Raw genomic sequence first — 96,018 nt, 5'->3', positions numbered from 1 at the left:
CCGAACATGACCGTGATGGCGGCCTCCGACGAGGCCGAGCTGGTGCACATGGTGGCGACCGCCCACGCGCACGACACGGGCCCGATCGCGCTGCGCTACCCGCGCGGCGAGGGTGTGGGCGTCGAGCTTCCGGAGCGGGGCGAGGCGCTGGCGATCGGCAAGGGCCGGGTGGTGCGGCGCGACGCGGAGGCGCGTGTGGCGCTGCTGTCGCTCGGCACGCGCCTGTCGGAGGCGTTGAAGGCGGCCGACACGCTGGCCGAGCAGGGCGTGGCGGTGACGGTGGCGGACGCGCGGTTCGCCAAGCCGCTGGACGAGGCGCTGATCCTGGATCTGGCGCGCGACCACGAGGTTCTGATCACGATCGAGGAGGGCTCGCGGGGCGGGTTCGGCGCGATGGTGCTGCACCTGCTGGCGGAGCGGGGCGCGCTGGACGCGGGCGGGGTGCGGGTGCGGACGATGACGCTGCCGGACGCCTACCAGGACCACGACAGCCCGGAGAAGATGTACGCCGAGGCGGGCCTCGACGCCAAGACCATCGTCAAGACCGCCCTCGACACCCTGCCGGCGGAGACCGGCAAGGCCGAGCCGGCGAGCAACGTGGTGAGCGTGCGCCGCCGCCCGCGCTGACGCCGCGGAGAACGGGGCCTCCCGCGCTCGTTCCGTTGGCTGTCGATGTGTTCGGACCTCCGCTCGTGATGACGGAGAGGGCATCTCAACGACAGCCTTGAGACGGAAACGGAATCCCACCTCATCCTGATGGGCGGAGCGCAGCGTAGCCCTCGAAGGAGCCCTCCAGCGGTCTCACGATCCCTGGAGGGCTCCTTCGAGGCCCGCTGACGCGGGCACCTCAGGATGAGGGCCTGGAAGGGAGGCTCGGGGTGATTGCCCTACCCCAGCGCCTGCTCCACCGCCTTGCCGCAGGTCTGCGTGTCGGCGTTGCCGCCGAGGTCGCGGGTGCGCAGCGTCCGCTCGGACAGCACCCGCTCGATCCCGCCGACGATCTCGGCCGCCGCCGCGTGCTCGCCGAGATGCTCCAGCATCATCGCCCCCGACCAGATCTGGCCGATCGGGTTGGCGATCCCCTGGCCGGCGATGTCCGGCGCCGAGCCGTGAACCGGCTCGAACACCGACGGGTGCACCCGTTCCGGGTTGATGTTGCCGGAGGGCGCGATGCCGATCGTGCCCGTGCAGGCGGGCCCGAGATCCGACAGGATGTCGCCGAACAGGTTGGAGGCCACCACCACGTCGAACCGGTCCGGGTTCAGGACGAAATGCGCGGTCAGGATGTCGATGTGGTACTGGTCCCACCGGACGTCCGGGTAGGCCTCGGCCACCGCCTTCACCCGCTCGTCCCAGTACGGCATGGTGATCGAGATGCCGTTCGACTTCGTGGCCGAGGTCAGGTGCTTCTTCGGGCGCTTCTGGGCCAGCTCGAAGGCGAACCGGAGAATCCGGTCCGTCCCGTGCCGGGTCATGATCGTCTCCTGCAGGGCGAACTCCCGGTCGGTGCCGACGAACATCCGGCCGCCCGCGTTCGAGTACTCGCCCTCGGTGTTCTCCCGGACCACCCAGAAGTCGATGTCGCCGGGCTTGCGGTCGGCGAGCGGGCACTTCACCCCCGGCATCAGCCGCACCGGGCGCAGGTTCGCGTACTGGTCGAATTCCCGTCGGAACAGGATCAGCGAGCCCCAGAGCGAGATGTGGTCGGGCACGCGCTCGGGCATGCCGACGGCACCGAAATAGATCGCGTCGTGGGTCTCGATCCGCGCCTTCCAGTCCTCCGGCATCATCCGGCCGTGCTGCTCGTAATAGTCGCAGCTGGCGAAATCGAACCAGTCGAGCTGGAGGCCGAAGCCGTGCCGCTTGGCCGCCTGCTCCAGCACGCGCACGCCCTCCGGCACCACCTCCTTGCCGATGCCGTCGCCGGGGATCACCGCGATGCGGTAGCGACGCTGCTGGCTGTTTTCTGGGGCGGCCATGAATCCTCCACGCGTTCCGAAGTGCGGGCCTCCGCGGGGCCCGGGTCGTCGGCGTCAGGTGATTGGTCCGCGCCGGTGTCGGGTCAACACCCCGGCCTGACAATCAGTCGGTTTCGCCCGCCATCGCCCGGCGCTGGCGGTCGAGCTCCTCGCTGTAGCGCTTGAGGGTGTGGCTCTCGGTGAGCAGGCCCAGCACCTTCCGGCTCTCGGCGCTCTCGACGACCGCGAGCGCCTCGCTCTCGGTCCGGTCGAAGGCGGCCGCGGCGTCCTTGGCGTTCATGCCTGGCGTCAGGAAATCGTCCGCGTGCAGGAGCAGGTCGGCGAGGACCGGCTGCGCGTCGGCGCCGGAATCCCGGGCGGCCGCGTGCGTCTCGGGCACGTTTAGGATGCCGGCGTAGCGCCCCGCCCCGTCCACGGCGATCACCCGGGAGGGCGAGCCGAGGGGATGGGCGCGCAGGAAGGTGGGCAGCGGCGTGTCCAGGGCCACGGTGCCGGGATTGCGGCGCATCAGCCGGCCGACGGTGAGCGAGCGGATCCAGCCGACGTCGTGGGGGCTGCGGATGCTCTCGCCGCGCAGGTGGAAGCGCCACGTGGCGAAGGAGTAGCCGAAGGTCTTGCGCACGGTGAGGGAGGACGCAATCACCGCCGCCAGCACGACGCCGGTGATCGGCAGGCTGCCGGTGACCTCCAGGGCCAGGAACGTCATGGTGAGCGGGCCGCCGATGACCGCCACCGCCAGCGCGCTCATGCCGATCACCGCGTAGGCGAGCGGCGTCAGGCCGAAATCCGCCAGCGGCGGCACCAGCACGGGGGCGAGGGCGGCGAACAGCTTGCCGGCGATGGCCCCGAGGAACAGCGACGCGAAGAACAGGCCGCCGCGGAAGCCCGAGCCGATCGAGATCGCCGAGGCCGTGGCCTTGGCGGCGAACAGCCCGGCCAGGACCGCGATCCCGTGCCCCTGCCCCTCGGCGGCAAAGTGCATGTGCAGGGCGCCGTGGCCGCCCGAGAGCACCTGCGGCGTCGCGAGCAGCGCCAGCGCGCCGACGCACAGCCCCCCGAAGGCGGGCGCCGCCACCCGCGGCACGCCCGACGCCTGGACGAGGCGCTCGACCAGCGTGACCCCGCGCATGATCAGGATCCCGAGGCCCGCGCAGAACAGCCCGAGGGCGAGGCTGGGCAGGATCTCGAGGCTGGTGACGTGCGAGGTCGTGACCGCCTGCATGTCGCCGAGATCGACGAGCGGCTGCGCCTCGATCAGGGCGCGCGAGATCAGGTTGCCGCACAGCGCCGCGACGACCACGGGCGTCAGCGTGGCGATCGAGTAGGTGCCGATGATCAACTCGAAGGCGTAGAACGCGCCGGCGAGCGGCGCCCCGAAGCCGGCCGCGATCGCCCCGGCCGCGCCGCAGCCGACCAGGGTGCGCAGGTCGCTGCGCCGCACTTCGAAGGCGATGCCCAGGCGCGAGGCGAGGCCTGAGGCGATCTGTGTGTAGCCGGCTTCCAGCCCCACCGAGGCGCCGGACCCGTTCGAGATGACGTTCTGGAGCGCGAGGTAGAGGCTGTCGCGCAGGGACATGCGGCCGCCGTGCAGGGCGTTGGCCTCGATCGGGTCGATGGCAGGGCGCTTGCGCGGGCCACGGACGTAGTTGGCGGCGACGATCAGCAGGCCGAGGACGGCGCCGCCGAGGCACGGGCCCACGAGCAGGAGCGTCGGCGGCACGGCGTCGACGGCGCTGAGGCGCGCGCCCGCGGGCAGCTGGTAGAGATGCTCGCGCAGGGTCTGGGTGATCCAGGTCATGGCGGACACCGCCACGCCGGCGACGCAGCCCACCAGGGTCGCGAGGGCGACGAGGCCGCCCTCGCTCCGTCGGACGAGGCTGCGGAGCCGCCCGGGGGCCTGGACGAGTCCGATCCCGGTCCAGCGCCGACGGGGCCTCCGCGCCGGCCTGACGGGCCGCCGGGCCGGGACGTCGGCCGATCCGTCGCCGGGCGCCCTGCCCCCGCCGGCGGCGCCCGATGGCTGTCGCGCGCTCACGGTCCGCCCCTTCGCCTCCGGTCCGCCCGATCGGCGGGGCCGACGCGTCGGCCCCGCCGCCGCAGTTACAGCCGGGGCCGAGCCCGTTGCAAACGGGCAGTGCTGCGGGAGCGCGGCCGGCGCCGGCGCGGTGGGCTCGGACGGCGCTGTCCACGAAGTCCAAATCCCGTGCACGCATCGCCTTGAAAACTGCCGCGGCCCACGATACACCCCGCGCCAGTGCCGCCGTAGCTCAGTTGGTTAGAGCACCAGATTGTGGATCTGGGGGTCCCCCGTTCGAGCCGGGGCGGTGGTACCATTGATTGCAATGCCTTAGCCGGCACTGCCTGAGTCGCCGCTTCCCAGAATTCCCGTTTGGGAAGCACCTGGGAAGCGGCGTGCTCGTTTTTGCATATAGCCGAGGGGACACCCCGCCGCTTATCGGCGGGTTCTGCTGAGGCTACGGCGCCGCCGCTAGCACCGCCTCTGATGCGGCGTGCATGCCCAGGCCGCCCCCTAGGAACATTTCAGTTTCATGCTGACCGAGCGCATTCGTTCGAATCGCTTCGCCCATCGCGCCAGCGAGTGCAGCAGCCGCAATTCCGATTGCCGCCTGCGCACCGGCTGTTAAACCTGAAGGAGCCGTTTCGTCCCTCTGTGTGGCACGCTCCAGACAGCGAACAAGGTGAAGCCAACCTAAATCATGTGGCCGATTGAGCCCCTTGATGCCTTTCAGCGTTCCATTCAGTAGATTTAGGACGCGTTGCGGCTCCGCGTCCCAGAATTCTCGCACAGTGCGCTGCTTAGCGGGAAAATCGGCAGCAGCTTGGATTTTCTCCAACAATGATGCCGCATCGTTACGCCGCTGGTATTCCTCACTTCGGCGCATAAGATCGGCATGCCGCTGCTGTGCCCGGCCGTCGCGGACCGCCGAAGCCAAGCTCGCCGTCAGGTTTTCCGGCCGGATGACCGAAGCGATCGCGGAACTTTCGCGGATCTGCCTCAGATCATCCGGCATATCGGATGCCAATGGATCTATATCGTTGATCACCGAGGCAGACGCGATCGCATCCGGCGCATCGTAAAAAATCATTGCGAAATCGAGCGCAGAAAAGAGGGACACACGGCCATAAACAACTCCTCTATCCGCATCGATGCCCACAATGATGCGGTGCCCGAACTCAAATGCGTTCGGCGGAAGGTCGGTAGGCGCCTCAAAATCCCACCAAACTAAGGGCTCGCAGTTGCCGTGCAGGGTATAATCAATGAATTGCGCCATAGACGCAGCATGAGCAGCATCTGAAAAACAATGCGCCAGAAAAGTCTGCGCCACATAGCCAATTGCGCGAAGTCCTTCTGGGCCACCAAATGATTGTTGCGTCCTCAAAGTTCCAGGGTAGTACGTTTGGACCTGTCCCGACTTGATATCGACCTTGAAACCCTGCGCTTCTTGTTCCTCAATAAAACGCCTGATAGCGTCAGGCTCATTAGGCACCGCAGCCGTGATTTGCTCGCCATCCTTCGCAATAATACGGACACCGACAGGACTAAGATTTTCCCCGTCGAAATTGTATTTGGCGCCCGTCTCGGGATCCGTCAATTCAACGATTTTTATTTTCTTTTTACGTGTGTTTTTTATTCCAAGTCGCGCGTTGTATAACGCGAGCTGAAATGCCAAATTTCCAGCCAGATCACCGTAAGCATGATTGTGGTTGCCACAGTAAATATGCTTATTGACCCGAAGCCCGCCTAAGCAGGCGGGAAAAATATGCTCCGCCGATCCAGCGCGACCACCACCTACAATGCACGATTTAGCCATTACATCACCTAGCTAATCACTTAGGGCAGAGTTGTTCCACTAGGATCAGGAGTCATTCGCGCGCATACGCCTTATCGCGAAAATTTAAGCAACGGCATCTCGTCATGTTCTATCGTCCCGGTCGAAGGCTTATACCGCGCCTGGTAAAAACGGAATGCCTCCCGCCCTTCTTTGCGGCACTTCGCCTCTATGATTTTGATGATCTCGATCTTCTTTTGCAGAGGGGTGTTAATCCCGAATATAATCCCCTCCAGATCGCAAAATCGGTATTTTGTCACGCGGTTGGCGGACTCAGAAAAATCGATCAGATCGCCGCTCAAAATAAGCCGATGCTCACATTCCTGACTCCAGTGATCGAGCTTTCTGACTAATCCACTCTCAAACAATTTCCAATAACGATCTCTCCACGCATCTTGATCATTGAAAATTTCATCCGCACAGGGACTGACATTCCCATCTTTATCGGAGTACCAATTATCTCTCAGTATCGACTCGGGAAATCTGGCAATAGATCTAAAGAAATCAACTGGCTCGTGTTTGTTTTCATAGACCACTTCATGGAATGAATGAGGAACGTAGCCTACAATCGGTCCAGTCATTCCAAGACCGTATTGCCGCTCTAGATCGAGCGTTCCAATATTTTCACGCTCAGTAACCTTGAATTTCATGCAGATAGCAGTGTGGCTGTCGCCATAAGTGCCCCAGATTGCAGAATTGCGGCACTCTGACATGAAACAGGCGACATACCAATCTGGATAAATTAGGCATTCGATCTGAATTGGATATTCGCTCGGAAAGGTGAAAAACAGGAAATTCTTATTAGGAGTAGTTATCGTTGCATCCTGGTTATAAATATTTATCAATTGCAGTGCAGTGTTAAGTCGGTTATGACTCGCAAAGAGCTCGTCAGCCTGTGCTTCAGTTGCGGAATGCCTAGCCTCAAATGCCTCAAGCTGCCGTAAAGCCTTGACAGACGTGGCTATTGCGCCTTTCGCATGTTCAAGCTGCTCATCACCTTCTGAAGGCCATTGCTCCAGGCCACGCTCCGCATTCACTTTTCGGATCGTAAGGAGCGCGAATATGTGAATGCTGCGCAAATGCGCTGCTAACTCGTTTCGTCGGACAGGTAAATTTCGGCGCGACAGAGTATCAATTAGTTCGGCGACCGAAGGCTCGGCAAAAAATCGATCAATTATGGCTTGTTCTGCCTCCTTCCACGGCGTGCCATCATTCATTGTCCCATCATTAAGTATCGGTATGTGGTCCCAACTGAGCGGCTCTTGCTCACCGACCAATACGAACTGCGTGTATGCGTTGTCCAAGCAAATTAAATAATGTCGAAAGAAATTGCGCCATACGATCGAATCACCTTTCCAGAAGATATCTCGAAAACCTTCCATTGGATCATTAAGCTGCTTAGGAGCAGCGAAGTAAATTTCCTGATTTTCGAGTTCATTATGATCTAACAGCCGAAATAGCGGGCGGAAGCGATACAAAAATTCAGGCATGCCAATCTGCTTTTTCTCGGGTTGTAAATCCGCACGGGGACCGCGGATGAGATCAAGGATACGGGTCCAAGCGTGGCGAAAATGCCACCTTAGGGTGATCCTACAAGACGCCCCGCAATTTGGCATTGATTCACCGTCAAGCTAGCCCTCAGAAGGCCGCAACGAGGGAATTTGCCTGATGATGCGTGCGGTGTTCGCGGTTTTGGTTGCCGGTGGGTTGGCGGCCTGTAATCCGGTCCAGAAAAATGCCCAGCTCATCACCACTGCGGCACCGGGGCAACCGATGTCGGCGGGGCCGGGCGATACCGTGATGGACGTGAAGGTCACGAAATCTCTGCCGAACGCTTTTGGCAATGCCGACCTGTTTGGACGCACCACCGACGCCGGCCGCGTCACCGTGCAGTATGTCGGCAGCCAGGGAAAAACCGCGAACCTGATCCGCCAAAACATCCTGATCGAGACCAACGAGACGACGATGACGCGCACGCCGCTCATCATCCCGAACACGCAAACCACCACGGTCAGCGGCATGGTCGGCACCACCCCGGTTTCTGGCAGTGCGACCACACAGAGCTATTCCGTGGTCGGTCCGCGCACCCCGCAGGGCTACGCCCAGGCATCCCCCACAATTCCAATCGCCGTGCAGGAGGGCCGGTCGGTGACGCTAGAGGGACGCACGCTCACCATTCTGCGCGTGCAGCCGAACGGGATCGAGTACACCGTCAATTAGGCGACAGGGGTTGTCGCTTGATCGGCGGCTCAGCGGTCGTTAATGGGCGCCCCTCTCACGCACAGAGGGGATCATGACCGTCAATCCGAACACACTCGCAGTCGGCGTCTGCTACATCACGCCCGCCGGGCAAGTGCGGAAGATCACCGATATCACGACCACTGGCGGCGTGAATTACGACGCACGTGGTGGTCATAACGTGGACGGCTGGCATCCCGGACCGCAGCTGTCCAATTTGCCCAGCAAGGCGAAATTCGCGAGCGACGTGGATCGCGAAGTGAAGTGCACCTATCACCCAGATTATCCCGAATGAGACACTGACGCGTCACAGTCCGACGCCCAATCTGTCCATTCGAGGATCCGGGCGGCAGCCTCGACCCGCACCCGTGCGGGTTTGGTGCTGTCGTCCGCGATCCGGCGCATTTGGCGCACTGCCAGCGGGGTCGGGGCATCCTTGCACGCCGCGATACGCACCTCCGCCGTCCGCACCAGCCCGTCAATCCGCGCGGCCTTTCGGTCGGCTCGCGCTCGCGCCTTCGCCTGATCCTTCCGCCACTGGGCATCGCGGGCACGATCCTGGCGCAGCAGTTCATGAAAGCGCCGGGCCGCATGGACTTCCAGCATGTAGTTTTTGTCGAGCGGGCGCTTTTTCACAGCGAACCTCCCGGAGGTAGGGGCTCAATGGAAATTGGGGGCCGGTACCTCACTGCCACGAAGGCCGGGGGTGAGGGGGTGCATTTCGGACCGGCTGGAAAATAGCGCACGGTACCTCGCTGGGAAAAGACCCCGGTGGCGGAGGTCGAGCGATGGGCTCTGGAAAATCGGACCCGGTACCTCACTGCCAGCGAAGGCCCGGGTGGGGGGGGGGGGGGGGGGGGGGGGGGGGGGGGGGGGGGGGGGGGGGGGGGGGGTTGAACGGCAAGCCCTGGAAAAGCGGCATGGTACCTCGCTCCGAAAATGGGGGTGAGTGGGGGTTCGAAGATGAACTTCCTGGAAAAGGGGCCAGTCTCGCGCGTCTAGTGCCAAATTTAAGAACGGCCCTTGGTACCATCGACGGGGTGGGGGCTGTTTCTGAAATTTCTTAGAAAATGGCGCCCATTTGATCGTGGCAGAGACTGATAGCCTTCGTGTCAGGATTATGGGGCTGACTTGAAATGACACGATGGGCCACGTTCTGTGGTGGGTACCGCCCCAGTATTACTTGGGCCGATTGCTCCACTCGGGCTTGTGTAACAATGCCATATGTGCGTATGGCTATGTAACACGACGCGAGACGAACCGATGTCCGACCCCGCCCGAACCCTGATTTCCTACCTGCGCGTCTCGACCGACCGGCAGGGTAAGAGCGGCCTCGGCCTTGAGGCGCAACGCACCGCTGTCCAGGCGTTCGCCCAGGCCAACGGCTACGGCATCGTGGCCGAATACGTGGAGGTGGAGACCGGCAAGGGCAGCGACGCACTCAGCCGGCGCCCGCAGCTTGCCGCGGCGCTGGCAGCCGCCCGGAAGGCCAAATGCGCGGTAGTAGTCGCCAAGCTCGACCGCCTGTCTCGCGACGTGGCCTTCATCGCCGGCCTCATGGCGCAGCGGGTGCCGTTCGTCGTGGCGGAGCTGGGCGAGGATGCCGACCCCTTCATGCTGCACCTGTACGCGGCGCTGGCCGAGAAAGAGCGGGCCATGATCGCCGCCCGCACGAAGGCTGCACTGGCTGCCAAGCGGGCTCAGGGCGTGCAGCTCGGCAACCGGACCAATCTGCCGGTAGCGAGCCGCGCGGGAGGCGAGAGCACGGCCCGTGCGGCCGATGCTTTCGCGGCCAACGTCCTACCCGTCATCGCCAGCATCCGGGCCGCCGGGGCAACCTCGCTCCGTGCCATCGCGGCCGAATTGAACGCCCGGCGGATCGAGACAGCGCGCGGGGGAACATGGTCGGCGGCGCAAGTGCAGCGCGTTTTGGAACGCACTGGCACTGGGGCTGGGTAGCACCGCCGACCACGCGGCACGGTAGCACCGTGCCCAGGATAGGCCAGGGGATCGGCAGGAGCCCCGCCAGCGGCCGGGGACGGATCGGAGGCATTGCTGCCGCCAAACCGCCCCGCAGCCGCTCAGGCCGCACTCGTGCCTGTCAGCCCAACAGGGGCCGGCCGCCGCTCTGTCCGTAGAGCATCTGCATGAGGGACATGTTCGGCCGGTTTTCCTGATCCTCGGCCGGAAGGTTCTGGATGCCCGGTGCCCGTACGGGGGCCGACTGCCCACCGCCGCCCAGAGCTGCCATCAGCCCCTTCACACCGGACGTGAACGCACTGGACCCGGTGAAATCGCCCATCTTCCCGGCAAAATCCTTGTTCGCACCGGCCCCCGTGTAATCGCCGCCCTGTAGCAGGCCGACAATTCCGCCGTTGAATTTCTGGTCTTGCACCTGCGGTGCGACCGCTACCGGCATCGCATTCGATCCGGGCTGATTTGTCGGTCCCTGTGCTCCCGGCAGCGGGGCATTTGCGGCGTTGGCCGCCTCGACCGTGGGCCCACGCTGCGCAGTCGGATCGCCGGGAATATCCGGCTTGGCGTTCATGTAGACGCTACGAAGTTTCGCTAGGAACTGGGAGGCTGACATTCCGGCTCCGCCGTTGAGCGACTGTGCAGCACCGCCCGGCGCGCGACCGTCCATCAAATTGCCGAAACCGGCCGCGCCTTGCTGGTGCATCCCGTACAGCTCGGCACCGGTAGGCGTGCGCCCGAAGCGGTTCTGAAAATACCGGGCATTGTCGGCGGCGAGATCGGCGGCACCGCGCGCACTGGAAAGGGGATCGTTCACGTCCACCCCGTATTTCCGGGCCGTCGAAGTGATAAATTGGAAATCGCCTCTCGCACTCGAATTCGGATTTGCGAGGTTTTTCCCGTTCGAACTTTCAACTGCCCGAGTTTGTGCCAAATACCCGGTCGGTAATCCGCGGTCCTTTTCGAGCTGCGACAGGAAATCCGGGTAGGCCGCACGCGGCGTAGCGCTGCCCTGTGACCCGTTGCCCGGAGAGCTGGCATTTTGTGGCGCGGGACCGACGCTTAATTCCGGCAGCGAGACATTTGCAGCACCGTTTAAATTGTCGTCCCGGTAGACGATGCGCTTCGTATTCGGATCAAGAACTGCACGTAACATATGCGTAACTCCCATACCCCATTGAAATCTGGCATGGTTTGCTTGGTGTTGCCAGATCTAATCCAGCTTTGGCGCCTCAGGCGGGTGCCCGGTCCAGGGTTACTTGCCGTGCCGTGTGTCCACTTCGCCAAGGGCGGCCCCTTTGATCCATTCCGGCGGCGAGGGCCCGACCGACCGCGACCGGGCCGCGCCGGGCAATGGGGCATGGGTGGCCGGGAACACCGCCCCGGCGATACGCCAGGCGGTTCGCGAAATTCGTGATCGGCCTCCCGCCGAATGGGGCACCGTAGCAGCCCCTACGGCCTCAGGTTGTATCAGTGAGGACGTGAGGACATGGAGCACCCCTGTTTTGGGTCTGTGTTCTACAAAACGGCCTCAGAAAGCCCCTTAGAAAATACCCAAACGAAATATTTTATTTAATTTCCTCTTAGAAAACTCCCCTTTCCCAGTACGACTTACTTTCTCCATGTCCTCCATGCCCTCCATGTCCTCAAAGGAAAACAGAAACAGCTAAAAATACAGTGCTATCAATGGGTTAGAATTTTTCTTTGGTTTCTGGGCGTAAAATGCGCCTTGTGTCCGCACCCATGTCCTGGCTCGGGGACCCATGTCTGCATCGATTGTGCGCAATCAAGTTTTTTTTTAAAAGATTTCAAATTTTGTTTGACGTGAGGACATGGACGAAGCTCCGAGGACATGGACCATCCGAGCCAAAAACAGCCGATGCGAGCACACCCCGGAAATTACCGATGCAACCTGGGATTTTAAAATGATTTTGGGCGAGACAGATCCGAAAACCCATCCCGCCCCTATCAATTCACCCGCCGGGCACGCCCGCCGGACAGTGCCCGATCAGGCCTGTCGCCGCCGATTTATCGAGACCACGTTGCCCCGATCGGCACTGTCAGCGTCTCGCCCATCGTCCCCCGCAATCCGGTCCACCACAGGCGGCATGTCATCGATCCGCACATCATAAGGCTTGGCCCGCACACCCTCGCGTACAGGATGCCGCTCACGGTCCTTTCCCAGCAGGGCGGACAGCTCGGCCCACTGCATATCCTCGATAGGCACCGCGCTCCCTTTAAGCGCGTAGACAGTGGGCGCGCGGGTGGATCCTCGGTCCAATTTGGTTTCGCGCTTCCGGGCCTTCTCTCCAAGCCAACTCAGGGCCTTCACGTGTACCGGAGTGGAGCTACCTGCCGAAACGCCGGCCACCGGCTTTCCCATCCTGTACAGGTCGCCCCCATTATCCCAATCGCCGCGTTCGCTGGCCTCGATCCCCCCAGCCCAGTTCATCAGGGGCACGATATCGGCCAGGGTCACGATCCCACGGCCGGCCTGTATCAGCGTATCGACCGCAACTGCCATGTGGCGCACGGGGTCTGTCATACCGCGATATTGCGCCGATGCCTTTTCGGCCGTGACCGGGGGCGGTTTGTCGGCTCGATAGCCGCGGATATCCCGCGAGGCGAGATAATCCCAAATCGCCGCCAATCGCTCCGGGTCCGCCAGGATCGCCCCAAGGCGCACGTAGAATTCCTGGTTGGGGCGGTTGGCTTGCGTGATCCGAAATCGTACCGGCATGATCCGGCGGTCACGTTCCTCAATGGGGATGACATTTTCATAATTTGTCGTGGCGATGATGTAGCCGTGATTTTCGATCGACCGGCTGTCTACGCCCTTTTTCTCGATATCGATGTAGTCACCGCCGGAACCGGCATCCACCATTTGCTTCACGGTCGAAATAAGTGCCGCGGTTGTCGCCCGCCCTGAACCTTCCGGCAATTCCTTGACCGAACAAATGCGGCACCCTTCGATTTGTCCGAAGATGAACCGCAGGGCGGCTTCGTTCATTAATTTAGCACCGTCGATCCGACTTCTGACATGCGGCCCAGTACCGTCGAAAAGTGCGATGAGCATTTCTGCAAAAAGCGATTTCCCGACTTCCGGCTCACCTTCGATTACCAGCATGTGCCCCGGACGCTTGCCGGTCTGGACCTTGTACGCGAGGGTATCGAGCAGATATTCCGTAACCTGCCCATCCCCGAAACCGCGACGCATGAAATCGAGAAAAAGCTCCCGATCTGCCCTTGCTAAAGCGAGATTGCGCCGGGGTTTGGCAGCGGCGTTCTGAGCCTGTGACCGCTGCCGCACATTCAATGCACCGTCCGGGTTACCGCGCGTGTCACGCCGCTCGACCACTTCCCCGTAATCGTATCCCGGGTGCCGGATTTCGCGGGTGAAAAATGCGAACGGATGAGCCTTTTCCAAATCTCGGAGAAAGTCATTCAAGCCCGTCTTTTTCGAATATGCGATGTGCAGTTCCTGAAATAGAGCCGTGTTCGGATCCGGAGTTTTGCCGTCCCACCATTCCGTGGCACTCCATACACGCTCAGGGTGCGCGCGCAGGCGCATCGGCTGGCGGATATTGCGCGAGGCGGCACCTGTAGCGGTACCCATGTGCTGGAATACGTAGGCGCCCATCGCCCGGGCGAGTAGCGGCCCATTCTCCGCAGCCTTCGCAGCCTTCTCGGCGGCCTTGTGTCCGCTGATTTCCCGCGACACGTCCGCGGCACTGCCGCCAGCGTCATCATCTTCGAAAGCGATGCCGTCGAGATCGCGCACACCGCGCTTGCGCAGAAGCCCTGGCAAATAATCGGGTGTGACACGGGGGAGACGAGTGCTCCGCCAAATCTTTTCGAATTCCGCACCCTCATAACCGAACCCGGGCTCTCCCCCCGCAGCCCAGTCCCGCATGTCATCTTCGAAATTGTCAGCTTCACAGCCCGTTGCCGCCTTAAATCCGGCGATGACAGCAACAAAGCTTTCACGATCTGGGAAGTGCGCGTGGGTATTTGGCATTTTCTGCATGGCAGCAATTAGCCGCTTTGGGGCTATCGTCGGCTTGTCCCAGCTATAATCCCGCGCAGTGCCTTTGCCGGCAGCGCCACCACCGGTCATGAGTTCGACCGTGCCGCCCGCATCCCGCACGGCCTTTTCGAAAGCGGCCCGAAGCTGGTCGATGTTCATACGCTCGATAAATTCGAGTTCGTCGTCCTGCACCATCGCGCATAGGTCGCGATCCGGATGCCATTCATAGGCGTCCCCGCTCGGGTGGACGCCCGCCGCAACGAATTGCTTGCCGTGCCCAAGGATATCGATGCTGTGCAATGTGTCGCCATCGTCGGGCAGCCGGAACGCCCATTTCTCATTGGGCACGTGGCGGCTGGGATCCAGTTCGGGATCACTGCGGAGGGCGTACAGTCGCCGGGGGCCTTTGCCCCGGAGGCGCTCCGCGTAGACGCGGCCGAACGTGGCGATGACCACCCGCTCTATCAGCTCCCGGGCGCCCTCTGAGCCCACGTCGCAATCGACGGCAGGAAATGACCCGCATACCAGCCCGACGTTGCCTGTGGGCCAATCCAGGGCTTCCGTGCGGGTGCGCTTGTCGAGACCATTCTTGAGATGGTCGCCCGAAAGGCCGACCCACTTCCGCGGGCCAGCGAGGTAACGCCCTGGTGCCTTGCCGAGGCTTCCGTTCACCTTGGCGTGCCGGAAACTGTCAGCCACGTCCGCGTCCGGCGGTGCGATGGGGAGTAATTCGGAAGCGGGAACGCCAGCTTTGCGGAACGGCGCGATTGCCTCGCCGAAAGTAAGCGAGCGCGTTGACTTATTGGTGATAGCCATTACAAATGATCCCGTGAATTGGATGACTGGCCCGGCACCTTTCCTGAGGTTCCGGGCCATTTTTATTCGAGCGTCAGTGCAGATCAGTGCGGCACCGGCTCAAGCCCATTCATCATCCGTCACGGCGACGACAGGAGCTCCATTGGCATCAAAATCATGCCAGGGCAGGTAGAGCTGAGCATCCATGCGATAGCGAGGTGTTCCAACCGGCAATTGCTTGCGCTTCTGGGTCCAGCGCGTTTTGCGGTTGGCCAGCATCCGTCGCGTAATTCGCGCGAGACCCGGTGAACCGTGCTCTATTTCCGCAGGTGATCCTGCGCGAAACGGCGACATTCGAAATTCGTCTCGGAGCGCATCACGGAACTCAGCATATGGGAGTAGATGAGCTCGATATTCGAGAATGTCTCGATTAAGCCAGATATGAAATGCTTTGAGTTCCTGAAACCCCCCGAACGAGGGCAGTGCTGGCTGAATGCTACGGAGGGCATCGGGGTTTTCGACAAACTCCCAATACGGGCTTAGGCCCCATTCCTTTTCGTCTTGAATGAGCCGCGCATGATCGACGTGCTTGATTTCGCGGTCTAGAAGAAATTCGTTCGCTTCCTCAAACGAAATAAAGGCAGGAGCGTGCGCGTGTGTCTCGCCGGGCTCCGGCCGGCGCGGACTAAAATTGCCGCACTCATCCTCAAACGCGACGATCGGATTTCCGATATCCAGATCGCGCTCGCCCTCAAGCCGAGCGAAATGAATGCGGATCTTAAACCCAAGGTGGGCACGGGTCGAATTTGAATTGGACATTTTCGCTCTTTCTCTTTCTGACATCGCGCAAAATGCGCCGATTGATTTCGACTTCAGTCATTATTTTCACCTGTAGCAGCAGGCGTTGCGGGATTTAGACGTAGCGGGTTGCTTACCGGACCAGTCCATCACCGAGGGCAATTGCAGCACCGGTCGGCGGGTATTTGATCTGACAGGCAATGGGGCTCTGGAACGGCCCCCGTGTAAACCCTGTACTTTTGTCAGGCGGCGCGGGCGTCGTTGAACGCGATGAGATCGGCCATCCGCCACCCGAACCGACGTTGATTGAGCTTGACCGGCGCCGGAGCCTTCCCCGCTCTCACGAGGTGCCGCCAGTATTGCTCCCCGAACCCGCAGTAGGCACTCGCTTCGGCGGTGCCCACGATGCGGCTCAGGGCCACGCGGTCGGAAGCGCTCAGAGGGTTGCCAGCACTGGGGCCGGCATTGGGGCCGGCATTGGGTTGAAGTGTCATTGACGTTCTCCAGCGGTTGTTAACGGCCCATAGTGTTGGGCGCCAACACCACTTTGTCAACACCTCGGAGATGCTTTCTATTTATTTTGACGCACTTGAATTTCGATATTTCAGACTTCGAATTACCGGAATTACCAGTCCCAATAAATTTCGTTCGCGATCTTTTTCACGTGCGCAGCCCAGGAAATTAGGGCCTCGCGCTTTTCAGTGGCGTATGCGGCACGGTTGTAAATTCCCGCGACACCCATTTTGGACGGCCCGGTGACATGATTTACAACCGCCTCGACCACGTGTGGTAAAATTCGAAGCTCGTTCATTTGCGTGACCATCGTGCGCCGAAGGTCGTGCAGCCGCCACGGCGGGATTTTCATCTTCGACTGCCGAAGAATGCGATCATCCATAGCGGATTTGGCCTTCGACCAGCCCTGAAAGGCCCCTTTGCCTTCGCCGAAAATTAGGTCGCGCCCATCGGCGCCGCCGGTGCCCGGCACGGCACGTCGAGGTGCAGAATGCAGAATTTCCAGGGCCAGATCCGACAGTGGAACATCGTGCGGGAGGTTGTTCTTTGTCCTGGCAGCCGGCAATCGCCAGACCGGCTTGGGGCCGGTCAATTCGAGTTCACTCCACCGCATGGCGCCTACTTCTTCGCGGCGCTGGCCTGTAAGCATCAGCAGCCGCACGATACGCCCGTAATCGTCGGCACCGCACGCGTGCCAGACTGCTGCAATTTCCGGCTCAGACAGCACCCGGTCCCGGCGGATTTCCTCCGTCGCTTTTCCGGTGGCGATGACTGGGTTTTGCTCAACCTCCCCTTGATGCATTGCCCAGGTAAAAAGTGCGGACAGCGTGGCACGTGCTCGGTTGGCCGCATACGGCCCACGCGACGTGGAAATTTCTGACAGCCGGGCCGCGATATCCCGGCGGGAGACAGAATGGATGGGCGTTTCCCGCAAAGGGGCCCAGTGCTGTTCGAGATGGCGTTCGACTTCCTCAAAACTGCGGGGGCGCAACTGGGCTTCGGCATGCTTGAGGTACCGCGTGGCAGCCGCGCCCAGAGTGAGTGCCGCATGTGCGCGCGTGGCGGCCTTCTCAGCCTGTGGGTTGGCTCCGAGCTGCACGGAGGCCAGCAGTTTCCTGGCGTGGGCACGTGCCTCGTCCAGGCCGACGGTGCCTACGGCCCCCAAGCTTTCTCGATGCGTTTTCCCGCCCGCCCGATATTGCGCAACCCAGGTGCGCTTACCCCCAGCGCGAAGGCGGACACCGAAACCCGGCAAGGTTTCGTCAAAAAAGATGGCGTCGGATTTTCCGGGTGGCAATTCGAGATGGGCGACCGTCTTTTGGGTAAGGCGCACTGCGGGAGCTCCGTGGAAAATTCCTGGGAAGCATATGGGCACCGGCTTACCAGAACCGTGCAAGCCCCGTGGAGCTCCTGTCCGCGCTCGAAACTGAGGGTGTCGCCGCCAAACTACTGAAATTAAATGCCAAAAATACGGGACAAAAATCTGGGAATTTTTCTCGGCGCTTAGATTTTCAGATTGTGGATCTGGGGGTCCCCCGTTCGAGCCGGGGCGGTGGTACCATCCATTCAGCTCGACAGCGCGAGGGGTTGGCGGATCGCCAGCCCCTTTTGCTTGTGCGCGGATGGCACCGCGCCGTATCAGGGCCAGCCCGAACCCTCACCCCGCCCCGATCGGAATTGACGGGACCGATCCTCGCGCCGGAGCCGGTCTGTACACAGGCGGCCGCTCCAATGCTCACGCACGTTATAGAATCGCCAAATTTGCTCGCATACCGTCCCGTTTGGGAGAAGACTATTTTCGTTAGCGTGAAGACTGCCATGAAGAGCACGACACAGCAGGATCAGCTCGAGATCGTGAGCGACCTCGCGGCCTCGCTCGCCGACCGGATGCTGATGGAGCGCCTGACACAGGGGAAGCTGCCCCTCGCGAACGCGAGTCGCCTCTGGACAGCCTCGCTGCTCCTGGAAGAGCACGCGCGGCCCATCCCGCGCATCGTGACGGACGTCCTCGAGCAGGTCCGGCACGTCGAACCGGACGACCCGGACGACGACGCGGTCGACGGGAACGACGCCGACGGGACCTATGCGGGGCCGGACCTGGCCGCGGCGCGGCGACCGGCCCGGCCGGCGCACCGGCGCGGGCTCACCCGCTTGCTCCGACCGTTCCGGCAGGCGGCCGAAGGCTGACCCGCGTCGACGGCGCCGGACCATCTGGCGGATCCGGAGTTCCCCGCGCGCGCCCGGGACGCTAAGACCGTTCCCGAGCGTGGCGGCGGGCGCCGCCGCGCCAACGGGCTTCGGGACACGAGAGATGAGCATCCCTGAACGGCGCGTCCGCACCCTGTTCGACGAGGCGGCCATCGCCAAGCGCAACGACGAGCTCGCCCGCGAGATCCTCGCCGCGCGGCCCGAGAACCTCCTCGTCGTGGCGGTGCTCAAGGGCAGCTTCATGTTCGCGGCCGACCTGCTCCGGTCGCTGCACCGGGTGGGTCTCGCCCCGCAGGTCGAGTTCGTGCACCTGTCGAGCTACCGCACCGGGACGGTCTCCAGCGGGCAGGTCGAGATCCTGCGCGACGTGCAGAGCGAGGTGCGCGGGCGGGATGTGCTGCTCGTGGACGACATCCTGGAATCCGGCCGGACCGTCGTCTTCGCCAAGGACCTGCTGATGGCCCGCGGCGCCCGGCGCGTCCTCACCGCGGTGCTGCTGGAGAAGCCCGGCAAGCGCGCCGTGACGATCGACGCGGATTTCGTCGGCTTCACCTGCCCCGACGTGTTCGTCGTCGGCTACGGGATGGACGCCGCCCACGCCTTCCGCCAGTTGCCCTTCGTGGGCGTGGTCGATTACGGGGACGGCGCCCCGGACCTGTTCGACGCCTGACCGTGCCCGCGGCGCGGCATTTTCGCCGCGCGCCGCGACCCGCGGGACAATTCAGCCTGCGACGACTTGACAGACGGAGAATTCGTCTGCGTCTGTCGACATTTGAGCGTGCGCGGCGTCGCGACGCGGCGCGCGCGGATTTCGGGGACGGTTACGGGACCACATGGCGCGCATCCTCCTGGTGGATGACGAAGAGACCGTCCGGGGCTTCCTGAAGCGGGGGCTCGAGATCGACGGGCACGCGGTCGTCACGGCCAACGACGGCAGCGACGGGCTCGACCGCCTCAACGAGGCCGACGGCGGCTTCGACCTGATGCTCACCGACATCCGCATGCCGCTCATGGACGGCATCGCGCTGGCCCTCGCCGCCAAGCGCGATTTCCCCGACCTGACCATCCTGCTGATGACCGGCTTCGCCGATCAGCGCGAGCGCGCGCGCGGGCTCGACGCTATCGTCACCGACGTGCTGACCAAGCCCTTCTCCCTGGCGGATCTGCGCGCCACGGTGAGGCGTGCGCTCGCCGCCTGAGCCGGGCGAGACCGGTTCAGAAGAACTTAAACATTGCTTTTAGGTTGAGCTTCACGAAAGCGTGGCATCTTCGGTCCGACTGATCAGACCGAGCACGGAACGCCATGTATCGCCGGGACCGGGACATCGACGCGGCGGCGTACCAGGCGGACCGCTACGGCTGGGAGCCGGACGACACGGACTGGGACGACGACCGCGACGCGCGGCGGCCGCGCAGAGGCGTCGTCGGCCGGCTCTTCTCGCCGACGAAGCTCGCCCTCCTCGCGGTGCCGGCCGGGCTGTTCCTGTACGGCAGCTTCGCGGATTGCAGCGCCCGCCCGGCGGCGGGCTGGCTCGGTCTTGTCGGGGCCGGGGCCTGCGCCCGTACCGAGATGCTCGGCAACGTCCTGTCGATCCAGGACAACCTCGCGCTCCTGAAGCGGCTCATCGACTGAGCGCCCGCTCAAGGCCCTTCCGCGCTCCGCCGATCCGCTCCGAACCGACCTCCGCGAGGCCGCCATGTCTACCCGCCCGCTCCTCCCGGCCTCGTCCGGCCGCGCCTCCGACGCCCTCGAGGAGGCCCATTTCCGCGCTCGCATGGCGCGGGTCGGCCCGGACGGCGCGCACCGCACCCCGCGCCGGAACCGGGCGCCCGAGCGGCGTCGCGGCTTCCGGCTCGGCTGGAAGGGCTGGCTCGTCGTCGACTGCCTGGTCGTGCTGCTGGTCGTGGCGGGCGTGGTGGCGTGGCCGCCGGTCCAGTCCTGCCGCAACCAGGACCAGACGGTCGGGTTCTACGCCGGCGATTCCGTCGGCAAATGCATCCGGCGCGGCATCGCCGACCGCCTCGACACCGCCGACCAGCGCCTCAAGGGTCTGATCCGCCGCTCGGGCCATTGAGGGCCGGCGGCGCAGATCCTGGCGCGGCTCGGATTGAGCGGCGCTTGTACGCTGTTTCTGCGAACCGAGTATCTGTCTCGCGCGCCCCGCCACCTTCCGTTCTCAGCGCCCCCCACGCGGTGGCGGCGGGTCTGAACCGGTACGCCTGTGCCGACTAACGAAACTATTGATAAGATATCACATCCAAGGCTCGACATGTTCCAGGGCGCCCATACGTTGGTGCCGCATGACACCAATGGACGAGTGCTCATGCCCGGATATCGAAATCCGGGCCTAGCTACTCTCTCGACAGCGACCACGTTGTCAAAACTGAGTTGAATCGAACGCCATATTCCTGGCTGCTCGAACGCATGGAGCGCAAGAGCCGGCATTTCAGAACGTTCGCCGACGACATGAAGCAATTCGCCGATTTCTCGGACGTCGTTGACCGCGACCTCGACGGCCGGACACCGTTCCTGCCGAACGGCTACTTCAGCTACGGCGACGCATTGGCCCTGACGACTGTCCTCGCCACACGCAAGCCGGCCCGGTATGTCGAGGTCGGAGGCGGCAACAGTACGAAATTCGCTCGCCGCGCAATCGGCAAGTACAAGCTCAACACCAAGATCGAGGGCATCGACTCCAATCCGCGCTCAAGCGTCCGCGACATCGCGGATAAGTGGATTTCTGACGGCCTTCTCGATGTCGACCCGTCCTACTTTCAATCGCTGAAGGATGGCGATGTGCTGATGCTGGATGGCAGCCATCTCCTGTTCTATGGCAGCGACACGACGCATTTCTTCCTGCGAATCTACCCGCTTCTCCGGCCGGGCGTGATCGTGCATGTGCACGACATCCATCTGCCATATGAGTATCCTGAGGTTTGCGACAGGCTGTTTTGGAACGAGCAATACATTGTCGCCATGATGTTTTACTATAAGCCTGCGTCCGACATTATCGCTCCGATCAAGTACATGCATCGTGAGGGCATGTGCGACGAGGGTGCCGGCTTCTGGTTCGAGGTCTAGCGGGATCCGCACCGGAGATCGCCATCGCTTCTGACACATTGGCAACCGCTCGGCATACGCATAGCGGTGAACGGAATGACGGGCAGGGAATATGTAAGCGATACGGCATTTCGCGCGCATCCAACGGCGAACGGGCTTCGCGTTGATGCGATCATCGGAGGCCTTCTACGCTTCTATACGAACGCGCGGAGTACCGGACGATGCCTGGGCTGACCTGGCGGCTTGCCGGTCCGAGCGAGCCCTCCCTCGGAGGCCAGGCCACCCCGACCGGATCGGCGGCGGCGGCCGCGCCGTGGCGCTGATCCACGGCAACAGCCCCTGCTGCTCGCGCGAGCGGCGCCCTCGACGAACTTCACCCTCGACGGGGATACGTTGGGTCGGACCAACCCTGCCCGCGCAGATGGGGATCGACCCGGTCGACGAGAGCTTCCCGACCTGTCGGACGCGGCACTGGGCTCGAAGGTCGAGTGCGCGCAACACCCGCACGCCACGGTGCGGGCCTGGACCGAGGTCCCGACCTCCATCGGCCTCGGCCCGACCAAGCCCTGCTTAAGGGGTGCCGGTGCGCGGGGCGGGTCAGTCGGCACGACTGGAACACCAAGTTGTCGATTCGTACGCAGCGGGACACGACGCAGGTGAGCAATCTGCCGGTGACTGACGCGTGAGCGGTCGTATCACCGACCACGTGCCGCCGACTCCAGCTCAGGCGCGCATTGCCGATTGTTAGCCATAGGCCTCCGACCGAGCCATCGCGTGCAGCGAGCGAGGCGCGCGCACGGCAGTGGATCCCGGTACGCTCTGCAATATCGATGGCCGTCGAGGAATCTGGGCATCACGCCTTCTCGAAGCCCACACATGTTAGCCATTCGGATATGGTGATACGTTCAATAGCGTAATCTTCTTTATAATATCCAAATTTCCCATTCGGAGGTACGATCCGGATTAAGATATCAATCCCGGCTTCCGGGAGGGACGGAAACGATGACTCTGAGTGAACGCCTCTTTCTGACGAAAGGGCGGCCATCCGGCTTCGATTATATGCGAATTGGTCTCGCCGCAATGATAGTGTTGTGGCACACTGTGATAGTTTCTTATGGCATAGAAGCTCAAAGATGGCTCATTTTGGGACCCTCGCGTCCAATATGGGCCATGATACTTCCCATGTTTTTCGCACTGAGCGGATTCCTCGTTTCCGGAAGTCTAGAACGCTCTCGAACGATCGTCGGGTTTTTGGGACTTCGACTAATTCGCATCTTCCCTGCGCTGGCAGTGGAATCGACAATAGCAATGATGATCGTTGGAGCGCTGTTCACGTATTACCCGCTCCCAAAGTATTTTACGGATCCAGGTTTCTGGTCCTATACTTTGAACATGATAGGCGTCGTTCGGTATTATCTCCCCGGCGTCTTTACTGATAATCCAACTACGCAGGTGAACGCGCAATTATGGACACTTCCTTACGAATTGTATTGCTACATATTGATATCTGTATTTTATGTAATCGGCTTCTACAGATCGGAAAAACTGATTTTTTTCGGCTGCCTGGTGATGCAAGTCTTAGTCATGATCACCATTTATACGCGAACGCAGGTTGACGAAGGGACTGTTCGCGGCCCTGTGCTTGTCTTATCCTTTCTGTACGGCGCGTACCTCTATCGGGTCAGAGATCGAGTTCCATATAGCGCCCCGATTTTCTTCGCATGCGCCATTGCCATGGTTGGGTTTCTTTATCTTCCTATCTTCAATGCCCTCTCCGCACTTCCTGCCGCCTATGTGACTATCTATTTGGGGATGCGGAATCCGACACGGTCCGCAATTGTGACAAGCGGAGATTATTCATATGGCATTTTCTTGTATGGATTTCCGATACAACAGGCAGTGTCTGCAGTTTTTCCGGATCTTCGGCAGTGGTGGATTAATTTTTTAATTTCGACCCCGATAATAATTTCGGTTGCCTATTTTTCATGGCATTGCATTGAGAAAAGAGCACTCCCCCTTCGGGGTCCGTTGATGAAATTCGAAAGCTGGTGCATGTCTTATTGCGGAAAACTACTTCATACATGTAAAAACAGTATCGCATTCGACCTGAAGAGCAGATAGGTATCTCGTCAATTTAGATGTATGCTGCACACGGGAAGCAACAGGAATATCAAAAACTGAATTCAGTATCAACCGCACATTCTAGATATCTGGATCCTGTCCTGTCAGGACGATCCCTCCCAGCGAAGCCGCTACAAGTCGCGAGCGGTTTCGTCGTCGACCCCGCTACCCGGGTGCGATCAGGATGCACGTGCACGCCTTGCCAACAGGTCTCCGCCTGCGGCGATCGGTTGGGGAGGCGATCACCCATTCGATGATCTGGCAGGCGACCCTACCACTGACACCGCTTCCCTGCGCGAAGCCGCTCAACTGCTCCAGTACGCGTTCGGTGGTCGCCGCTCGGGCAGCACCCGGATCTATCACGCTCATCCCTATATCGGGTGCCCCAGCAGGATCGCGGTCCGAACCATGTTGCGCTTTCGAGCCGGCTTGTGGGCGGCGCGCGCAACGGCCGCGCGAGTGTTCTGTCGAATGGTCGCGGTGATGTCACGGTGCCGACCCTTCGGAAGCGGGTAGGTCCTGCCGGCGCGGTCGGCCAGCACCGCGACGACCACGGCGCGGATCGCCCGATCGGTAACCTCGCGGTCTCGCGCAGCTCGGCGAGTCGAGGGTTCCTTGGCCATTCACTCCCAAACCGTGGACTTTGCCATGAACTGTGCCGCCTCCCGCATCGCTCGGGCGCCGGCCTTCTTCGGCCCACTCCAAGGGTTGCGCGCACGCACGATGAACGGAACGTGCCGAGATGTGTGCCTTGACGAAGCGCCCCCAAACGTAGTCAAAAGCGCCTCTGACGCACCGAAACCGCCAATTTTCTCAATGGTTTCAGAGCGCCTGCCGGTGTAGCACAGCGGTAGTGCAGCGGTTTTGTAAACCGAAGGTCGGGGGTTCGATCCCCTCCGCCGGCACCATGAAATTCACCATGAAATCAACAGGTTAGGTCGACGATAAGGGCGAGACAGCCGCTACTCTTACACAGCGGTGTCACACATTGCCTATCCGAATCGCCCGGCCGTGGAAGGACCCGACGTCCGGGGTCTATCACCTTCGGCAGCGGACACCTTCAGATTTGCTCCTACGGCTAAGGGGCCAATCCGTTACGCTTCCCATCGGGGAGGCGTCGGCTTCGTTAACTGTCGGCTCTATCGTCCAGGCATCTCTGCGGACCAAAGACCTACGCGAAGCCAAGGTCCGTCATGCGATTGCCGATGGTGTGCTGAAGCGGTTCTGGCACGCCCACCGAACTGGGATGATCACACACACCCCAAACGATGGGTCTAGCGCGCGCGAGACTGCCCTCCTACGTCCAGCCATCGGCAATATCGCAAAAGAACCCAAGTGCCGGCCTCGCCCCGCATCAGGGACAGCGGAGAGCACAGAACTCCTCTTGACCGTAGGCGACCTGTTTGAACGCTGGGCGACCTACAATGCCGACAAACGCTCACGGAACACGATCAAACGGTACCGTGGCAGCTTTCGGTCCCTATCGAGGTTCTTCGAGGGGCGTGACGTTCGGACGCTGACAACCGACGACATGTACTCGTGGGCGGAAACGCGACGCGACTTCGAAGGCATCTCCGTCCAGGCAATCAATCGCAATGATCTAGCCACCGTTAATTCGGTTTTTCGTTGGGCGTCAGGGCGATCTGGTGGCTCGATGATTTCGGGCAACCCCGCATCAGGCGTCTCGCTCGATAGGCCCAAGATAGCGCCTGGACGCGAACGAACATTCCGAGAGAACGAAGCCGTAGCGATCCTGGCAGCGGCATCTGCGACGGTTCCCGATTCGATGAACCTACCCCGCAGTGCGACCCGAAGGTGGTGTCCATGGCTTGCCGCTTACTCAGGAGCGAGGATCGGTGAACTGACGAGCCTGGAACGTAGAGACATACGTTTTGAGGCTGGCATACCCGTGATGGACCTGCGGATCACGAAGACGGGCCAACCTCGCTCCGTACCAATCCATCCCCACCTCATTGAACAGGGTTTTCTCGCGTTCGTGGAAGCGTGCGGCCCCGGCCCACTGTTCTATGACGAGAAACGTCACAGGAGCGCGTCGGCCACGTCACCCGGAGAGCTTCAGAGCCATAAGCTAGGTAGATGGGTCCGCGAGACCGTCAAGCTCGATCCGGGCGTCCATCCGAACCACGGTTGGAGGCATACGTGGAAGACGCGCGCTCTCGGAGCCGGGATCGAAGAACGGTTACGGGACGCAATCACCGGTCATAGCGTCGCATCGGTAGGCCGGCGATACGAAACACCGACCCTAACGATGCTAGCTGACGCAATGAAGCTGTTTCCAAAGTACAAATTGAAGTACACCGACACAGCTTGACCAACGTGTAACTCGGCAATCTACGTCGATTACCTTCGAGTTGCCAATCGCTTTATGGCAATGCATTGCTCCGATGGCCAGAAGCAGAGTTAACAAATGTTATCGATGCCATTTCGCCAGTCGCGACAACTAGTTACAAACTTTCGACGAGTTCGAACAAATATCTAACGATAGCCTTGCGCCAACGTGAAGTTGCGGCCATCATACCTCGTTATGTCACCGCGAGTTGATCCGAGCGATCATTCGCGACCAATCTCTAGGCGAGTGATTCCATGAAGTCGGTTAAGATACTTCATCTAAGCGACCTTCATTTGCGTAACCCGTGCGCCTGGGATCAAGAAAGAATAATTAGTGCCTTAATGACGGACATCGCGAAATTGCGGTTCACCTCCGACGCACCCGATTTGATTGTATTTTCAGGTGACTTAGTTCTTGGAGCGGCTCTTGAAGAAGCATACGCGCCTGTCTTTGATCTATTAGTCAAGATAATGGAAGCGCTCGATTTATCTGAAGACAGATTAATTATTTGCCCCGGCAATCACGATATCAATAGGGATGTTGTTGGAGCAAATATTCCAGCGCTGGAAGATTATAGGAGTTCAGCATGGACATATAGTGGCGCAAATAAATTGATAGAAGACAGAGCATTCCAGAGTTACGTCGCGAAAGCCTTCAATGAGTATAACAGCCTCGCGGGTGCGCTATCAAATCAAAACTGCACTTATTCAGATGCCTTCTCTTCGGTATATTACATTCGAGATCTGGGGCTGGCGATAGTTGTATTCAATACAGCGACATTGTGTGCCGGTGGTATCATAGATAAACTTGCCGATCAGGGAAAATTGTTTGTTTCAGAGAAAACAATCGTAACGTCATTAGATAAGGTCCCGAACGGAATAGTTCCTCTTGTTGTCGGCCATCATCCGCCAAGCTGGTTTAGCGACGACAATCAATCGATATTCGAGAGAATCTTGGCCGGAAAAACCTTGGGCTATCTAAGTGGACATTTGCATGATGTCTCCCCCAGGCAATCTCAGCTGTTAAGCGGGGGCTTTCTTCACGTCCAAAGCGGGGCGCTATATTGCGGTCGGAATTATTGGAACGGCTACGGATTAATCAATATAGCTCCGGAAGAGGGCCACGCAAGAATAGCATACAGAAGATGGTTCGAGCACCGTCTTGGGTTCTCTAAAGCGGAAGATCTCGGCGATGATGGAGTATTCTACTCTTCCGAGTCAGCGAAACATTTTTTTGACGCGCTAACACCTGGGTTTGACCTGCATATGCTTGAAAGATGGCGTGTCACCAAGTTGCTGCCACATCTTTCTGAAAAGTGCGCTAACTTGGTATCGAATAGCCCGTCGGACAATTTGTTCGTACCCCCAGATTTTGACCGCGAGATACCATTTAGAACTGAAGGCGAAGCACGCATCGGTTCTCGAGTAGAAACTTTTTCAATTGACGACATAATAAGCTCGAAACTTAATTACGTTATCTCAGCACGACTTGAGTCTGGCAAATCAACGCTATTAAACCAGATCGCTCATCGGATTGCGCAACAGTCTGCATTTGTGCCGAAATGGGCGGTCCCTGTCGTTATTCAGTTTAACTCTATTAAGACATTGTCAAAAAGCATTGATAAGCTTGTCAAAGATCAACTGCCGGATCTTGAGATCAGCGCTAACTCGCTACTCGAAGGCGGCCACATAACTATTCTTGTCGACGATATGGATTTCAATATAATCAAGAAAAAGAAGGCGCTTGTCGACTTTGTTATAAATTACCCTAAATGCCGATATATCTTCGCGACTAGCACTACTTTCGTTGAAACAGCGGCCCTGCAGCCCGAAATCGTTCCTGATATTCCATTTACGCGCGTTCGGATGCGGCCATTCCGTAAGGGTCACCTGCAAACCTTAGTGGAAAACCACGGCTTAACGGATCCCAAGCAGGTCGACCAAATGGTTGAACGAGTGATCCGCGACGCGAGTGCGCTAAACGTGCCGCTTACGGCTGTCACCGGCACATTTTTGATTCAAATCATTCGTGAAGAGCCTGATAGTACAGTTTTAAATCAGGCATCTCTGATCGAGCGCTATATAGAAATGTTGCTGCAAAAATACGCGCCCAGGGAACTCTTACCTGGGACGTTTGATTTCCGGAATAAAGTAGATTTGTTATGTAATGTGGCGGAGATAATGACCCGCCAAGATGAGTATGATCCAACGGAAAACGACTTGATTGGATGGTGCATCGCATACTTGAAAGAGTATGGTCTTAGATATACTGCTACCGACTTGGTAAATTATTTTGTCGAAGCACGCATCTTGGAACGGCATGGAGATCGTATCCGCTTCCGATTGCGTATGTTCTTCGAATTTTTTGCTGCAACACGGATGTCAGATTCGCCGGAATTCAAAGATTACATATTTGATGACTCACGTTATCTTGCATTTATAAACGAGATTGGTTTCTATTCGGCATTAAACAGAAGAGACAAAGCAAAGATAGATGACGTTCACATCAAATTTTTGAAATTGACTGAAGAACTTAATAAGGTCGACAAACTCGAAGACGTGCATGCCTTCTTCCGCGATTTGGCAGTTCCTATGAAAACCACCACCGAAGAGGAACTTACGTCCCTGCGCGGTCATCTCAAAACACCTGAGCAGATCGACAGTCTCAGAAAAGAACTTTCAGAAGGCACCGATCTACACGACCAAGAACAATCACAATCAGTCATACGGCAGAGGTTCAATACGCCACAAGAGAAATGGGTTGGCCATCTCTTATTACTGAGTGGGATGGTCAAACATATGGAGCTAATCAAAGATGCAGATAAAAGAAGATTACTGACCGGTGCCGTCGAAGGCTGGGCAAGATTTACAGCAATGTCGATGGATATTGTATCTGAGCTAGCTGTTAGAAAGCGAGTTGTGTTTAACGGAGTAACTTATAGATCTTCATTAGGTGATGATTTACCGGTTGGAGAGACGGCTCGACGCTTAACTCTTTATATGCCGATAGCGGTTGCACGGATGGCAAGCGTCTTTGTTGGCACCGAGAAGCTTCGTTTGCAGATCGAAGACGGGATCGGATCAGAGGAGGAGCCGGCTGCACGACAATTCTTGCGCATGTCGATCCTAGCCGATTTAGGAGTCCCCGGGTTGCCTGAAGTCGCTAAGAAGGCAAGCGAGAGAATGGGAGATAGTCAGTTTCTTCAGCATGTGCTCGCGAGAAAATTATATGAAGTAGCGGTGCGCTTTAGGTTGAATAAAGAAGAGTTGGCAGAGATTAGGGATATAGTTGGAAATTCGTTCATCCAGCTGAACAACACTCCTCGCGGAAAGCAGATCGCTTCAAAGAACAATATAATTGCTGGAATGGAGCAGCAAAGATTGCAGCTTAAGCTTGGCAAGCGCTGAACCACAAATACTCCGCGTTTGAACAACCTATTAAATGGGCGGCCTTCGACTAGTAGGTCGCCCATCAATCGTACTATTCCCGCTTTAGGAGCCATCCTATGGGAGCGTTTATATTCACAAAATGTGCGATGCAATAATTTAAAAGATTTTGTTGACCGTGCAATATCGGCCTTTTTTGATGTGCAATTTACCACATTCAGATCAGTATTAAAAGTTCCTTCAAATGCACATCTCTTAAACTACATGTTTTGTTTCTGTCAAAAATTGTAAATCGTCATTAAGGTCAGTGTCGGCTATTCCTTCAGGCCACTTGCTGCAATGATGAACGCGGTACCAAGAATTAAGATATGTGTCTTGGATATGGCGTTGCTATGATATATGTTGTTCGCAAGGGGGGGGGCAACATGGCAGCGTTCGATACATGGCACGTCGGTCAAGCTATTTTCGGTTCACATTCCCGCTGCAAGGTCCCTTATCAAGTTCGAACGTCCCTTACACATCCCCTACAGATCGCGACCCTCTCTATTGGCGAGAACAAAGCACGCGTGGGCATCACCATTTGTCCCGGCAAGGTGGATCACACGTCAGCCGGTGGACCGTGGGAGCGAGACCTACAGGCTGATGTGGCGGCTATCCAAGGTTGGGGAGCCTCGTCGGTCCTTACCCTTCTGGAAGCCCACGAGTTCGACCTACTAAATGTGCGAGGCTTGCCAGAGGCTGTAAGGGATGCGGGCATGATCTGGCACCATGCCCCGATTCCTGATGTCAGCGTTCCACGTCAGGCCTTCGATGCGGCATGGCGCACCATAGGGCCTCGCCTCGTGGAGCAGCTACGTCACGGACAGTCGGTGGTGGTCCACTGTAGGGGTGGCCTTGGTCGGGCGGGGATGATCGCGGCTAGGCTCGTTACGATAGTGGGCGAGGAACCTTCGAGGGCGATTGAACGGGTCCGCGCTGTCCGGCCAGGAGCGATAGAGACGCCGGCACAGGAAGCTTACGTTCTTGGGCAGAGGGTCTGAATGTCTGAAGCCGTACGTGACCGTGCCCTAGGAGCATTCATTGGCCTTGCGGTTGGCGATGCGCTCGGAACCACCCTTGAATTCGAGATACGAGATACGAAGCCGCCCGTGACGGATATGGTTGGTGGTGGTCCGTTCAACCTGAAGGTTGGCGAATGGACGGACGACACCGCGATGGCTTTGTGCCTCGCTGATTCCCTCTTGGCCTGTGACGGTCTGAACGAACAAGATCTCATGGAGCGGTTCTGCCGCTGGTACGAACTCGGCGAGAACTCGTGCACGGGCTCTTGTTTCGATATCGGGATCACCACGAGGAAGGCCCTGGAAGCGTATCGGCGCACAGACAATCCGGTAACGGGGCCTGTTGATCCCCGTACCGCTGGAAACGGTTCGATCATGCGCTTGGCGCCTCTGGTTTTGCGCTACTGGAACGATAACGACCGCCTGAAGGATGCCGCTCGTCGCCAGAGCTACGTGACCCACGGCGCAGAGGAGGCAGTGGACGCGAGCGAAGCCCTAGCGACGGTCCTTGTCTCGCTTATCGGAGGAAAGCCGTTGTCGGACGTTCTCTCCGAATCCTACGGCCCATTCTGTCCGAGGGTTCAGGCCATCATGGACGGGTCGTGGCGCGGGAAGGCTCGGGGTGACATCCGATCATCAGGCTATGTGATCGACTCGCTTGAAAGCGCCTTCTGGTGCCTGTCCGAGACCACCACCTTTCGGGATGCCGTCCTCCTGGCAGTGAACCTTGGGGACGATGCAGACACGGTAGGGGCAATCACCGGACAGCTGGCAGGGGCAACGTACGGGATGTCTTCCATCCCCGAGGAATGGTTCGCGCGGCTGGCCTGGAATGCACGATTAGCCAATGAAGCGGATCGACTGTTCGATGCCAGTTTCCGCCTAACTAATGTACCGTGATCATCGGTTTATGGCGTAGACTTAACTGCTTTTTACACTATGGCCCGGCTCGACACGCCTCGGATGAAATCGAAGTAGTAGTTCCCGAGGAATCCGACCGCATTAACTACCTGTTAATAGTTGCATAACTGCAACAGCATTCGAGACTTTATATGCTTATCTGGCGCAATATTGGAGCGTCGGCCATGGCACGAAAGCACATTTCATTAGTTTTGGCAGCCCTTGTAAGTAGCGGCTGTTCTATAAAGCCGATACCAGATACCGTAACTGGTTTCTCGACCTACCGCATAGCCGAGAGAGTAAAATGTGAAGCGCAAGGTGCAGTCGCTGCCGCGATTACAAAAAGACTTCGTGATGATAAGAATGAAAGAGGACTTGAAATCGCCAATTTGATAGATAGAGATCCGCGCAACGTTCGATTGCTAAAAGATTATAGTCGCCTACCCGAGATACAGCGCAAATCTTTTGGGCTATTCGACGACACAATTGCCGTGTTTGATTTCCAGCTTCGAATGACAGAGAGTAACAATTTAGGTGGCGGTACAAATCTAGGCAATCCAATTACCACAGGCCTAAATCTTGTTGGGCTGAAGCTGTCCGACAATAAAGAGAGGCAAAACTTTAGAACTTTCCGGATCACGACAAATATTGTAGACTTGATGTTCGAAAATTGCGACCCCGTGCAGCAATATGATCCAAAATTTAAATATCAGAATTTCGAATATCCAATTGCTGGTCGGATTGGATTAGATGAAACTTTTCAGACCTATTTCGAAATCGCATTTACCAATAAACTTGGGCCGTTGAAAGAATTGTCTGGGCAGAGTCCCTTTGTAGATACAATAAAATTTACGACTTTTGTTTCGGGAGAAATCAGCACAGGAATTGCTGCAACTCCTGCTGGTAGAGGTTACCAATTCCGAGATGCTAACCTCGCTTTTGGCGCTTCACGGCGAGACGAACACCAGCTAATCGTCGGTCTCAGTCTTCCCGAAAAGAGCAAAGAGTCCGGTGGACCAAAAAACACAGCCTTGCTAGTCAATCGAGCCGTAGATAGGTCTATCACAAAACTTCAATTGTTCGGGTTAAATCCTTTAAATCCATTCGGGCCTTTGAACGATGATTAGATGGGGCTGTTTTTGATCAAATCCGTAGATCAGTTAAGCTGCAACATAGCGGAACAGTTTTAGCGAGACCGGAATAGATCAAAAGAAAAATAACATAACCAGGCAACAGACTATGGAGCATCAAACGCTCAATGCCCCCTGTCCATTGCGTCAGGCCTATACCATCGCCCTCTGCCACACCGGGCATATGTCACGAGTCAGGTACGCCATCAGATTACGATAATCGGCAACCGTCTCGGCGTAGTCCAAGGCGAATAGGTCCTGGCAGATCTGAATCGCCCGAATTATCGTAATGCGGCACTCGACCTTCACCCTATCCTTGTCGTCCAACATACTATCAAAATCGTCGATAATATCCTCTAAATGATAGAACATCCGCTTGAAGTCGAAGGACCTTTCACCATCATTCAAACGATAACGATAATACGCCTCCTCGGAACCACGACGGAGCATCTTTCGCAGAACATAGCTATTATCGCTATTGGTGCTGGACGCCGAAAAAGAGAAATTTTTCATTGTATGTTCAATAATGCCTTCTATTTGATGATATGGTAATAACTTGATTGGAAATTCTGTGTTTACGTGGTCATTTATTTCAAATCTTGCGTGAAATTCTCATCGCGCTTGCCGAATTTGGGGCTTGGGCGGGATTAATTTCTACATTGCTGATCCAGCTTTTATTGTGTTTCTTATGCCTTCACCTCTTTCTTTCCGAGTGGAGGGTGGATGTTACTTACCTAAATTCCAATAAAAAATAATTATTGGATATAGGAAGTTAGGTAACAAGCCTCCATTCCTCCACTGCTATTAAGTCAGCCAATCGCGACCGAAGGGAAGCGACGGGAGCGAAGCCCCGGAATTATTATTTCAGTCGTATACCGGTTCGTGCATTGCCCTTGCTCAGCTTTCGAATACCGATGTCGTAATTATTCAATGCTTTAGAAAATGCAATTTGATTCAATGGTTCGACGCCACTGTTATTCGAATAAGCGACATAGTGGTTGTATAGTTCGCCAGCCATCACACGACTGGTGCCATCACGGATGCAAGCTTCTTCGATAAACTCCCTCACGTTATCATTCTCATTACGATAAGCGTTCAGCGCCTTGCGGACCGACTCAGGTGGAGCAAGAAAGTCGCCCTTCATCTCTCCAATCTGACGCAAGCCTTCAAGCGCCCAATTCAAAATGCCCGGCAATTCCCCCTTTAGCTTTTCCAGAAGTCTAGGGTCCTGCTCTGCTGGCGTGAACGCCCGCTTGAACTCAATCAAATGCAACCGTCGCCAAATGGCATCATCATTTCCGGCAATTCGTGGTAGTTCATTGCTTCCAAACCACATCTTGAACTCAGGTTTTAGATTGAAATAATCCTTGTACAGGCGCTTGACCGACATCATATCCCCACCGGTCATGCGTTTCACTTTCGCGGAGGCCAATCGATCTCCTGCTTCACCTTCCGTAGCAAAGACAAACCTTTTCCCGTCAAGCGAGGCAAGATCGTCCGTTTTATCGTTCCCGAATTTCGCTTGCATGATAGAGTGCGGAGGTAGAGACGTTCCGTAATCGCCCATCAATGCTTGCAAAAGGTTCAGAAACACCGATTTGCCATTTGCCCCCGTGCCAATAAGAATGAACATGGCTTGGGCTTCAACGCTGGCAGTAAGAGTGTATCCTACTGTTCGCTGAAGGTAAGGAATGACTTCAGGGTTGTCTTCAAAAATCTCTCCGATGAACTTCGAGAACAGAGGGCATTCTGCATTTGGCCTGAAGTCGGTCCCGATGCGTTTCGTTACAATATCGTTCGGGTCCACTAAATTCATCATGGTCAGATCAAGCACACCATTCCGCGTTCCCAACAGATAAGATTGACGGTCAAATCCCCTATCATCTCTACGCTTAAATGTCTTTGCAAGTTCAAGAACCGCGTTGATCCGAGCATTGGATTGTGCCGCTCGAAGCTTGATTGGATCATTCGCAACATTGCCGGTAGTTGGTGTCTTTAAGAAATCGATAATCTCGCCTTTCACTTCAAATACCGTGATCGGATCGTGCACACCAGAATTTCTCTTGTAGAACTTCTCGGAATACTCGCCGTAGATAATAGTTTCGCTGGTAGAGGCATGAAACGCTTCGGCCGTCGAGATGTCCGTGTTGGTGTCTACAACCACACTGATCGTTTGCACATTGCGGCCCCGGTCATCCTGTGATGGTACGGATCCATCGCCTTCCATCCATTCAATAAGACATACGATAGCTTTCTCCGATCCAAAAAGATCAATGAGGTCTGACTTCCATCCAACTTTTCGCTCAGTCTCGTATCGATTATATGTAGTCGCAATCGCCAACAGCCTATCTTCTCTTTCTTCATCTTCGGTAATGGAGCAAAGAGTGCCTATGATTTTCTCACATGCTTTGCGATCAACCCCACTGCAAGCACATAAACCGGCGAATTGCATTGCCAGTTTGTGCCGACCTTTTTTGATCCAGAATGCAGACAGAAAGCTTACTGTTGCAATCTGTCTTATAGCCGTGAGTAGGATGCCGCGATCACATGGGGTGGGCGAACCATCCTTCCCTTCTTCGAATCGCACCATTTCGCCATCGTCGGGGTGAATCGACGGGGGCATCATAGTTTGACAGCCGTTCCCTCTAAACTCGACCAGGGTTTTGCCGTCGTTGGGATTTTTCAGGCGAAGCGACGCGGTATCTCCTTCGACGCGATAGAAATAATGGGATGCCGGACGACTATTGCGACCCATCACCATATTGGTCTCCGGCAACAACAATGCTCCGGCAGCAATCGTATTGGGGCCATCCAGGTCAATGTCGACTAGACCATACGATGCGGTTCCCGTTAGGAGACCTACATTGATCGCCTCTGGAATGGCGCCGAATTGATCTATTTCATGCAGCGAGACACCGTTGTTCGGCCAATCCGACAGCAATGGACGCTTGGTTTTGCCGACAAGAGGGATGTAGCGATAGGTTTCTGATTTAATATTAAATGTCACGTAGATACTCTAATTTGGTCATGCGAAATCATTCGGACGATTTGGCCCGGATGTGATATTTGCAATAATGGTAGTAGTTGAATGACGCCGCAGGAATATCAGGGCGCCGGCTTGATGCAGTCGACTGTGATTTTAGTTATGCGATGATTCGCCAAAAATGTCAAGTAACTTTGCGAAGTATGATCGGATAATAGTGACATATAGGCCGTCTACACCGTCATTATACCATAGGTTCACGAACTTACAAGTCTAACCGAGAAAAACAATAATAGAGGCACGGCATTTTTTGTTTTTTCTCGTTTCAATCGAGAAATCTGGTCCGACCGTGCTAAATTATAATAACACACTCGCTTACCGCCCTTCATCCACCTTCAGGTTGCGGCACGCTCTTTTCGGTTGCGCGCCTTAGTCCCGTATTATCGGCCGTATTTTCTCGTTCTAGTTCAGTTAAATTCTTCCAATTTCGAATGCAACGCGCGCTATAACATGTTTATGTGTGCTTACATCTTCGATCGATTGTGGAGGTTAGCCGTTGAATATATGCGATGGCTTGACCAGATCGATTCAGATGCCCGGCTTAGGTTCCTCTTGACGATCACACTTAACTCTCACACAGTACGGTTGTCGGGTTGTCTTGCCCCAGTCGATTTGACCTTCGAGAACACGGTGCAAATACGGTGAAATAACCGTTCGTCGGGGGTTCGATCCCCTCCGCCGGCACCACGACATTCGATCGCCGAGGCCGGGCCTCGCGCCCGTGGGGCGTGACCGTCGTCCGGCACAGCGCGTCGGCTGAGGCCGCGCCACCGCGCCGATCCCGATGTCGCGACGGGCCGGTCTCGGGTGGGAGTTCCGGCCCGATTCCGTCGGCACCGCCGCCGCGACACATCCGGCGCCGGCCTGTCTCACCGCTCCCGGATCCGGTCGCGGACCGCTGCTTGACGCTGGGATGCCAGCGTGCCCTCCTGGCCGAAAGACAGAAACTGCCGCGGAGGACGGTCTGCCATGGCGTCGATCCGGAGTTGCGTGCTCTCGGTCGCGATCGGCTTCGCCGCGCTCGCCGGGCCGGCCGTTGCCGAGCCGATCCGCGTCAAGGTCGGCGTCCTCAACGACATGTCGGGCGTCTATGCCGATACCGGCGGCAAGGGCTCCGTCGTCGCCGCGCAGATGGCGGTCGAGGATTTCGCCAAGACCGAGCCGGGCGTGCAGGTCGAGATCGTCTCGGCCGACCACCAGAACAAACCCGATATCGGCGCCGCCGTCGCCCGCCAGTGGTACGACCGCGACGGCGTGGACGCGATCCTCGACGTGCCGACCTCCTCGGTGGCGCTGGCGGTGAGCCAGGTCACCCGCGAGAAGAACAAGGTCTTCATCGACTCGGGGGCCGGCACCACGGAGCTGACCGGCAAGCAGTGCTCGCCGAACACGATCCAGTGGACCTACGACACCTACGCCCTGGCGCACGGCACGGCCGGCGCCATGCTCAAGCGCGGCGGCGACACGTGGTATTTCCTCACCGCCGACTACGCCTTCGGGCTCTCCCTTCAGAACGAGGCGAAGGCCGTGATCGACACGGGCGGCGGGCGGGTACTGGGCGCCGCGCGGGTCCCGTTCCCCGCCACGGACTTCTCCTCGTTCCTGCTGCAGGCGCAGGCCTCGGGCGCGAAGGTGGTGGGTCTGGCCAACGCGGGCGGCGACACGGTCAACGCGGTCAAGCAGGCGCACGAGTTCGGGCTGACCGACGGCGGCCAGAAGCTCGCCGCCCTGCTGATCTACGCCGTCGACGTCCACGCAATCGGCCTGCAGACCGCGCAGGGCCTCGTGCTGACCGAGTCGTTCTACTGGGATCTCAACCCGGAGACCCGGGCCTTCTCGGAGCGCTTCTACCCGCGCAACGGCAACAGCATGCCGACGATGAACCACGCGGGCGTCTATGCCGGGCTCCTGCACTACCTGAAGGCCGTGGCGGCGACGAAGTCGACGGACCCGCAGAAGACCATGGCCTGGATGAAGGCCAACCCGACCGACGACCCGCTGTTCGGCAAGGGTGTGGTCCGGGCGGACGGGCGCAAGATCCACCCGATGTACCTGTTCGAGGTGAAGGCGCCGTCCGAGTCGAAGGGCCCGTGGGACCTCTACAAGGTGCTGGAGACGATCCCCGCCGAGCAGGCCTTCCGCCCCCTCGCCGAGGGCGGCTGCCCGCTCGTCGCCAAGCCGTAGGGAGGGAGCCGAACGCCATGATGCGCGCGCTCGAAGGGCAGGCCGCCTGGGTGACGGGGGCCGGATCCGGGATCGGGCAGGCGGCCGCCGTGGCGCTGGCGCGGGCCGGCATGCGGGTCGCGCTCACCGGACGGGGTCAGGAGGCCCTCGCGCGCACCGCGGAGATGGTCCGCGCGGCGGGCGGCGAGGCGCTGGTCGCCCCGGCCGACATGGGCGTGGCCGACGACGTGCAGCGCGCCTGGGAGGCGGTTCACGCCGCGTGGCGGCGCTGCGACCTGCTGGTGAACTCGGCGGGCCTCAACGTGCCGCGGCGCGGCTGGAGCGAGATCACGCCGGCCGGGATCGACGCCGTGGTCGGCGTCAATCTCAACGGCCCCTTCTACGCGGCGCGGGCGGTGCTGCCGACCATGCGGGCGCAGCGGAGCGGCCTGATCATCCACGTCTCCTCCTGGGCCGGCCGCTACGTCTCCAAGCTGACGGGACCGGCCTATTCCGCCGCCAAGCACGGGCTCGTGGCGCTCTCGGAGAGCCTGAACCAAGAGGAGTGCGGGCACGGCATCCGGTCCTGCTGCATCTGCCCCGGCGAGGTCGCGACGCCCCTCCTCGACAAGCGGCCAGTCCCGGTCACCGCGGAGGATCGCGGGCGCATGCTCCAGCCGGAGGATCTCGCCGAGACGATCCTGTTCGTCGCCCGCCTGCCGGCCTCCGTCTGCGTCAACGAGATCCTGATCAGCCCGACCTGGAACCGCGGCTATCTCGAGGGCGTGAAGCTCTGAGCGGGGCCGTCGCGGCGCGCTTGGCCGGGGGCGCGGTGCGCTCATCCCGCGTTCAGGCACGGAGGACGAGTGTCGCCACGGCCAAGCTGAACACAAGTATTTCTGAATTGTATCTGAGACTTTATGGACTAAATTCGGCGCAAGCTGGGCTATTTCAAGATTAAAATTGGATGAATGCGGGGTTCAGAACCGATTAAATCCGTCGCGCCTACCAGCGCTGCCGGAAGGCGATGAGACGCGTCTTCGCCGAACCGATGGGGACAACGGTCCGGCGGACCGCCGGGCCCCTCGGGGCCCCATCGCGCACGACCGGGGGGCGCGACCATGTCAGGGACCGAGGACGATCCAGGGATTCCGGGCTCCGCCGGCGCGGCGGACCCGGCCGGACCGGGCGCCGCGGCCGCATCACGCCCGGTGTCGGTCGGCGGACCCGGCCGGCCGATCGACGACGGCGCGCGGGACCGGATCGGGCGCGGCCTGCGCCTGCACTACGCGGGCGTCCTGGCCCTGCCGATCCCGGACCGGCTCCGGACGCTGCTCGACGAGCTCGCCGCACACTCCGACACGGAGGCCTCGCGATGACCCTGATGCTGCAAGCCGCCCCCGCGGGGAGCGGATCCGGTCCGGCCCCCCGGGGCGCCGACGCGGAGATGCGCGACCTCCTGCTGGGGGCGATCCCGGCGCTGCGGGCCTTCGCGTTCTCGCTGACCTACGACCTCGACCGCTCGGACGACCTCGTGCAGGACACGCTCGTGCGCGCCTGGATCAACGCCGCCAGCTTCCGCCGCGGGACCAACCTGACCGCGTGGCTGTTCACGATCCTGCGGAACCTGTTCTACTCGGAGCAGCGCAAGCGCAAGCGCGAGGTGGAGGACGCCGACGGCCTCCATGCCGGGCGCCTGACCGCCCTCCCCGAGCAGGAGATCCGGATGGAGATGGCGCAGTTCCAGAGCGCGCTGAACCGGCTGCCGCCGGCCCAGCGCGAGGCGCTGGTCCTGGTCGGCGCCCAGAGCTTCACCTACGAGGAGGCCGCGGCCATCTGCGGCGTCGCGGTGGGCACGATCAAGAGCCGGGTCAGCCGCGCCCGGACCCGCCTGATCGAGGTGCTGGGCATGACCGGCACCGACGACATCGGACCCGACCCGCAGACCCGCGCGGCCCTCGACGGCTCCTGAGGCGCGCGCCGCGGCGAGGACCGCCGCGGCGCCTACTTGATGAGCCTGACGACGTCGCGGAACCGCCTGTGCCGCGCCGTGCCGAGCCACTCGAACGCCACCATCTCGGTCGTGACGATCTCGGCGCCGTGGGCCGCCATCCGGGCGAGCGCGGCCTCCCGGTTCTCGATCCGCCGCGAGCCCACGGCGTCGGCCACCACGGCGACGCGGCGGCCGGACTCGCGCAGCCCGAGAACCGTCTGCAGCACGCAGACATGCGCCTCGCAGCCGCTGACCACGAGGTCGCGATCCGCGGGCAGGCGCTCGAGGAAGCCGGGCGTCCGGGTCGCGCCGAAGCTCATCTTCGCGAAGGCCGTCCCGGGCTCGGGCGCCAGGGCCGGCACGGTCGGCCCGAGGCCGCCGGCATTCTGCTCGGTGACCAGGACCGGGACGTCGAGCAGCTGCGCGGCGGCGAGGAGGCGGCCCGCATTGGCGACGACCCCGTCCCCTTCCGCGATCGTCGGCATCAGCCGGACCTGAACGTCGATGACGAGGAGGAGCGAGCGGGCGGGGTCGATCAGCGGCATCGATGTCTGGTCCCTGCGGACGGGTCGCGTCGGAGACGGAGGAGGCCATCCTGGCCCCATCCGAGCCGTATCCTCGCCCCATCCGGTCCGGTGGGGACCGCGCCCGCCGGCATGACACGTGCGCGCCCCGACCGCGACCCCGCCCAAGAGCCGCTCCCGATCGTTTTGCGACGGTTGGGAAGGGCGGCAACTCCGGTCCCGGCAGCCGCGCCAGGGCCCCTCTCCCTCGCGGAAGAGGGCACCGGTGCCTCGTTCGGCACGGGCCCGGCGATCACCTCCGTCCCGAACCGACAGGGAACGGCTCTAGCGGAGCGCGATGTCGCCGGGGACGTTCGCGGCCGCGGCGCCGCCGGCGGCCTTCTCGAACCACCGCCGGGCGGCCTCGAAATCCTGCTTCACCCCGCGACCGTTGACGTAGAGGAAACCGAGATTGTTCGTCGCCTCCGCGTGGCCGGCGGCGGCCGCCTTCTCGAACCAGCGGCGGGCCGCGGCGGCGTCCGTCTTCACGCCCTGGCCGTTCAGGTAGAGGCTGCCGAGATTGTTCATCGCGTCCACGTTGCCGCCGGCGACCGCCCGCTCGAACCAGCGGCGGGCCGCGGCGGCGTCCCGCTTCACGCCCTGACCGTTGAGGTGCAGGCTGCCGAGGGCGTTCATCGCGTCAACGTTGCCGGCGGCGGCGGCCTTCCCGAACCAGGACGCGGCCGCGCCGTAATCCTGCCCGACGCCCTGACCGTTGGCGTAGAGTAGGCCGAGATTGTACAGGGCCGACGCGGCGCCGGCGGCCGCCGCCTTCTCGTACCAACTGCGCGCGGTGGCGTAGTCCTGCTTCACGCCCTGGCCGTTGTAGTACAGGCTGCCGAGGTTGAGCATGGCGTCGACGTCACCGCCGGCGGCCGACTTCTCGAACCAGCGTCCGGCCGTACCGAAATCCTGCTTCACGCCCTGGCCGTTGATGTAGAGGATTCCGAGATTGTACATCGCGGCGGCGCTGCCGCTGACGGCCGTCGTCGTGGAGAGGCTCCCGGCGGTCTCCGCCTGTGCGCCCAGCCCGGACAGGACCGAGAGCGCCAGAGACATGGAGACGATGGATGTCGCGCGCATGGCCGTGAATCCCTGTGCGGGCACGCGAACCGTCATGCCCTGCGCGGAAGCCGATCCCGAGCATCTTCCGCAATGCTGAAGGCGTGTTCCCGAACCTTCTTCGTCCGCTGACAGTCTTCCGGGCGAAAAACCCTTCGGCTGGACTGCACCGGACTGATCCTTGACCTATCCGGGGCCGGCAGGACTTTCTGGACCAAATCGCACATGCGGCCCGCATGGTCGGCCGACATCGCCGGCGCGCGCCACGGGCCGCGACAGGGTTCGCGCGCGGCGGGGACCGTGCGGGACCGGCCGGAAGGAGGCGTTGAGGGCTCGGCGGGGCGGGCGACCGGTCCCGGGACGCGTCGCTAGTAGGTCGCGAACAGCCGCGCCACCGCCTCGGGCTCCGCCGTGACGGTCAGCGCCAGGGCGAGCAGGATCCGGGCCTTCTGCGGGGTGAGGTTGTCGGCGCTGAGGATGCCGCGGCTGCGCAGCCGGGTGGTGAGCGGGACCACGCCGCTGCCGGCCCGGGTCGACATCACCACCACGATCCCGGCGGCCGCCGCCGCCTCCAGGGCCTCGGCCTCGGCGGGCGGGGTCATGCCCGGCGCGAGACCGGCCGCGACGAGGCCGCGCGCGCCCGCGGCCAGGAAGGCCCGGACCGCGGTGCCGTCGGCGTCGGCGTACCCGTAGGCGACGTCGACCCGCGGCAGCGCCGGCAGGGTCCGGATGTCGAAGGGCGTGCCCGGCGCGTGCGCCCGCTCGGAGCGGCGGTAGTAGCGGACGGACTCGCCATCGACGTGGCCGAGCACGCCGAAATCCGGGGTCCGGAAGGTCTGGAGCCGGGCCACCGAGGTCTTGGTCACCTCGCGGGCCGCCTGGATCTCGTCGTTGAGCACCACCAGCACGCCGCGCCCGCGGGAGGCCGGCGCCGCGGCCGTGCGCACGGCCGCCACGAGGTTGAGCTTGGCGTCGGTGGAGAGGGCGCTCATCGGCCGCTGCGAGCCGACCAGCACCACCGGCAGATCCACCGTCAGGGTGAGGCCGAGGGCGTAGGCGGTCTCCTCCAGGGTGGCGGTGCCGTGCCCGATGACGATGCCGGCGAGATCCGGGTGCTCCGCCGCGAGGCGCTCACACAGGCGCACGAGGTCGCGCCACTCGGCGAAGCCGATCGCCGGGCTCGGGACCGCCCGGAACGGCACCGGCACCACCGCGGCCACCGTCGCGAGTTCCGGGACGGCGTCCAGGATCGCGCCGGCCTCGAGGCGCCGGTCGGTGGCGGTGTAGTCGAGGATGTCGAGGGCGTCGCGGCCGAGGGACGAGATCGTCCCGCCCGTGCCGATGAACGCGACCTTGGGCAACCCGGTCCCCGATCCTGCCGCCATGCCGTCTCTCCCGACCCTGTCCGACGCCGTGATGCCGCGTCGCGCGGCCGGGGTCGACCCCGCCGCGCGCAGGCGGGCGATGCGCCGGGCGGGAGGCCCGCCGAGCGAGCCCCGACCTCGCGCCCCGACCTCGCGCCCCGACCTCGCGCCCCGACCTCGCGCCCCGGCCCCTCGCCGGGACGGGCCGCGGCCTCAGCTGCGGAAGTCGAGCAGGAGCGCCGAGACGGTGCCGCTGTTGGCGGTGCCGCTCGCCCCGTAGCCGGCGCTGCCCGACTGGCTGCTCTGGAGCTGCTGGATGAAGGTGGACAGCAGGTCGTTCGTCGTCCCCGCCGCCGAGGTGGTCGTCGCCGACGCGGAGGCCGACATGCCAGTCCCGGCGCCGCCCGCGGCGGCGTCTCCCGGGGGCGGGCCGGGCGGGGGCCCGGGCGGCGGGCCGTCCGGACCGGCGACGGCGCCGGTCTCGTCGCCCGCGGCGTCGGTGCTCTGGGTGCTCCGGCCGTGGCTGGCGAGCAGGTTCTTCAGCTCCGTGGCCTGGTCGGCGGTGAGGCTGCCGCTGCTGACCTGATCGGCGATCAGGCCGTCGATCCGGTCCTTCATGGAGGACGGATCGAGCTTCGACCCTGTCGCGGTGCTGCTCGAGGCCGAACTGTCCGACGACAGGCTCGAATCGATGCTGCTCAGGGCGCTCGTGAGCGCCGTCGCGTCAGTGCTGCTGATCGTGCCGGCCGACAGCGCGCTGCTGATCGTGTCCGACATCTGTGTCTTGGGCGACGGCGGCGGCGACCATCGCTGCGCGGCGAGCTGCGCTGTCGCGGTGGATGAGACGGTACTCATTGGGGGGCTCGGGTCACGGATGAGCCGGATTCGCCCGGCGGCGGGTCCGTGTGCAAATTACCCACGCGATCCTTAAGGCCGCGTTTCCGCGATCGCCCGGATCCCCGCTGCGGTGAGGGGACGGCCTCGGTGACGGGACGGCCGCGTCGGCGCGGCCGGGAAGAACCCCGATCGCGCCGCTCAGAGGCTCGCGGCCATGCGCAGCGGCGCCGCTTCGGCCGGGCGCGCCGCGGCCTCGGCGTGGCCGTAGAGGCCGCGATGCTTCGGGTTCGGCGACAGCCGGTCGGTCAGGCCGATCACCGTCTCGGCGGCGCCGAGCAGGAGCGCGCCCTCCGGGGCGAGCTGCGCCGCGAGCCGCGCCAGGACGTCCGACTTGGTCGGCGCGTCGAAGTAGATCAGCACGTTGCGGCAGTAGATCACGTCGAACTGGCCCAGCGAGGCGAAGCTGTGCAGCAGGTTGAGCTGCCGGTAATCCACCATGCTGCGCAGGCTCTGGGCGATCTGCCACTGCTCGCCAACCTGGGTGAAGTACTTGATCAGCCACTGCACCGGCAGGCCGCGCTGGACCTCGAAATGGCTGTACAGCCCGAGCTTGGCCTTCTCGATCACCTCGGTGGACAGGTCGGTGGCGACGATCTCCACCTGCCAGCCGGCGAGCCGCGGCGCCGCCTCCTGAAGGAGCATGGCCAGCGAGTACGGCTCCTGCCCGGTCGAGGCCGCCGCGCACCAGATCCGCAGCCGGCGGCGGCCGGCATTGCGCGCCAGCACGTCCGGCAGGAGCGTGTCGCGGAACAGGTCGAAGGGGATCCGGTCGCGGAAGAAGAAGGTCTCGTTCGTGGTCATGGCCTCGACCACGGCCCGCTCGATCGTGCTGTTCTGGGCGAGCTTGAGGGCGCCGATCAGGTCGCCGAGGCTGGCGAGGCCGAAGCGGCGGCAGACCGGGGTCAGCCGGCTCTCCACAAGGTAGCGTTTCTCCGGCGTCAGCGCGAGGCCGGAGCGCTGCTTCAGGAAGGTGCGCAGGAATTCGAACTCGAGCTCGGTCATGCCGGCTGCCCCGTGATCAGGGCGCGCAGCGCCGTCGCGAGTTCGGGCAACGGCAGCACGGCCTCGGCGAGCCCGGCCCGCGCGACGCTGCCCGGCATGCCCCAGACCGTGCTGGTGGCCTCGTCCTGGGCGAGGACCGGGCCGCCGGCCTCGGTGAGCGCCCGGGCGCCGTTGGTCCCGTCCGAGCCCATGCCGGTGAGGATCACGGTCGCGGTGGCGGCGCCGAACACCACCGCCGCGTCCTTGAACAGGACGTCGACCGCGGGGCGGCAGAAATTCACCGGGGGGCCGTCGGTGAGCTTGATGATCGGGCCGCCGGCCCCGCCGGCCAGCCCCATGTGGCGGCCGCCCGGGGCGACGTAGATGCGGCCCGGCTCGACCCGCTCCTCGGCCTTGCCCTCCGCCGCCGGGAGCCCGGTGCGGGTGGCCAGATGCTCGGCGAAGACCGCCGTGAAGATCGGCGGCATGTGCTGGACGATCAGGACCGGCAGGCGCCGCAGGGCGGCCGCGCCGATGCCCTCAAGCATCTCGCCCACGGCCCGCGGGCCGCCCGTGGAGGAGCCGATCAGCAGGGCGCGGGGCTGGGTCCGGTTGCGGACCTTGGGCCGGAGCGTGAAGGGAGTCGCGGGGCGCGCCGTGGCGGCCGGCGCCGGATGCGCCGCGGCCGGCACGGCCGCCGGCGCGGGCGCGGCGTGGTAGCCCGGCGCGTGGCCGGCGGGCGCGGCGGACGGGCGCCGGTTCCGCGCGCGGGCGGAGCCGAACACGCGGACGCGCTCGATCAGCTCGACCCGAAACGTGTCCGAGGTGGTGACGCCGCGGCTGCTCTCCGGCTTGGCGATGTAGTCCACCGCGCCGAGGGCGAGGCATTTCAGCGAGATATCGGCGTTGCGCGTCGTCAGCGTCGACATCATCACGACCTGCACGCTCGGGCTCATGGCGAGCATGCGCGGCAGCGCGGTCGTGCCGTCGAGTTCCGGCATCTCGATGTCGAGCAGGACCACGTCCGGATCGTGCTTGGCCATCAGCTCGAGGGCGATCCGGCCGTTCGAGGCCGTGCCGACGAGCTCGAATCCGGCCTCGCCGATCCAGCGGGCCACGAGGCCGCGCACCACGGCCGAGTCGTCGGCCACGAGCACACGGATCGCCGTGGCCGATGAGGTCGTGCTCTGGGTTGGCGGCGTGCGCAGCGGGGCGACCGCGGGACTCAGGGCCATGATGATTGCCTCGGGTGCAGGGTCGCGGGGCTCGGGCCGCGGGTCAGGGAGCAGGCGATCAGGCCGCGTCGGCGACGAGACCGACCTGTTCGAGCTTGGCCGTCAGGATGTCGCGGTCGAAGGGCTTCATGATGTACTCGTCGGCCCCCGCCCGGAGAGCGCGGGCGATCGCCCCGACGTCGTTCTCGGTGGTGCAGAACAGGACCTTCGGCGCGCCCCCGCCCTCGCTCTGGCGCAGGGCCTGGAGGAACGCGTAGCCGTCCATGTTCGGCATGTTCCAGTCGAGCAGGATGGCGTCGGGCATGCTGGCCGCGCAGGCTTCGAGGGCGGCGCTGCCGTCCTCGGCCTCGCTGACATTCATGCCGAGATCCTCGATGATCCGCCGGGCGACCTTCCGGATCACCGCGGAATCGTCCACCACCAGGCAGGTGGTCTCGTGGGGCGCCTTCATCGACCTCTCCCTCAAGCCGCCTTGGCGCCGGCGGGCGTGAAGCCGAGGAGCGCGTCCACGTCGAGGATCACCAGGAGCCGGCCGTCGAGGCGGTGGACGCAGGTGGCGAGGTCGCGGAAGCGCGGATCCAGGTTGATCGGCACCGCCTCGCGGCTGTCGGCGCCGAGCTTGAGCACCTCGCCGACGCCGTCGACCACCAGCGCGAAGGTCTCGCCGGCCTGCTCCAGGCCGATCGCCATCTTCGGGCTGGCCTTGCTGCCGTCCGCCTCGGCCTCCGCGTCCGGCAGGCCCAGGCGCCGGCGCAGGCTCATGGCCGTCACGACCCGGCCGCGCAGGTTCAGCAGGCCGACGATCTCGGCCGGCGCCAGGGGAACCGGCGTCACGCCCGACGGGACGAAGACGTCGTGGACCCGCTCGATCGCCAGGCCGAACAGCGTCTCGCCGACGAAGACCGTGACGAAGTCGTCGGTGGCGCCGGTCTCGGCGCCGTTGGTGGGGGCGCCGCTGGTGTTGGCGTTGGCAGCCTGCATCGGAACTCTCCGGATTCGTTCGTCGCGATCGTCGCGATCGGCCTGGGTCGATCGGCTTGGGTCGATCGGCCTGGGTCGATCGGCTTGGAGCGATCGGCCGGGGTCGATCGCCCGGGGCGGGCGGCGCGGCGGCTCAGGCGGCTTTCGACACCGTGGCGGCGCCGATCTCGGCCAGCGCCGAGATCAGGCCGCTGCGGTCGAACTTCGCCACCAAGTCGCTGATCGCCAGCGCCCGCGCCTTCTCCACCGCGTCGGCGCCGATCGCGCCGGTGAGGCCGATCACCGGGAGCCCGGCGAGGCGCGGCTCGGCCCGCCGCATGGCGGCGACGAGGTCGAAGCCGCTGCGGCCCGGCATCTCCAGGTCGGTGACCACCACCTCGATCTGCGGATCGGACTGGAGGGTCGACAGGGCCGTCTCGGCGCTCGACGCCGTGACCACCTGGTAGCCCGCGGCCTTCAGCACCGGGCTCAGCATGTCGCGGAAGAAGGCCGAGTCGTCGACCAGCAGGACCGTGGAGATCTGCTCGGGCCGCTTCAGACCGCGCGCCCAGTCGTCGTAGGCCAGCGGCAGGAAGTGGGCGATGTTGATGATGTCGGTCGCCCGGCCCCGCAGCACCGCCGAGCCGATCAGGTCCGACCGGTCCGCCGCGATCTCGATGTCGAGGCGCTCCTCGACGATGTCGACGATCTCGTCGACCACGAGGCCCATGGCGCGCTCGCCGTCGGAGAACACCACCAGGGCCTGCGTCCCCTCCGACTTGATGGTGATCGCCGCGTCGGCCGGGACCAGGGGCATCAGGCGCCCGCGGTACTGGATCAGCGCGCGGCCGCCGAGCCACTCGACCTTGGCGCACTCGATCTCCTCGAGGCGGGTGACCAGCGACAGCGGCACCGCCTTGAAGCTGCCCTGGCCGCCCTTGAACACCAGGAGCGTGGTCTTGGTGTCGGCCATCTCGACCGCCTCGTCGGCGTCGGCGTCGATGTGGCCGCCGCTGCCCTGGACGCCCTGCGCTACCTGACGGGCCACGCCGTTCGGATCGACGATCAGCACCACGGCGCCGTCGCCGAGGATCGTGTTGCCGGCAAACATCGGGATGTGCCGCAGCTTCACCGACATCGGCTTCACGACGATCTCCTCCGTGTGGAAGACCTCGTCGACGAGGATGCCGAAGCGCTCGCGCCCGACCTGGGCGACCACCACGAAGCCGGCCTGATCCGTCTCCGCGCCCGGGCTCGTCTGGCCGAGCAGGCCGGTGAGCGAGACGATCGGCAGCAGCCGCTCGCGCAGGCGCAGCACCGGCGCGCCGTTGATGTGCTCGACCCGCTGCGCCCCGGCATCGACCCGGACCAGCTCCAGCACCGCCACCTGCGGCAGGGCGAAGCGGTGCTCGCCGGCCCGGACGATCAGGGCGGCCACGATCGCCAGCGTCAGCGGGATCTTGATGGTGAAGGTGGTGCCGCGACCCGCCGTGGTGGCGATGTCGATCAGGCCGCCGATGGTCTCGATGTTGGTCTTGACCACGTCCATGCCGACGCCGCGGCCCGAGACCGAGGTCACCGCCGCCGCCGTCGAGAAGCCGGCGTGGAAGATGAACTTGGCGACCTGGGCGTCGGTCATCCGCTCGATATCGGCCTGGGAGGCGAGCCCGCGCTCCGCGGCCTTCTTGCGGATGGCCGCGAGGTTTAGGCCCTTGCCGTCGTCGGCGATCTCGATCGTGATCGTGCCGCCCTCGTGGTAGGCGGCGAGGCGGATCGTTCCGCGGGCGGGCTTGCCCGCCGCCACGCGCTCGGCGGTCGATTCGAGGCCGTGATCCGCCGAGTTGCGGACCATGTGGGTCAGCGGGTCCTTGATGACCTCCAAGACCTGCCGGTCGAGCTCGGTCTCGTTGCCGACCATCACGAGGTCGATCTGCTTGCCGAGTTCGGCCGAGAGGTCGCGCACCACGCGCGGCAGCTTCTGCCACGCGTTGCCGATCGGCTGCATGCGCGTCTTCATGACGCCCTCCTGCAGCTCGGCGGTGACGTGCGACAGGCGCTGCAGCGGGACCTTGTAGCTCGAATCCTCGTGCCGGCGGGCGATCTCGAGGAGCTGATTGCGGGTCAGCACCAGCTCGGAGACCATCGTCATCAGGTGCTCGAGCGTGTCGACGTTCACCCGGATGGTCTGGTTCTTGGCGGCGGCGGTCGTCTCGCCCTCGGCGCCCTCGACCTTCTCGGCGCGCGCCGGCTCGGCCTTCTCGGTCTTCTCGGCCTCGACGGGCTCGGGCGTCTTCTCGGCCTTGGGCGCCGCGCTGACGGCGGGCGCGGGCGCCGGGGCGGGGGCGACGGCGGCCGCAGGGGCGGGGGCGGGCATCGCGGCCACGGGGGCCGGCGGCGGGAGGAAGTCCGATTCGTCCGGACCGGGAGCGGCCAGGAAGGCGGCCTCCAGGTCGTCCAGGGAGACCTCGCCGGGCTTCAGCTCGCGGACCACCGGATCGGGCAGGACCGGCTCGGGCGGCGGCGGGGCGGCGGCCTCCGGCTCCGGCGAGCCCTCGGCCATGCGCTCCAGGGCGGAGATGAGGTCGTCGTCCGAGCCCGCGGGCTCCGTGCCGGTGGCCTCCAGATCGGCCAGGATCGCCTTCAGCCGGTCCAGCGTCAGCAGGATCAGGGTGACGGAATCCGACGTGGCGGGCAGCCCGTCGCGGAAGCGACCCATCAAGGTCTCGGCGGCGTGCGCCAGAGCTTCCAGCCGCGGGAGTCCGAGGAACCCGCAGGTTCCCTTGATCGTGTGCACGAGTCGGAAAATGTTCCGCAGAATAGTCTCGTTGTTCGGATCCTGTTCGAATCGAACCAATTCTGCATCGACCGTGTCGAGATGCTCCCCGCTCTCGGTCAGAAACTCGCGAAGCAGGTCGTCCATAGGCGCTACTCGTTACGCGGAGAAGGTCTCGCGCAACCTACTTACTCGCGCGGGGTTAGGGAAGCGTTTCCATCCCGGCCCCGCGCGGCACCTTTTTCAGAGTTTCACGCCAGCGCCGTGTCCGAAGCCTCTCCATCGCGATCTTCGGGCGCGTCGATCACTGCGGGCGTGGCGGTGATAGTCACTTCATCGCCCTCGATAGCGAAGCGGACATCCATGGCGGCGGCCCGGGCCACGAGGCCCGCGTAGAACGGCAGGATGCCGTGGGCATCGACGGTGCCGCTCTCGGGGCTGCCGGCCATCAGCTCCTCGACGTGGGGCGGGATGCGGGCATGCGAGCCCTTGGCCTTCAGCACCAGCGTGGGCGCCTCGCCGTCGCCGGAGACGACGACGTCGATCAGGCCGCCCCGGGGAATCGCCGAGGTGGCGACCATCACGAGATTGAGCAGGAGCTTGACCTTGTTCTTCGGGAACAGCGCCTGCGGGGCGCTCCAGGTCAGCTTGGTCTTGTCGTCGGAGAACATGCCCTTGGCGACGCTCTCGGCGTCGGCGAGGTCGATCGAGGCGCCGGCCGAGCCGGCGGCCCCGAAGGCGATGCGGGCGAATTTCAGCCGCGCCGAGGCCTGACGGGCGCTCTTCCCGATCAGCTCCAGGGCGAAGGTCCGCATCGATTCGTCCTGGTCGTCCTCCAGGACCTCGAGCCCGTTCACGATCGCGCCGACGGGGCTGATCACGTCGTGGCAGACGCGGGAGCAGAGCAGGGCGGCGAGGTCGAGGCCGTCGAGGTTCAGGGTGGGCGAGGTCGGGGAGGACATGGTGCGCTCCGGGCGGGCGGATCTGAGGTGCGGACGTCTGCGGGCCGGGGCCCCGATTGGGGCTGCCGGTTCCCGGCCGCCCGGTTCTCGGCCGCCCGGTCCTCGGCCGCCCCTGCGGCGATCGAGTCGCCCGAAGGGATCCCGCGCGGCCCGCGGGCCGGACCGGGGGCGACGACCGGTCCGCACGGATAGACGCCACGGTCGGCTTTGAAAAGCGTTACCGGATCGGACGGAAGGCCGGGACGGCCCCCGATTCCGGGCCCGCGCGGCCGCGAACGCGTCGCCGCTGCCCGGTCCTGGCCGCATCGTGAACGCGCGGCGGGCGCCGCAAGCCGTGCGCGCCGGACCGGACACGGGCGGCCCGGTCGGCTACGATGCCGGCCCCGTCGCGCCAGGGAGGATGCGGCATGAGAGATGAGACCGGTCTCCCGAACGGACCGGCGAAGGGAGCGGCCGCCGAGCCAGCCGAGACGCTGCGCGCGCGCCTGCGCCCCCGGCTCGGGCTCGCCGACCCGGACGCCGCGGGGGCCCGGCTCGCCGAGCTCGCGCCGGCGCTGCCGGCCGGCTTCCTGACACCGCCCTGCCGGGAGCTGCTCCTGGGCCTGGCGGATCATTCCCCCTTCCTGTGGCGGGCGGCCACCCGGTCGCCCGAGCGGCTCGTCGCCCTGCTGGATCAGCCGCCGGACGCGGCGAGCCGGGACATCATCGCGCGGCAGCGCGCCGTCGGCGCCGCCTGCGGGACGAGTCCCGACCTCGCCGAGATCGGCCGGCAATTGCGCGCCAACCGGGAGGCCCACGCCCTCCTGGTCGCCCTGGCGGATCTCGGCGGCTGCTGGGACCTCGACGCGGTGACCGGCGCCCTGTCGGCCTTCGCCGACGCCTCGGTGAGCGGGGCGGTCGAGGCGCTCCTCCGGCAGGGGATGGCGGCCGGGCGGTACCGGCCCAGGGATCCGGAGGCGCCGCAGGACGGCTCGGGCCTGATCGTCCTGGGCCTGGGCAAGCTCGGGGGCTGCGAGCTGAACTACTCCAGCGACATCGACCTCGTCGTCTTCTACGAGGCCGAGCCCGCTGCCGCGGCGACCGGCGGCGATCCGAAGCCCTTCCTCGTCAAGCTGGCGCAGGGGCTGGTGAAGCTCCTGGCCGACCGGACCGCCGACGGCTACGTCCACCGCATCGACTACCGGTTGCGGCCAGACCCGGGCTCGACCGCGGTGGCGCTCTCCACCGGCTTCGCCTTCGATTACTACCAGACGCTCGGCCAGAACTGGGAGCGCGCGGCCTTCATCAAGGCCCGGCCGATCGCTGGCGACATCCCGGCCGGCGAGGCCTTCCTGGCGGAACTCTCGCCGTTCATCTGGCGCCGGCACTTCGACTTCCCGGCCATCGCCGAGATCCACGCCCTGAAGCGGCAGATCCACATGGTCCGCGGCCACGAGACCATCGCGGTCGGCGGCCACGACATCAAGATCGGCCGCGGCGGCATCCGGGAGATCGAGTTCTTCGTCCAGACTCAGCAGCTCGTCTTCGGCGGCCGCAAGCCGGCCCTGCGGGGCCGCCGGACCGTGGCGATGCTCGGCGAGCTCGTCGCGGAGGGCTGGATCGACGGGCGGGCCCGGGACGAGCTCTCCGCGGCCTACGCGTTCCTGCGCACCCTCGAGCACCGGATCCAGATGATCCGGGACGAGCAGACCCAGCGCCTGCCCACCGGGACCGAGGCGCTGACCGCGCTCGCCCTGTTCGCGGGCTTCCCCGACCTGCCGGCCTTCGAGGCGGCCCTGCTCCACCATGCCGGCCGGGTCCAGGCGCACTACGCCCTGCTGTTCGAGGCGGAGCCGGAGGCCGGCGCCGACGGCACCGCCTTGGTCTTCGGCGAGAGCGAGCCGGATCCCGAGACCCTGGCGCGGCTCGGCGCCTTCGGGTTCCGGGATCCGCCCCTGGCCTGGGAGACCGTGCAGGGCTGGCATCTCGGGCGCCGCCCGGCCCTGCGGACCGGCCGGGCCCGGGAGATCCTCGCCGAGATGCTCCCGGCGCTGCTGCGCGCGCTCGGCGGCACCGCCGACCCCGACGCGGCGCTCCTCGCCCTCGACCGGGCCTTCGCGCGGATGCCCGCGGTGGCCGAACTCCTCGCCATCCTGCGCTCGCACGAGCGCCTGCGCCTGCTGTTCGCCGACATCCTGGGGACGGCGCCGCGCCTCGCCGACACGGTCGGCCTGAGCCCGCACGTCCTCGACACCATGCTCGACGCCGATTTCGTGACGCCAACCACGGATCCCGACGAGGTCCGCGCGCAGTACCGGTCGCTCCTGGGCCAGCCGGCGAGCCACGAGGAGAGCCTCGACCGCTGCCGGGACGCCACCCGGCAGATGGCCTTCGTTACGGGCGCCCGCCTGCTGTCGGGCATCCTCACCCCGCGCCAGGCCGGGGAGGCCTACGCGGCGATCGCCGAAGCCACGGTGGCGCTGAGCCTGGAGGCGGAGGAGCGCCGGTTCGCCCTGGACCACGGCGCGGTACCGGCGGGGCGCTGCTGCATCCTGGCGCTCGGCCGCCTCGGATCCCGCCAGCTCAGCGCGGAATCCGACCTCGACCTCGTGTTCCTGTACGATTTCGACCCGGAGAACCGCACCAGCGACGGACGGCGGCCCCTTGACGCCGTGGTGGCCTACAACCGGCTGGCGCAGCGCGTGTTCGCGGCGCTCACCACGGCCACGCGGCGCGGCCGGCTCTACGCGGTCGACCTGCGGCTGCGGCCCTACGGCAGCCACAGCCCGCCCGCCGTTCAGCTCAGCGGCTTCGCGGCCTATCACGGTGGCGAGGCGGAGCTCTGGGAGCACATGGCCCTCGCCCGCGCCCGGGTCGTCGCCGGCGACGCCACCCTGGCGACCGACGTGACGGCCGCGATCGCCGGGATCCTCCGGCAGCCGCGCGAGACCTCCGCCGTCTGCGCCGAGGCGGGCGCGATGCGGGCCCTGGTCGCGCGGGAGCGGGGCCATGCCGGCCCCTACGACCTGAAGCTCGCCCCCGGCGCGCTGTTCGACCTCGACTTCCTCGCCCAGGCCATCGTGCTCAGCCAGGCACGCGACTGGCCCGGCTGCATCGGCCTCGGCGCGGAGTCGCTCTTCCGCGAGGCGGCGGCGCGCGGCCTCCTGCCCGCGGCGGCGGGCGAGGCCCTCGCCGAGACCTACGGCTTCCTCGACGCCGTCTACCAGTGGCAGCGGCTCGTGATGACCGATCCCGCCGCGGAACCGTCCGAGACCGCGTGCCGGCAGATCGCCAAGGCCGTGGGCCTCCCGGACGCGCGCGGCCTCGCGGCGGAGCTGCGCCGTCACCGCCGCCGGAGCCAGGCCCTGCTGGCGCGGATCCGGCGGACGGTGCGGCTGCCGGCGCGGACGCCGGCCGCCGCGCGGGAGCCGCCGGAGCGCCGATGAGGCGCGCTCCGGCCGGTGGCCGTCGACATTCCCCCCCCGCTCGGGCATTCAGGGCGGTGTCGGGAGGCATCATGACGGGCGCGGCGACGATCTCGGGACCGGAGCGTGAGCGGATCGCCGCGGCGCTCGCCGAGATCGCCTGCGCGGCGGGGGAGATCCTGCGCCGCTACCACCGGGGCCCCTGCCCCCACGCCCTGAAGCCGGACGGCTCGCCCTCCAGCGCCGCCGACGTCGAGGCCGAGGACCTGATCGTCGAGGCCCTCGCCGGGCGCTTCCCCGGGATCGCGGTCGTGGCCGAGGAGCGCGCCCAGAGCGACGCGACCCGCACCGCCGACCTCTTCTTCCTCGTCGATCCCCTCGACGGCACCCGCGACTTCCTCGCCGGGACGCCGGACTACTCGGTCAACATCGCGCTGGTGTCGGGCGCCCGCCCGGTGGCGGCCGCGCTGGCCGCCCCCGGCCTCGGCCGCGTCTGGTGGGCCGGACCCGCGACCCTGGAGGGCCCCGTGATCGCGGGCCGGCCGGGGGCCGGGCGGCCGGTCCGCGCGCGGGCGGCGCCGGGGACGGGCCTCGTCGCCCTGGGCAGCCGGCGGCACGGCGATCCCGAGACCGCCACCTGCCTGGCGGCGCTGCCGGTGGTGGAGACGCGCCAGGTCGGGTCCGCCCTGAAGTTCGGGCTGATTGCCGCAGGCGAGGCCGACATCTACGTCCGCTGCGGCCCGACCATGGAATGGGACACGGCCGCGGGCGACCACATCGTCGCGGCGGCGGGCGGCTGCGTGGTGGTGCCGGGCGGCGGCCCGATCCGCTACGGCCAGCACGGACCTGATCACCGCAACGGTCCCTTCGCGGCCCTCGGGGACCCCGCCCTGGCCCCGCGGCTCGCCCTGCCGGCCCGCGCGAGCGACCGGCCGGCGGCGGCGCTCAGCGCGGCGCATCCGTAGGCGGCACGTTGGGCGAGGCGTCGAGCGAGGCGTCGGGCGGGACATCCTGCAGGCGGCGCACGGCCGGCCAGGCCGCCTCCGCCTGCCGGGCCAGGCCGGGCTCCGCCAGGAACCGGGCGCGGCGCCCGGCATCCCGGAACAGGTAGAGGCGCTCGTCGATCACCGCGAAGACCAGGGGATCGGCGTCCACCAGCCGGCCATCCAGGATCCCGGCGGCGTCGTAGCCCCCGAGACGCGGCGCGTAGGCGGGCGGGTCGTCCCGGAATGCCGCGCGGTTGGCGCCGCTGGAGAAGCGCCAGACCTGGCCGCCCCAGGACAGCTCGAACCGGGCCAGACCGGCCTGCGGCCCGCCCTCCAGAAAGTAGCTGACCGGGTCGAAGCCGTTGAGCGTCAGCAGCTCGATCCGCGTCCGGGCCGTCAGGCCCTCCTCCGCGGCGGCGCGGCCGGGGGCGACCGCCGGCAGGGCCGCCAGCGCGGCTGACAGCGCGGCTGACAGCCCCACCGCCCGCGCGAGCGTGAGCGCCGCCCGCGGGACGCGCGCGCCCGACCGCCCGGCCATGCGGACTGCGGGGTCAGGACGCGTTAACCACATCTTGCGGATTCCCTCAGAAGCTGGTCCGACTCATCCGCCCGGCGCGGCCTCTGCCGGCCCGGCGGGACAGAGCGGCACAGGTCCATCGCACGAACCGTTAATCGAACCGGGCGAGGAGGCAACGATGACGGCACGAGACGATCGCGGCACCGACCGCCGCACCCTCCTGCGCGCGGGCCTCGGCCTGGCGCTGGGTGCGCCCCTCTGCGGCTCCCTCCTCGGCGCCGCGGGCGCGGCCCGCGCGGCCGGCGAGGATCTCGACACGCCCGAGACCTTCCGTCCCGGCGAGATCGTGGAATCCGGCCACCGGTTCTTCGGCACGGTGTCGCGCGGCCTCGCGCTCACCGTCGAGGAGGCAGGCCGGCGCTGGGGCGAGCCCAACGGCTACATCCTCGGCCAGGAGGGGGGCGGCGCCGTGGTGGCGGGCGTCCGCTACGGCGAGGGCACGCTCTACACCCGCAACGCCGGCAAGCGGCGCATCTACTGGCAGGGCCCGTCCCTCGGCTTCGATGTCGGCGGCGACGGCGCCCGCACCATGATGCTGGTCTACAACCTGCCCAACGTGCGCGACCTGTACCGCCGCTTCGCCGGCGTCGACGGCTCCGCCTACTTGGTGGGCGGCTTCGGGATGACCGCGGTGGTCAACGACCGGGTCATCGTCGTGCCGATCCGCAGCGGCGTCGGCGCGCGGCTCGGGATCAATGTCGGCTATCTGAAGTTCACCCGTGAGCCGACCTGGAACCCGTTCTGATCCGGCCAGATCCGGTCTCGATCCGGGACGGCGTCGGAACGCGTTCTGATTGACCGGCCCCGCGGGATTTCACCCTCGCGACCAACCTGGGCTAGAGTGGAGTTGGGTCGGGTTTTCCGGCCGGATGCGCGGGCTGCACCCTCGTGATCGAAACGGTGATGATCTTCGCGCTGGGCTTCCTGGCGGCGAGCCTGTGCGGCCTGCTGCTTCTGCCGGCCCTCAATGCCCGCGCCGCGCGCCTGGAGCGTCGGCGGGCCGAGGCGCGCCTGCCCCTGTCGCCGGCTGAGATCGCCGCCGAGCGCGACTTCCTGCGCGCGCAGTTTGCCGTGCAGCAGCGCCGGTTGGAGCGCCGGGTCGAGACCGTCGAGGCGCGGCGGCAGGCCGACATGGCGGCGATCGGGGCCGGGACGATGCGGGTCGCCGCCTTGGCGCGCGACGTCGCTGCCCGCGACGCCGAGATCGCCCAGGCCCAGGCCAAGACCCGGGAGCTGGAGACCGAGCTGACGCTGGCGCGGGAGGACGGGAGCGCGAGCCTCGCCACGCTCCAGGCTCTCGAGGACGCCCATGCCGACCTGCTCGACAGTCTCCTGGCGCTCCGGCAGGGCGCGGCGCCGGCACCGGACGCCGCCGCGCTGGCGGCCGAGCGCGACGACCTGCGCGCGAGCCTGAAGGCGGCCGAGGAAGCTCTGGCCCTGACCGTGGCCGACCGCCAGAACGAGCGCCACGACCGGGCCGGAAACCTGTCGCCGGACCGGCAGGCCGGCATCGAGCGCGAGAACGCCGATCTCCGCCGGCGAATCGTCGAGGTCGCCGAGGCCCTCACGGCCCCGGGCCGGATGCCGCGGACCGCGGCGGCGATGCCGGAACCCGAGCGGGTCTGAGCCGATCCACCCCCGAAACGGGGTTCGGCGACCGGAACGCAACCGAAAACCTGCGATGACTGCCTTGTTTCGACCACGCAAAGGCATCATCGCATCGCCGACGCGTCCTGCATTCACAACTTCGACAGATGGTACGGATACCCATGCGCCTGAAGCCGATCGTCCTCGCCGTCGCGGCGGCCGTTGCCCTGACGCTGCCGGCAGCCGCGCAGCAGACGAAGCGCGGCAACGAGACCCTGAAGAAGTACTGCACCGGGGACTACCTGACCTATTGCGGCAACCTGGCCCCCGACGATCCGGCCACCGATGCCTGCTTCCAGAAGAACTGGAAGAAGCTCAGCGAGAACTGCCGCCGGGCGATCGACGCCTACGAGGCCGAGCAGCAGCAGAACGCCCCCGCCAAGAACCGGCAGGGCTCGCAGGGCGGCAAGGAGCGGCGGGGCTGACGCCTTCCGGCTGTCGAGGCCGGGCCGGGAGCCGCGAGAGCGGGCCCCAACCATGCGCCGCGGCCGGCCTGTGGCGGACGGGCGCTCGCGCCGGGACGCGGCAACAGCTAAGGTAGCGCTCCCGCCGGCCCTCGCGTGCCGGTGCCGAGCCCGCCGGACCCTCGCGCGATGTTGTCGAAACCCGCCCTGAAACTCCTCGCCGTGTCCGGCCTCGTGGCCCTGGCGGCTTCCGCCTGCGGGCGGCGGGGTGCGCTGGAGCCGCCCCAGACGGCGGCCCCGCGGGCGGGTGCGCAGGCCGGTGCGGACGCGCCGACCGGGCGGCGGACGCTGCCGGTCTCGGTCGGCCTCGGCGGCGGCGCCCCGGAGCCGGACCCGGCCTCGGTGCGCGCCGGCGACGAGCTCTCCGCGGCGGCGGTCCCGCCGGGCGGCACCGAGGCGCCGGTCGAGACCAGCCGCGGCGCGCGGCGCGGCTACCGGGTGCCGATGGAGCCTTTCATTCTGGATCCGCTGCTGTAGAGGGCGGAGGCCGGAACGCCGTCGCGGTGCCGCGCGCCCGGTGACCCCGCTCGGACTCGGTCGGACCCCGCCACCGGCGCGCGCCCGCCGCGGCCTGCGGCGGGGTGTTTCACGGGAAACAGCCCGCGCTCCGGCGGGACGAGACACGGCGACGAGACACGGCCGAGATGCACCATTTCCACTATCGCGACGGCCGCCTGCACGCCGAGGATGTCGACCTGACCGGCCTCGCCGCGGAGGTCGGCACACCGTTCTACTGCTACAGCACCGCCACGCTGGAGCGGCACTTCCGCGTCTTCGCGGAGGCGTTCGCGGCCGACGACGCGCTGGTCTGCTTCGCCATGAAGGCGAACTCGAACCAGGCCGTCCTGCGGACCCTCGCGGCCCGGGGCGCCGGGATGGACATCGTCTCCGGCGGCGAGCTGCAGCGGGCCCTGGCGGCCGGCGTGGACCCCGGCAAGATCGTGTTCTCGGGAGTCGGCAAGACCCGCGCCGAGATGGAGGCCGCGCTGAGGGCCGGCATCTTCTGCTTCAACGTGGAGAGTGAGCCGGAACTCGCGGTCCTGTCCGAGGTGGCGGTGGGCCTCGGCCTCCGCGCGCCGGTCTCAGTCCGGGTGAACCCCGACGTGGACGCCGGCACGCACGCCAAGATCTCCACCGGCAAGTACGAGAACAAGTTCGGCATCCCGATCACCCGGGCGCCGGCTGTCTACGCCGCTGCGGCCGCCCTGCCGGGGATCGCGGTGCACGGCGTCGACATGCATATCGGCAGCCAGATCACCGATCTGGCGCCCTTCGCCGACGCGGCCCGGCTGCTCGCCGGCCTCGCCCGGGAGTTGCTGGCGGCCGGCCATCCCCTGCGCCACATCGATTTCGGCGGCGGCCTCGGCATCCCCTACCGCGACGACAACGCGCCGCCGCCGGACCCGGCCGCGCTGGCGGCGACCCTGCGGCCGCATTTCGCCCCCCTCGGCCTGCGGCCGGTCTTCGAGATCGGCCGGATGATCGTCGGCAATGCCGGGATCCTGCTGACGCGCGTGCTCTACGTGAAGCACAGCGAGGGGCGGACCTTCGTGATCGTCGACGCGGCGATGAACGACCTGATCCGCCCGACCCTGTACGAGGCCTATCACGGCCTGCGGCCGGTCATCGAGCCGGGTCCCGAGACGCCGCGCCTCGTCGCCGATGTGGTCGGCCCGGTCTGCGAGAGCGGCGACTACCTCGCCCTCAACCGCGAGATGCCGGAGGTGAGGCCCGGCGACCTGATCGCCGTGATGAGCGCCGGCGCCTACGGGGCGGTGCAGTCCTGCACCTACAACACCCGGCCGCTGGTGCCGGAGGTTCTGGTGCGGGGCGACCGCGCGGCGGTGGTCCGCCCGCGCCTCGACGTCGACGCCCTGATCGCCCTCGACCGGGTGCCGGACTGGCTGGCGTGAGCCGCGCTCCGGAGGGCGCCGCCGCCCCCAGGCCGCTCCCGGGACCCGACGGGCCCCTGCCGCTGTCGGTCTTCATCATCGCCCACAACGAGGTGGACCGGATCGGCGCGACGCTTCGGGCGGTCCGCGGCCTGACCGACGACCTCGTGGTGGTCGATTCCGGGTCCACCGACGGCACGCAGGCCCTGGCGGAGTCGCTGGGCGCGCGGGTGCTGCACCATCCCTGGCCGGGCTACGGCCCGCAGAAGCGCTTCGCAGAGGAGCAGTGCCGGCACGTCTGGCTCCTGAACCTCGACGCCGACGAGGTGGTGCCGCCGGAGCTGGCCCGGGAGATCCGGGGCCTCTGGGCCGCGGGCGAGCCGCGCCGGCCGGCGTGGCGGATCGGCATCGCCGAGATCTTCCCCGGCGAGGGCCGGCCGCACCCGCTCGCCTACATGCTGACGCCGGTCCGGCTCTACCGGAAGGACAAGGGCCGCTACGCCGCCTCGCCGGTCCACGACCGGGTGGCGCTGGAACCGGGGGTGAAGCCGGGCCGGCTCCGGGGCGTGATCCACCATTTCTCGGTGCGCTCGCTCGGCGACCAGCTCGACAAGCTGAACCGCTACTCCGACCAGCAGGCGGACGACTTGGAGTCGCGGGGCGTGGTGATCCCGACCTGGCGGGTGTTCGTCGAGCTGCCGGGCAATTTCCTGAAGGCCTATCTCGGCCGCCGCCACTTCGTGCGGGGCACCTACGGCTTCCTGACGGCGATGAACTACGCGATCTCGCGGCATCTGCGCGTCGCCAAGCACGTCGAGCGCCGCCGCGTGGCCGCCGCCCGCCAGGATCGGGTTGACCCGCCGGATCCGACCTTCTAGAGCCACAGCTCTGGAGACGTGGCCGAGCGGCTGAAGGCACTCGTTTGCTAAATGAGCATACCCAGAAATGGGTATCGAGGGTTCGAATCCCTCCGTCTCCGCCAGTACCGCTCAACACGATCTAAGTCGCTGAATTGACAGCGATTTTCTGCACGTCGAGTTTTGATTTCTCCCCGCAGAAACTGGCTCGGCCAACAGCAGAAGGAATGCCCACTCGGCGCTTCCGATCTTCACGACGGCGTGTGATTCGAGCTTGAGCGGAGGAACGACTGCTTCCCGGCTCGCTTGCGAAGAGCTCCGTCGGAAGAAATGTGATCGACCGAACCGTCGCATCCTGCTTCGACAGCATTCTCTGCGAGACCTGACTGCCCGGGTCGCCAGATCGTCAGCGTAGGTACTGACTCCGAGAACCACGCCGCGCCGGTGCCGTCGTGCTGCCTGCGACCCGGAGGCGGGATGTTGTCACCCGGCATGCGCGTCGGATTGCTCCGTCCGGGTGGCGTCCAGGCGGGTACGCCGGCTTCGGCACCGGCTGACATGGGCGTGGTCGCGTCCGAAGGAGCCGCAATGAACAGGCGCGCGCACGAGGGCGAAGGCACATCCCTAGCGGATCCCACTCGCGCGGAGCGCCCTTCCCCACCGGGCAGTCGAGACTTGGCCGTCGCGTCGATCCGTGCACCCGCTGGGCACGCGTCAGGACCCTCCCGTGACCGTGACCGGCCGCGCGGAACGGCGCCCGGGCGAGAGCCGTTCCCGATCCCCGTGGCCGCCCTGGTCGCGAAGGCCTGGTCGCGAAGGCCTGGTCGCGAAGGAGAACCGCCAGGAGCAGCACCACCGACACGATCAAGGGCCTGGCCAATGAGGCCGTCGGCAACGTGAAGCAGGGCATCGGCAGCGCGACTGGCAACGACAAGCTGAAGGCCGAGGGTAAGGCGCAGGAACTGAAGGGCGAAGCCCAGAAGACGACCGGGAACGTCAAGGACGGCGCCAAGCACGTCGCCGACAAGGTCACCGGCAAAGTTTGATCCGGCCGCCCGGGGCGGTTCCACGCTCCGGGCATCCCGAGGTCGCGGCAACGCGTCGAAGGAAAGGATCGTGGATCCTGGCATAGGCCGGTCCTGCAACGCCCGCGCGCCGTGCCGCGTTGATCTGCGAAGACAATATCCGAACCGCAGCCGGACCCTTGCCTGCGCGCAGCATCGTGGGCCCATGGACCAGTTGAACGCGTCGCGACCGACGCCGGAGATCGACCTCTCGTCCTGCGACCGCGAGCCCATCCACATCCTCGGCGCGGTGCAGGGGTTCGGCTTCCTCATCGGGGTCTCCCCGGACTGGATCGTCACCCGCGCCTCGGACAACGTCGCGACCTGGCTCGGCCAGGGTGCGGCGGCACTTCTCGGCCTGCCCCTCGATGCCGTCCTCGACCGCGAGGCCATTCACACCCTGCGCGGGCACCTGCAGACCCTGCGCGGGCCCGACGCCGTCGACCGGGTCTTCGGCCTCCGGCTCGTGCCGGGCGGCGAGCCGTTCGACGTGGCCCTCCACCGGTCCGGGGACACCATCGTCATCGAGGCCGAGCCGAGCGCCACCGAACACCTCAGCGCCGGCAACCTCGTGCGCAGCATGGTCACCCGTCTCCAGCAGACCGTGGGGTTCGACCCCCTCTGCCGCGAGGCCGCCCGCCAGATGCGGGCGTTGACCGGGTTCGACCGGGTTATGGTCTACCGCTTCGCCGCGGACCATTCGGGCGAGGTCATCGCCGAGGCGGCCCGGTCCGGCCTCGCTCCCTACCTGGGGCTGCACTACCCGGCCTCCGACATCCCCAAACAGGCCCGCACCCTCTACGCGCGCAACTGGCTGCGCATCATCGCCGACGTCGACGACACCGGCGCCGCCGTGCTGCCCCCGCGCGATCCGGCCGGCCAGCCCCTCGACCTGTCGCTGTCGACCCTGCGGACGGTCTCGCCGATCCACCTCGAATACCTGCGCAACATGGGCGTGGCGGCCTCGCTGTCCGTGTCCATCCTGCGCGACGGTCGCCTGTGGGGCCTGTTCGCCTGCCACCACACCGAGCCGCGCCACATCTCGCTCGAGCGCCGGACCGGCGCCGAGCTGTTCGGCCAGATGTTCTCCTGGCTGCTGGAGGCCCGCGAGCGGCAGGCCGACGCCGAGCGCGAGGTCCGTTCGCGCGAGTTGCACAACCGCCTGCTGGGCGCGCTGGCCACCGGCGGCACCAACCTGGAAAGCCTCTCCGACTTCCTCGACGACCTGGCGGCGATCCTGCCCTGCGACGGCATCGGCCTGTGGGTGAACGGCGAGATCACGCTCCAGGGCTCGACCCCGACCGCGGAGGAGTTCGCCGGCCTGGTGCGCTTCCTCAACCGCACGGCCGCGAGCAAGGCCTACGCGACCGACGAGATCGGGCGCGTCCACGAACCGGGCCGCGACTTCACCGAGCGGGCGGCCGGCATGCTCGCCATCCCGGTGTCGCGCACGCCCCGGGATTTTCTGGTCTACTTCCGGCGCGAGGTCTCGCGGACCGTGACCTGGGCGGGCAACCCGGTGAAGCCCGCGACCCCGGGGCCGAACGGCGTCCGCCTGACCCCGCGCAAGAGCTTCGAGGCCTGGCGCGAGACCGTGCACGGGCGCTCGCTCCCCTGGGCCGAGGTCGAGATGCGGACCGCCGAGGCCCTGCGCATCACCCTGCTCGAGGTGATCCTGCGCCTCACCGACTCCGCCGAGAAGGAGCGCAAGGTCGCGCAGGAGCGCCAGGAACTCCTCATCGCCGAGCTCAACCACCGGGTCCGCAACATCCTGAACCTGATCCGCGGGGTGGTGACCCAGAGCCGGCCGGCGGACGGGGCGGACAGCGCCTTCGCGAGCACGGTCGGCGACCGCATCCAGGCGCTCGCCCGGGCGCACGACCAGATCACCTCGAGCAACTGGGGACCGGGATCCCTGCGCGACCTCGTCATGCTGGAGGCCGGCGCCTACCTCGGACCCAAGGCCGGCCGGGTCGTGCTCGACGGCGCCGACGTCCTGCTGGAACCGCAGGCGTTCTCGACCGTCGCCCTGGTCGTCCACGAGATGATGACGAACTCGGCCAAGTACGGCGCGCTCTGCGACAGCCTCGGGCGGGTCGACCTGCGCTGGGAGCGGGACGCCCTCGACCACTTGGTGATCCGATGGCGCGAGACCGGCGGCCCGGCCGTGCGGGCGCCCACCCGGCGCGGCTTCGGCACGACCATCATCGAGCGGTCGATCCCGTACGAGCTCAAGGGCGAGGCGGAGGTGCGCTACGAACTGGCGGGCGTCGAGGCGCGCTTCACCATCCCCCCGGCCTTCGTCCAGAACGCCTCACGCGCCGCGCCGAAGGCTGTCAGGGCGGCTCCCGCCGAGGCGCTGCGCGGTCTCGCGGGGTCCGTGCTGGTCGTCGAGGACAACATGATCATCGCCCTGGAGGCCGAGGAGTTGCTCACGTCGCTCGGCGCCACGAACGTGGACATGGCCTCGTCGACGCGCGAGGCGCTCCGGCTGATCGACGCGGCGCCGCCGGCCCGGGCCCTGCTCGACGTCAACCTGGGCTCCGAGACCAGCATCGCCGTCGCGCGCAGGCTGTTCGAACTGGGCATCCCCTACGCGTTCGCCACCGGCTACGGCGACGGCTTCCGCATTCCGGAAGACCTCGCCGCCGTGCCGGTGGTGAAGAAGCCCTACGGGGCGGAGGACCTCCTGCGCGCCTTCCCGGCTTGAGCCCGCGAGCCGGTGCTTGACGGGTCGGTGGTCAGGGTTACCGGTGGTTGGGGCGATGTCGGGCGCGGCTCCTCGCCCGAAGGCGAGGTGAACGACGGCGGTTCGTCGGTCACGCGCCGGGCCCGAAAGGTCGAGGGAGGCGTTCGAGACCCGGCAGGCCGGAGCACCCGAGACCGCGCGCCTGTCGCGCCACGAAGCCGGCGAAGCCGCCGGCAGAGAGGGCGTCGTGGATCCTGGGCATGATGGGCACGGGAAAGCTCCGCGCGCGTCGGCCCCGTCGAGGACCCGCTCATCGTGCAGTCCGGACCGAAGCGCGGTGGCTGGCCGCGCCGGCTGATTGCCCGCGCGACATCAGGGGTACCGCGGCGGCCGTCACGCGTTCGATGCGAGGCATCCCCGGCGGCGGCGATCCGAGACTTGGCCTATGGTGAGCCGGCAAGCAGCTGTGGCGGATCCGCAACAGACATCCCTGGCCGTAGCGGTCCCTCGATCATCGTGAAGATCCGACCGAACCAGCAGCCGGCGCCGAGCGTCGCCGTACCGGCACGGCCTGGGTTCTTCCGCGTCGAGGAACCCCGTCCATGGCCGCCGTGGTCACCGCGTTCCCCGCGAGATCGCGTCGCACCGTTGAGGCACGGGACGGCGGCCGGGCCGACATCGACCTGCTGCACGGCATCTGCGTCGACCTCTCGGTTCGGTGCCGCGCCGCTCTAGGTTGGCTGAAAGGGGAGCGGACCGCATGGAGCAGGACATCGGCGAGGGGGAGCGGCCGCCCGCTTCGCGACGGCCATCCGTCTCCAGGTCCCTGGACCTCCTCAACCTCCTGCTCATCGACGTGAACGGGGCGATCAAGCCCTACCTCAACGTCTACCTCTACGTGCACCGCGGCTGGAATGATGCCTCGGTCGGGCTGGTCAGCACAGTGTCGGGCATCGTCGGCATCGTGGTGCAGACGCCCATCGGGACCGCCATCGACGCGGTGCGCGACAAGCGCGTGATCCTGCTCGGCGCCCTGGTCGCGCTCTCGCTGGCCACGCTCCTCGTCGCGCTCTTCCCGTACTTCTGGCCCGTGCTCGCGGCCTCCTGCGTGCTGGCCGCCGTCGGGGGCATGCTGAGCCCGGCTATCGCGACGCTCACGCTCGGCCTGTTCCCATCCGACCGGATCGCCCGCCGCTTCGGCCGCAACGCCGCCCTGGAGCGGACCGGGAACGTCGCCATCGCGGTGCTGATCGGGCTCGTCGGCTGGCTGTTCCCGGACCGCGCGGTGTTCCTCCTGGTCCCGGCCTGCGCCATTGTCTCGGCCGCGGCACTCTACTCCATCCCGCGCGATGCCATCGACGCGCGCCGGGCCCGCGGCGGCGGCGAGGGGGAGCAAGCCCCGGCCCGGTGGCGGACCCTGCTGACCTGCCGGCCGCTCATGGTCTTCGCGGCCTGCGTAGGGCTTTTCCATTTCGCCAACGCGCCGCTGCTGACCCTCGTCGCCCAGGAGATCGGGCAGGCGCGCCCGGACTGGTCGTCCGTCATCGTCTCCGTCTGCATCGTCGGCGCGCAGGGGGTGATGGTGCCGATGGGGCTCATCGTCGGCCGCCGGGCCGAGCGCTGGGGCCGCAAGCCCTTGCTCGTGATCGGCTTCGCCGCACTGCCCGTGCGCGCCTTGCTCTATCTCGTCTGGCGCGACCCGTACTGGCTGATCGCGGTCCAGTGCCTCGACGGCGTCGGTGCCGGCCTGCTCAGCGCGGTGAAGCCGCTGGTCATAGCCGACATCACCCGAGGAACCGGCCGGTACAACGCCGCCCACGGCCTGATCGGGACCGTGCAGGGCGCCGGCGCTTCGCTGTCGTTCGTGATCGCCGGAACCTTGGTCCAGCAGGCGGGGTTCGATGCCGCCTATCTCGCGTGCGCCGCCGTCGCGGCGGTCGCGCTCGGGGTGCTCGTGACGCTGCTGCCCGAGACAATCCCGGAGAAGCCCCGGAGAAGCCCCGGAGAAGCCTCGGGGCGGCCCGGCGGCGTGGCTGCGAGCGGTGAGACCTGGCACGGCTTGAGGAGGGGTGGTGAAAGATCGGATTTCCGGCCGGGGCGGCCGGCGGCTCACCGCGACGCTGGCCGTGCTCCTCTCCCTTGCCCTGCCCGTCACCGCCGCGACGCTCCACAGCACCTACGTCGACCCGGCGGCGATGGCGCTGCAGCGCGTCCTGCCGCCCCCGCCCGAAGCCGGCTCGGAATCGGCCAAGGCGGACATGCAGGCCGTGGAGGCCGCGGTCCGCGCCCGCACGCCCGACGACGAGCGGCGCATCACCGCGAACCTGCCGTGCACCCTCGACCGCTTCACCGGTGTGCTCGGCCCGGCCTTCACGGCGGAGACGATGCCGGACACCGCGGCGCTGATCGAGAGTGTGTTCCAGGACGGGGAACTCGCCGTGCTGGCGGCGAAGGCCGCCATCGCGCGGCCGCGGCCCTACACGGTGAAGCCGGACCTCGCCACGTTCGGACATCGCTCCGACAGCACGTCCTACCCGAGCGGCCACGCCACGTTCGGGTATCTCGCGGCCACGGTGCTGTCGCGCCTCGTGCCCGAGAAGCGCCAGGCGCTGTTCGCGTTCGCCGAGACCTACGGGGAGAACCGCGTGATCGCCGGCACCCATTTCCCGTCCGACCTCGAAGCCGGCAAAATCGCCGCGGCCGTCATCGCCGAGGCGCTGTTCCACGACCCGCGCTTCGAACGCGATCTCGCCCGGGCGGCTTCTGAAGTCGCGGCCCAGGGCGGCGCCTCCGGTCGGTGAGGCGAAGGCTCCTGACGCAGGATCACGAAGGCGGGAGGCGGGTTGCGGGGCGAACCCGCCTGTCTGACTGCGATCCCAGGCAATCCTGGGCACCCGCGCACGGGCCCTTGCCGCACCCGACCCAGCCCCGGAGATGGGCCGCCCGACATCCGAGCCCCGAACGACAGAAGACCGCCGGCATGTCTCACGTCACCGAGGAGATGGCCGCTGATGGGCACTTCATGGTCAAGGTCGCCGGTCGTGCCGTCACGGAGACCTGCGAGAAGCGGCAGGCCAGAAAGCTCGTCCGCGCGATGCGCATCTGTCGGGCGGCCTCGTCACGCTGTTCGGCGGAAGACGAGGCTCGCCGCTGCGATGGCTAAGCCCAGCCGAGCTCTCTCACGGCCCGGGCGTCGTTCCAGATCTTCGTCAATCCGATGATGCGGTCCCCCTCGAACTGCATGACATACACGTAGTCGGTCGACGTGGATTTGCCCGTGGGCGGGCAGGGTCCGCCCTCGCCAGTGTGGGTCCCGTGGAAGACCCCGTAGGCCGTCACGTTCCGGCGCTCCTCGTCCGTCGCGAAGGAACGCACCTCGTACCGACCGTCGGGGATGAAGGTCAGGAGCCCCTTCATCCACTCCGTGTAGTCCTGCAGGGAGGTCACGCCGGCCAGGGCATCGGCCTGGGCGGAGAAGGTCGCATGCGGGGCACAGTAGCGCGCGCACGCCTCCCAGCCTCCGCCGGTCTCGCAGGCGTCGAAGAAGGCCTTTGCTACCGTCGTGATGTCGCCCATGCCTGGATCGCCCTTTTCCATTGCCGGAAGCGCCGATTGTAGCGGACGCCGTCCGCGCAAGCACCCTCTGCGAGGGTCTGCGCGGACGGTCATGCGGCTGGCGCCGCTTCCGACCGTATCGCGACGGTCAGGAAGGCGCCTCGTTCGAGGCAGCCGCGCCATGCCCCCCGCTCCCGTGCGGGAGCGGGTTGGGGCAAGACGCTTCGAGGTCGAGCGCGCCATGTCTGTGACCGTTCTCGTGTGAAGCCGGGGGAGGCGGTGGGCCGGACGTGCCGAGGCGCGCGGCCCGGCTTCTCGAAGGCGGCGTCCCGACTTCGGCCGTCCCCCGGCCGAGCGCTCGAGCGCTCTCCGCCGAAGTGGATACCGGTTCGGCGTAAAAGAGCGCGTCAAGACAAAGGTTTAGAGCCGTGCCCGATTGCAACGCGATCGGGCACGGCTCTAGCCGAACCTCCGGCCGATCGCCTCGGCGAGCATGATCGTGGTCACATTCGTCGGCGCCGAGACGATGTCGGGCATGATCGAGGCATCGACGACGCTCAGGCCGTCCACCCCGCGCACCGCCCCGCTCCCATCGACCACTGCCCACGGGTCGTCGCGGCCGCCCATCGGGACGGAGGAGGTCGGGTGGGCGTAGCCGTCGACTGCCGAGAGCACGGCTCGCCGCAGCGCGTCGTCGTCACGGACATCGGGACCGGGATACAGCTCCGCCGCGACCACGTCGCTGAACGGGGCCGTCCGGCCGATGCGCCGCGACAGGCGCACCGCTTCCAACATGCGCCGCAGGTCGGCCGGGTCCTCGAAGAAGTTGTAGCGGATGAGCGGCATGGCGCGGGGGTCGCGGCTCGCCAGCCGAACCGAGCCGACGGACCTCGGCAGCGTGACCGAGCAGGCCAGTACGATGGCCCCGCCGGTCGGGCTCTGCGCCGGATCGAAGATGTGCGTCCCCAAGATGTGAAGGTCCAACTCGTCCGGAGCGGCCTCACGCGACCGCGTCCAGATGATCGCGCCCGCGACCGGGTCCATCGCCCGCACCTCCCGCTTGAGCGCGTAGACGTTGTAGTAGAACGGATGCTCCTTGAGTCGCTCGCCGACCGGCGCGTCCTGCAGCACGGGAATGTCGAGGTCGCGCAGGTGCGCCGCCGGCCCGATGCCCGACCGCATCAGGATGGCGGGGCTGCCGAATGCCCCGGCCGAGAGGATCACCCGTCCGGCCTCCACCGTCGCGCCGCCCAGCAGCCGGAGGCCGCGCGCCCGCCGGCCGTCGAACAGCACGGCGTCGACCTCGGCGCCCCCGACGATGGCGAGGTTCGGTCGGCGCCGAACGTCTTCAGTCAGGTAGGCCATGCCCGTGTTGACGCGTCGGCCCTCGACCACGTTCAGCGGGTAGGGCGAGACGCCGTGCTGCTCCGCGCCGTTGAAGTCGGCGATGCGGGACAGGCCGGCCGCCTCTGCGGCCAGCACGAAGGCGCGCATGGAGGGGGTGATCTCCTCCATCGTGCGCTGGCGGATCGGGAAGGGCCCGGAGCGCCCGCGCCGAGCGTCGTCGCCGGCCGGCGTGTTCTCCAGTGCCCTGAAGACCGGGAGCACCTCGTCCCACGACCAGCCGTCGAGACCGCGCGCGGTCCAGCGGGCGAAATCGGACGGCCGCGCCCGCATGGCGACCGCGGCGTTCACGCCGGAGCTGCCGCCGAGCACCTTGCCGCGGATCGCGCGCACGTCGTGGCCGAGGCCGGAGCGGTCCTGGGTGTGGTAGCCCCAGTCGTGCGCCGCGTCGCCGCCGACCCGGTTCGCGTTCGCGATGACGTCCGGATACGCCCCCGGCGCGTAGGCCGGTCCGGCCTCCAGCAGAAGAACCGTCCGGTTCGGATTCTCGCTGAGCCGGCGCGCGAGCACGGCGCCCGCGGAGCCTCCGCCGGCGATGACGACGTCGAAGGCCTGATCCGGGATGGGGGCGCGGGTGGGCATGGCGGACATGTCCTCTTCGAGAGCGGCGATGGTCAGGATGCGGAGGCGCGGCGCAGGAAGGCGGCGGCTCGGTCGAGGGCCCGGCGGCTGCTGTCGAGGTGGGCGACGTCGAGCTGGAAGACGTGATGCAGGCCCTCCCAGACCTCCAGCCACACCGCGACGCCAGCCTGTTCGGCGCGCCGGGCGTAGCGCGTCGCGTCGTCGATGAGGCGCTCGTCGGTGCCGACCTGGATCAGGAGCGGGGGCAATCCGCGCAGGCCGCCGAGGAGCGGTGAAGCCAGCGGGTGGCGGACATCGCGCGCGCCGGCATACTTGCGCGCGCAGTCCTGCAGGTACTCACGGCCGATGAGCGGGTCCTGCACCGAAGGGTCGTTCATGGAGGGGCCGGACAGCGTCAGGTCGGTCCAGGGCGAGAAGACGACGCCGGCCACTGGCGCAGGGCCGCGCGCGCGCAGGGCGAGGCTCGCCAGGGTGACGAGGCTCAGCCCGCCCCCGGCCGAGTCCCCGACGACGGCGATCCGGTCGTAGCCTTGGCCGATCAACCAATCCCAGGCGGCCAGCGCCGCCTCCGGGGCAGCGGGCAGCGTCGCCTCCGGCGCCAGAGGATAGTCGATGGCGAGCGCGGCGACGCCGGCCCGGCTCGCGATCTGGCTGACGAAGCCGCGATAGGCCGCGGCCGTGCCCTGGACGTAGCCGCCGCCGTGCAGGAAGAGGATCGCTTGGCCGGGCGCGGCATCCGCGGGGCGCACCCACCAGCCGCGGATGCCGGCCTCGTCCACGAGGTCGAACGCGACGCCGTCCGCGCGCGGGCTGCCGGCTATGAAGGTGTCGTAGACCGCCCGCGGCTCTCCCGTCGCGTTGCCCCAGAAGCGCGCGAACAGGTCCCGCAGGTGGTCCTCGCGCTGCCGTTCATCGTCGGCGAGCGGAATGGTGATCGTTCCTGGCGCCGGATCGGGGCCGAAGGTGTCGTCGCGCATCGCAGTTCCCGCTGGTGCATCGGCCCGACTGCCGCCGGGCAAGGCTCCGCCGTCCGCGCGTCGCTCGGCGCCGCGCGGGGTTCGTGTGTCGGACGATCGGATCTCAGGCCGGGATGCGGCCGAACGCGCCCCGGGCGTAGCCGGCGAGCGCGCGCTCGACGTCGGCGACCGTGGACATCACCAGCGGACCGCGCTTGACGAAGGGCTCGCGGATCGGCCGCCCGGCCATCAGCACGACATGCGCAGCCTCGGCGGCTTCGAGGATGATCTCCGCGGCGGAACCGGCGCCCACCGCCAGGGCGCCGCCCTCCGGCAGGAGGCGCTCCTCCTCACGGCAGCGGACGGACACGCGCCCCGACACGGCGTAGATCCAGGCTTGCCGCCCCTCGGGCAGGGCGTGGGCGAAGGCGCCGCCCGGCTGTAGGAAGCCGTCGAGCAGTGTCATCTCCTCCGGGGTGCCACCCGCGCCGACAACGTCGCCGCTCTGCCCCAGGACGACGCGGACGCGATGGCCGCGGCCTTCGAGGACCGGGATGTCGGCCGCGCGAACGTGGAGCGCGCGCGCCGGCTGCGCCTTGAGGCGCGCGGGCAGGTTGACGAAGACCTGCAGGGCGTGGACCCGTGCCCCTTCGGCCGGCCTCTCCTCGTGCGCGGCGCCCGACGCCGCCGCGAGCCAGTAGAGGTCGCCCGGCTCGAGGGCGACGTCTCGGCCCAGCGTGTCCCGGTTGAGGAAGTGGCCGGTCGCGTCCTCGAACATGACGGTCACGGCCGAGATGCCGGCATGGAGGTGCGGCTCGAAGGTCGGCCCCGTCATGACGAAGTGGTCGACCATCAGAAGCGGGTCCATGCGCCCGTCGAAGACTTCCTCGGAGAAGTGCGTCGCGGAGAAGTTCGAGCCGATGCGGTGGGGCGCTCCGAGAACGGTCTCGCCGAGCCTCGGGTGGAGCGCGTCGGCCCCGTGGATGGTCTCGAGAGCTGTCATGTCCTGCCTCGCTGCGTGGATGTGCCGATGGTGTGGCGACAGACGCTGGCCGAGAAGGCAGCTATTTTCGGACCTATCGTCCGATCGTTTGGACGCCGGGATCCGGCATCCGGTGGCGCTCGCGGCGGATGGCGACCGGCCCCGACCCCGCACACCCTCGACCGACCCCGTCGAGATCGCCCGCGCCTAGAGCAGCACGGCCTTCGGAAACTCCGCCGCGAGGTGGTCGAGAAAGGCCCGCACGGACGGAAGCAGGCCTTGGCGGTAGGGAATGAGGGCCGTCAGGGTGGAGTCGCCCGCGACCCAGTCGGGCAGAACGCGCCGCAGGGCACCCGAGCGGACGGCCTGACGACAGATGTAGCTCGGCAGAGCGACCACGCCGATGCCGCGGATGGCGGCCTGCTGCAGCCCGACCATGTCATCGCCCATCAGCCGCGGGCTCAACGGCAGTACCGCCTCCTCCCCGGCGCGGCTCGCGTGCCGCAGCCGCCAGACCGGCGCGACCCCGGTCCGCATCATGAACAGGGACGGATGGTCCCGAAGGGCGTCCGGATTGTCCGGAGCGCCGTTCTCGTCGAGGTATGCCGATCCCGCGAACAGGAACCAGGGCGCCGGCGCCAGGGTACGCTGGACGAGGTTCGAGTCCGGCAGCGGGTCCGTATGGGCCCGCACGGCGATGTCGAAGTTCTCGCCGACGATGTCGACGGTGCGGTCCGCGCCGTGGGCCACGACATTCACCTTCGGGTGGCGGACGAGGAAGTCCGCGATGATGTCCGCCAGGGCGAACTGCATGGTCGCGACGCCGGCCGTGCACCGCACCGTGCCGGTCGGCTCCGTCAGGCGCTGGCGGATCGTCGTCTCCGCCAGCTCCGCCTCTCTGAGCATCGCGACCGCGTGGCGGTAGAAGTCCTCCCCCGCATCCGTCATGCCGAACCGGCGCGAGGTCCGGTTCAACAGCCGGACGCCGAGGGCGCCCTCCAGCTGCTGGAGGCGGTGGCTCAAAGTGGATTTCGGCACGCGCAGCGTCCGCCCGGCGGCCGTGAAGCCGCCGCGATCGACGACCTGCACGAAGTAGAAGAAGTCGTTCAGGTCGAGCACGCCGCCTCCACATCGTCCAAACCTATGGACGCTGGGTTCGGATTGTTGCGGCTTCTGGGCCGCCGGTCCAGCCGGTAGCTCTTGCTCGTCGCCGGCCCCGACGGGCCTTGAGCAGGAGGACACGATGACCGCTCGCGCCTACGAACCGCTCACCGCCGAGAACGCAGCCCTCGTCCTCGTCGACCATCAGGTCGGCCTGATGACGGGCGTGCGGGACTATTCGACGGGCGAGCTCAAGCACAACGTGATCGCCCTGGCGAAGGCCGCCGCGGCGCTCGGCCTGCCCATCGTGGTCACCACGACGGCGCGCGACAGCCTATGGGGTCCGACCTTCCCCGAGTTGGTCGCGGCGTTGCCCGGAAACGAGGTCATCGACCGCTCGTCGGTGAACGCCTACGACGACGCGCGCGTCGCCCGGGCCATCGAGGCCACGGGCCGCGAGAAGCTGATCTTCGCCGGCATCTCGCTGGAGGTCTGCGCGGCTTTCCCGGCCATGACAGCCGTCGCCCGCGGCCTCGACGCCTACGTGGCTGTCGACGCCTCCGGGACGTTCAGCGAGACCAAGCGCCAGGCCGGCCTTCTCCGTATGGCCCAGGCGGGCGTGGTCCTGTCCGACTACGCGACGCTGATGGTCGAGATCCTGAAGGACAACGCCCGCCCGGAGGCGGGCCCGGTCTACGCGGCCTTGGACATGCCCTGGGCGACCTTGGTCGGCCAGGTCGCCGCCTCCTTCGGCAGAGTGGACGGCGGAGCGAATGCTTGACCGTTCCCGACACGTGTCAGTTTGCGGCCGCCGCCTGTCCCACAGCGGTCGGCAAGCGGGCGCGCCAGCGGTGTCTGCCGGCCCCTGCTCGACGCAACAATCGAAGCAACACGCGCGTAAGGCCGAGCTCTTAAATCCTTCATTAACCAAAGGCCCGAACGGCCACGAGGGGGAACCGACATGACCACCATCATCGCACGACTGCTGATCGTCATCAGCGTGATCGGCGCCATCGCCTGCGCGCCGATGCTGACGCCCGCATCCGCAGCCGGTCTCCTCGCGCAGACGAGGTGAGCCGTCATGGGCATGCAGTCCGTCATCCTGCTGGTCATCGCCGGCAACTTCGCCTGCGCCTCCCTCATCCCGTATCTGGCGATGACCGGAGCCTGAAGGCGTCGCCTCGGTAGATCTCTCACCCTACGGAGCCGATCATGAGTATCTCGAAGACCGCTTGCCTCACCGCTGTCCTCGGCCTCGTCTCCGACATGGCCTTTGCCCAGCCACAGGCGAGCCAGGAGAACCTGAAGCGCCACTGCATAGGAGATTACCTGGAACATTGCGGCCAGTTCTCGCCCGACGGCGGGGAAGTCCAGGCCTGCTTCCGCGAGAGAGTCGGCCTCCTGACACCGAATTGCTCGATGGCCATCGCCGCTTACCAAGAGGAGCAGAAGGCCGCGAATCCGATCCGGAAGGTCCGCGCCGCACGGTGAAGTCATCCCTTCGCGTATTCGATAAGGTCAGCCGAGCCGGCATCTGCGAAATCCGGCGCGGCACGGAATTCGCCAGTGTCTACCGTCGCCTGCTCTGACCGGGATGCGACCCGCCGCAGGGTATCAACCTTATCGCGCCCGACAGCCCTCGGCGAATGGGGTTGGATGACCGGTACCGCAAGCCAGCGCACGCGGTGCGCGTTCGCCGCGCACAGTCGAAGCGCGATGCGAAATCCCCTGCGCCGGATCGTGGCGGAGTCCGCCGCTTCTCGAGATTGGGCGCGAATGGAAGCCGAGGTCGGCTTTCCCACACTTGATGCCCAGAAGCGGACAGACGGAAGACCACCCCGAACTGCCGTTCCGGGAGCGACCCGAACCGGTCACTCAGGTCACGAGAATGACGGCCGGGACGCGGACGCGCCCGGTTGCGTGTCTCGGCTGTGCGCCTGCCGGTAGTCACGCGGGCTCATGCCGTAGCGATCCTTGAAGCGGCGCGCGAAATGCGCCTGGCTGCTGAAACCGCAGCCGTAAGCCAGCATGCCGATCGACAGGTGGGCGCAGGCCGGATCGCCCAGGCGCTTGGCTGCCGCCTCCAGGCGGCGTCCCCAGATGTAGTCGGAGATGTGCCGGCCGCGCTCGTGGAACAGTTCCTGGAGCCGGCGCAGCGACACGCCCATCGCGGCGGCGAGTTGCGGCGGATCCAGGTTCGGGTCGCTCAGGTTCGCCTCGACATAGGCCTTGGCGCGCTGGACCGTGACGTTGCCGTGAACGGAACGGGGTACCTCCTGCGCCATCCGTTCGGCGAGGCTCGCTATGATCAGGTCCGTTCCGATCGCCGCCATGCGCACGGCCGCGTCGGGCGTGAGCTGATCGCCCATGCGCACCAGCTCCTGGAGGAAGGTGTTTGCCAGGGTCGTGGAGGCGAGGTCCGCGCCGACCGTGAGTGCACAGTACAGCCGGGACGGACCCAGCATGGCCTCGAAGCGCTCGCGCGGCAGATCGATGACGAGGGAGATGCCCGTGTCGGCCTCGCAGACGGCCGGGCGTGCGTCGATAACGACGAAGTCGCCCGTCCGGAATACAGCCTCCCGATCGCCTTGCTGGATGGCGTCCTGGCCGGAGAGCTTCATGGACGCGTAGAGGCGGTCGGGCTGCCCATAGCGCCGAATCGCGTCGGGGGTCGCTTCAGTCCGCATGGCGGTGTGTGCCATCTTGGAGATCGGCACAGGCCCGATGCTGGTGACGTCCAGCCTGCCCTGAAACGGAACCCCGTGAAGGGGTTGCTGGTCGATCGGGATCAATCGCTCGCAGATCGTCTCGCGCCAGCGCCGGAACGCGTCCTTGGGGTGAATTCCCTCTGTCGAGAAGAAGGGTTGCATGCGTAGCCTCGGCACGCAGCGCGCCATCCCCAAGCGCAGACTGCGGATCCGGAGGGTTATTGTATATAATCTATCATCTCAAGACCGCGGTGCCGGGTGCTTCGCGGCGGTTCTGTCCGCGTCTCAATCAATGCCGTCGGTAAGCGCACCGGCAGGAAACCGCCCGGAGCTGCCACTCCGATCGCACCCAAGCCTGACACGGGACCACCCCGCGGGGGCCGGTCACCGTCTCGGAATCCCTCCGTCCCCGCCAGCGTTGTCGGAGCCGCCGCAACGGCCGCGCTCTTCCCGAAGCCTCGATCGTCCAGACGACACGGGGTCACCGCCGGGCGACGAGGTCCGCGGCGAGCCGCCACCCGAGCGTCCGGCCGATTCGCGCTCGGACCCTGGGTTCGAGCGTGCCGGATCGCGAGCAGCTGGTCGTCGCGCGCCGGCCTACGATCCGCGCAGGTAGCTCAGCGGCCGACCGGTATCCGGATGCGGCATGACGCCCATCGGGATGTCGTACACGGCGCGCAGCGTGTCGGGGTTCATCAGCGTGCCGGGCGGCCCGTCCGCGATGAGGCGTCCCGAGTGCAGCGCCAGGATGCGGTCGCAGACGCGCGCCGCCATGTTCACGTCGTGCAGGACCACCACGACGCCGAGCCCGTCACGATGGGCCAGATCGCGCACGAGGGCGAGGATCTCGACGGCGTGGGCGACGTCGAGGGCCGAGATCGGCTCGTCGAGCAGCAGGCAGGCGGGCTCCTGCGCGATCATCATCGCGAGCCAGACGCGCTGCCGCTCACCGCCCGAGAGCGTGTCGACGAAGCGGTCCGCGAAGGCGGCGACGCCGGTGGCGGCGAGCGCCCGCCGGACCGCCTCGCGATCCCGGTCGGCGACGCGGCCGAGGGCGCCGTGCCAGGGATAGCGCCCCAGCGCCACGAGCTCGCGCACGGTCATGCCCGGGACCGGCGGGAGCGCCTGCGGCAGATAGGCGACCTCGCGCGCGAAGGCGCGGTCCTCCCAGGCACTGAGGGCGCGATCCGCGAACGCGATCCGGCCGGCGGTCGGCGCCTGCTGGCGGCCCAGCAGCTTGATCAGGGTCGACTTGCCGGACCCGTTATGGCCGATCAGGCCCACCACCTGCCGCGGCTGGATCACGAGGTCGAGGGGATGCAGCAGGGTGCGTTCGGGGAGTCCGAAGCTCGCGCCCTGCAGGGTGAAGAGCGGGGGGGCGCCCGCGGCTTCCGCCGTCGGCGCGCCCCGCGGCCGCGCGACGACCGGCGCATCGGGACCGTTCATGCGGGCCTCCTCGGGCCGTCCGTTCCCGCCGGACCCGCTTCGGGGCGTGCCGGCAGGGGGCAAGCGCCGCAGAGGCTCTGGTCGGGGATGAGGTAGCGGAGGCAGCAGACCTTCCGCACCCGACGCGGCGGCGCGCCCGCCGGCGCGTCCCCCGCCTCCGGGACGTAGCGGATCGGCGCGAACAGCGGGTTGGGCGCGCCGGACCGGCGGCGGCTCGTCAGGACGCTCGCGGCGGCCGCGTGCCCGGTCCGGCCCGCCTGCGGGAGCCCCTCGGTGCGGCGCACCACGAACTCGAAGATGTTGCCGGCATTGCTCCACAGCACGCGCGGCGCCACGCCCGAGACCGCCGCCAGGGCACCGACCAGGGGCGCCAGGTGCGCGTCGATCAGCGCGCCGAAGCGATCCGCCGGCGCCCTCTCCCCGGTCTGCCCGCCGGGCCCGTCGCTCCCCGCGGCGGGGTCGCGCAGCTTGAGCGCCCGCGTCAGCCCGCCCTCGTCCGGGACGATCTCGACGGCGTCGAGGGCCACGGGCAGGACGAGGTCGAGCACGATGTTGGCGGCGAGCGCGGGCACCACCAGCATCGAGAAGTGCTGCTTCGCCCAGATCGACGCGACGGCGCGGGGCTCCGGCGCCGCGAAGGTGCGGGCGAACCGGTCGAGCTGGTCGGTCAGGACGCGCGGATCGAGCAGGTCGGCGCCCCTCACGGAGGGGCGCGGATCCTCCGCGGACACGATCCGATCCCGGTAGCCCTCGAGGGGGCCGACGAACAGGGCGTTCAGCGGGGAGAGAATCATCGGCGCAGCATCAGCCAGACGAAATAGGCGCCCCCGAGAACCGTCGCGACGAGGCCGGCGGGCAACTGCCACGGGAAGGCCGCGACGCGCCCGAGCCAGTCGGCCAGCACCATGATCAGGCCGCCGGCGAGCGTCGCCGCCACCAGCTGCTCGGCGGCCCGGCTGAAGCCCAGGCTGCGGGCGAGGTGCGGCCCCATCAGCCCGACGAAGCTCAGGGGGCCGACGAGCAGGGTCGCGGCGCCGGTCAGGATCGCGGCGACCGACAGGACCGTCAGGCGCGCCCGCGCGACCTGGAGCCCGACGGCCCGGCTCGTCTCCGCCCCGAGCGGCAGGATCGTGAGCCAGCGCGCGAGCAGCGGCGTGCCCGCGAGCACCAGGGCCGCGCCGAGGCAGGCGAGCCCGGCCTCGGTCCCGGTGGCGTTGTAGGTCGAGCCCGAGAGCCACGTCAGCAGGGCGGCGGTCCGCGGGTCGGCCGTGGCGAGCAGGAGCGCGATCACCGAGCCGATCAGGCTGGTCAGGGCCGCGCCGACGAGCAGGATCCGGGCGGAGGCGTAGCGCGCCCGGCGGCCCAGGGCCAGGATCGCCAGCAGCGTCGCGAGCGCGCCCGCCGCGGAGGCGGCCAGCATCGCGGCCGGACCGAGGCCAGGGGCGAGGAACAGGACGAGCACCACCACCAGGGCCGCGCCCGCGGAGACGCCGAACAGCTCGGGGCTCGCGAGGGGATTCCCGGTCAGCCGCTGCAGCAGCCCGCCCGCGTAGGCGAGCATGGCCCCGGCCCCCAGGGCGGCCAGCGCGCGCGGCGCCCGCCAGGCCAGGAGGGCGCCCGGATCGGGGCTCCACAGCCAGCCCTGGGCATCCCGCCCCAGGGTGAGCGACAGGCCGACGGCCGCGAGGGCCAGGATCGCGAGCGCCCCGATGGCGGGCCACGGCCGGGCGAGTCGTACCGGGATAGGCCCCAGCGCCGGCGGCGCCTCGCGCGCCGTGCGCAGGCCCAGGATGAGGCCGACCAGCAGGGGTGCGCCGACGAGGGCGGTGACGGCGCCGGTCGGGACACCGCTGCGGCCGATGAGTCGCTGCACGAGCTGATCGGTCAGGACGAGCAGCACCGCCCCGGCGACCGGCCCCCAGAGCAGGCGGTCGCGGAGCCGGCGGGCGCCGCCGTAGCGGGCGATGGCCGGCCCCGCCAGGCCGACGAAGCCGATCACCCCGAGATACCCGGTCACGCTGGCGCCGACCGCGACGCCGAGGGCGAGGGCGGCGAGCCGCGTGCCGGCGGTGGAGACGCCGAGGCCCCGCGCCCCGGCATCGCCGAGCTCGATCAGGGTCAGCGGGCGCGCCAGCAGGCCGGCCGCGAGGGCCGTGAGGGCGAGGCGCGGGACGAGGCCGCGGACGCCGTCCCAGTTGTTCTGGTTCAGCGCGCCGGCCTGCCACGCGTAGAGGTCGGAGAGCGCGTCGAAATGCGCGAGCACCAGCATCCGGTTGGCGGCCTCGGCGGACAGCCCGACCACCAGTCCGGCGAGGATGACGGTGGACGGCGCGTAGCCGCTGCGCCCGCTCAGCAGCAGCACGAGGCCCGTACACAGGGCCGCCCCGGCGCCCGCGACGGGCTCGTAGCCGTAGATCAGGAGGGCCGGCCACCACAGCGTCGCGAGGGCCAGGGCGAGCTTCGCGCCCGCGAACACGCCGAGGGTGCCGGGCTCGGCCAGCGGGTTGTCGAGCACCTGCTGGAACAGCACGCCGGCGAGGCCGAGGCCGCCGCCCGCCAGGACCGCCATGGCGAGGCGCGGCAGCAGGCTGTCGCGCAGGACGAGCTGCGGCATGTCGCCGTCGGTCGGGTGGAGCAGGGCGGCCCACCACTGCCCGGGCGGCAGGACTGCCGCCAGGTTGGCGTGCAGCAGCGCGGCGCTCACCGCCAGCGCGAGGGCGAGGAGCCCCGCCCCGCGCCAGAGCGGCGAGGCCCCGGACCCGTCGGCTCGCGCCCGCCGCGCTCCGGCCCCGGCCGCGCTCACGCCGGGGCCTTCCCGAGCGCCGCGGCGACCTGACGGGCGAAGCGCGCGGCCGAGGGCAGGCCGCCGTTCGGATGGACCACCGGCATGCGGATCACGCGGCCGGCGCGCACGGCGGGCAGCGCCCGCCAGAGCGGGCTGTCGTCGAGGCGCCCGAGGGCGCGCGCGGTCTCGGCGCCGCGGTCGAAGTGGATCAGCGTCGCGTCGGGCACCTCCGCGAGGTCCTCGACCGCAGCGAGCACCGTGCCCGCGCCGCTCTGCCGGCCGGTCCAGGCATTGGTCAGGCCGAGGCGCTGGGCGACCGCGCCGACGGTGCTGCGCGTGCCGAAGACGGCCAGCTGCCGCCCGTCGTCGCGGAAGCGGCAGATGTAGACCGGGCGCCCGGTCCGGCCCGCGAGCGCGGCCCGGGCCTCGGCGAGCGCCCCGTCGGTCCCGGCGACCAGCGCCCGCGCCGCCGCGGCGCGGTCGACGCGGTCCCCCAGGTCGCGGGTCAGCGCGTCGAGGTGGTCGATCGGCTCCCGCGCGCCCGCGACGATGGGCAGCGCCACGACCGGGGCGATCCGGGTCAGCGCGACCTGGATCTGCGCCTGCCACGGCGCGGCGAGGATGAGGTCGGGGGCGATCAGGCTGAGGAACTCGAGGTTCGGCTCCTGCAGGGGGCCGAGGTCGAGGACCGAGTCCGGCAGGGGCGGCTGCGCGATGAGCTTCTCGTAGAGCGGCCGGTTGGCGATCGCCACCGGCACGAGCCCGATGGCGAGGAGCGTCTCGGCGAACAACCCGTCGAGGGCGACCACGCGGGCGGCGGGCGCGCCGCCCGTCTCCGCGCGCCGCGGGTCGTCGGACGCGCCCGCGGGAGACGCGGCGAAGCCGCCCGGGACGAGACCCAGGACGCCCGCGGCGAGGCCGGCGAGGAGGGCGCGACGATCGCCGCGCGGGCGGCTCATCCCCATGCGCCGACCCGTGCGCCGACTCGGGCGAGCGGGCGGCGGATCCGCCCGCGGCACGCCTCCGCGCGCCGCGCCCGGCCGGTCCGCGGGACGGCGAGCCTCATGGATGCGCTCCCTGCCGCTCCCAGGCGCGGATCCCGCCGGCGGCGGGCGCGCGCGCCGGGGCGACCGCGCCCCCGTGCCCGTCCTGATCGAGCAGGCTGTCGACGATCTCCTGCGCGCGGACCGGCAGGACCGAGAGCAGGGTGTCGCTCAGACCGTGCGAGGTCTCCGAGTAGCCCTGGACGTAGATGCGCGGGACGAAGCCGGGGCGGGTCGGGACGCGGTAGTCGCGCGCCAGGTCCGGCCCGTCGCGGTAGGGCGCGAGCGGTTCGAGGATCGCCGGGTTCGGGTCGCGCGCGTACCCGGTCGCCAGGACGACGCCGTCGTAGCTGCGCTCCGCCTCGACCTCGGCGTAGCGGTCGACGGTCCGCAGCCTGATCCCGCTTGCGTCGCCGACGGCCGAGAGGATCTCGCTGCGCGGCCGGAGGTGCAGGCGCTGCGGCCCGGAGACCTTCTCGCGGTAGACGATGACGTGGAGCGCCTTGAGCAGGTCGGCGTCGATCACCGCGTAGTTCGTGTTGCGGTAGCTGCGCACGATCGCCGCCCGCCGCTCGCTCGGCTGCGCGTACACGAAGTCGGTGCGGTCGGGGTGGAAGATCTCGTTGACGAACGGCGTCGCGTCCGACGGTCGGAGGGCGTGGCCGCGGAAGACGAGATCGACCTGCAGCTGCGGGAAGCGGGCGTGGAGATCGTGGCCGATCTCGGCGGCGCTCTGGCCGCCGCCGATCACCGCCACGCGGGCGCCCGGGCGCGACAGGTCGAGCGGGCTGCCCGGGCCGCGCCGGTCGACATGGTCGAGGTAGCGGCTCGAATGGCAGAGCCGGGGATCGCGCGCCAGGGCGGCGAAGGCGGCGGGCACGTGCGGGGCGCCGCCCACCGCGAGGGCGAGGTCGCGCGTCTGGCGGCGGATCTCGCGGCCCGCGGCGTCGCGGGTGACGACCCACAGGGTCTCGACCGTCCCGTCCGGTCCCGGCCCGGGCTCCACCGCGACCGCGGTCTCGCCGTAGTCGCACCGGTCGGCGAAATGGTCCGCCACCCAGCGGAGATAGTCGTTGAACTCGATCCGGCTGGGATGAAACGTCCCGAGATCGATGAAATCGTGCAGTCGACCCTGGCTGTGCAGGTAGTTCACGAAGGTCAGCGGGCTCGTCGGGTTGCGGAGCGTGACGAGGTCCTTGAGGAACGAGATCTGCATGTCGCTGCCCGGCAGCAACATGCCGCCGTGCCATCGGAAGTGCGGCTGCCGCTCCAGGAAGCGGTACCGGAGGCCGCGCGCCGCCGGGGTCTCGGCCAGGGCGATCGCCAGGGCGAGGTTCGAGGGCCCGAAGCCGACCCCGATGACGTCGCAGAGCGGTGCGGCGCGCGCGGTCATCCGATCGTCTCCTCGTCCGCACGACGGGGTGCGCGCCGGGGTGCGCGCCGGGATGCGCGGCGATCCTCGCCGCCGCGGCGCACGGGGGCGGCGCCTCCCTCGGGGGAGCCGCGCGTTCCCCCGGCGGGACCGCTCGCAGGCGACCGGAAGCTGGTTCGCGCACACGCCACTGACCGCGTCCCCCGCCAAGCCCCGGACCACAGAACACCCGCCGGCCGCACCCGCCGGCCGCACTGCGTAGCGCGAACCGCCACAATGATTCAAGGTCTCCGGAAAACACTTCGGACGATCGAGCAGTAATGAATTAAATTAGAACATTTCAAATATGTAAAAGGGCCCTTGAGTCCGGCGATCTTTCGGCCATGTTATGCGCCGACAAGCGAAGTTCATTGATTCATTGGCGAGGCTGCTCGCAGCTTTCACCTGAACGGGATGCATCGATGGCGTTCGATCGCGAAGATACGCTGTTCTACGTGGTGGTGAATCACGAGGAGCAATACTCGATCTGGCCGAGCTACCGCGACATCCCTGACGGGTGGCGCGCCGTGGGCGATCCGCGCGCGAAGGCCGATTGCCTGGCCTACATCGACGAGGTCTGGACCGACATGCGGCCCCTGAGCCTGCGCCGACACATGGAGGCGCAGGAGCGGGACGCGGGCGGCGCGCGGGCGTGACCGTGCCGGGACGAGTCCGGCTGTTCTGCCTGCCCTACGCGGGGGCGAGCGCCGCGGTGTTCGCGCAGTGGCGCCGCGGCCTGCCCGACGCGGTCGACGTCAGGCCCGTCGAGCTGCCGGGACGCGGCTCCCGGATCGGCGAGGCGCCCTGCACCGACCCGCGGGCGCTGACGCGGCGCCTCGCGGACGAGGTCGCCGGTTCCGTCACGGGCTCCTACGCGCTGTTCGGGCATAGCCTGGGCGCGCTGCTCGCCTTCGAGCTGGCGCACGAACTCCGCGACCGCGGGATCGCGGCGCCGCGCGCGCTGTTCGCCTCCGGATGCGCCGGACCGGCGGTGTGCGACGGGGCGTATTTCCGCCGCCCGCGCAGCGACGCGGACCTGCGCGACGCGCTGTCCGCCTACGGCGCGACGCCGCCGGAGGCGCTGGCCGATCCCGCCCTGATGGCCCTGGTGCTGCCGGTGCTCCGGGCCGATTTCCGGCTGCGCGGCGCCTACACCTACGCGGCGCGCCCGGCGCTGGACTGCCCGATCCAGGCGCTCGGCGGGACGCGGGACGACGTCGCCCGCGCCGACCTCGAGGCCTGGGGCCGCGAGACGCGCGGCCCCTTCGACCTCGCGCTGTTCGAGGGCGACCACTTCTTCATCCACGCGCGGCGGGGGCCGGTGCTCGACCTCGTCGGCCGGCAGATCGGCGCGCGGGCCGAGGCCGCGGCCTGAGGCGGCCGCGCCCGCCCATCGGCGGCGCGCGGGCCGGCGGCGCGAACGAACGGGATGTCACCATGGAGGACGCCGTGATGGAACTCGTGACCAAGCCCCTGCGGGACGAGGGTCCTCTGCCGCTCCTGGTCACGCCGCCGGAGGGCGCCGCGGGCGCGGCGCTCGCGGACGCGCTGCCGGCGATCCGGGCCGCGGCCGAGGCGCACCTCCACGCCGCGGGCGGCCTGCTGCTCCGCGGCTTCAGCCTCGACGGGCCCGACGCGTTCCGCAGCTTCGCGGCGGGCTTCGGCCACGACCTCCTGAGCTACGAGTTCGGCTCGACGCCGCGCAGCGCCGTGACCCAGGGGGTCTACACCTCGACCGAGTACCCGCCCCACCAGCACATCCCGCTGCACAACGAGCAGGCCTACGCCCGCGACTGGCCGATGAAGATCTGGTTCTACTGCCAGCAGGCGGCGCCCGAGGGGGGCGAGACGCCGCTGGCCGACAGCCGCGCCATCTACCGCGCCGTGCCCGAGCCGATCCGCGCGCGCTTCGCCGAGCGGGGCCTGATGTACGTGCGCAACTACGGCAACGGGCTCGACGTGGCCTGGGAGCAGGTGTTCGGCACGCAGGACCGGGGGGCGGTCGAGGCGTACTGCGCCGGCCACGGGATCACCTGCGAGTGGAAGCCGGACGGCGACCTCCGCACCCGGCAGGTCTGCCAGGGCACCGCCCGCCACCCCGAGACCGGCGAGCCGGTGTGGTTCAACCAGGCCCACCTGTTCCACGTCTCGAACCTCGAGCCGGAGGTGCGCGCGACCCTCCTCGACCTCGTCGACGAGCCGGACCTGCCGCGCAACGTCTACTACGGCGACGGCAGCCCGATCCCCGACGCGGATCTCGACGCGATCCGCGCCGTGCTCGCCGCGCACACCGTCGTCTTCCCCTGGCAGTCCGGCGACGTGGTGATGCTGGACAACATGCTGACCGCCCACGCGCGGACACCCTTCAAGGGCCCGCGCAAGGTCGTGGTGGCGATGGCGCAAGCCGGCCGCGCGCAGTGATGGCGGCGGCGTTCGCCTTCGCGGAGCCCGGGACCGCGCCAGGGACCGCGCTGTGGCGCGCCCTCGCGCGGGGCGCCCGCGCCCGGCTCGTGCTGGCCGGCGCGGCGAGCCTCGTCGGCGGGATCGCCACGACGGGCCTGATCGTGCTCATCAACGGGGCGCTCCACGCGTCCGAGCCCGCCCGGGCCGACCGGATCGCCGCCTTCGCGGCGACCGCCCTCCTCGCCTGCGCGGCGCTCGTCGTCTCGCGCGCGCTCTTCGCCGATCTCGGGCAGCGCGGGCTCGCCGATCTCCGGTCCGCGATCGCCGCGCGCGTCCAGGCCGCCGCGTTCGCGGATCTCGAGGCTGTGGGGAGCGCCCGGGTGCAGGCGCTGGTGACCGAGGACGCCAACCAGGTCGCCAACTTCCTCACGGCGCTGCCCGTGCTCGTCACCAACTGCGCGGTGGTCGCGGCGACCCTCGCCTATCTCGGCTACCTGTCGTTCCCCCTGTTCCTGGCCTCGGCCCTCACGATCGCCCTGGGGGCCGCGGGCTACTCCGCCTGCTACGGCCGCGTCACGCGCCACCTCGCCCGGGCCGGGGCGGAGCAGGACCGCCTCGTCGGACATTTCCAGGCGCTGCACGGCGGCGCCAAGGAGCTGCGCCTCAACCGGGAGAAGGGGCGCCACTTCCTCGACGCGGTCCTGGCGACCGCGATCGCCCGCGTCGCCGACCACCGCCGGCGCGGCCTCGCCCTCCTCGCGCTGGCGGCGGGCTGGGGCCGCATCCTGTTCCTGGCCCTGATCGGGCTCGCGCTGTTCGTCCCCGGGACCGGCGCGCAGAGCCCGGCGGTGACGACCGGGTACGTCATCGCCCTGCTCTACCTGATGGGACCCCTCGAGGCGGTGCTGAACACGATGCCGCTCGTCAACCTCGCCCGCGTCGGCGCGCGGCGGATCGAGGCGGCCTTCGCCGAGCTGCCGCCCGAGCCGGTCGGCGATCCGGGGACAGGCCCGGCCGCGCCCCGGCGCGACGCCACCGTGACCCTGCGGGGCGTGACCCATCACCGGGCCGATCCGCAGACCGGCGACCGCTTCGACCTCGGCCCGGTCGACCTGACGCTGCGCCCCGGGGAGATCACCTTCCTGGTCGGCGGCAACGGCTCCGGCAAGACCAGCCTCGCCCGGGTGATCGCCGGCCTGCACCCGCCGACCGGCGGGACGCTGTGCCTGGACGGCCGCCCGGTGGCGGGCGCGGCCCTCGCCGGCTACCGCGCGCACGTCGCGGCCGTCTTCTCCGATTTCCACCTGTTCGAGACGCTGCTCGGCCGGCCGGACGCCGCGCGCGAGGCGCAGGCGCGCGCGTGGCTGACGCGCCTCGGCCTCGACGGCCGCGTCAGCCTCCGGGACGGGGTCTTCTCGACCCGCGATCTCTCGACGGGCCAGCTCAAGCGGCTCGCCCTCCTGGTCGCCTGCCTGGAGGACCGGCCCGTCATGATCTTCGACGAGTGGGCCGCCGACCAGGATCCCGACTCCCGGGCGGCCTTCTACGAGACGCTCCTCCCGGAGCTGGCCGCCAAGGGCCGGACGATCCTCGTCGTCACCCACGACGACCGCTGGTTCGACCGGGCCGACCAGGTCGTGAAGCTCGAGCGCGGCCTCGTGGTGGAGCACCGCACCGCCGCGCCGCGCGGCCGCCAGGCGGGAGCCGGCGCGTGAGCCTGCACGAGAGCCTGCACGTGAGCCGCGCGCACCGCGCGCCGTCGCCGCACCGGCCCGCGCCGGACGACAGCCTCGTGGCGATCCTGCGGGCGCGGGCGGCCGCCACGCCCGACCGGCTGACCCTGCGCTTCCTCACGGACGGGCGCGCGGTCGGGGCGTCCCTCGACTACGCGGAGCTCGACCGGCGGGTCCGCGCCCTCGCGGCGCGCCTCCAGCGCGACGCCGAGCCCGGCGCGCGGGCGCTCATCGCCCTGCCGAGCGGGCCCGACTACGTCGTGGCGTTCTTCGCCTGCCTCTACGCGGGCCTCGTCGCCGCGCCCTCCTTCCCGCCGGAGACGCGGGATCCGCACCACGCGGCCCGCCTCGCCCTGATGATCGCCGACATGGCACCGCGCCACGTCCTGACCGATCGGGCGAACCGCGAGACCGTGGCGGCGACCTGCGCGGGCAGCTCCGTAAGCGCGATCGTCTGTGTCGACGCGGTCGGCAGCGCCGGGGCGGAGGCGTGGCGGCCGGTCCCGTGCCCGCCCGACACCCTCGCCTTCCTGCAGTACACGTCGGGCTCGACCGCGAATCCCAAGGGCGTCGAGGTCACGCACGGCAACCTCGTCGCCAACGCCCGCTGGCTCGCCGAGGCGATCGCGCCCGGCCCGGACGACGTCTTCGTCTCCTGGCTGCCCCTCTACCACGACATGGGCCTGATCGCGGGGCTGATCGAGCCGATCTTCGCCGGCGCGCCGCTCGTGCTGATGAGCCCGCAGGCCTTCCTCGCCCGGCCCGCCTCGTGGCTCGAGGCGATCGGCGCGCATGGCGGCACGATCAGCGGCGGCCCGGACTTCGCCTACCGGCTGGCCTGCGAGCGCGTCGGCGCCGCCGCGCTGGCGGGGCTCGACCTCGCCGGGTGGCGCGTCGCCTACAGCGGTGCCGAGCCGATCCGGCCCCGGACCCTCACCCGCTTCGCCGCGCGCTTCGCCCCGGCGGGCTTCGCGCCGACGGCGCTCAGCCCCGCCTACGGCCTCGCCGAGGCGACCCTCCTCGTCGCGGCCAAGCCCCTGGGCACGCCGTGGCGCCGGCTGAGCGTGGCGCCGGCGGCGCTGGCGGCCGGCCGCGCCGTCGCCGACGAGGCCGGCACCGCCCTCGCGAGCAGCGGCCGGCCGGTCCGGCCCGAGCACCTGCGGATCGTCGACCCGCGCACGGGCCTCCCCTGCCCCGACGGGACGGTCGGCGAGATCTGGCTCAGCGGCCCCTGCGTCGCGCGCGGCTACTGGAACAACCCGGAGGCGACCCGCGCGACCTTCGTGCCCCGCGACGGCGCGACCTGGCTGCGGACCGGGGACCTCGGCTTCCTGGACGGCGGCGAGCTCTTCGTCACCGGGCGCGCCAAGGACCTCATCATCCTGCGCGGCCACAACGTCTATCCGCAGGACGTGGAGACGGCGGTCGAGGCGCGCGTGCCGGCTCTCCGCCCGGGGCGGGTCGCGGCCTTCGCGGTCGAGGGCCCGGCGGGCGAGGCGATCGGGATCGCCGCCGAGATCGGCCGGAGCGCCGCCGCCCGCGCGCCGGAGATCGCCGCCGCGGTCGACGCCGCGCTGGCGGAGGTGCTGGCCGAGCCGGCGGAACTCGTGGCCCTGCTGGCGCCGGGTACCCTGCCCAAGACCACGAGCGGGAAGCTCCGGCGCGGCGCGTGCCGGGACGGCCTCGCGGCCGGCGACCTCACCCCCCTCCACCTCTACCGGCGGCCGCAGGGTGCTGCGTCGCCGGATGAGCCGCCCCGGAGCGCGACGGAGCGCGCCCTCGCGGCGATCTGGTGCGATCTCCTCGGCCTCGACGAGGTCTCGCGCGGGCGCGGCTTCCTGGAACTCGGCGGCCACTCGCTCCTGGCGATGCGCGCCGTCGACCGCGTCCGCACCGCCTTCGGGGTCGCCCTGCCGCTGCGCGACCTGTTCGCGGCCCCGACCCTCGCCGACCTCGCGGCGCGGATCGACGCGCTGCCCCGCGACGCGGTGCCGGCGCCCGCGCTCCTGCCGCGCGCGGGCCCGCCCCTTCTGTCGCTCGGCCAGCAGCGGCTCTGGCTGGCCGAGCGGCTCGGCGACCCGGCCGGGCGCGGCGCCTACGTCATGGTCGGACATATCCGGTTCGGAGGCCCGCTGGAGCCCGACCGGCTCGCCGCGGCCCTGCGCCGGGTCGTCGCCCGGCACGCCGTGCTGCGGACCGGCTATCCGACCGGCGAGGACGGCCTTCCGGAGCCCCGGATCGCCGAGGCGGTCGCCCTCGACGTGCCCGTCGACGACCTCACCGGCCTCGATCCGGGCGCCCGCGAGATCCGGGTCGCCGCGTGCGAGGCCGCGGAGGCGGCCGCGCCGTTCGACCTCGCCGTGCCGCCGCTCCTGCGCGCCCGGCTCCTGCGCCTGGCCGCCGACGATCACCGCCTCGTCCTGGCCCTCCACCACCTCGTCGGCGACGGCTGGTCGGTCGGCGTGCTGCTCTCCGAACTCGGGGCCGCCTATCGCGGCGCGGAGGCGCCGCCCCTCCCCGTCCAGTACACGGATTTCGCGCGCTGGCACCGGGCGGCCGTGGAGCGCGCGGCGGCGGCCGAGACCGCGTTCTGGCGCGGGCACCTCGCGGAGGTGCCCGCCCTGCTGCCCCTGCCGACGGACCGGCCGCGGCCGGCGGTCCCGTCGCAGGCCGGCGGCTCCGTCCGCTTCGAACTGCCGGGGCCGCTGGTCGCCCGTCTGGCGGAGCTGGGCCGGGCGCGCGGCGCCTCGCCGTTCGTCGTGCTGCTCGCGGGCTTCCAGGCCCTGCTCCATCGGCTGAGCGGGGCCGAACGCTTCGTCGTCGGCACCGACGTCGCGGGCCGGCCGCACCCCGATCTGGCCGGGCTGATCGGCTTCTTCGTCAACGTGCTGCCGATCCGGGCGCGCCTCGACGGCGCCCCGTCCTTCACCGCGCTGATCGAGCGCGTCCGCGAGGACGTCCTCGCCGCCTTCGAGCACGCCACCCTGCCCTTCGACCGGATCGTCGACGCCCTCGACATCCCGCGCGCCCGCGCCCGGCCACCCCTCGTCCAGGCCCTGTTCGTGATGCAGAACGCGCCGCCCGGCGATTTCGGTGTCCCGGGGCTCGCGGCCGAGGCCCGGGCGGCCAGCGCGCACGGCTCGAAATTCGAGATGGCGCTCTTCCTCGACCCGCCCGCGCCGGGGGGCGGGATCGCGGCCGAGTGGGTCTTCGCCACGGCCCTGTTCACCCCCGAACGCGTCGCGCGCCTCGCGGAGGCCTACGCGACCCTGCTCGCCGCCGCAGCCGCCGCGCCCGCGGCCCCGCTCCCGACCCTGCTGCCCGGCCTGCCCGACCTTCTGCCCGCGCTCCCGCCCTCACGAGACCCGGAGGACCCCGTCATGTCGAACACCGCCCCGTCGCTCCCGCGCACCGGCCGCCTGGAAGCGAAGCTCGACAAGCTCAAGGGACTGGGCGCCGGCAAACCCGCCGCCGCCGCGGGCGAGCCGGCCCGCCTCTCGACCCTGGCGCCCGGGCGCGACTTCCCCCTCGTGATCGAGCCGCTGTCGGCCGACGTCGACGCGGTGGCCTGGGCGACCGCCCAGCGCGACTGGGTCGAGGGCAAGCTGCGCCGCCACGCCGGCCTGCTGCTGCGCGGCTTCGGCATCGCGACCCCGCAGGAATTCGAGGCCTTCGCCGAGGCGCTCCAGCCCGGCCTCTACGGCGGGTACGGCGACCTGCCCAAGAACGAGGGCGGGAAGAACACCTACCGCTCGACGCCCTACCCCGAGCGGGAGATGATCCTCTACCACAACGAGAGCAGCCACCTGCATGCCTGGCCGCGCAAGCAGTGGTTCTTCTGCCAGCAGCCGTCGCCGGTGGGCGGCGCGACGCCCATCGTCGACTGCCGCGCGCTGTACCGGCAGCTGCCGCCGGCGATCGCCGACCGCTTCGAGCGCCTGGGGCTGATCTACGTCCGCACCTTCACGGAGCGCTTCGACGTCGACTGGCGCCGCTTCTTCCACACCGAGGATCGCGCGGCCGTGGAGGCGCGCTGCCGGGCCGAGGGCGTCGACTTCGCCTGGCTCGACGCGGACACGCTCCAGACCCGCACGCGCTGCCCGGCGGTGATCACCCACCCGCTGACCGGCGAGAAGTCGTTCTTCAACCAAGTGCAGCTGCACCACCCGCGCTGCCTCGACCCCGAGGTGCGCGCCGACCTCCTCGGCCTCGTGGGGCCGGAGCGGATGCCGCGCGACGTGCTCTACGGCGACGGCACGCCGATCGAGGACGCGGTGATGGACGAGGTCGGCCGCCTCTACGAGGCGATCGCCGTGCGCTTCGACTGGCGCCCCGGCGACGTCGTGATGCTCGACAACATGCTCGCCGCCCATGCCCGCGACCCCTACGAGGGGCCGCGCCGGATCGTCGTCGCCATGGGCGACATGGTCGAGCGCGGCGCGGTCACGGGAGCGGCGGCATGACCGGCGCGGCGATGACCGGCGCGGCGATGACCGGGGCGCCGGCCTCCCTCGCGGCGGCGCCGACCCGGGCGCTGACCCCCGAGCAGCGCGCCTGCCTCGACGAGACCGGCACCGCGCCGAATCTCGTCGCCGAGATCGACCTGCCCGGGCCGGTCGAGGCGGACCGCCTCCGCCGCGGCCTCGCCGCGGTCGCCGCCCGCCACGACGTCCTGCGGACCGCCTTCGTGCGCGAACCGGGCTTCCGCGGCCTGCGGCAGGCCGAGGCCGGCGCGCCCGCTATCCCGCTCGATACCGGCGCGCCGCAGGGAGACGTCGGGACCGTCGGCCTTGCGCCGGAGCGCGGCCAGACTTTCGCGGCCGTCCTCCTGCCGGGTGCGACGCCGCGGCTGCGCCTCGTCGCCAGCGCCCTCGCGGTCGATGCCGGCAGCCTCGACCGAGTCCTGTCGGAGGTCGCGGCCGCCTGCGCGGCCGACGCGGCACCCGGCACCGATCCCGAGGCCGCGACCTACGCCCAGTACGCGGAGTGGCGCGAGGCGGTCGCCGCCGACGACGCGGACGGCGAGGGCCAAGCCTACTGGCGGGACCAGATCGGCGCGGGCGCGGCGCCCCTCCGGCTGCCCTATCGCCAAGGGGCGGCCGCCGACGCGGTGGAGGAGCCGGCCGCCGCGATCCGGCTGAGTCGGGCCGTCGACGCCGCCGTCACGGACGCCTTCGCGCGGGCGCTGGCCCGGCCGGACCTCGCCGCGGCCGGCGCCGAGGCCGTGCTCCAGGCCGCGTGGTGGCTGCTCGTGGCGCGCCTCGCCGAGCGGACGGAGATCCTCGGCGGCTGGGCGCACGATTGCCGGCGCGACTACGCGGTCTTCGCCGGCACGGTCGGCGTCTTCACCAAGACGCTGCCCCTGCGCCTCGTCCTCCCGCCGGAGACCAGCGTCTCGGAGGCCGCGGCCGGTCTCGCCGCGCGGCTCGACGAGCACCGCGCCTTCCAGGAACTCTGCCCCCTCGACGCGGCCGGCGACGACCGCCGCCCCGCGGTCGGCTTCGCGCTCGCGGCTCAGGGGGCCGCGCAGGACCGGCTCCTGCCCGGACCCGCCGGGTTCGAGCTCTGCCTGGAGCCGGCCCTCGACGCGGAGGGGCACCTCGCCGCGCTGACCTTGCACGCCGACCCGCGCCGCTACGCGGTGGAGGCCCTGGAGACCCTTCTCGATCAGGTCGAGACGCTGCTCGCCCGCCTGCCCGCGAAGGCCGCGACGCCCTTCGCGACCTACCCGCTCGTCGGCGCGCGCGAGGAGGTGCGCCTGCGCGCCTTCGGCCGCCCGGCCGCCCGCGCCCTGCCGGCGGAGACCCTTCCGGTCCTCGTCGCCCGCCACGCGGCGACGGCGCCGGACGCCCCCGCCCTCGTCGGCGCCGGCCGCACCCTGTCGTACGCCGCGCTGGAGGACCGCGTCGCGCGCCTCGGCGCCTGGTTCGCCGCGCGCGGCGTCGGTCCCGAGCGCGTCGTCGCCCTGGACCTGCCGCGCTCCGTCGACCTCGTGGTGGCGATCCTCGCGGTCTGGCGCGCGGGGGGCGCCTACCTGCCCCTCGACCCGGCCTGGCCGCAGGCCCGCCGCGACCGCCTGATCGCGCTCGCCCGGCCCGCGCTGACCGTGGCGCTCTCGGCCGACCCCGCGGCCGGCCGGCACGCCCTCGGGGCGATCCTCGACGGCCTCGGTGAGGCCCGGCACCCCGCCGAGGCCCGGGACCCCTCCGACATGGCCTGCCTGCTCTTCACCTCCGGCTCGTCCGGGACGCCGAAGGGCGTGGTGATCGAGCACGCCCAGATCCGCGCCTACGCGGAGGCCGTCATCGACGCCCTCGACCTGTCCGGCCACGGGCGCTTCGCGCTGACCTCCACGGTGGCGGCCGACCTCGGCAACACCATGCTGTTCGCGGCGCTGCGCCTCGGCGCCTGCCTCGTGGTCGCCGACGAGGCCGAGATGGCCGACGGCCCGGCCTTCGCGCGCTTCCTGCGCGGCAACGCCGTCGCCTGCGCGAAACTGGTCCCGTCCCACCTCGCCGCCCTCCTCGACGGCGTCGAGGACCCCGCGCTGCCCGCCCTGCTGGTGCTCGGCGGCGAGCCGACGCCGGCCGCCCTGGTCCGGCGGATCCGGGCGGCGGCGCCGACGACGCGGATCGCCAACCATTACGGTCCCACCGAGGCCTGTGTCGGCGTGCTGGTGCATCCGGACGCGGCCACCGCGCCGCCGGACGAGAGCCTGCCGCTGAGCCGCGTGCTCGCCGGCAGCGAGGCCTACATCCTCGACGCGGCGGGCGCGCTCGCGCCGACCGGCGCGGTCGGCGTGCTCCACCTCGGGGGCGCCCAGATCTGCCGCGGCTACCTCCCGGGCACGGAGGCCGGCGGCGCGGGCGCGTTCTCGCCCAACCCGTTCGGAGCGGGGCGGCTCTACCGCACCGGCGACCGGGCCCGCCTGCTGCCCGGCGGCCGCCTCGTGCTCGCCGGGCGGGCCGACGACCAGATCAAGCTGCGCGGCCACCGCGTCGAGCCGGGCGAGGTCGAGGCCGCGCTGGCGGGCCTCGCCGGCGTGAGCCAGGCGGCGGTGCGCCCGTTCACGGGGCCGGATGGCGCGACCGGGCTCGCGGCCTACGTGGTCGCCGATCCCGAGCGGACACCCGCCGCGCTCCTCGCGGCGCTGGCCGAAGCCCTGCCCGCCGCGTGGCTGCCCGCCCCGATCCTGCGCCTCGACAGCCTGCCGCGGCTGGCCAACGGCAAGATCGACCGCGCCGCCTTGCCCTCTCCGGACGCACATCCGGACGCGGGCACGGGCGTCCCGCCGCGCACGGCGCTCGAGACCGTGCTCACCGACGCCATGGCGGAGCTGTTGGGCCTGCCGGCGGAGCGCCTCGGCGCCGCGGGTGACTTCTTCGCGGCGGGCGGCAACTCGCTCCTCGTCATCAAGCTGACGGCGCGCATCCGCAAGCTGCTCAAGGTCGAGATCCCCCCGAGCCTGGTCTTCGACCACAGCACGCCCGCGACCCTCGCCGCGGCGCTCGGAGCCTACGCCCCGCCGGAGGCGATCGAGGAGACGGCGAGCCTGCGCCTGGAACTCGCCGGCCTGAGCGAGACCGAGCGCGCCGGCCTCGCCGGGGTGGGCGCGTGACCGGGGTCGGCGCGCGCGACGCGGCGCGGCGTGCGGCCCTCGCCCGCCTGCTGCGGGAGGACGCCGAGGCGGCCGACGGCATACCGCGGCACGCAGGCGGCCCGGCGCCCCTGTCGTTCCCGCAGGCGCGGCTCTGGTTCCACCAGCGCTACGACCCGGAGAGCCCGGCCTACCACTCGGCCCGGGCCTTCCGCCTCACCGGCCCCCTCGACGTCCCGGCCCTCGAGGGCGCGTTCCGGAGCCTGATCGCCTGTCACGACGTCCTTCGCACGGCGCTGGCGGATACCGCCGACGGCCCGCGCCAGATCCTGCACCCGCACGTGCCGTTCGAACTCGAGCGCGTCCCGGCCCTCGACGATGACCCGGGCGCGGCGCTGCGCGCCTTGAGCCGCCGCCCCTTCGATCTCACCCGCGCGCCGCCGCTGCGCGCGGTCCTGTCGGAGGCGGATCCGGCGGGCGGGCGCGTCCTCCTCGTGGTGATGCACCACATCGCGGTGGACGCGTGGTCGACGGCGCGGCTCTTCCGGGATCTGGCGCAGGCCTACCGCGCGGCCCTCGCCGATCCCGCGCGGATCGGGCAGCCGCTGCCCGCCCCGCGCCTGCGCTTCGTGGATTTCGCCGCGTGGCAGCGCGCCCGGTTCGACGGCGCGGCCGGGTCCGCGGCGATCGCGCGCGGGCGCCGCTACCTCGGCGACGCCGTCCCGGCCCTGGACCTGCCCCTCGACCATCCCCGCCAGCCCCTGGCGAACCGCCCGGGCGGGCGGGTCGACTTCACCCTGCCCGCCGACCTCGCCGGCGCGGTGGTCGCGTTCTGCCGGTCGCAGGCGTGCCCGCCCTTCGTGGCGCTGCTGGCGGCGTGGCAGGTGCTGCTCGCCCGCCTGAGCGGCCAGACGGACTTCGCCGTCGGCGTGCCGAACGCCGCCCGCACCCGCCCCGAGTTGCAGGACCTCGTCGGCTTCCTCGTCAACACGCAGGTCTACCGCGTCCGCCTCGATCCGCGCGGGAGCTTCCGCGATCTCTGCGCGCGGCTGCGCGGCGAGGCGATGGCGTTCCTGGCCGAGGACGACGTCCCCTTCGAGCGCCTCGTGGCGGAGACCGGGATCGCGCGCGACGCCGCGACCACGCCGGTCTTCCAGGCGGCGTTCAACTTCCGCCCCAGCCGGGATGCCACCCCCCTCGACCTCGCGGGGGTCGCGGCGGCGCGGATCGACGTCGACGTGGCGAGCGCCAAGTTCGACGTCGCCCTCGACGTCGCCGCCGACGGGACCGGCATCGATTGCCAGCTCGAGTACGATGCCGGCCTGATCGCGGACGCCACCGCCCGGCACTGGCGCGACGGGTTCCTCACCCTGCTGCGCGCCCTCGTCGCGGCGCCGGACCGGCCCATCCACGCGGCGAGCGCGCTCACGGCCTCCGACCGGGCGGTGATCGGGTCGGCGAACGCGACCGCCCGGGCCTACCCGGACGGCGCCGGCGACGTGCTCGCCGCCTTCGCAGACCACCGCGCGCAAGACCCGGACGCGATCGCGGTGACCGACGCCCGGACCAGCCTGACCCGCGCCGGCCTCGACGCCCGCGCCACCGCCATCGCCCGACGCCTCGCCCGCGCTGGCGCCCGACCCGAGCGCGTCGTCGGCCTCCTCCTCGAGCGCGCCTGCGACCTGCCCGCCGCCTGGCTCGCCGTCCTCAGGACCGGCGCCGCCATCCTCCCCCTCAACCCCGAGCTGCCCGCAGCCCGCCTCGCCGCCCTCGCCGCCGAGGCCGACCTCCTCCTCACCCAGCCCGAATTCGCCGACCGACACCCCGCCCTCGCCGACGCCGCAGGGCGCGCGCCCCTCGTCCTGGACGCCGATCCGGATGCCGATCCGGATACCGACGCGGACGACGACATCGCCCGGCCCGTCCGGCCCCGCACCCGCGCCCCCCACCCGGACGCGCTCGCCTACGTCCTGCACACCTCCGGCTCCACCGGCACCCCCAAGGCCTGCGCCAACACCCACGCCGCCCTCGCCAACCGCCTCGCCTGGATGGCCGACCACCTGCGCGTCGGTGCCCACGACACCATCCTGCACAAGACCCCCGTCTCCTTCGACGTCGCCGTCTGGGAGATCCTCCTGCCCCTCGTCACCGGCGCACGCCTCGTCCTGGCGCCCCCCGGCGCCCACCGCGACCCCGACGCCATCGCACGCCTCATCGGCCGGCACGCCGTCACCCTCCTGCACTTCGTGCCCGCCCAGCTCTCGGCCGCCCTCGCCGCCGGCGCCCTCGACGACACCGCCAGCCTCACCCGACTGGTCGCCAGCGGCGAGGCCCTGCCGCCCGA

The 96,018-nt window shown here is 67.7% G+C and carries 74 protein-coding genes, 3 tRNA genes and 1 pseudogene; 45 read left to right on the top strand and 33 right to left on the bottom strand.

Annotated features, from left to right (window positions below; genetic code table 11):
* Window positions 1–627, top strand: a 627-nt coding sequence (locus BLW78_RS25380) for a transketolase C-terminal domain-containing protein (RefSeq protein WP_280142484.1), incomplete at its 5' end; no start/stop codon positions are given.
* Between the two features lie 260 nt (window positions 628–887).
* On the opposite strand, the gene BLW78_RS25375 is transcribed toward BLW78_RS25380, so the two are convergent.
* The gene (locus BLW78_RS25375; RefSeq protein ID WP_091682842.1) at window positions 888–1,979 is read right to left on the bottom strand and encodes a tartrate dehydrogenase; all 1,092 of its coding nucleotides are present in this window, start codon (window positions 1,977–1,979) and stop codon (window positions 888–890) included.
* A 103-nt stretch (window positions 1,980–2,082) separates the two neighbouring features.
* A complete protein-coding gene (locus BLW78_RS25370) occupies window positions 2,083–4,014 on the bottom strand; it encodes a chloride channel protein (protein ID WP_244527053.1) in 1,932 nt (643 codons plus the stop codon).
* 221 nt (window positions 4,015–4,235) lie between these two features.
* Here BLW78_RS25370 and BLW78_RS25365 point away from each other — a divergent pair.
* Window positions 4,236–4,312: transfer RNA gene (locus BLW78_RS25365), tRNA-His, on the top strand.
* A gap of 141 nt (window positions 4,313–4,453) precedes the next feature.
* Here BLW78_RS25365 and BLW78_RS31070 read toward each other — a convergent pair.
* The gene (locus tag BLW78_RS31070; protein WP_139307746.1) at window positions 4,454–5,812 is read right to left on the bottom strand and encodes a hypothetical protein; all 1,359 of its coding nucleotides are present in this window, start codon (window positions 5,810–5,812) and stop codon (window positions 4,454–4,456) included.
* A 71-nt stretch (window positions 5,813–5,883) separates the two neighbouring features.
* On the bottom strand, window positions 5,884–7,320 hold the full coding sequence (locus BLW78_RS31065) for a DUF2971 domain-containing protein (RefSeq protein ID WP_139307745.1): 1,437 nt from the start codon (window positions 7,318–7,320) through the stop codon (window positions 5,884–5,886).
* Between the two features lie 178 nt (window positions 7,321–7,498).
* Here BLW78_RS31065 and BLW78_RS25360 point away from each other — a divergent pair, with 178 nt between their 5' ends.
* Both BLW78_RS25360 and BLW78_RS31060 read left to right on the top strand, forming a co-directional pair.
* Entirely contained in the window at window positions 7,499–8,050 is a 552-nt protein-coding gene (locus BLW78_RS25360) for a hypothetical protein (protein ID WP_091682841.1), read from the top strand.
* A 73-nt stretch (window positions 8,051–8,123) separates the two neighbouring features.
* Window positions 8,124–8,363 carry a hypothetical protein gene (locus tag BLW78_RS31060; RefSeq protein WP_139307744.1) on the top strand — a complete coding sequence of 80 codons (240 nt, stop codon included), beginning with the start codon at window positions 8,124–8,126 and terminating at the stop codon, window positions 8,361–8,363.
* On the opposite strand, the gene BLW78_RS31055 is transcribed toward BLW78_RS31060, so the two are convergent.
* Window positions 8,351–8,704 (bottom strand): hypothetical protein, encoded by a 354-nt coding sequence (locus BLW78_RS31055; protein WP_139307743.1) that lies wholly within the window; start codon window positions 8,702–8,704, stop codon window positions 8,351–8,353. The two genes, BLW78_RS31060 and BLW78_RS31055, sit on opposite strands and share 13 nt — an antisense overlap.
* Window positions 8,705–9,331: 627 nt before the next feature.
* Here BLW78_RS31055 and BLW78_RS25355 point away from each other — a divergent pair.
* Complete coding sequence (locus BLW78_RS25355) at window positions 9,332–10,027, top strand: recombinase family protein (RefSeq protein ID WP_091682839.1); 696 nt, start codon at window positions 9,332–9,334, stop codon at window positions 10,025–10,027.
* Window positions 10,028–10,169: 142 nt separating this feature from the next.
* Here BLW78_RS25355 and BLW78_RS31050 read toward each other — a convergent pair whose 3' ends face one another.
* The 5 genes from BLW78_RS31050 to BLW78_RS25335 form a co-directional block, all read right to left on the bottom strand.
* A complete protein-coding gene (locus BLW78_RS31050; RefSeq protein ID WP_139307742.1) occupies window positions 10,170–11,198 on the bottom strand; it encodes a lysozyme family protein in 1,029 nt (342 codons plus the stop codon).
* Window positions 11,199–12,050: 852 nt separating this feature from the next.
* A complete protein-coding gene (locus tag BLW78_RS25345; protein WP_170855241.1) occupies window positions 12,051–14,885 on the bottom strand; it encodes a DUF5906 domain-containing protein in 2,835 nt (944 codons plus the stop codon).
* Window positions 14,886–14,984: 99 nt separating this feature from the next.
* Window positions 14,985–15,683 carry a hypothetical protein gene (locus BLW78_RS31045; protein WP_139307741.1) on the bottom strand — a complete coding sequence of 233 codons (699 nt, stop codon included), beginning with the start codon at window positions 15,681–15,683 and terminating at the stop codon, window positions 14,985–14,987.
* A gap of 221 nt (window positions 15,684–15,904) precedes the next feature.
* Window positions 15,905–16,156 (bottom strand): helix-turn-helix transcriptional regulator, encoded by a 252-nt coding sequence (locus BLW78_RS25340; RefSeq protein WP_139307740.1) that lies wholly within the window; start codon window positions 16,154–16,156, stop codon window positions 15,905–15,907.
* 131 nt (window positions 16,157–16,287) lie between these two features.
* Window positions 16,288–17,508, bottom strand: coding sequence for a tyrosine-type recombinase/integrase (locus tag BLW78_RS25335; RefSeq protein ID WP_091682831.1), 1,221 nt, complete (start codon window positions 17,506–17,508; stop codon window positions 16,288–16,290).
* 485 nt (window positions 17,509–17,993) lie between these two features.
* On the opposite strand from BLW78_RS25335, the gene BLW78_RS25330 reads away from it, so the two are divergent.
* The 12 genes from BLW78_RS25330 (at window position 17,994) to BLW78_RS31040 (ending at window position 32,389) form a co-directional block, all read left to right on the top strand.
* A complete protein-coding gene (locus tag BLW78_RS25330) occupies window positions 17,994–18,362 on the top strand; it encodes a hypothetical protein (protein WP_091682829.1) in 369 nt (122 codons plus the stop codon).
* Window positions 18,363–18,486: 124 nt separating this feature from the next.
* A complete protein-coding gene (gene hpt / locus BLW78_RS25325) occupies window positions 18,487–19,053 on the top strand; it encodes a hypoxanthine phosphoribosyltransferase (RefSeq protein WP_020094392.1) in 567 nt (188 codons plus the stop codon).
* A gap of 163 nt (window positions 19,054–19,216) precedes the next feature.
* Window positions 19,217–19,582, top strand: coding sequence for a response regulator (locus BLW78_RS25320; protein WP_007567202.1), 366 nt, complete (start codon window positions 19,217–19,219; stop codon window positions 19,580–19,582).
* A 104-nt stretch (window positions 19,583–19,686) separates the two neighbouring features.
* A complete protein-coding gene (locus BLW78_RS25315; protein ID WP_091682827.1) occupies window positions 19,687–20,016 on the top strand; it encodes a hypothetical protein in 330 nt (109 codons plus the stop codon).
* A gap of 64 nt (window positions 20,017–20,080) precedes the next feature.
* The gene (locus tag BLW78_RS25310) at window positions 20,081–20,458 is read left to right on the top strand and encodes a hypothetical protein (RefSeq protein WP_091682825.1); all 378 of its coding nucleotides are present in this window, start codon (window positions 20,081–20,083) and stop codon (window positions 20,456–20,458) included.
* A 350-nt stretch (window positions 20,459–20,808) separates the two neighbouring features.
* Window positions 20,809–21,465: a class I SAM-dependent methyltransferase gene (locus BLW78_RS25305; protein WP_091682823.1), complete on the top strand. Its 657-nt coding sequence runs from the start codon at window positions 20,809–20,811 to the stop codon at window positions 21,463–21,465.
* Window positions 21,466–22,446: 981 nt separating this feature from the next.
* The gene (locus BLW78_RS25300) at window positions 22,447–23,565 is read left to right on the top strand and encodes an acyltransferase family protein (protein ID WP_091682821.1); all 1,119 of its coding nucleotides are present in this window, start codon (window positions 22,447–22,449) and stop codon (window positions 23,563–23,565) included.
* Between the two features lie 833 nt (window positions 23,566–24,398).
* Window positions 24,399–24,473 (top strand) — tRNA-Thr (locus BLW78_RS25290).
* Window positions 24,474–26,169: 1,696 nt separating this feature from the next.
* Window positions 26,170–29,322 carry a metallophosphoesterase gene (locus tag BLW78_RS25280; protein ID WP_091682851.1) on the top strand — a complete coding sequence of 1,051 codons (3,153 nt, stop codon included), beginning with the start codon at window positions 26,170–26,172 and terminating at the stop codon, window positions 29,320–29,322.
* Between the two features lie 347 nt (window positions 29,323–29,669).
* Window positions 29,670–30,341, top strand: a complete 672-nt coding sequence (locus tag BLW78_RS31855) for a cyclin-dependent kinase inhibitor 3 family protein (RefSeq protein WP_348272467.1) — start codon at window positions 29,670–29,672, stop codon at window positions 30,339–30,341.
* Complete coding sequence (locus BLW78_RS31850) at window positions 30,342–31,262, top strand: ADP-ribosylglycohydrolase family protein (RefSeq protein WP_244527051.1); 921 nt, start codon at window positions 30,342–30,344, stop codon at window positions 31,260–31,262. It abuts the gene before it with no gap.
* Window positions 31,263–31,447: 185 nt separating this feature from the next.
* Complete coding sequence (locus tag BLW78_RS31040) at window positions 31,448–32,389, top strand: hypothetical protein (protein ID WP_139215693.1); 942 nt, start codon at window positions 31,448–31,450, stop codon at window positions 32,387–32,389.
* A gap of 862 nt (window positions 32,390–33,251) precedes the next feature.
* Here the strand turns inward: BLW78_RS31040 and BLW78_RS25265 are convergent.
* Entirely contained in the window at window positions 33,252–35,399 is a 2,148-nt protein-coding gene (locus tag BLW78_RS25265; RefSeq protein ID WP_139307739.1) for a phage/plasmid primase, P4 family, read from the bottom strand.
* A 1,005-nt stretch (window positions 35,400–36,404) separates the two neighbouring features.
* On the opposite strand from BLW78_RS25265, the gene BLW78_RS25260 reads away from it, so the two are divergent.
* The 4 genes from BLW78_RS25260 (at window position 36,405) to BLW78_RS25245 (ending at window position 39,570) form a co-directional block, all read left to right on the top strand.
* Window positions 36,405–37,619 carry an ABC transporter substrate-binding protein gene (locus tag BLW78_RS25260; protein WP_042671735.1) on the top strand — a complete coding sequence of 405 codons (1,215 nt, stop codon included), beginning with the start codon at window positions 36,405–36,407 and terminating at the stop codon, window positions 37,617–37,619.
* A 17-nt stretch (window positions 37,620–37,636) separates the two neighbouring features.
* A complete protein-coding gene (locus BLW78_RS25255) occupies window positions 37,637–38,395 on the top strand; it encodes an SDR family oxidoreductase (RefSeq protein ID WP_020094387.1) in 759 nt (252 codons plus the stop codon).
* A 324-nt stretch (window positions 38,396–38,719) separates the two neighbouring features.
* The gene (locus BLW78_RS25250) at window positions 38,720–38,977 is read left to right on the top strand and encodes a NepR family anti-sigma factor (protein ID WP_091682814.1); all 258 of its coding nucleotides are present in this window, start codon (window positions 38,720–38,722) and stop codon (window positions 38,975–38,977) included.
* The gene (locus tag BLW78_RS25245; protein WP_170855239.1) at window positions 38,974–39,570 is read left to right on the top strand and encodes a sigma-70 family RNA polymerase sigma factor; all 597 of its coding nucleotides are present in this window, start codon (window positions 38,974–38,976) and stop codon (window positions 39,568–39,570) included. Before BLW78_RS25250 ends, BLW78_RS25245 begins: the two co-directional genes overlap by 4 nt.
* Window positions 39,571–39,602: 32 nt before the next feature.
* Here BLW78_RS25245 and BLW78_RS25240 read toward each other — a convergent pair whose 3' ends face one another.
* The 4 genes from BLW78_RS25240 to BLW78_RS31845 form a co-directional block, all read right to left on the bottom strand.
* Window positions 39,603–40,136, bottom strand: a complete 534-nt coding sequence (locus BLW78_RS25240; RefSeq protein WP_056529984.1) for an isochorismatase family protein — start codon at window positions 40,134–40,136, stop codon at window positions 39,603–39,605.
* A 303-nt stretch (window positions 40,137–40,439) separates the two neighbouring features.
* Window positions 40,440–41,237 (bottom strand): SEL1-like repeat protein, encoded by a 798-nt coding sequence (locus tag BLW78_RS25235; protein ID WP_091682813.1) that lies wholly within the window; start codon window positions 41,235–41,237, stop codon window positions 40,440–40,442.
* A gap of 347 nt (window positions 41,238–41,584) precedes the next feature.
* Window positions 41,585–42,601: an asparaginase gene (locus BLW78_RS25230; protein WP_091682811.1), complete on the bottom strand. Its 1,017-nt coding sequence runs from the start codon at window positions 42,599–42,601 to the stop codon at window positions 41,585–41,587.
* 192 nt (window positions 42,602–42,793) lie between these two features.
* Window positions 42,794–43,198, bottom strand: coding sequence for a hypothetical protein (locus BLW78_RS31845; RefSeq protein ID WP_244527050.1), 405 nt, complete (start codon window positions 43,196–43,198; stop codon window positions 42,794–42,796).
* Here BLW78_RS31845 and BLW78_RS31840 point away from each other — a divergent pair.
* Complete coding sequence (locus BLW78_RS31840) at window positions 43,197–43,511, top strand: hypothetical protein (protein ID WP_244527049.1); 315 nt, start codon at window positions 43,197–43,199, stop codon at window positions 43,509–43,511. The genes BLW78_RS31845 and BLW78_RS31840 overlap by 2 nt on opposite strands.
* A 104-nt stretch (window positions 43,512–43,615) precedes the next feature.
* Here BLW78_RS31840 and BLW78_RS25220 read toward each other — a convergent pair whose 3' ends face one another.
* The 6 genes from BLW78_RS25220 to BLW78_RS25195 all read right to left on the bottom strand — a co-directional run bounded on the left by BLW78_RS25220 (window position 43,616) and on the right by BLW78_RS25195 (window position 50,388).
* A complete protein-coding gene (locus BLW78_RS25220; RefSeq protein ID WP_091682808.1) occupies window positions 43,616–44,479 on the bottom strand; it encodes a CheR family methyltransferase in 864 nt (287 codons plus the stop codon).
* Entirely contained in the window at window positions 44,476–45,693 is a 1,218-nt protein-coding gene (gene cheB / locus BLW78_RS25215; RefSeq protein ID WP_091682806.1) for a chemotaxis-specific protein-glutamate methyltransferase CheB, read from the bottom strand. Before cheB ends, BLW78_RS25220 begins: the two co-directional genes overlap by 4 nt.
* Before the next feature lie 58 nt (window positions 45,694–45,751).
* Complete coding sequence (locus tag BLW78_RS25210) at window positions 45,752–46,144, bottom strand: response regulator (protein WP_012320961.1); 393 nt, start codon at window positions 46,142–46,144, stop codon at window positions 45,752–45,754.
* Window positions 46,145–46,155: 11 nt separating this feature from the next.
* Complete coding sequence (locus BLW78_RS25205) at window positions 46,156–46,674, bottom strand: chemotaxis protein CheW (RefSeq protein WP_056529997.1); 519 nt, start codon at window positions 46,672–46,674, stop codon at window positions 46,156–46,158.
* A 133-nt stretch (window positions 46,675–46,807) separates the two neighbouring features.
* Window positions 46,808–49,573, bottom strand: a complete 2,766-nt coding sequence (locus BLW78_RS25200) for a hybrid sensor histidine kinase/response regulator (RefSeq protein ID WP_091682804.1) — start codon at window positions 49,571–49,573, stop codon at window positions 46,808–46,810.
* Between the two features lie 104 nt (window positions 49,574–49,677).
* Complete coding sequence (locus BLW78_RS25195; protein ID WP_091682803.1) at window positions 49,678–50,388, bottom strand: histidine phosphotransferase ChpT; 711 nt, start codon at window positions 50,386–50,388, stop codon at window positions 49,678–49,680.
* Between the two features lie 407 nt (window positions 50,389–50,795).
* Between BLW78_RS25195 and BLW78_RS25190 the strand changes: the two genes are divergently transcribed.
* Together BLW78_RS25190 and BLW78_RS25185 are read left to right on the top strand one after the other, a co-directional pair.
* A complete protein-coding gene (locus tag BLW78_RS25190; RefSeq protein ID WP_091682801.1) occupies window positions 50,796–53,813 on the top strand; it encodes a bifunctional [glutamine synthetase] adenylyltransferase/[glutamine synthetase]-adenylyl-L-tyrosine phosphorylase in 3,018 nt (1,005 codons plus the stop codon).
* A 71-nt stretch (window positions 53,814–53,884) separates the two neighbouring features.
* A complete protein-coding gene (locus BLW78_RS25185) occupies window positions 53,885–54,757 on the top strand; it encodes a 3'(2'),5'-bisphosphate nucleotidase CysQ family protein (protein ID WP_091682800.1) in 873 nt (290 codons plus the stop codon).
* Here BLW78_RS25185 and BLW78_RS25180 read toward each other — a convergent pair.
* Window positions 54,738–55,316, bottom strand: coding sequence for a YHS domain-containing (seleno)protein (locus tag BLW78_RS25180; RefSeq protein WP_091682798.1), 579 nt, complete (start codon window positions 55,314–55,316; stop codon window positions 54,738–54,740). The genes BLW78_RS25185 and BLW78_RS25180 overlap by 20 nt on opposite strands.
* Before the next feature lie 157 nt (window positions 55,317–55,473).
* On the opposite strand from BLW78_RS25180, the gene BLW78_RS25175 reads away from it, so the two are divergent.
* The 12 genes and pseudogenes from BLW78_RS25175 to BLW78_RS25120 all read left to right on the top strand — a co-directional run bounded on the left by BLW78_RS25175 (window position 55,474) and on the right by BLW78_RS25120 (window position 67,131).
* Window positions 55,474–56,100, top strand: coding sequence for a DUF1134 domain-containing protein (locus BLW78_RS25175; RefSeq protein ID WP_091682796.1), 627 nt, complete (start codon window positions 55,474–55,476; stop codon window positions 56,098–56,100).
* A gap of 158 nt (window positions 56,101–56,258) precedes the next feature.
* On the top strand, window positions 56,259–56,981 hold the full coding sequence (locus BLW78_RS25170) for a hypothetical protein (protein ID WP_042671737.1): 723 nt from the start codon (window positions 56,259–56,261) through the stop codon (window positions 56,979–56,981).
* A 143-nt stretch (window positions 56,982–57,124) separates the two neighbouring features.
* Entirely contained in the window at window positions 57,125–57,427 is a 303-nt protein-coding gene (locus tag BLW78_RS25165) for a hypothetical protein (protein WP_020094369.1), read from the top strand.
* Between the two features lie 168 nt (window positions 57,428–57,595).
* Window positions 57,596–57,943: a hypothetical protein gene (locus BLW78_RS25160; protein ID WP_091682794.1), complete on the top strand. Its 348-nt coding sequence runs from the start codon at window positions 57,596–57,598 to the stop codon at window positions 57,941–57,943.
* A 167-nt stretch (window positions 57,944–58,110) separates the two neighbouring features.
* A complete protein-coding gene (lysA, locus tag BLW78_RS25155) occupies window positions 58,111–59,379 on the top strand; it encodes a diaminopimelate decarboxylase (protein WP_020094367.1) in 1,269 nt (422 codons plus the stop codon).
* A complete protein-coding gene (locus BLW78_RS25150; RefSeq protein WP_170855237.1) occupies window positions 59,376–60,236 on the top strand; it encodes a glycosyltransferase family 2 protein in 861 nt (286 codons plus the stop codon). The genes lysA and BLW78_RS25150 overlap by 4 nt, the downstream gene beginning before the upstream one ends.
* A gap of 12 nt (window positions 60,237–60,248) precedes the next feature.
* A tRNA-Ser gene (locus BLW78_RS25145) sits at window positions 60,249–60,340 on the top strand.
* Window positions 60,341–61,021: 681 nt separating this feature from the next.
* Window positions 61,022–61,261 carry a CsbD family protein gene (locus BLW78_RS25140; protein WP_091682792.1) on the top strand — a complete coding sequence of 80 codons (240 nt, stop codon included), beginning with the start codon at window positions 61,022–61,024 and terminating at the stop codon, window positions 61,259–61,261.
* 184 nt (window positions 61,262–61,445) lie between these two features.
* Window positions 61,446–63,989, top strand: a complete 2,544-nt coding sequence (locus BLW78_RS25135) for an HWE histidine kinase domain-containing protein (RefSeq protein WP_091682790.1) — start codon at window positions 61,446–61,448, stop codon at window positions 63,987–63,989.
* Between the two features lie 739 nt (window positions 63,990–64,728).
* Window positions 64,729–65,931: pseudogene (locus BLW78_RS25130) on the top strand (MFS transporter); the annotation flags it as partial.
* 109 nt (window positions 65,932–66,040) lie between these two features.
* Window positions 66,041–66,769: a phosphatase PAP2 family protein gene (locus tag BLW78_RS25125; RefSeq protein WP_091682788.1), complete on the top strand. Its 729-nt coding sequence runs from the start codon at window positions 66,041–66,043 to the stop codon at window positions 66,767–66,769.
* A 179-nt stretch (window positions 66,770–66,948) separates the two neighbouring features.
* Window positions 66,949–67,131 (top strand): hypothetical protein, encoded by a 183-nt coding sequence (locus tag BLW78_RS25120; RefSeq protein ID WP_020094361.1) that lies wholly within the window; start codon window positions 66,949–66,951, stop codon window positions 67,129–67,131.
* On the opposite strand, the gene BLW78_RS25115 is transcribed toward BLW78_RS25120, so the two are convergent.
* The 5 genes from BLW78_RS25115 to BLW78_RS25095 all read right to left on the bottom strand — a co-directional run bounded on the left by BLW78_RS25115 (window position 67,128) and on the right by BLW78_RS25095 (window position 72,566).
* Window positions 67,128–67,544, bottom strand: coding sequence for an ester cyclase (locus BLW78_RS25115; protein ID WP_091682786.1), 417 nt, complete (start codon window positions 67,542–67,544; stop codon window positions 67,128–67,130). The genes BLW78_RS25120 and BLW78_RS25115 overlap by 4 nt on opposite strands.
* A 438-nt stretch (window positions 67,545–67,982) precedes the next feature.
* Entirely contained in the window at window positions 67,983–69,509 is a 1,527-nt protein-coding gene (locus BLW78_RS25110) for a GMC family oxidoreductase (RefSeq protein ID WP_091682784.1), read from the bottom strand.
* A 32-nt stretch (window positions 69,510–69,541) separates the two neighbouring features.
* Complete coding sequence (locus tag BLW78_RS25105; protein ID WP_091682782.1) at window positions 69,542–70,486, bottom strand: alpha/beta hydrolase; 945 nt, start codon at window positions 70,484–70,486, stop codon at window positions 69,542–69,544.
* Window positions 70,487–70,589: 103 nt separating this feature from the next.
* Window positions 70,590–71,468 carry a pirin family protein gene (locus BLW78_RS25100; protein WP_091682780.1) on the bottom strand — a complete coding sequence of 293 codons (879 nt, stop codon included), beginning with the start codon at window positions 71,466–71,468 and terminating at the stop codon, window positions 70,590–70,592.
* A gap of 186 nt (window positions 71,469–71,654) precedes the next feature.
* Window positions 71,655–72,566 carry a LysR substrate-binding domain-containing protein gene (locus tag BLW78_RS25095; protein ID WP_091682778.1) on the bottom strand — a complete coding sequence of 304 codons (912 nt, stop codon included), beginning with the start codon at window positions 72,564–72,566 and terminating at the stop codon, window positions 71,655–71,657.
* 124 nt (window positions 72,567–72,690) lie between these two features.
* Between BLW78_RS25095 and BLW78_RS25090 the strand changes: the two genes are divergently transcribed.
* Both BLW78_RS25090 and BLW78_RS25085 read left to right on the top strand, forming a co-directional pair.
* Window positions 72,691–73,329, top strand: coding sequence for an isochorismatase family protein (locus BLW78_RS25090; protein WP_091682777.1), 639 nt, complete (start codon window positions 72,691–72,693; stop codon window positions 73,327–73,329).
* A gap of 431 nt (window positions 73,330–73,760) precedes the next feature.
* Window positions 73,761–74,039, top strand: a complete 279-nt coding sequence (locus tag BLW78_RS25085; RefSeq protein WP_091682775.1) for a hypothetical protein — start codon at window positions 73,761–73,763, stop codon at window positions 74,037–74,039.
* Between the two features lie 389 nt (window positions 74,040–74,428).
* On the opposite strand, the gene BLW78_RS25080 is transcribed toward BLW78_RS25085, so the two are convergent.
* From BLW78_RS25080 to BLW78_RS25055, 6 genes are all read right to left on the bottom strand, one after another.
* Window positions 74,429–75,418 (bottom strand): helix-turn-helix domain-containing protein, encoded by a 990-nt coding sequence (locus BLW78_RS25080; protein ID WP_091682844.1) that lies wholly within the window; start codon window positions 75,416–75,418, stop codon window positions 74,429–74,431.
* A 435-nt stretch (window positions 75,419–75,853) separates the two neighbouring features.
* Window positions 75,854–76,702, bottom strand: a complete 849-nt coding sequence (locus tag BLW78_RS25075; protein WP_170855236.1) for an ATP-binding cassette domain-containing protein — start codon at window positions 76,700–76,702, stop codon at window positions 75,854–75,856.
* The gene (gene fhuF / locus BLW78_RS25070; protein ID WP_091682774.1) at window positions 76,699–77,496 is read right to left on the bottom strand and encodes a siderophore-iron reductase FhuF; all 798 of its coding nucleotides are present in this window, start codon (window positions 77,494–77,496) and stop codon (window positions 76,699–76,701) included. The genes BLW78_RS25075 and fhuF overlap by 4 nt, the downstream gene beginning before the upstream one ends.
* Entirely contained in the window at window positions 77,493–79,505 is a 2,013-nt protein-coding gene (gene fhuB, locus BLW78_RS25065; protein ID WP_091682772.1) for a Fe(3+)-hydroxamate ABC transporter permease FhuB, read from the bottom strand. The genes fhuF and fhuB overlap by 4 nt, the downstream gene beginning before the upstream one ends.
* Window positions 79,502–80,446 (bottom strand): ABC transporter substrate-binding protein, encoded by a 945-nt coding sequence (locus BLW78_RS25060; protein WP_244527048.1) that lies wholly within the window; start codon window positions 80,444–80,446, stop codon window positions 79,502–79,504. The genes fhuB and BLW78_RS25060 overlap by 4 nt, the downstream gene beginning before the upstream one ends.
* Window positions 80,447–80,549: 103 nt before the next feature.
* A complete protein-coding gene (locus tag BLW78_RS25055) occupies window positions 80,550–81,923 on the bottom strand; it encodes a lysine N(6)-hydroxylase/L-ornithine N(5)-oxygenase family protein (protein ID WP_091682769.1) in 1,374 nt (457 codons plus the stop codon).
* A gap of 440 nt (window positions 81,924–82,363) precedes the next feature.
* Here BLW78_RS25055 and BLW78_RS25050 point away from each other — a divergent pair, with 440 nt between their 5' ends.
* From BLW78_RS25050 to BLW78_RS25020, 7 genes are all read left to right on the top strand, one after another.
* On the top strand, window positions 82,364–82,597 hold the full coding sequence (locus BLW78_RS25050) for an MbtH family protein (protein ID WP_020094344.1): 234 nt from the start codon (window positions 82,364–82,366) through the stop codon (window positions 82,595–82,597).
* 2 nt (window positions 82,598–82,599) lie between these two features.
* Window positions 82,600–83,316, top strand: coding sequence for a thioesterase II family protein (locus BLW78_RS25045; protein WP_244527047.1), 717 nt, complete (start codon window positions 82,600–82,602; stop codon window positions 83,314–83,316).
* Between the two features lie 62 nt (window positions 83,317–83,378).
* A complete protein-coding gene (locus BLW78_RS25040) occupies window positions 83,379–84,362 on the top strand; it encodes a TauD/TfdA family dioxygenase (protein ID WP_020094342.1) in 984 nt (327 codons plus the stop codon).
* Entirely contained in the window at window positions 84,362–86,059 is a 1,698-nt protein-coding gene (locus tag BLW78_RS25035; protein WP_091682766.1) for a cyclic peptide export ABC transporter, read from the top strand. Before BLW78_RS25040 ends, BLW78_RS25035 begins: the two co-directional genes overlap by 1 nt.
* Window positions 86,056–90,540, top strand: coding sequence for a condensation domain-containing protein (locus BLW78_RS25030; protein ID WP_091682764.1), 4,485 nt, complete (start codon window positions 86,056–86,058; stop codon window positions 90,538–90,540). The genes BLW78_RS25035 and BLW78_RS25030 overlap by 4 nt, the downstream gene beginning before the upstream one ends.
* Entirely contained in the window at window positions 90,537–93,695 is a 3,159-nt protein-coding gene (locus tag BLW78_RS25025) for an amino acid adenylation domain-containing protein (protein WP_091682762.1), read from the top strand. Before BLW78_RS25030 ends, BLW78_RS25025 begins: the two co-directional genes overlap by 4 nt.
* Window positions 93,692–96,018 (top strand): condensation domain-containing protein (locus BLW78_RS25020; RefSeq protein WP_139307738.1); only part of this gene is annotated, 2,327 nt, incomplete at its 3' end. The genes BLW78_RS25025 and BLW78_RS25020, both read left to right, overlap by 4 nt.

Source organism: Methylobacterium sp. 275MFSha3.1 (assembly GCF_900108435.1).
Classification (GTDB): Bacteria; Pseudomonadota; Alphaproteobacteria; order Rhizobiales; family Beijerinckiaceae; genus Methylobacterium.
This window is presented reverse-complemented; position numbering and strand designations above follow the sequence as displayed.

Coding starts and splice junctions, on each gene's coding strand:
- BLW78_RS25375 (WP_091682842.1), bottom strand. CDS start 1,979: ATGGCCGCCCCAGAAAACAGCCAGCAGCGTCGCTACCGCATCGCGGTG.
- BLW78_RS31070 (WP_139307746.1), bottom strand. CDS start 5,812: ATGGCTAAATCGTGCATTGTAGGTGGTGGTCGCGCTGGATCGGCGGAG.
- BLW78_RS31065 (WP_139307745.1), bottom strand. CDS start 7,320: ATGCCTGAATTTTTGTATCGCTTCCGCCCGCTATTTCGGCTGTTAGAT.
- BLW78_RS25360 (WP_091682841.1), top strand. CDS start 7,499: ATGATGCGTGCGGTGTTCGCGGTTTTGGTTGCCGGTGGGTTGGCGGCC.
- BLW78_RS31060 (WP_139307744.1), top strand. CDS start 8,124: ATGACCGTCAATCCGAACACACTCGCAGTCGGCGTCTGCTACATCACG.
- BLW78_RS25355 (WP_091682839.1), top strand. CDS start 9,332: ATGTCCGACCCCGCCCGAACCCTGATTTCCTACCTGCGCGTCTCGACC.
- BLW78_RS31050 (WP_139307742.1), bottom strand. CDS start 11,198: ATGTTACGTGCAGTTCTTGATCCGAATACGAAGCGCATCGTCTACCGG.
- BLW78_RS25345 (WP_170855241.1), bottom strand. CDS start 14,885: ATGGCTATCACCAATAAGTCAACGCGCTCGCTTACTTTCGGCGAGGCA.
- BLW78_RS31045 (WP_139307741.1), bottom strand. CDS start 15,683: ATGTCCAATTCAAATTCGACCCGTGCCCACCTTGGGTTTAAGATCCGC.
- BLW78_RS25340 (WP_139307740.1), bottom strand. CDS start 16,156: ATGACACTTCAACCCAATGCCGGCCCCAATGCCGGCCCCAGTGCTGGC.
- BLW78_RS25330 (WP_091682829.1), top strand. CDS start 17,994: ATGAAGAGCACGACACAGCAGGATCAGCTCGAGATCGTGAGCGACCTC.
- hpt (WP_020094392.1), top strand. CDS start 18,487: ATGAGCATCCCTGAACGGCGCGTCCGCACCCTGTTCGACGAGGCGGCC.
- BLW78_RS25320 (WP_007567202.1), top strand. CDS start 19,217: ATGGCGCGCATCCTCCTGGTGGATGACGAAGAGACCGTCCGGGGCTTC.
- BLW78_RS25315 (WP_091682827.1), top strand. CDS start 19,687: ATGTATCGCCGGGACCGGGACATCGACGCGGCGGCGTACCAGGCGGAC.
- BLW78_RS25310 (WP_091682825.1), top strand. CDS start 20,081: ATGTCTACCCGCCCGCTCCTCCCGGCCTCGTCCGGCCGCGCCTCCGAC.
- BLW78_RS25305 (WP_091682823.1), top strand. CDS start 20,809: ATGGAGCGCAAGAGCCGGCATTTCAGAACGTTCGCCGACGACATGAAG.
- BLW78_RS25300 (WP_091682821.1), top strand. CDS start 22,447: ATGACTCTGAGTGAACGCCTCTTTCTGACGAAAGGGCGGCCATCCGGC.
- BLW78_RS25280 (WP_091682851.1), top strand. CDS start 26,170: ATGAAGTCGGTTAAGATACTTCATCTAAGCGACCTTCATTTGCGTAAC.
- BLW78_RS31855 (WP_348272467.1), top strand. CDS start 29,670: ATGTGTCTTGGATATGGCGTTGCTATGATATATGTTGTTCGCAAGGGG.
- BLW78_RS31850 (WP_244527051.1), top strand. CDS start 30,342: ATGTCTGAAGCCGTACGTGACCGTGCCCTAGGAGCATTCATTGGCCTT.
- BLW78_RS31040 (WP_139215693.1), top strand. CDS start 31,448: ATGGCACGAAAGCACATTTCATTAGTTTTGGCAGCCCTTGTAAGTAGC.
- BLW78_RS25260 (WP_042671735.1), top strand. CDS start 36,405: ATGGCGTCGATCCGGAGTTGCGTGCTCTCGGTCGCGATCGGCTTCGCC.
- BLW78_RS25255 (WP_020094387.1), top strand. CDS start 37,637: ATGATGCGCGCGCTCGAAGGGCAGGCCGCCTGGGTGACGGGGGCCGGA.
- BLW78_RS25250 (WP_091682814.1), top strand. CDS start 38,720: ATGTCAGGGACCGAGGACGATCCAGGGATTCCGGGCTCCGCCGGCGCG.
- BLW78_RS25245 (WP_170855239.1), top strand. CDS start 38,974: ATGACCCTGATGCTGCAAGCCGCCCCCGCGGGGAGCGGATCCGGTCCG.
- BLW78_RS25240 (WP_056529984.1), bottom strand. CDS start 40,136: ATGCCGCTGATCGACCCCGCCCGCTCGCTCCTCCTCGTCATCGACGTT.
- BLW78_RS25235 (WP_091682813.1), bottom strand. CDS start 41,237: ATGCGCGCGACATCCATCGTCTCCATGTCTCTGGCGCTCTCGGTCCTG.
- BLW78_RS25230 (WP_091682811.1), bottom strand. CDS start 42,601: ATGGCGGCAGGATCGGGGACCGGGTTGCCCAAGGTCGCGTTCATCGGC.
- BLW78_RS31840 (WP_244527049.1), top strand. CDS start 43,197: ATGGAGGACGGATCGAGCTTCGACCCTGTCGCGGTGCTGCTCGAGGCC.
- BLW78_RS31845 (WP_244527050.1), bottom strand. CDS start 43,198: ATGAAGGACCGGATCGACGGCCTGATCGCCGATCAGGTCAGCAGCGGC.
- BLW78_RS25220 (WP_091682808.1), bottom strand. CDS start 44,479: ATGACCGAGCTCGAGTTCGAATTCCTGCGCACCTTCCTGAAGCAGCGC.
- cheB (WP_091682806.1), bottom strand. CDS start 45,693: ATGGCCCTGAGTCCCGCGGTCGCCCCGCTGCGCACGCCGCCAACCCAG.
- BLW78_RS25210 (WP_012320961.1), bottom strand. CDS start 46,144: ATGAAGGCGCCCCACGAGACCACCTGCCTGGTGGTGGACGATTCCGCG.
- BLW78_RS25205 (WP_056529997.1), bottom strand. CDS start 46,674: ATGCAGGCTGCCAACGCCAACACCAGCGGCGCCCCCACCAACGGCGCC.
- BLW78_RS25200 (WP_091682804.1), bottom strand. CDS start 49,573: ATGGACGACCTGCTTCGCGAGTTTCTGACCGAGAGCGGGGAGCATCTC.
- BLW78_RS25195 (WP_091682803.1), bottom strand. CDS start 50,388: ATGTCCTCCCCGACCTCGCCCACCCTGAACCTCGACGGCCTCGACCTC.
- BLW78_RS25190 (WP_091682801.1), top strand. CDS start 50,796: ATGAGAGATGAGACCGGTCTCCCGAACGGACCGGCGAAGGGAGCGGCC.
- BLW78_RS25185 (WP_091682800.1), top strand. CDS start 53,885: ATGACGGGCGCGGCGACGATCTCGGGACCGGAGCGTGAGCGGATCGCC.
- BLW78_RS25180 (WP_091682798.1), bottom strand. CDS start 55,316: ATGGCCGGGCGGTCGGGCGCGCGCGTCCCGCGGGCGGCGCTCACGCTC.
- BLW78_RS25175 (WP_091682796.1), top strand. CDS start 55,474: ATGACGGCACGAGACGATCGCGGCACCGACCGCCGCACCCTCCTGCGC.
- BLW78_RS25170 (WP_042671737.1), top strand. CDS start 56,259: ATGATCTTCGCGCTGGGCTTCCTGGCGGCGAGCCTGTGCGGCCTGCTG.
- BLW78_RS25165 (WP_020094369.1), top strand. CDS start 57,125: ATGCGCCTGAAGCCGATCGTCCTCGCCGTCGCGGCGGCCGTTGCCCTG.
- BLW78_RS25160 (WP_091682794.1), top strand. CDS start 57,596: ATGTTGTCGAAACCCGCCCTGAAACTCCTCGCCGTGTCCGGCCTCGTG.
- lysA (WP_020094367.1), top strand. CDS start 58,111: ATGCACCATTTCCACTATCGCGACGGCCGCCTGCACGCCGAGGATGTC.
- BLW78_RS25135 (WP_091682790.1), top strand. CDS start 61,446: ATGGACCAGTTGAACGCGTCGCGACCGACGCCGGAGATCGACCTCTCG.
- BLW78_RS25120 (WP_020094361.1), top strand. CDS start 66,949: ATGTCTCACGTCACCGAGGAGATGGCCGCTGATGGGCACTTCATGGTC.
- BLW78_RS25115 (WP_091682786.1), bottom strand. CDS start 67,544: ATGGGCGACATCACGACGGTAGCAAAGGCCTTCTTCGACGCCTGCGAG.
- BLW78_RS25110 (WP_091682784.1), bottom strand. CDS start 69,509: ATGCCCACCCGCGCCCCCATCCCGGATCAGGCCTTCGACGTCGTCATC.
- BLW78_RS25105 (WP_091682782.1), bottom strand. CDS start 70,486: ATGCGCGACGACACCTTCGGCCCCGATCCGGCGCCAGGAACGATCACC.
- BLW78_RS25100 (WP_091682780.1), bottom strand. CDS start 71,468: ATGACAGCTCTCGAGACCATCCACGGGGCCGACGCGCTCCACCCGAGG.
- BLW78_RS25090 (WP_091682777.1), top strand. CDS start 72,691: ATGACCGCTCGCGCCTACGAACCGCTCACCGCCGAGAACGCAGCCCTC.
- BLW78_RS25085 (WP_091682775.1), top strand. CDS start 73,761: ATGAGTATCTCGAAGACCGCTTGCCTCACCGCTGTCCTCGGCCTCGTC.
- BLW78_RS25080 (WP_091682844.1), bottom strand. CDS start 75,418: ATGCAACCCTTCTTCTCGACAGAGGGAATTCACCCCAAGGACGCGTTC.
- BLW78_RS25075 (WP_170855236.1), bottom strand. CDS start 76,702: ATGAACGGTCCCGATGCGCCGGTCGTCGCGCGGCCGCGGGGCGCGCCG.
- fhuF (WP_091682774.1), bottom strand. CDS start 77,496: ATGATTCTCTCCCCGCTGAACGCCCTGTTCGTCGGCCCCCTCGAGGGC.
- BLW78_RS25060 (WP_244527048.1), bottom strand. CDS start 80,446: ATGAGCCGCCCGCGCGGCGATCGTCGCGCCCTCCTCGCCGGCCTCGCC.
- BLW78_RS25055 (WP_091682769.1), bottom strand. CDS start 81,923: ATGACCGCGCGCGCCGCACCGCTCTGCGACGTCATCGGGGTCGGCTTC.
- BLW78_RS25050 (WP_020094344.1), top strand. CDS start 82,364: ATGGCGTTCGATCGCGAAGATACGCTGTTCTACGTGGTGGTGAATCAC.
- BLW78_RS25040 (WP_020094342.1), top strand. CDS start 83,379: ATGGAGGACGCCGTGATGGAACTCGTGACCAAGCCCCTGCGGGACGAG.
- BLW78_RS25035 (WP_091682766.1), top strand. CDS start 84,362: ATGGCGGCGGCGTTCGCCTTCGCGGAGCCCGGGACCGCGCCAGGGACC.
- BLW78_RS25025 (WP_091682762.1), top strand. CDS start 90,537: ATGACCGGCGCGGCGATGACCGGCGCGGCGATGACCGGGGCGCCGGCC.